Here is a 114136-nt window from a genome sequence, read left to right as displayed (position 1 = left end):
TCGCAAAGATCGAGCGCAAGTGCGCGCGAGCGGTGTTCTTTCTGATGTCCAGCTGGTCGGCCGCTTCATCCAGTGTCATCCCGTCGGCCAGAAGCAGCGCGAGCGAGGCCTCTGCCGGCGTCAGCTCGAAGAGTTGCTGGATAACGTCGCGTGAGGCCATCGACTTCTGTTCCGGATCCCGGATGAAAACCGTCACCGCGGGGCGGTGTCGACCCTCGGCCCATTCGCTCAAAGGGTTGGCGCGAACGGCAATGCCCAGTTTTGCGCGCGCCGACGGGCGAGCGATCGAGATGGCCTGGCCAATGCCCGATGCGGAGCTGGCATTGTCGGCGAGCGCGCGGCGAATCAGGTTTTGAAGCTGTCGGTTCTCCGGGGCATAACTGGCTTCGAGCCGGCCGCCCACGATCGACAAGCCGTCGTTTTGCCGGAGAATTTCTTCTGCCGCGCGGTTGACTCGCATGATGGCGCCCGTCTCGTCGAACACCACCGTGCCGAGCAGCATCCGGTCGATGGTCGTCGCGTACATGGTGCGTTCCGATTCGATCCGGTCCAATCGGGAATGCAGTTCGATGGCGCGCTTGATATGCGGGAGCAGGCGCTGACAAATGCTCTTGTCGGATTCCGAGAAATGGCTGCTTGCGTGAGGGCGACAAATGCGAAGGCGGCATTCCGAACCGTCCGCGGTCACCAGATCGGCGCCGATCATGTACCGGATGTCGAACGGCTCGACGAACTGCTGATAGAACTCGCTGCTCAGCCATTCCTTGGCGCCGACGATTTCGTCGACGGTGGCGATTTTGTCAGGTGGCAAACCGCTAAAAGGATCGAGCATGAATGCCGTATGCGTTGCGAACTTTCCCTTCTCCATGAATGGGCCATCGGGACCGGCGTTGACGATGAGCGCGTTCAATGTGTCGGATGCGGGCCGCAGAATCAAAGTGACCCAGTTCGCATCGAGTATGTCGCGCAGTGCGGTGAGTGCGCTCGACCATGGAAGTTTCTCGAGGCAGCCCTGATAAATGGCGCCCAACAAAGCGTCCAGCTGATCCAGGGTGAGGGGCATGTAACCTGAGGGCGTTGCACCGGATACCGAGCGCGGGAGCGGCGCCGACTCGGGAACATGCGGCATCGCGGCACAGCCATTTACGGGCGCTCGCATACCGACGCTGCCCAATTCATTATGTGCACCCATTTGAAACGTCTCCGTACGCTGCGAGCTTCTTTGGCTTGGCGTTATGACTGTCCTTCGATAGCGATACTACACGCATCCAAAGCTGATTCAACCCGTGTTGCCACCGATGCCGAGGCCACTTTGGCACGTCGGTAACCGTTGCGAGTCAGATGCAAAATTCTCAGCGCTGTGGCGCGTTACGTTGCGGGTTTGCGCGCAACGGGGATTGCGCGCAATCATCTATCACGCGCCGACGCGATAATGCGTTTCAAATTGCTCGGCGAATTTGTCGATGTCGTTCTCGGCCAGGCGATTGATGCCGCCGGCCAGACGTCGTCCGCCGCCCGTCTCGAAGCGCTGACAAAAATCGCCTGCCCCCGTTTCTCTGGTTTCGGGGACCCGAACGCTCACCGTGAAGTCGCCTGTCGAGTTGGGCGAAAGGAGGGCGAAGGCGTTGCCGGGATTTGCCTGGACCAACTCGTTGGCGAGCACGCCGATCGCCCGGCGAGCCCATGGTTCGGCGGGCAGCAGGAGGATCGTGGCCCCATCGCAGGCGCGCAGCGGACTCAGGCTGCGTGCGCGCCCCATGTCGTCTTCATATCCGGCAAATAGTCTGGCGCAGGCGTCGGAGTGTGCGGCGAAATCGCAAGGATCTTCGAAGGGAGCCATCGCCTCGGCAAGTTCTGCCGGGTGGAAATGCAGGTCGTGCACCGTTTCCCCGTAGGCGTTGTAGTTCAGGCTCACACCCAACGAGGCGAGCGTGCGGGTGGTGGCCTCCGAGAGTCCGGCTTCGGCCGCCATGGACGCCCCGATCTGCGGCAGCCCGTCGCCGAACGCGGCGGTAATGGCCCACAACCGGTAGCGATCCCGCAGATGCTCGCTGACGAGAATGCTCGTGCACACGTTTGGTGCGAGATTGATATGTGAGTGCAGAGAAGGGTGATCGGGGATGTCACCGGCAAGATGGTGATCGAAGTAGTGAACCTGCGCCCCCGCACCCAGCAATGCCACGAGCGCATCGCGGTTTGCCGCCATGGAAATGTCGAGCGCGTAGACGCAGTCCCCGACCGTTGCGGGCACCCGCTCGAGCAAATGAATGTCGCGTTTGACGCCGGTGATCAGCGTTGCGTCACCGGGTTTCGAGAGGCGAAGCTGCTGAAGTGCACACAGTCCGTCGGCATCGCCATTGAACGCGAAATAGGAAGTCATGGGTCTCCGCTTTTCTCATCTGGGATCGCACCGGTTTTTCGGGGAGCGCCTTCGATGGAAGCTCGCCCCCGCGCCGCCGACCCGCTTTGTCATTTTGCGACGTTTCGTCACTGACAACGCCACGATTGATGGTTGCCGATGGCGTCGCGCACGGCATCGTCTGTTCAGACTACGGAATCGAAGCGAGCCAACGCCTTACCGGGAAACTCCTTGTTAATCCAAATGGACGATGCTGATAGCCTCGTTCCCTGCCAAGTTTTGTCGATCAGGCGCGCGCGTTCCACAGATGGATCGCGATGAATGGATCGCGACGAGAAATGCCTGCCATTCCTCAGGGGGTTCCCGAATCTGTCGATCATGCCGGGTCGCGTCTCTTTTCATGCAGAGATATCGTCTTTCATTTCCTCTGGAGGATCCAGGTGCAAGCGAATGCGTCGGACGTAAGTGAATCGGATAACGGCGTGCTGAAAAGTACGGTGCTGGTGGCCGGACCAACGATGGTGGTATTGATTCCGATGGCTGCGGCGCCTGCCATGCCGGCGATGGCGACACACTTTGCGGCGGGAGGAGACGGCGCGCTGTTTGCGCAGATGGTGATGACCATCCCGGCGGTATTGCTCATTCTCGCTGCGCCGCTTGCCGGCATTCTTTCGGAGCGAATCGGCCGACGGGCGGTCATGCTGCTGGGATTTGCCGTCTTTGTGCTTGCGGGTAGCGCCGGTCTGTTTGTCGACAGTCCGACGGCGCTGATCGTGTCTCGCCTGCTCCTTGGCGCAGCCGGAGGTGCGATACAAACCAGCAGTCTCTCGTTGGTTGGCGACTACCCGTCGGGTGGGGCGCGCGAGCGGCTGCTCGGCTTCATGGTCGCCGGCTCATGCGTAATGGCCGTTGCTGCCCTGACCGTTGGCGGGCATATGGTGGATTCCTGGGGATGGCGAGCGCCGTTCGCACTCTATCTCGGCGGCATTCCGGTGTTCATTCTGGCGCTGTTCAGCATCAAGCCGCGCGCGTCCCAGGTGAGTCGGGAGCACAACCTGTTTGCACCGGTGCGGCTCTTGTGGCCTGTTTATCTTCTTGCCGCGATTTTCACCGTCGGCATGTTCATGCCCAGCATTCAGGGTCCGTTCTTGCTGGATCAGCGTGGCGTGCACAGCGCGGAAATTCAGGGCAGCGTTGCGGCGGCAAGTGCGGTTGTCGCGGCAATTTCGGCGTTCTGTTACGGGTTTCTGATCCGCTTCATAAGTCCGCGCAGACTGCTGATGCTGACAGCGGCGTTCTTCGGCATCGGTGCCATCGGCATGGCGAAACTGTCGGGGGCGACATCGATTGGGGCTGCCAGTGCGCTCATGGGGATCGGTTCGGGTTTCGTCGAGGCGGCCTGCGCCACCATTATCCTCGCGCGCATTCCGGAGGAGATGCGTGCGCGTGCGCTCGGCTTGCTGCTGAGTGCGATTTTCTTTGGCCAGTTCCTCAATCCCTGGGTCGTCGCCCCGCTGCGCGGTCGGTTCGGCATCGACGGCGCGTTCGTCTGGATTGGCGGCGGATTCCTGGTGCTTTCGCTGGCAATTGCCTTGGGTATGGTGCTGCGCGAGTCGTCGACCAGCGCGGTAAGGCAAGCCCACGGCGCGCCGGAGTCGTTGTAGGCATTTCCGTACGTCGTTTCACGCCTTGAGTACGGTTCGGAAGGGGTGGGTAAACCCCGTGCTTCATCTAGTCCATTCGGAGGATGGCTGGGTGGGGCGGCGGGATTTTAATGTCCCCAAGCCGAACGCGGTGGCCTGTTCGATGCGACAAGTCAGACGTCGCCTCAGCGGGTCACCGAAAAAATCGGCGGGAATACCCCAAGCCGGTACTCAAGGAGGAGTGATGGAACCACTGGACGAAAAATCAGGGTTGTACAAGTGCCTCTCATTCATGGGCGTTTGCGGCGTCACAATGCTGATCTGGCTGTACCTTTCCAATGTCGAGTCGATTCCGCGCGTCATGCTGTTGATGTTGTGTTGTCTGCCGGTGACACTCGGACTGGCCGGTGGATGCGGCTGGGCGGCCCTCGCCGCCAAGCGTCGGGTCCATTACGCCAACGTTGAGACGTGTGCGTTTGCCGGCGGCGTTGCCGGTGGCGCATTGCTGTTCACCATCGCTCACTTGATCTGATCCGGACGATCGCAACCAACGGCCCTTCGGGGCCGATTTCAATTCGGAGATTGACGTGACGCATGCCAACAGCTTCGCTGGAAAGGTGGTTTTGGTAACGGGTGCCGCAAGCGGTATCGGTCGAGCGGTTTCGGCAGCATTCGCCAACGAAGGGGCCACCGTCGTGGTGGCGGACATGCAGGTCGACGCCGGCGAGCAGGTCGTGGCGGACTTGCGCTCGAGGGGCACCGACGCGAGTTTCTTCCGCGCGGATGTGTCGGACCCGCAGGCGTGTCTCGCATTAGTCGGGCATATCCGAAAGCACTACGGTCGACTGGACGCCGCATGCAATAACGCCGGTATTGCCGACGGACCCACGCCTCCCGCTACGCACGAGGTGCCGGTCGAGCACTGGCGACGCATGATCGACATCGATCTGAGCGGCGTCTTCTACTGCCTTCAGGCGGAGCTGCCGTTGATGCTGGAAACGGGGGGCGGGGCCATTGTCAATACGGCCTCATTGCAAAGCTACATCAGTTTCCCCCGCACGGCGGCATACACGGCGGCGAAGCACGGCGTACTGGGACTGACCAAGACCGTGGCAAAAGAGTACGGTGCGCAAGGAATTCGATGCAACGCCGTTGCCCCGGGCATTGTGGATACGCCGCTGACGCACGATATCCTCGTGGATCAACGCTGGCGCAATGTGCTCGAAGAGAAGATTCCGCTCGGACGAACCGCAACACCGGAGGACATCGCCCGCGTGATGGTGTGGCTGTGCAGTCCGGCGTCCGAGTATGTTAACGGTGCCTGTTTGCCGGTGGACGGCGGGTTTCTTGCCTGATCGGACGGTAGCTACCCCGCTGGCGTTGGATCGATTTCCGATGCTTGTGGGGTAGATCGGCGTCCGGCCTCAATCCCAGCTTTGCGGTAGCCGATCGTCCGGCATTTGCATGGGCAGGAGCAGGTGTTCCGAGAGATTGCCAAACAGTTCGTTTCCGATGTGGCGCTCCGTAAAGCGCCAGACACCCTCGACCTTCTCAAATCGATCCAGATAATCTCCGGCAATGACGGGCTGCAACCCCAGGGTGCTGCCTTGCTGGACGACCAGTACGTAGCAGTGCGAGCGGGCGCGATCCTCGCCGTCGTCGTCGATGGTGACGTTGGTAATGATGTGATGCGTTCGCGGTGTGCCGTTAGGGTAGCGCCTCACATAACTGTTCCATAGCGTCGTGAGCTGAGCGGGGTTTTTGCTGGCGGCCAGCTCGCCCGCGATGTACACGTCCGCGTGTTCAAAAAGTTGCCCCAGTGCATCCCATCGGCCGGTGTCGAGCAGATGGGCATATCGATACAGCAGGTTCTGAATCTGTCGGTAATCGTCGGTATTCAAGGCGAGCTCCTGATGAAGGCGTTCATCGATGGGTTTCAGCGATGGTTTTCAGCGATGGTAAAGACGCGCTGCGCTGTCGCATCGTCCCGACGGACTAGGTGGGTGCGATGGTTCAAACACTGGCCAGGACCGTTTCTCCGATGGCGATGACAAAATTCACACCTTCGTTCGCTTCTTGCGCGTGCTTGCCTTCGGCGGTACCGAAGCGGCATCCTGCGCGAGTTTTTCGATGAGCGCATCACGCACGAGCGCCACCGGGCGAGTGAGCCTGCTCGGTAGCATGCCATGCGCGAGCCACACGTTCAGACCGCCCTGGAACTCCGGGACGTCGAGCACTTGCAGCGCGTCGACATGCGGGCTTCGTGCGAGGATTTCCGGTGAGGTCAGTCCCACGCCGAGACCACGGGCGACGAGCGAGAGTTGCAACTCGGACCCGAAGGCTTCGACAGCCACGTTGAACGGCAGTCCCGCCATCGACATGGCACGGCTCAGTGCCGAGCGCATGCCGCAGCCGTCCTGATTGAGCACCCAGGGATGTGTCGCCAGTTCGGCAAGTGACGTCGTGTCGGACAGCGCAAACGTTCGCGGTGCGACGACGACCGAAGGCTTGTGCCCCAGCAACGTGGAGGTGACGCCGTCGGGCAACGGCACGCTCTCCGGCAGCAAGACGACAGCAGCATCCACCTTCGCCTGCTCCAGACTGTGGAGCAGCCCGGGAGACCATCCCGCCGTGACACGCAGTGTCAGGTTCGGGAACGTGCTGCGCAACGCATCGACGGGATGTTCCAGCGCCAGTTCCGACAAAAACGGCGGCACGCCGATGCGAAACTCGCCCGCGGGCTCCGTATCCGGCGACGCGACCGCCTTCAGATCGTCGACCGCACGCAACACTGCGCGAGCCAGCCCGTACACCTCGCGCCCCGCAGGCGTCGGCTTGAGCGGCTTGCTTTGTCGGTCGAGCAACGCGACGCCCAGCATCTTCTCAAGGTTCTGCACCCGTCGTGTGAGCCCCGGCTGGGTCAGGAACAGCTTCTCCGATGCCTGAGCCATCGATTCGCTCTCCACGACGGCAACGAACGCCTGCAAGTCATGAGTGTTCAAAACAAACTCGCATAATCAATATAAAGACAATTCAATTGTGGCATAACGGTCGCGTTCCTACAATTTGCGAACCGTCACCCTCGGTGATGCTCAGCCCTCAGATGGAACGCCACATGACTCAGCCGTCCGCCCCTTGTTCGCGCGATACCGTCGTCGCCCCGGCGCCTTGCTCACCCGCGTCGCCTGTCTTGCCGACAGCCGTCGCGCCTCGCGTGCTGACCACGCCGTTGACGATCTTTTTCGCCGCCGCCGTCGGCGTCATCGTTGTCAATCTTTCGGCGGCACAGCCGTTGACCGGTCCGATCCGCCAGGCATTGGGACTTCCCGACGCACTGGCAGGACTGATTGCGATGTTTCCCCAGTTGGGCTACGCGGCTGGTCTGCTACTGCTCGTGCCGCTATGCGATCTGCTCGAGAATCGACGGCTCATCGTCCGGACGCTTACCTGTTGCGCCGCGTTTCTCGCTATGGCGGCATTGGCGCAATCCGGTGGCATGTTCCTGACATGCGTGTTGCTGGCCGGCGCGTCGTCGAGCGTCATTCAGATGCTCGTGCCGATGGCCGCGTCGATGGCGCCGGAGAGCCACCGCGGGCGCGCGGTCGGCAACGTGATGAGCGGCTTGATGCTTGGCATTCTGCTATCGCGTCCGTTGGCCAGCCTGATTGCCGGTACCGTCGGATGGCGGGCGTTTTACGGTCTCGAGGCGTTGGCCGATGCGCTGCTCGCGACGGTGCTGTTCTTCCGCTTGCCGGACCACACGCCGCAGACGGGGGCGCGATATCCGGACCTGCTGCGCTCGCTCTGGACGCTGATACGTACCGAACCGGTGCTGCGCCTGCGCGCCGCGCAGGCTGCACTCGCGCTCGGCGCATTCAGCGCCTTCTGGACCTCCATTGCATTGTTGCTTGCACAAGCCCCGTTCTCGTTGGGCACGTCGGGCATCGCGCTGTTTGCCCTCGCAGGGGCGACCGGTGCGATCGTGACACCGCTCGCCGGTTATCTGGGCGATCGTGGCGCAGGTCGCACGACACAGGTCGTCTCCCATCTCGCGATGTTCGTTGCGGTGTTCATGCTCGGTGTCGCCGGCGCGGGGTGGGCGGGATTTTCCGCCGGGACGCATCCGGCGCTGGCACTCGGTCTGCTGGTGGCGGGCGCGGCGACGCTCGACGCCGGGGTAATCGCCGACCAGACGCTGGGTCGGCGTGCGATCAATCTCATCAATCCGGCCGCGCGCGGACGCCTGAACGCCCTCTTCGTCGGCATCTTTTTCGTCGGCGGGGCGCTGGGGGCCATGCTCTCGGGCGTGGGCTGGGCGTGGTTCGGGTGGACAGGCGTGTGCGTTGTCATCCTGAGCTTTACGGTCGCGCTGTTCGTGCTCGGATGCCTGGGCCGTGCAACGCGGGAGCACTGACATCGACACCGCTGTAGCAGGCGCGTTGGGCCGACGCCCAACGCACGGTTTGGCGTTATTGCGCGAGGGGGGGCGTGAGGGTGAGCGTCGCCATGGGGTGATGAATATTACTGCCCGAGAACCGCGGGAATTTTTCGAAATCGGCCCGCATGGCATGGCGCACCGGCGAGTTCATGGCCGCCGTAATGGCTTCGGGGCTGTCGAACACGAGCTTGTTGCGTTGCATGTAATGCACCCTGCGCCATGGCATGGCGTCGAGCCAGTCGATGCGCGTGAAGATCTCGATTTCGCGCACTCCGTCGAAGTGCCGCATGATCTGCGGATGATGGGTCAGGTAGTAGTTGATCCACGCATCGAAATCCTCGGCCTGCCCAGGGTAATGCACGAGGAAACTGCACGGCAGTTCCCCATCTCGCGTGCGCAACGAAGGATCGTCCACTGGGAACGGCCGGCGCGCCATCGCCTGCTGCGTGACATCGCAGCCCGCCAGACTCGGCAGCGAGGCGCGGGCGAGCGACTGCAGGTGGCCGTCCTGCGCGAGGGCCTGCTCGAGGTCGGCAATCGTGTCGTAGTCCAGTTGCAAGGCGAATACCGGCGATGGACCGTCGTCGGTGTAGAAGTCCGTTGCCGATTCGGGCGTATACAGCCGGGCTCGCCGCAGGTTCGGTGTAGCGAGCACGATGGTGCGCACGCAGTCGAGATCTTCGGCGCGGATACGGGCATCGCTATCCGGATGATGGAAAGTGACGAGATAGGAGAAGTGCATGTCTGGCCTCGGCATGGCAAGGAGTGGGAACGGGCGCGTCGAATGACTGCGCCCGTACGTGCGTACGTGCGCGCGCCCGCAGAGCTAACCGGCGAATGTGCCCGATGCGCCCCCAAGTGCGCCCGAAACAGGCGCTTCCGCAGACTCGGACTGCGATACGGTGAGGGGCACGGGGGCCGCCGGGATCATGGCGCCAACGAGATCCGAGACGCGCGCCACGCCGTGACGCAGACAATATTGTTCGATGCCGTCGATGATGTCCGGCATCGCGTTGGGCGAGACGAAGTTGGCCGTGCCGACCTGAACCGCGCAGACGCCCGCGAGCAGATATTCGATGGCGTCTTCGGCGCTCGATATGCCGCCGCAACCGATCACCGGAATCGACACCGCATTCGCGCATTGGTAAGCAAAGCGCAGCATGACGGGCTTTGTGGCGCGTCCCGTCAGGCCGCCCATGAGATTGGCGACACGCGGGCGCCGTGTCTCGACATCGATGCCCATGGCAAGTAGCGCGTTGCTCGCAACGATAGCGTCGGCACCGGCTGCCTCGGCAGCCTGCGCGACGCCGATGACATCGCTGGCATTGGGCGTCATTTTCGGCCACACCGGCAAATCGACGGCCGTCTTCATCGCGCGCACGACCTGGTATGTCGCCTCAGGATCCATGCCGAACGCCTTGCCGTCTTTCTTCAGATTGGGGCAGGACACATTGGCTTCGATCGCGACCACACCGCTTCGGGCGAGCTTGGCGGCCAGCGCACCGAACCCCTCCACCGTGGTGGCGGAAATGCTGGCAACGACCGGTGTGCTGTAGTCCCGATAGTGGGCCAGCGTTTCTTCGAGGTAGTACTTCACACCTTTGCTCGGAATGCCGATGGAGAAGAGCGTCGCGTCTCGATATTCGGCCAGTCTGGGAGGCGGGTTGCCTTCCCGGATATCGTCGGTAATGGTCTTGGTGACGATTGCGCCAAGGCGGTTGAGGTCGAAGACGCTGGCCATGCCCTCCGCAAACGTGCCGGAGCCGGGCATCACGGGATTGGCGAGCACCACGTCGCCGATGCTGACCTGCATGTCTACCATGTCACGGTCTCCTGAAGATCGAATACCGGCCCGTCCCAACACACCCGGCGATAGGAAAGCTCATCACTGTGCGGCGTTTTGCGGAAAGGGCGCACACAGGCGTAACACGCCCCGAGCGCACAGCCCATATGTTGTTCCAGCGCAATTTCCCCCCGAACACCGAGCTGTGCCCCCAGTTTTTGCAGCAGCAGGAGCAAACGGTTGGATCCGCACGTCGCGAACCTGTCGAACGGCGCGCTCTCGTGTTGCGACCGGAGGATCGCCTCGATATGTGCCGGCGTGCTGTTACCGTCCTCATCCGTCACGACGATGACGTTTGCCCCCACGGCGCGCAGGTAGGCGTCCGACATGACGAGCGAGCGGTTGCGCGCGCTCAGGATGGCCGTTACTCGCGCGCCGCGTTCGATGGCCGCCTGCGCGAGCGGTGCCAGCGTGGCGAGCCCGACGCCGCGCGCGAGCAGCAGCAGGTGACGCAGGTCCTGCGGCAACGAGAAGCCATTGCCTACCGGACCCATCGCATCCAGGGTGTCGCCGATCGACAGTGATGCAAGCCTCGGGTGCCGGCGCCCTGGACCTTGTACAGAAACTCGATCGTGCCCTTGTCGGCGCAGCTTCGATAAAGGCTCATCGGGCGGCGCAGGAACGGCGTGTCATCGCCGACACTCGGGCATCGCAAATGGAAGAACTGACCGGGACGCACCGTCGCGGCCGCCTGAGGCGCCAGGGCGACGAGATGCCGATATTCATCGTTGACGCGCTCGTGACTCACGATGCGGCAACGGTTTTCGGCGACGGGAAAGGCACAACATGTCGGGCCCGCGCGTTCTGCGGGTGGCTCGACAATGGACATCATGATGCTCACGGAATCGCTCCTCGGTGGTGGGCATTCACATCCCGGCGCGCGCTGAACCCTACATAAGCGCCCCGAATCTTCAATGCCAATTTTTGCTGGTAATGCGTTGCGATGCGATGTGACGCGTCAGGCAAAAAATCTGCGATGTAGCGGGGCGCCGGGACGGCACAGCGTCACGAGGACGGTGTGCTCACCCGGCGCACTCAAGGGGGATGTCCTTACGTGAGCACGTTGAGGAAAGCCTCGTTGAGTTTGCGATCGTGATAGAAGATCGCCTTGCCGATTTCCGATTCCGTCCAGGTAATCGTCGGCTTGTCCGGATAGTGGATGTACCCGCCGGAAAATACTTCGTTCCGGTTTCCGGACGGATCGAAGAAATAGATGGTCTCGCCGCGCGATATGCCGTGTCGTGTCGGGCCGATGTCCAGCGACACGTCGCGCTTCGAGATGATGTCGGCGGCGCGCAGCACCTCGCCCCAGTTGTCGAGGCTGAACGAAGCATGGTGGAACTTGTTTTTCTCGGGGTGCCGGATGAACGCGACGTCATGCGCCTTGTTCGAGCATGTCAGGAAAGCGCCGATCATCATGTTCTCGGGGCCAGCCACCACTTGTTCGGAAAGCGCAAACCCCAGCACGTCGCGAAACAGCGTCACGGTGCCATCCAGATCGTCGCCATAGAGCAGACAATGATCGAAGCGGCCCGGCGCCATACCGCGCAACCCGTCGGGCCATGGGTCGGGATTGACGTCGCCGGTCGCACAGCCGAGCTTGTCACGGTGCGCGAAGAGCTCGATCGAATGACCCGTGGGAATCGTGAATCGCAAGCGGCGTCCGGTATGGGCGAGCTCGCCGGCCGGGCGCCATTCGAGATCGCGGGCCAGATCGCAACGCGAGAGTTCGCCGGCCAGGCGCTCTAGGGTTGCCTCGGAGTCGACGCGAAAGCCCATGTAGTCCATGCCGGCGCGATCCGTTTCGCGCAGGATCACGCTGTGATGATCGTGCTCGTCCCACGCCTTGAGGTATACGCGTCCCTGATCGTCACGACCCGTCTCGATCAACCCGATGACCTCGGTGTAATGGGTGAGCGCGGCTTGCATGTCGAGCACTCGCAGCGCCACGTGTCCGGGGCGCAGTACGCCAGTCAAAGCCATTGCTTGTCTCCTTGATTGTCTTGTTGTGAATCGTCGCCATCGCCGGCGCATGTCGTCACACGAGCGGCGTTCGTCGCTGCCGTGACCGATTGGCTGGCGCGAGTCACGCAGCGGTGCATTGCCGTGTCGAGCGTGATGCGCACGGGGCTTTGCGGATAGGCGCGGCACGCGAGCACAACGCCCTGTCGCTCTTCTTGCTCGCTCACGCACGCGCGGCTCATTTTTTCCAGCCGACAGACGCCGGCGGCGATGCGCACCTTGCAAACACCGCATCCGCCGCTGCGGCAACCGATCGGGATGCCGCGCTTTCCGAGGCGTTCCATGCCGCGCAGCAGACTTTGCTGCGCATGGCACTGGAATCGCTCGCCGACATCCTCGATCTCTATCTCGAACGTGTCCGAAGGCACGCTCGACGTCGGCTTACCGTGCGCGGGGCGCATCGAATTCCCCCGCGAGCAGTCGCCCATAGCGGGTGGGGCGCTCGGCGAGGCGGAGCGCGCGCAGGCATTTCCATAACAACGCGGCGTTGCTGGCGATGACCGGCGTGTCCAGGCGCGCTTCGATCTCGCCAAGCACTGGACTTAAGTGGATGCCGGCGCAACTGATGAGCAGCGCGTCGGCCCCCTGCAAGTCGAACTGCAAGGCGCGCTCAAGCCAGACTTCGGGGGCGATTTCACCCTGCTGGACAGGGGTTGTGCAGGCGAACGCGCGTTCGGCCACGACCTCGATCCCCTGTGCGCCCAGGAACGCCATTTCCATCTCGACGACGGCCCGGGGATACGGCGTCATCAGCGCAATGCGTTTTGCGCCCACGTGAGACAAGGCATCGAGCACGGCGTCCGTGGTCGTCGTCGCCGCAATGCCGGTGACCGCCTCGATGCGCTGGTTGATCGTCGCAGCGCCCACCGCCATGCTCGCCGCTGTGCAATTCATGGCGATCAGGTCAACGGCGGCATCGGCCAACAACCCGGCGTGCGTTTCGACATCGGCGACGAGCGCGCTGTCGTCCTCCAGTCCCGTGCGCTTGAAGGGAAGCCGCGTCGTCACGAACTGGACACCTTCGGGCGCCATCGACTGGATCTCGAAGTCACACAGCCCTCCGGAAGGGTAGAGATGTCCGATACGTGCGCGATGTCCAAATCCCAAACTCATAATTCACCTCATGTACTGCGTTCAAACGTTGTCTGTCGAAGGCCGGCGGCGCTTGCGCGTGGCCTCCTTGCTCATCGTCTTGCCGTGTCGGCAATGTGGGCCGGCGTTGGTGCGAGGAACACGGCGAGTGCGGCCGTGGCGGCGGCAATGGAGAAGATGAGGAAATTCCAGGTGGGCGCCACATTCAGCCCGGCGACGTAGCCGCCGAGCACCGGTCCGGTCATTGCACCGAATCGCCCGACACCCACCGCCCAGCCGGTGGCGGACCCGCGTGCATGGGGGGCGTAGTAGTTGGCGATGTAACCGAGCAACACGAGTGCGACAGCAATGCTCCCGAATCCCGCGCAGGCCACGAGCACGTAGTTCACGGCCAGGCTGTTCTTGTATGACAGTGCCGTGATGGATACGGCGCCAAGCAGGAACGAGAGCGTGATGGTCACGCGTGGTCCGAAGCGATCCGCGATGCGGCCGATGACAACACCGCCGACAGCCGCCGCCAGATTGAACACGGCAAAAAAGGCGAGACTCGAGCCGAGGTCGTAACCATTCTTGCGCATGATCTGGGGCAGCCAGGAACCGAGTCCGTAAATCACCATCACCCCGGCAAACTGAGCGACCCAGAGCATGCAGGTGCCGAACGCATTGGTCTTCGAAAATACCTCGGTCATGATTTCGCGCAACGACGCGCGAGTGTCCGACGACGCTGCGGTCTGTGCCGTAAGTTGCATGCCGAGCTTTGACGCGAGCGCGCTCGCACGCGCATGTTGTCCGTTGCGCACGAGGTACTCCAGCGACTCGGGCAACCACATCATCAATGCCGGGATGAACAACAGCGGCAACGCGCCAATGGCAACGATGGCATGCCAGCCGTAGTCGGCCATGTACGCCATGCCGGTAAGCGCCGAGACCAGGGCGCCTATCGGATAACCGGAGTACATCAATGCAAAATTGAGATTGCGCTTTTCCGGCGGCGAATACTCGACGGTCAGGGCCGCAGCCACCGAAATGACGCCGCCAAGGCCCAGTCCACCGATGCCTCGGACGATGCCGAAAATCAGCGGTGTCGGCGCCCAGACGGCGGCGAGCATCGAGAGCGAGAAGAGTGCGACACAACCGATCAGCATGGGTTTGCGTCCGGCCAGATCACTCAAAGGGCTGATGACGTAGGCGCCGAACAGCGTGCCGATCAACGCGGCACTGCTCATCTGGCCGAGCTCGAGCGGTGTTAATTGCCAGCGGGAATCGGCGAGCAGCGCGGGCGTGATGGTTCCCATCACGCCGATGTCGTAACCCTCCGACAGGATCGCGGCCCAGCACAGGAACAACACAAGAAACGTCGTCTTCTGAGGGATCGCGCCGGTTCGAACTTCGCCGGGAACATTGGCGGCATGCATATGGGATCTCCATTTCCACGATTGAGTGACGCGCGCTTCGGCAAGAGGCTATGCCGCCGATTTGCGTGCGTTCAATAAATAGTGGCATTTAATTATATTGATCTGAAGCTGGAGTAAACCCTTGTCCTGGGGCGCGCGTGTGCCGACACCGGATGAGGGCGGTGTCAGCGAGTGAAGGCTCGGTGAGGCGGGAGGCGGGGGCGAGAGTCGGTGGCGCTATTCGCCGGCAGACGCGCACGAGTGCGGTCGCCGACGATCGCAGCGTCCGCTGCGCTATGTGGACTTATGCAGACGTTTTACGTTGTTGCGCGGCGTCGCGCTGCCGGGGCGCGCGAGCCGTTGCGGCCTTGGTCGGCTTGCTGGTTTTGACGTTCTCCGGACCCAGAATCAAGTCGGTCAGCAGCGTTGCGATGGCATCGAGGTCGCGGGTGTCGCCGATGCGACTGTTGATCGTAAATCCATCGTATGCCATCCACAACACGTGGGAGAGCAGCGTGTCGGTGGCGATGCGCGCATGTTCCCCGGAAAGACTCTCGGCGATCATCTCGGAGAGAAAGGTCTCGCACCGGCGAAGGAGATCGTTCGGCTTGTGCAGGTCTCTCGGTGCGCTGGCGAGCGCCTCGATCATGCCGTTGCCAAACGATTGGTCGGCCGTCGGAATATCGCCCCATAGCCCGATGATGATGCGCTTCAGGCGCGTTCGCGGCGTGGGGAATTTTCTGACGGCCTCGCGAAGCGTGGTCAGTTGGCGCAAGAGCCACGGCGAGTAGATCTCGTAATAGATCAGCAACTTGGAGTCGAAATACACATACAGGTTGGCCACTGTCATGCCGGACGCCTTTGCGATCTCGGTCATGGTCGTTGCCGTATACCCCTTGCGGCAGAACAGATCAAAAGCGGCCGCTTCGATCGCGTCGCGCATCTCTGCCTTCTTGACTTGCGCCATGCGTACCCCGTGAGCAATCGCGCGCCCGTGGGCGCGCTGGGTTTCCTGAAACCGTTGTTCGAGTCAACGGCGGATTGTATTCAATATTCTACCAAAGGGGCCGCCGGGTGCTGCATGAGCTCGCTTGGCGCCCGTAGTCATGGGGTTTTCCCGAGTAAATCGCACTTCCGGATCAAAACGCCTTGACAACAAATTTCCATCAAAAAATAATGACATTTAATTTTGATGTGTCAGCGGCAGCGTGCCGCGTTTGAGGAGATCAAGGCGATGAAATCTGCAGTCGAGCCTAGCGCGGCATTTCTTACCGACCGCTATCCGGAGTTGGGGCGGGGGCCTGTTTCGGTCGAGCCGTATGTTTCGCCCGAGTACTACGAGCGCGAGAAGGTACATATCTTCAAGAAGACCTGGCTCCAGGTCGGTCGCGTGGAGGAGATTCCGAAGGCGGGAGACTATTTCGTCAAGGAACTGGCGGCTTGCGATACCGAAATCATCGTGGTGCGCAACAAGGCCGGACAGATTCGTGCGATGCACAACGTCTGTGCGCACCGGCTGAATCAGGTCGTGTACGAGAAGTGTGGCAACACGCGCAAGTTCTTCTGCAAGTTCCACGGCTGGGCGTATGACCTCGACGGCAAGCTCACTGGCGTGCCGGACGAATCGTGCTTCTTCGACCTGGACAAAGCCGACTATGGGCTCACGCAAGTGTCCTGCGATGTCTGGGAAGGCTTCATCTTCGTCAACATGGACCCGAATCCGGCCCAGACGCTGGCGGAGTTCATGCGCCCCGTGTATGGCGACGTCGAGGGTTATCCGTTCGACAAGCTCACCTGCGGTTTTGCGTGGACCAGTGTGGTGAACTGCAACTGGAAGTTGGCGCTCGACGCTTTCCAGGAGGCGTACCACGTGGCCTACATTCACGGCAATTCGATTGCGGACGCTATCGACAAGAGCGAAGGCGGCAGTATGCGACCGCTCGACGTCGTATGCGGCGATCTGCACCGCCGGCTGTCGCTGGCCGGCAATCAGAAATCGGTCTACGGGAACCCGAAGGCCGTGACCTCGGGTGGCGCCGCAGCGCAGGAGGCGCTTGCCGAATCTGCGGGGGCGCGTCCGATCGCGGCGGCTGCGCTGCGCGCCGGCATGGGTAGCGCGCGTCACGAATTTCCGCTCGACGCCTTGCCCGAAGGCGTGAACTGGACCAAGCATCCCAATTGGTTGTTCGACATCAACGTCGTTTTCCCTGACTTCTACCTGTCGCTGCGTCCGAACTACTGCCAGGCCTACAACTTCCGGCCCATCGCTCATAACAAGACGCTGTTCGAAGGGCGTGTGTACTACCCGGAGATGACGACGGCCGGAGGCCGCTTCTTCCAGGAGTACATGAAAGTGGCGCTGCGTGACGTGTTGCTCGAAGACATGAGCACCGTCGAGCGCACGCAACTTGCAGCGCAGACCGGCGCCAAGCAACACATGGTGCTGCAGGACGGCGAGGTGCTCGTGCGCCATGGCGCGCACGTGGTCGATCGTCTGGTCAATGCCGCCCAATCCGTCTGAACTTCGGAGATAGCCACCATGCAAGAACAAGTCATCGATGTTTCGGCGCTCGGCGCCCATCGTCCGGCCGAATTTCCCGAGGCTTTCTCTCACCTGAGGCCCTACGCCGCATGGAGTCTCGATACCGAGACTGCGCGCAACATCAAGCGTCACGCCACATCGATGGAGGAAATCCGCAGCTTCGTCGAGGTCATGTTGGCGTCGCTCGATGCGATTTTTGCCTACCTCGATGAATTCGATCTCGCGAATCTTCCGCCCCCGGCAAAGGCGCTCATGAACATGACGCTCAGCCTGGCCGAAGTGGCTCCCGCCGTGGAGTTCTACGGGCAGCAGGCCGTTATCGATGGCTTCGACCCGCGACGCTTTCATGCGGATGACCACTTTGTGCTTTCGCCGCGCTTTTAAGCCGGGCAAGAAATGCAGGATGAATGCAAACGGAGTTAGCAACATGCCGAAATGTCGCGTGTTCGCCATTGACGACAACCTCAAGGAAGTTGTCCACGATGGCCTTTACATGAAGCACCTGTTTGGCGAGTCGGTGAGTGTCGCGGTGGTGAAGTTCGTTGCCCGCGCGGGCGCCGATCTGCCGGCGAAGTCGCACGATCACGGCGAAGAGGCGTCATTGCAGGTCAGCGGGAGCTGCACGGTATACGAAGGCGAAGGGGCCGAGGGAGATGCGGCGTTCGTGATGAATCAGGGCGATGCCCTGCTGATTCCTCCGGGCATGCGTCACTACGGACGCAATCGCTTCGCGCCTGCGGGCATCAGCCTGCGCCTGAACGTGGTCACGCCGCCGCGCAAGGAGTACGGCGCGGAGGACACCGTCCCGTACTATCCGTTGGCCAGCCGTGGGGGTGAGAAATGAGCGAAAACATGCGTCTGTCGACCCCTGACGACCGTCGCCGCGATGACCCGCATTGCGAGCGCGTGCCGAATCCGGTCGACACACCGGCGAGCCGCGCGAGCGGCGAATCTCTGGACATCGAGATTCGCGTCATGCGCCAGGGTGAGCAACTTTGGCGAGACGCGGGAACGACCGGAGAGGAAGTGGCGGCGGTGGTCGATGGCGAGTTCACCATCGAAGCAGCCGACGAACGTTATCGACTCTCGAGAGCAGAGGGCATCATCATCCCGCCGGGCGAGGCGCGTCGATGGACTTGCGAGACGTCGCGCGGGACTTTGTACCGTGTCGTCAACCGGTCCGCGCTCGGGGCGACGGGGCACGACGTGGCGGATGCCGCGAGCGAGGGAGCGCGGTCATGACGGCGGCCGAGCACATCGTCATCGTCGGTGCCGGACACGCGGGTGGCCGTGTCGCACAGCATTTGCGCGAGAGCGGCTATCCGCATGCCATCACGATGGTGGGGGATGAACCGGGCGATCCGTACGAGCGTCCTGCGCTGTCGAAGGAGTTTCTGCTGGGGCAGGCCGATGCGGCCTCCCTCGCGATCGCGCCGCAGACGTTCTGGGCCGCGTCCAACGTGCGACGGGTGCGCGCGCGGGCAAGCGGGCTCGATGCGGCGCGTCGCACGTTGACGCTCGACGACGGCACCGCGTTGCCGTTCGATCGCCTGGTCGTCGCGACCGGCGGGCGTGCCCGGCGAGCGCGCGTGCCGGGCGGCGATACCCCCGGCATCCACACACTGCGCACACTGGAAGACAGTGAGCGCTTGCGCGAAGCCTTGAAAGGCGCTCGGCGCGCGGTGATCGTGGGGGCCGGCGTCATCGGCATGGAATGTGCGGCGAGCGCTGCGTCGATGGGGGTGAAGGTGACGGTGCTCGAAGCCGGCGCCGGGATCCTCGGGCGGTGCCTGCCCGCGCCGGTCGCCCGCTGGCTCGCCGGGGTGCACGCGGCCAACGGGGTTCGCATCTTCACGAACGTTCAGGTAACGGGAATCTCGCACGATCCGTCCGCGCAATGGCCTTGGTGCGTCGCGACGACGATGCCCACCGGTGAGCCTGCCGAATATCAGGCAGACGTCGTGCTGTGCGCCATCGGCATCGACTGCTCGGTGGACTTTCTGCTCGACAGCGGTATCGGGACCCGCGATGGCGTGCTCGTCGACGAGCGTTGCAGCAGTCCCGTCGCACCATGGTGTTTTGCTGCGGGCGACGTGGCGCTCACGCCGCACCCCCGATATGGCGCCGCGATCCGTCAGGAAACCTGGCGCAATGCCGAGAACCAGGCGCGCGCCGTCGCCGAATTTCTCCTGGGACGGCGCGACCCTTATGTCGAGACACCATGGATGTGGACCGATCAATGGGGGCACAACATTCAGGTTGTCGGGCATCCGGCGCCGGGCGACGAGTGGGTCATCCGGGAGAGCGATGCGCACGTACCGACTGTGACATTTTTCCTGCGCGAAGGCCGGCTCGCCGGCGGCGCGCTCATCGATTGCGGCCGCGACCGCCGCTATCTGGAGCGGTTGGTGGATGCGCAGGCGACCTTGGATGTCGCACGGCTTCGCGACAGGTCGGTCAGCCTCAAGTCACTGGCACAGGAGTCCGTATGACGACGCTCGAAGCGCGCGTATCGGTGCTCGAATCAATCGAGGCGATCCGGGCCCTCAAAGCGCGCTACGCCGCGTTTGCAGACGCCAAGTACCGACCGGATTACACGCGGGTCGGCGACGCCGAGATGGCGCGCATTGCACGCGCGCAGTCGGAATGCTTTACGGCGGACGCTGTGTGGGACGGTGGCGGTGACTTCGGTGACTCACGCCATGGGCGCGAGGCGCTCAGGCAGTGGTTCATGAAGTCGCCATGGCGCTTTGCCATGCATTACTACGGCAGTCCGTGCATCGACGTGGACGTGGACGGCGATCAGGCCAGCGCAACGTGGCGCTTATGGCAGATCGCACTGCGCGAGGACAACGGCGAGGCGGTCCTGCTGTGTGCACTGACCAACGAGGCATACCGTCGTGACGCCGCCGGGGTGTGGTTGTGCTCATACATGCGGTTCGACGAAGTGCATATGGCCCCGTTACATGGCGTCGCCGGCACACTGGCGCGCACGTTCGATCAGTTGGTACCAAAGGATGACAGACATGACTGAAACCGAAAATCCACCGGTTGCCGCACCGGCCGGCGCGCAGCGCGAGGTGGCGATTCAGTGGGTGCGCGCCGGCGCTCGCGCCGAACTGTTCGCCGACAGCCCTTGCCATGGGGCAACGCTGCACGGACGCAAGATCGGCATTTTCGACGTGGACGGCAACGTCTACGCGCTCGACGACGTTTGCACGCATGGCAATGCCCTGCTGTCCGACGGGGAAATCGACGGCCACGAGATCGAGTGTCCGCTACACGCCGGGGCATTCGATGTTCGCGATGGGCGCGCGCTGTGTTCGCCTGTCACGCGCGGCGCGCGATGCTATGCCGTCAAGGTCGAGGCGGGCGACGTCTTCGTGGCAATGGCAGGAGACGACGCATGAGCGAAACGGGAGTGCGGGAGCGAGACTTGCAGGCGTCGCAGGCGCCGCAGGAGCGATTGAAGCGAGTGGCCGTGATCGGCACCGGTGGGACGTTCGCCATGCATGCGCGCCACCGTTTCGATTGGATCGAATACGGCGAGAGCGGCGTCGTTCACCCGATTGCACAGGTGCTGGAGGACTTGCGCGATCTCGGCAGCGTCTCGGAAGGCGTGGAGCTTGTGCCCGTGCCTTTCCGTGCCATCGGAAGCACTGCTATTTCCGCGGACGACTGGACGGCGTTGGCTCGTCTCGTACGGGAGACGGTCGACATGCACCCCGCGTTGGACGGCATCGTCGTGACGCATGGCACGGCCACGATGGAGGAGACGGCGTGGTTTCTGTCGTTGGCGCTCGATCTGGATATTCCCGTCGTATTGACGGGGGCGCAGCGTCCGGCCAACACCGCGGGCAGCGACGCCCCTGCCAACCTGCGTGCGGCGCTGGCCGTCGCGAAATGCCCGGCGGCGCGTGGACTGGGCGTGCTGGTCGTCATGGATGGGTGGGTGTACGACGCGCGGGATGTCACGAAGGCGTCGAGCTTTGATCTGTCGGCTTTCGAAGCGCCACCGTTCGGGCCGCTCGGTCGAGTCGATGCGAATGGCGAGGTCCATATTGCGCGAGCGCCGCGGCGGCCGCGCGTGCTGCCGACTGACGAACGGCTCACCGGGCAGGCATTGCCTCGCGTGGACATCGTACTGTCGTATGCGGGCGCTGATGGCGCGCTCGTACGCGCTTGCGTGGATGCAGGGTGCCGAGCCATCGTTTGCGCCGGATTGGCCCCGGGCCGGCCCGCGGGTGGACAGGCGGCCGCACTGGCAGAAGCCGCGCGCAACGGGGTGGTCGTGGTGCAGTCGACGCGTGCGGCGCGCCCCATGGTGCCCGAGCAGGCCTTTTTGCGTGCCGACGGCATTCTGGCAGGTGGCGACCTTGCGCCTCAGAAGTTGCGAATTTTTCTGATGTTGGCGCTCACGCAAACGTCCTCTCTCGAGACGCTGCGGCAATGGCTGCGCGACATTTAGCGTCGCATTCGGGCCGGATTCCGGTTGGATTGGAGCCGGACAGTCGGCGCGCACGCGCTGCGCGAGATCGCCATTACCGTGCACCCATCCGTCAGGACGTCGACACCGATGTGGCGTGCTCGTCGGCACCGCGCGTCGCGTCGGCATCCTGCGCGGGCGGCAGTCCGAACATCCGTCGGCATTCGCGGCTGAATTGCTGAACGCTTTCATAGCCCACCGCGAAGGCCGCGCTGCTCGCCGACATGGCTTCGGAGAGCATCAGGCGACGCGCTTCGATCAGGCGTAGCTGCTTTTGGAATTGCAGTGGCGACAGCGACGTCGCCAGACGAAACCGCTTGTAGAACGACGAAAGACTCATCCCGGCGGCGTCGGCCAGACGCTCCATCGGCAGCGGTCGGGCGAAATCTGCACGAAGCATGGCAACGGCCCGGGAGATGCGCTGCGCGTGGCTCTCGGGCCAGCCGAGTTGTCGGATCACGGGCCCATGTTTGCCGACCAGCAACCAGTAGTGCATTTCGCGCAGTGCCTGTGTCTGAAGCACGGGCAGGGCAGCGGGGCGCTCGATCAGGCGCATCAATCGAAGGGCAGCGTCTGCCACTTCTTCGTCGGACGGCTCGTTCGCGATCGGCGCGCCGTGGGGCGTTGGCGCGAGCTTCATCTCGATGGCAAGTTCTGCGATGGTCGCCAGATCGAGATCGAAAATCAGCGACAGGTACGGTTCGGTAGCGCTTGCCTGCGTCACCTGGCTGACTGTGGGCACATCCGACGTAATGAGCAAAGAGTCGCCTGCGGTGAACGTGAAATTCTGCGCGCCCATGGACACGCGCTTGACGCCCTGCAATACGAGGCACGCCACCGGCCGGGAGATCGCGTAGTCGATGCCGCTCGGGCGCGTTGCCCGAATGAGGCTCAGGCCGCGGATCGGCGCACGTGCCACGCCTGCCGGGTCTGCATAGGTCTCGGTGTATCTGCGCACCGCGTCGCGCAATGTGTCGTTCATGTCTCTCGTCCCTTGTGCCTGGCCGCCATCGCGTCATCGTATCGGCACAGGCAGCATCGTAACGAGATTCGACGGCGCGTGACGCAACTTCGGAGAAAAAGGCCAAGGACAGAGCGAATCAGGCAAAGGTTCCGGCGACGGGCCGCCGCAGAATCGGCATCTCCATTTCCATCACTCAAGGAGTTCGCCATGCGCAAGATTTCTCTCGTCACCGGTGCCAGTCGCGGTCTGGGCCGTAATACCGCACTGTCGATTGCCCGACGCGGCGGCGATGTCGTCGTGACATACCAGCGCCGGGAAGCGGAAGCGCAGGCAGTCGTGGCCGAGATCGAGGCGTTGGGCGGCAAGGCGCTTGCGTTGCCGCTCGACGTGGGCGACGTCGCCACGTTCGCCGACTTTGCCGCGCGACTCAAGTCCGGGCTTCGCGCCACCTGGGGGCGCGACACGTTCGATCACCTCGTCAACAATGCCGGTCATGGCGAGGTCGCGCCGCTTGCCGAGATGACGGTGCAGGCCTTCGACAAGCTGGTCGACGTCCATTTCAAGGGGGTATTTTTTCTCACACAACAGTTGTTGCCGCTGATGGCCGACGGTGGCCGGATCGTCAACCTCTCGACTGGCCTCACCCGAGTGAGCGCCGAAGGTTGGTCCGCATACGCAGCCGTCAAAGGCGCTGTCGAGGTGCTCACTGTCTACATGGCGAAGGAACTGGGGCGGCGCAACATCGCCGTCAACGTGGTGGCGCCGGGCGCCATCGAAACCGACTTCTTCGGCGGTGCGGTGCGCGACACGCCGGCGTTCAATCGGTTTTTCGCCGAGATGACGGCATTGGGCCGCGTCGGTGTGGCTGACGACGTCGGTCCGATGATTTCGAGTTTGCTCTCGGAAGACAACCGCTGGGTCAACGCGCAGCGCATCGAAGTGTCCGGCGGACAGGGCATCTGATAGCGCAAAGGGGGCGGGCAGCATTGCCCGCATCCCGCCTGGATTGGGGCCAGCCTCTGGCTTGTGCGTCCACGAGGGTGCCTGGCGTCATCGTCACCTGTCCGACGGCTTGACACGAAACCAACCAACTAGTAGATTGGCTGCCATTGAACGCATCGGTCGGCTCCCACGGTATTGGGCGCGCCCCCAGGATCGATGTACCTCCGAACCTACCGAGCGCAGGATCATGACCGTCGAGCTGTCTCCCAGAGCCACTGAAATTGCCGAGCACACCAAGCAACTGCTGGCAGCGGGCGGTTATCACGGGTTCAGCTACGCCGACCTTTCTGCGCGTGTGAACATTGGCAAGGCCAGCATTCATCATCATTTCCCGAGCAAGGCGGATCTCGTGTTGACGGTGGTCCGGCGCCATCGCGAGCAGGCGAGGGAGGGGCTTGCCGCACTCGACGGCCACGTGCCGGATCCGACGGCGCGTCTGGCGGCTTACACGAATTACTGGGCGGACTGCATTCGCGACGGCACGATGCCGGTGTGCATCTGCGCGATGCTCGCCGCCGAACTGCCCATGATCCCGCAGGAAATCGCGGACGAAGTCCGAGGCTATTTCGGTGATCTGGCAGGGTGGATTGCACGCGTTCTCGAGACAGGGGCCGCACAAGGTCAGTTCACGCTGCGCGGCAGCGCGCAGGTCGAAGCGCAAACGTTCATGTCCACGGTGCACGGCGCCATGCTCACGGCACGTGCCCAGGGGAATGCCGAAGCGTTTCAGGCAATTTCGCAGGTGGCCATCGGCTGCTTGCGTGCGACTCACTGAGACGACTGATCCGGTCGTTGCGGCGACGCAGTCAGCAGGAAGGGCGCTACGGCGCTCTATTTTTGATGTTGTAAGCCAACCAACTAGTTGGTTGTTTTTCGGAATCCACACCTATCTGTCTCGCGATGCGCCAGCGCCATGGTGAGACGGGGCAACCACTTCATAGGGAGTCCTTTGCCATGCCTCATCCCATTTCAACGTTGGGCGCGGGTCACACCGTCGTCAGTCTCGTGACGTTTGCTGCCGGGTTGTACAGCTTCGTTCGCTATCGAAACATCGAGCGCAGCACACCTGCCGGCCGCGTGTATCTGTTCGGGATGCTGATCTCGGTGCTGACGTCGTTCGGCTTGTCGAGTACCGGTGGTTTCAACGTCGGCCATGCCCTCGGCATTCTCGCGTTGCTTGCGACCTTGGGCGGTCTCGTGATTCCGGGCCTGACGTGGCTCGGACGCGCGCGCCCCTATCTGTCGCAGCTGGCGTTCGCCTTCAGCTTCTTCCTGCTCATGGTGCCCGGCATCAACGAGACGCTCACGCGACTGCCCACGAGTCATCCACTGGCCAGTGGCCCGCAATCGCCGCTTGTCCGGGGGGCGCTCGCGGCGTGGCTGGGCATTTTCGTGATCGGGGCCATTGCTCAATTCGTGTGGCGTCGTACGCAGCGTAGCCGCGCCTGATTGGCGCAGATGTCCTGAGCCGCGCACCCGCCCGCGTTGCTGCCGTGCGCGGTCCCGACGTGTCCGGGCCGCGTGGCGTAAAGCAGAGTCCGGGCAAACCGCAAAAAGTCCGACGCCCAAATTGCTTTGGCTATTTCGATGTCATTCTTTCAACGACGCCATTCGATTTAATAAACGATGAAAATGCCTTGACGCCCGGAATGTGCGGTTCAATTGAAGCGCCATAGCGGCGTAAGTCTATGCAACGTAAAAATAAATTTCGTTGATTTCGCCAATTAAAACCGGAATAAAGCGAATTGAATTCGGCCTTGCGTTTTGGCAAGCGCAACATCCCCTTAAACCCCATCGATCCTTGATTTCGCGGGCTTTCCGGGCACCCCGGCAAATCCTCCATCGTTCGGCTAGAGTGTATTCACGTGTGATTGCCATGCGCTTTCGCCGGATGAATAACAAGAGGAGATCTATTGAAATGCGGTTATTACTATTGCTGCCGTTCATCGGCTTGTTGTGGGTGCCGTTCTACAATCGAGAATTGCCTTCACTCTGGGGCTTTCCTTTCTTTTATTGGTACCAGTTCGCGTGGGTACCGTTGACCTCGCTGCTGATCTGGATCGTGTTTCGCGATGGTTTGAAGAAAGGGGACGAGTAAATGGGCGCCGGGATCAACTGGACCGCGTTGGCGGTCTTCGTGTTTTTCTTTGTCCTGGTGACCGTGATGGGTTTCTGGGCATCGCGCTGGATGTCGGGACCTTCGCATAAAGGCGCGCATCTGGACGAGTGGGGACTGGGCGGGCGCAACTTCGGCGCCTGGATCACGTGGTTCCTCGTCGGTGGCGATTTCTATACCGCTTACACCGTGATTGCCGTGCCCGCGCTCGTGTATGCCGTTGGCGCATACGGCTTCTTTGCACTGCCGTACACGATTCTCGTCTACCCGATCGTCTTCCTCATCATGCCGAAGCTGTGGCACGCCGCGCACAAGGCCGGCCACGTCACGGCCGCCGACGTCGTCTACGGTCGGTATCAGTCGCGTCCGCTGGAATTCGCGATTGCGATCACCGGCGTGGTGGCCACGATGCCGTATATCGCCTTGCAACTGATCGGGATGGAAGTCGTGATCAAGGCGCTCGGGCTGACGGGGGAATTGCCGCTGCTCGCCGCCTTCGTCATTCTGGCGCTGTACACGTACTCGGCAGGCCTGCGCGCGCCGGCGCTCATCGCGTTCGTCAAGGACCTGATGATCTATATCGTGGTGCTGGTGGCGGTCGTCGTGGTGCCCGCCAAGCTGGGCGGCTACGGCGCCGTGTTCGACACGGCGCGCGATGTCTTCGCGAAAAAAGGTGGCGCCACGGGGCTGACGCTGGGACCGGCGCAGTACCTGCCATTCGCCACGCTGGCGCTCGGTTCGGCCATGGCGGCGTTCATGTATCCGCACACGCTTACCGGCATCTTCGCCGCTCGCGACGCCAATACGATCCGCAAGAACGCCGTATTCCTGCCGGCCTATACGGTGCTGCTCGGCTTGATCGCGTTGCTCGGCTTCATGGCTTACGCCGCCGGCGTGAAAGTCCAGACCAACAACGACGTCGTGCCCGCACTGTTCAATGGCCTGTTCCCCAGCTGGTTCGCGGGCTTCGCGTTCGCCGCCATCGCCATTGGGGCGCTGGTGCCGGCCGCCGTGATGTCCATCGGCGCGTCGAATCTGTTCACGCGCAACTTCTGGAAGCCGTACGTCAATCCGGGGATTTCGAACGAAGGGGAAGCGAAGGTCGCCAAGGTGGTGTCGCTGGTAGTGAAGCTCGGCGCGCTGGTGTTCATTCTTTTCCTGCCGACGCAGTTCGCCCTCGATCTGCAATTGCTGGGCGGTGTCTGGATTCTGCAAACCTTTCCGGCGCTGGTGTTCGGTCTGTTCGTGGGCTGGTTCGGCGCTCGCGCGCTGCTCACGGGCTGGGCGTTCGGTATCGTTTGCGGCAGCTGGCTGGCGTTCGCCGACGGCATCAAGCCCGTGCACACGTTCGTGCTGGGCGGCGATAAATACTCGATGTATACCGGCCTGATTGCGCTGGCGGTCAACATCGTCGCTGCGGTGATTGCCAACGTCGTGCTCGGCAAGGGCGCGCGCCCGGCGCTGCGCAGCGCATAGCGAGCCGGGACTCGGGACTCGGGACTCGGGAGTCGCGGCCATCGTGCTGCCGCATTGAAGGTCGTTGCTGCGACACCGCGTGACGCTCGCGCGGTGTCGCGCCTCCGATGTCGAGATGTCGGGGTGGCCGGGTCACCGGGGACCGAATGAAGGGGAGTAGCGCGCATAGCGCAGACAGCACGGTCCCGCCCCTTCGCGCGGACCGCGCGAATTGCAATCCCGCTTCGCGCGAATATGCTTTGCGAAAACAATTGCTTAGGTGACGCAATCCACGGTCGTAGGATCTGAACTTTCCCTCAGTTCCTAACGTTCTCACGCGTGTGAAGGCCGTCACCATGGCAAATCCGTTCCGACTCTCGCAGTGGTTCGCCTCTGCATCGCAAGCCGCCTCTCAGGTTTCCTCCCAGGTTTCCCCGCAATCGGCTTCAACGTCTGCTTCACCGTCCGCCTTGCACCGTCTGCCCCACCGGCTGCCGCGCAAGCTGCTGACGCTGAGCGCCGCGCTTGCCGTGGCGGTCGCGGCGCTGCATCTGCGTCCGGCGCAGGCGGCGGCGGCGTCCGGCGAGCCGGTATGGGTCGGCGTGTCCGGGCCTGTCACCGGGCAGAACGCCCAGTACGGCCTGCAATGGAAACGCGGTTTCGACCTCGCGCTCGACGACATCAACGGTGACGGCGGCATCAAGGGACGTCCGTTGAGTCTGGATTTTCAGGACAGCCAGAGCGATCCTCGCCAGGCCGTCGCCATCGCGCAGAAGTTCGTGGGCGACCCGCGCATTCTCGTGGAACTGGGTGACTTCTCCAGCCCGGCATCGATGGCGGCCTCGCCGATCTATCAGCGCGGCAAACTGATTCAGTTCGGTTTCACGAACTCGCATCCGGACTTCACGAAGGGCGGCGATTACATGTGGAGTACGTCGATCAGTCAGGCCGAAGAGCAACCGCTGCTGGCCGATTTCGTCGTTCGCCAGCTCGGCCTCAAGCGTGTGGCCGTGCTCTACCTGAATACCGACTGGGGCCGCACGAGCAAGGACCTGTTCGTGAAGGCCGCCGAGCAGTACGGCGCGACAGTCGTGGCGGCCGAAGGCTATCAGCCCGACGAAAAGGACTACCGCTCGACGCTCGTTCGCGTTCGCGACGCCAAACCGGACAGCCTGGTGCTGATTTCCTATGCGCCGGACGGTGCGCAAATCGTGCGTCAGGCCCGGCAGGCAGGCGTGACGCTGCCGACCGTCGGCGCCAGTTCCCTGTACTCGCCCAAGTTCCTCGAACTCGGCGGTGCCGCCGCAGAAGGCGTTCACCTCGATTCGAACTTCTTTCCCAACGATCCGCGCCCGGAAGTGCAACGCTTCGTGACGCGCTATCGCGCCAAGTACCAGCAGGAACCGGACGCCTTCGCCGCCCGCGCCTACGATGCCCTGCTCGTGACTGCGACCGTCCTGCGTGAGTTCGGCGCCTCACGCGAGGCCGCCCGCAAGGGCTTTGCGCAGATCAAGGACGCACCGAGCGTGGTCTTTGGCAAAGTCGCCTTCGATCCGCAAACGCGCCGGGTCGCCCAGGCGAAGAACGTTCATCTGATCGTCAAACAGGGCCAGTTTGTCGTGTGGCAGGGCGTTGCGGCCAAGGTGGCCGCAGCGAAGTAAGCCGTCGCGTGACAACGTTCGGGATGACGTCATGGGTTCCTGGTTCGACTACACGATCAACGGACTGATCGTCGGCAATATCTATGCCCTGCTCGCCGTCGGGCTGGCATTGATTTTCGGCGTTTCGCATCTGATCAACTTCGCGCATGGCTCGGTCTATTCGGTCGGCGCGTTTCTCGGATGGGTCGCGGTCACGTACGCGCACACGCCGCTCGCGGCAACACTCGCCATCGTCGCCGTCGGCTGCGCCTTGCTGGGCGCGGCCATCGAGCGACTCGCGTTGCGCCCGCTTCAGAACGCGCCGCGCATCGCACCGTTGCTCGCCACCATCGGCGTATCCATCGTGATCGATCAGTGCGTGCAGCTCGGCTTCGGCGCCGACCCGCGTGCGTTGCCGAATCCGTTGCCGGACTGGCGGCTGTCCATCGGCGGCGGCAGTATCGGCGCGCTCGATCTGCTGATCGCCGGTGTCGGCATCGGAACGGCCGCCGTGCTCTTCGGTTTTCTGCGCTTCACGCGATTGGGCTGGGCGGTGCGCGCCACGGCGCAGGATCGTGACGCGGCGCGTCAGATGGGCGTCGATGTCGACGTCGTCAACAGCACCGTGTTCGCGATCGCGGGCGCGCTCGGCGGCGTGGCCGGTGTGCTTGTCGGCATGTACTACAACAGCATCGATCCGTCGATGAGCTATCAGGCAACGCTCAAGGGCGTGGTCGCCCAGGTCATCGGGGGTGTCGGCAACGTGCCGGGGGCGATTGCCGGCAGCCTGCTGCTCGGTGTCATCGAAAGCTGGGGCGTGGGCTTGCTCGGGTCGAGTTACCGCAATCTGTTCGCTTACGTGTTGCTGATCGTGGTACTCGTGTGGCGTCCCAATGGATTGTTCTCGCACGCGGCGTCGCGTGCCCCCGAACCGCTCACGGGCACCTTCATCGCACCGAGCCGACCGGTCGTCATTCGTGCGCGCTGGTGGGGGGCCGCGTTCATCGTGGCGGCGCTTCTGCCGTTGGCGCCGGGGGCGATCGTCGGCGACTATCTGCTGCGCACGCTCACGAACGCCTGGCTGTACGGCTTGCTGGCGCTGTCGCTCACGGTCGTCGCCGGTACCGCAGGACAGGTATCGCTCGGGCAGGCGGCGTTGCTCACCATCGGCGCTTACGCCTCGTCGCTATTGGCGCTCGACGCCGGGTGGCCTGTCATCGCGGCCATTCTCGTGGCAAGCGTCGTGACCGGCGTGATCGGCGCGTTACTTGTCTGGCCAGCCTTCCGGTTGCGAGGCCATTACGTCTCGATTGCCACGCTCGGGATCGGCGAAATCGTGGCGCTGGTTGTGCTCAACGGCGGCAGTTTCACACGCGGTCCCATCGGGGTGGCGGGCATTCCGCCGCTGTCGTTTGGCGGCTATGAGGTGCTCGACGTTCGCGGCCAATACTGGATCTCGCTCACGGTCCTGGGCGTGTTGTCGCTCGCGCTCTGGCGGCTGCTCGGCTCGCACCTGGGACGTACCTGGCGTGCCATGCGCGACGACGACGTGGCCGCCCGCGCGCAGGGCATCGCGCTCGATCGCTACAAGGGGCTCGCGTTCGGCGTTGCCGGGGCGGTCGCCGGCATGGGCGGCGCGATCATGGCGCACGTATTTTCCTACATCAATCACGAGACGTTCACGTCGCAGGTGTCCGTGCTGGCCATCACGATGGTGATTCTCGGCGGACTGGGCAATCTCGCCGGCGCCGTACTCGGCGCCCTCGTGCTCATCGGTCTGCCGGAGTGGTTCCGCGCGCTGGCGGACTACCGCATGCTGATTTACGGGCTGGCGCTATTGCTGCTGATCCGTTTCCGTCCTCAAGGTCTGCTGGGAACCCGCTGATGGCTTCACTACTACAGATTGACGGCCTGACCCGCCGTTTCGGCGGGCTGACGGCGCTCGCACCGCTCACGCTTCAGGTGAACGAGGGCGAAATCGTCAGCGTGATCGGCCCCAACGGGGCGGGCAAGACGACCTTGTTCAACGTAATCAGCGGTGCCGATCGCCCGGATGGCGGGCGTGTGACGCTTGCCGGACAGGACATCACGGGCTGGGCGCCCGAAGCGGTGGCGCGTGCAGGTCTCGCGCGCACGTTTCAGCATGGGCGTGTCTTCGCCAACCTGTCGGTGCTCGATAACGTGCTTGTCGGCGCGCACACGAAACTCCGGGCGGTGATTCCACGGCAGGGGTTCGCGCGCTGGCTAGGACCAGTCGCGGAACTGGTGCTGGCGCTCGTGCGTCCGCGCGCGGTTCGCGTGGAAGCCGCGCAAATGCGTGAGCAGGCGTTGGCGCTGATCGCGCGCTTCGGCGAGCGTCTGACACCTCGTGTGGATCATCCGACGCACAGTCTGTCGTACGCCAACCGACGACGTGTCGAGATCGCCCGCGCGCTCGCGTCGCAGCCGCGCATTCTGCTGCTCGACGAGCCCACCGCAGGGATGAACCCGAGCGAGACAGCGCAAATGCAGGCGCTCATCGCGCAACTGAAGTCGGAGGGGCATACGATCCTGTTGATCGAGCACAAGCTGGAGATGGTCATGGCCTTGTCCGACCGGGTGATCGTCATGGACGACGGTCACAAGATCGCCGAAGGGCTGCCTGAACAGGTGCGGCAGGATCCGCGCGTCATCGAGGCGTATCTGGGCACGCGTTATGCGCAAGGGGCAGCCCGTGCAGCCCGGACTGCGCGTGCAGAGGCGGGGAGCGACGTGGCGAGGGAGGCTGCATGAGTCTGCTGGAACTGTCGGGGATCGACACTTACTACGGGCCGTCGCAGGTGCATTTCGATCTCGGCTTCTCGATTGACGAAGGCAAGATCGTTTGCCTGCTTGGCGGGAACGCGAGCGGCAAATCGACGACGATGAAAATCGTTCTGGGGCTGCATACGCCGCGTCGCGGCACCGTGCGGTTTGCCGGCGAGGACATTACGGGATGGAAGACGCCCGCGATCGTGCGTCGCGGGATCGGGTCCGTACCGGAAGCCCGGCGGCTCTTCGGTGCGATGACCGTACGCGAAAACCTGCTGATGGGCGCGTATTCGCGGCGGGACAAAGCGGCGATTCAGGAAGACTACGAACGCATGCTGTCGTTGTTCCCGCGTCTGAAGGAGCGTCTGACGTTTGCCGCCGGTTCGCTCTCGGGCGGTGAGCAACAGATGGTCGCCATGGCGCGCGCGCTGATGGGACGCCCCCGACTGCTATGCATGGACGAGCCGACGATGGGCCTCTCGCCCCGCTATGTCGATCACGTGCTGGCGTTGATTCAGACCGTCAACGAAAGCGGCGTGACGGTGTTCATGGTCGAGCAGAACGCCAATCTGGCGCTGGCGATTGCGCACGACGCCTATGTTCTCCAGACCGGGCGCATCGTTCTGCATGGCGACGCCCGGACGTTGCTCGACGATCCGCGGGTGCAGGACGCCTACCTCGGCGGTAATCCGGCCACCACCGTCAATTGAGGTCGAGGCGGCGCGAGGACGGCCCGGCTTCGTTACCGCACGCGCAGTCCCCATAGCGCGTCGAGCACGTGCCGGGTCGAGCGCTCGATCGGCCCGGCTGCATGGGCGATCCCGAGTTCACGCCATAACGCCGGGCGCAGGGCGCGCATGGCAATGCGCTCGTCGTTGTGCGGTGTCGTCGCCTCGTGAGGCAGCAGGGCGGCGCCGTAGCCCGCCGCGACGAGACTCTTGATCGCGTCGTTGTAGTTCAATTCGATGCGAGGGGTGGGATGATGGCCGGCCGCCGCGAACCATTCGGCGGTCTGCCGCGACAGTCGTGTCGTACTGTCGTTCAGAATGAGCGGTTGCGATGCCAGCCAGTCGGGCGTCACGCTTTTTGGCGTTGCCCAGTGCGCCGGCAGGAACGCCATCACCGGATCGCGACGCCATTGTTTGATCGTCAATCCCTTGACCTGCGGCTGCGGCAGCGCGACCAGGCCAAGGTCCAATGCGCCCCGATGCAGGCGACTCAACGTCTCCTGCGATGTGAGGATCGCGACCTGCACGTCGATATCCGGATGATCCAGACGCAGGGTTTCCAGCGCTTGGGGCAGGATGTGCGCGATCGCACCCGTCGACGCCCCGATTCGTACCCGGCCCGCCAGCCCCTTGGCGTGGCGTTCGATGTCCTCCAGCGTGCGCTGTGCGTCGGCAAGCAGATGCCGTGCGCGCTCGACGAGCGCCTCGCCAACCGAGGTCGGCCGCACATGCCCGCGCTTGCGCGTGAGCAACTGGGCGCCCACGCGCGCTTCCAGATCCGAGATGTGAAGGCTGACGGTGGGCGGCGAGAGATGCAGACTCTGCGCCGCGTCGGCAAATGAGCCGCTGTCGGCCACGGCGACAAGGGTCTTCAATCGGTCGAGACTGATCTCTCTCATGGAATGTCCTTGGTTCAGAAAGGTTGAATTTCATCTTCATGAAATTCAACTTTTTTTATTCTTCTCGTGGCGTGAAGATATCACTTCCACGCGGTTCACGACCGATTCACGTTTCACGAGGCATTCGACATGGCTTCTCCGCTGATTTTCATCGATGGCGATCAAGGCACCACGGGCTTGCAGATTCACGAGAAGCTGCGTGGGCGCACCGACATTGCGCTGCTGACGCTCCCGGACGCGCATCGCAAGGATCCGGTGCGGCGCGCGCAGGCCATCAACGAGTGCGATATCGCCATGCTGTGCCTGCCGGATGCCGCGGCGCGTGAAGCGGCAGCGTCCATCGTCAATCCGCGTGTGCGCGTGATCGACGCGAGTTCGGCGCACCGCACGCATGCCGACTGGGTGTACGGCTTTCCCGAGATGGTGAAAGGGCAGGCGGCGCGCGTGGCTGCGGCCAGTCGTGTGTCGAACCCCGGCTGCTATCCGACAGGTGCCATCGCGCTGTTGCGTCCGCTGCTCGATGCCGGGCTGGTTCCGCGTGACTATCCGGTCAGCGTGAATGCCGTGTCGGGCTATTCCGGTGGTGGGCGCGCGAGCGTCGAGGCGCACGAGGGGCCGCAGGCCACGAATCGCTCGCAGTTTCGCGTCTATGGACTGGAGCTCGCGCACAAGCACCCGCCGGAGATCGTGAAGCATGCGGGATTGGCGTTTCGTCCGATGTTCGTGCCGTCGTACGGCGCGTATCGGCAGGGCATCGTGCTGACGATTCCGCTCGAGACCCGTTTGCTGAGCCCCGGCGTGGATGGCGTCGCGCTGCACGATTGCCTCTCGGCGCACTATGCCGACGAGACCTTCGTGAAGGTTTTGCCGATGCAGGCGCCGGGCGTTGTCAAACAGCTCGATCCGGAAGCGCTGAACGGCACGAACCTGATGCAACTGAACGTATTTTCGAACGACGAAAACGGGCAGATCCTGCTGGCGGCCGTGTTCGATAACCTCGGCAAAGGCGCATCAGGCGCGGCGGTTCAGAATCTGGATCTGATGCTCGGGTTGTGAGCCGCCCGTGTCCGGCGCGCAGGGGCACGCGGCGCTCACTCGACCCCCATATGCCCGCGATCGTTGATCTCGCGGATGAGCGTTCGTAACGCGCGCCCGCGCAGACGCTGACCTACCATCCGCCGGTCATGCCGTAGTCACCATCAGTCACAATCAAACGCCATCAAGCGCCATCAGTCGCCACGCAAGGCGGCTGCCTGGCGTTTCCACAAGGTCCACGGGCGCTCCATGACACCGAGGTTGGTTTGCGTGGAGCGCCGGCCTTCTTCGTCGCTCAGGTAGGTCACTTCGCCGCCGAGCGCGATGGCCTTCGACTGCATGCCCGCGTTCAGTTCGGTGTAGATCGCCCGGTAGACGGCGGCTGGCAGCGACGGTGCGCTCGCCACGAAACCGTGGCCGCGCATGAGCGCGACATCCGAGTCGCCCAGCGATTCGGCCAGCGCCTTGCCTTGCTCGCTGTTGCGCACGAGCATGTCCGTACAGCCGAAGCAGTGGCGGATATCGAACACCGGCGCGCCGCTGCCGAGAAAGCCTGCCATGTGATACACCGGGCGCAGCCGCACGGACGAGGCGGCAAACGGGATGACCGACGGCGAGTGGCTGTGCACGATGGCCTTGACGTCCGGGCGGGCCCGATAGATCTCGCTGTGAATCCACGTCTCCAGATAGCGCTTGCGGGTATCGCCATCGACTGGCTGGCAGTCGAAATCCAGCGTGAGGATGTCGTCCGGCGAGACGAGCTCCGGCGCCATCGATTGGGCGATGAGGAAGTGCGCGGGATTGCGCGGATCGCGCACGCTGACGTGACCGAAGCCGTCGAGCACTTCGTGATGCGCGAGGATGTGATTGGCGGCGGCCAGGTCCTCGCGCAGCTGCGCGATCGTCATCGCGTCGTGTTCGGTGGCGGCAGGGGTGTAAGGGGCGTTGGCTTGCATGATGATGTTGGCGAAGGAGAATCGAAAGGGAATCGAAAGGGAATCGAAAGGGAATCGAAAGGTTCGGAAGGGCCGGAAGGTCGATGCGGCATCAAACCCGGACCGCGGCGCTGACCTCGGGGGGAAACAGTTCGTCGGCCTGCATGGCGCGATGGCACACGCCTTGCTCGAACGCAAAGCGCAGGAAAGCGTCGAGCGTGACGCGATTGGGCGCGACGCCGTACGGCCACGGATCGTCGCCGAACATTTCCCTTGCCTGTGCGGCCCGCTGGCTCATCCACGGCAACGGGAAGTGCGAACAGGTAATGTCGTCGAGCCGGGCGATGCTGGCGTCTTTTGCCTGCGTGAAAGCCTTCACGAGATGGTTCGCGATCCAGCGGTTCGCAGCGAAGATCTCGCGACGCATCACGATCAGATGCATGATCGGAAAAATGCCGGTGCGTGCGAAGTACTCGCGCTCGGCCGTCTCGAAGTCGGGCAACAGACGCACGATGTCCCGCTCGCGCCCGGGCGGCGGGGCCGGCGGGCGCGCGCTGAGAATTGCGTCGATCTCGCCGTCGAGCAGCATGGCCGTTAGCGACTTGTCCGGCGACGCGCGGTAGTGCACGCCCTCGGGCACGCGCACTGCGACCTTCTCGCGACGCCCCGCCTGATTGACGCCCCCCTGCACCCACTCGACATCGGCGAGCGCCACGCCCTGATCATGCGTGAGCCAGCCACGTGAGTAGACCGACGCCGTCTGTGCCCACTCCGGGATGCCGATACGCTTGCCGCGCAACGCGGCGGGAGATGTCACGTCGCCGTGCGCCCGCACATAAAGCGACGACAGGCGGAACACGCGCGAGGGAAAGACCGGCAACCCGATCAGACGATCGTCGCCCTGCGAGCGCAGCGACGCATACTTCGCGAGCGACATCTCCGAGAGATCCCACTCCTGAAAATGCGTCGTGCGGTAGAAGATCTCTTCGACAGGCAACACCGACGGTACGAGCTCGATGCCTTGCGCGGTAACGCGCCCTTCGAGCAGATCGCGCACGTGATCGTAGTCGTTCACGGCAAGCGAGAGGGTCAGTTTGTTCATGAAACGTTCCGAAGCTATTCCAGACGGAGGGAGCCGACAGGACTCAGTGGCCGAAAGCGGGTGCCTTCGGCAGGTTTTCAGGGCGCGCGACGAGGAAGACCAGTGCTGCGGCCGTCACGAGCGCGGCGCCCAGCACGAAGAACATGGTTCCCGCACCGCCGGTGGCCTGTTGCAGTACCCCCGCAATGGCCGGGCCACACATGGCCCCCACGCGGGCAATGCCGAGATACAGACCCACGCCCGTGCTGCGAATCTCCGTCGGATAGCTCACGGCCACGAGGTTGTTGAGCACGGTCTGCGTGCCGATCACGAACATGCCAGCGACCACGATGCCCACGAACGTGACCGAGCCGCCGGTGATCGTTGCCAGCACCCCGATGGCTGCGGCGCCGCACAGCCATGCGAGCGACATCGCCAGACGCCGGTTGCCGATACGGTCCGCGACCACGCCGGTGAGCAGGCTGCCGAACGCCGAGGCGAAGACCAGCAGCGACCCGTAGGCAAAGCTCGTCGAGAGGTTCTCGCCGCGCTTGAGCATGATCGTGGGCAACCAGCCCGACAGGCCGTACGACGAGAACAGCGAGAGTGCGCCCATGGACCACAGGCAGATCGTCTGACGGCGGAATTCGGGCGAAAACAGGGCGGTGACCGAACCGGCTTTCACGCCGGCGTCGGCAGAGGTGAACGTCGCGTTGGCAAACTCGTCTGCGCGCGCGGGCCAGAGACGGCACAACTGGGCACGCACTTCGTCCTGTCGTCCACGGGCCGCGAGAAACGACACCGACTCCGGCAACACGAATTGCAACGCGAGCGCCAGCACGACCGACAGCGCGCCGACGTAATACATGCTCTGCCAGCCGTATTGCGGGATGAGCCACGCGGCAATGAAGCCGGACGCCGTGGCCCCGCCAATCCAGCCGCAGGAGAAGAACACGATGGTGAAGACGTTCGCGCTGCGTTTGGGCGCGATTTCATTGATGTAGGTGACCGCCACGGGCATCAGCAGACCCAGCGAAATCCCCATGACGAAGCGCAGCGCGATGAAGGCGCGCAGATCGTGGGCGAACAGTGCAATGGCGAGACTCATGGCGCCCGAGAGCCAGATGCCGGCGAGCAGCACGCGGCGGCGTCCGATGCGATCACTGAAGGGCCCCGAGATGGCCGACCCGGCGGCAAAGCCCGCCAGCCCGCAGGACAGCAACAGGCCGATCTGACTGGGCGAGAGATGCCACAGCGTGGTGACGTCGTGAACGATGTATGCAGCGTTGTAAAGATCGAAGCCGTCGAACAGCAGGATCAGTGCGAGCAACGTCGCCAGTCGGAAATGGAATGCCCCGAGCGGGGCCGATTGGAGCGCGTCTCGAACGTCGATGCGTACGGGCACTCGAGAGGGTAGGTCCGGTGTCATGCGTTGTCTCCGTTGGGGCGACCTGTCGAGCCGGGGCCTGTCCCGGGTCGCAGTGTCTTTGTGGTGTTTGCGGAGACGACTTTACTGATCGGTTTTTTGTTTATCAATATTGATTTTTAAAGTCAATATGAATGTGGCAAGATGTGCCGCGGCACTGTCGAAGTGCGCTGAAAAACACTGACGAGGGAGACGATGACGCAGCAAACCGACCTGATGACGCGCGAAGAAGTGCTCGCCATGCTCGACATCAAACCGGCCACGCTCTATGCCTACGTGAGCCGGGGCCTGATTCGCGCGCGGCCGCACGAGGATGGCCGCAAGAGCCTGTACCTGCGGCGCGACGTGGAGCGCATGGCCACCCGCAAGCGCGGACGCGCGCCAACCGGTGCGGTCGCCGAATCCACCATGCGCTTCGGCGACCCGGTGTTGCACTCGGCCATCACGCAGATCACGCCGCACGGTCCGCGCTATCGCAACCGGCTGGCTATCGATCTGGCGAGCGGCGGGGCGTCGTTCGAGTCGGTCGTGCATTTGCTGATGACCGGTATCTGGCAGGACAGCATCGCCGAGTGGCCGATGCAGGAGACGCCAACCGACGTGCTGCGTTTCCTCTCGACTTACGACGGCCGGGTGGCGAGCGCGGACATCGGCAATTTGCTGGGGATGGTGCCGTTCGCACTGGCCATGCATGGGCGCGGTGCGCGAGAGCTGGCCGACGGCACCGCAGTGCAGGCCGCCCGGGCGATGTTGCATTGCATGGTCGGATGTGTGGGCTTCCTTGGTCCGCAACAGCGGTTCGTCGCGCGCGAGCGCAACGAGAACGTGGCCGCGCATTTACTGCGGGCGGCGGGCAGCGTGGTGACCCACGCCAGACTGCGGGCGATGAATGCCGCGCTCGTGGTGCTGGCGGACAACGAATTGGCGCCGGCCACGTTTTCGGCCCGCGTGGCGGCGTCGACCAACGCCGATCTCTTCGGTTGCGTCGCGGCGGCCATCGGTTCGCATATCGGCTTCACGACGGGCACGAGTACGGAGAAGATCGAGACCCTGTTGTTCTGCGAGCCGTACGACGCGCTCGACACCCGCATCGATCGCGTGCGCGAGTACGGTGCGAGCCTGCTCGGGTTCAACCATCCGTTATACCCCGGAGGCGATGCACGGGCCGACCTGATGATGCAGATCGCGGGCGAACTCATGCGCGAGACCGACGACGTCACCATCGACGAGCAACGGCGAAAGAACACGCGTCTCACGCTCGATTTCCTCGAACGCATGCGTACCGAACTGAACGCCCACGCCGGGTTGGCGACGGGACTGGTGGCGCTCGCCCGCGCACTGGGGCTGCCCGACGGCACCTCGACGGCGATGTGGATCATCGGGCGCTCGGCAGGCTGGGTCGCGCATGTCATGGAACAACGCACCCAGGCCTTCATGCTTCGCCCGCGCGCGAAGTATGGCTTCGGCGCGCCGGTCGACGCCGAGACGTTCGGCAGCTTTGAGGTGCCGACATCGGCGGCGTCATTGGCGGCGCGGTAAGGATCGTCGCCACGCGCCTTGGCGCGTCAATGCATCGGCTCGGACGGGGCTTCGTTTTCGAACGTGCGAAAGCGCCACCCGAACCACACCGCCAGCATCCGGATGACGAAGCCGGCGACGAAGCCGATGCCCGTCGCCACACCGTTCGGCACCCCGAAATGCAGCATTGCCACATACATGGCACCGGCGATGACGGCCACGCTCGCATACATCTCCCGGCGCAGCACCAGCGGCACCTGGCCGCACAGCAAGTCGCGCAGCATACCGCCGCCAATGCCCGTCAGTACCCCGGCAAGCACGACGATGACCGGGCTCTTGCTCACGGTCATGCCGATATCGCATCCAAGAATCGTGAAAGCGGCCAGACCGATGGCGTCGACCGTGATGAACGTCATGCGCAGTTTGTGTACGTGGCGCGCGACGATGGACGCCAGCGTGGCCGCGCCCAGCGTGAGCAGCAGGTACTCGGGATGTGCAATCCAGACGAGCGGGTGGCGACCGAACAGCACATCGCGAATGGTGCCGCCGCCCAGCGCCGTGACCATGCCCACGAAGGCCAGTCCGAAGCGGTCCATGCCGCGCTGCATCCCCATGATGGCGCCCGACATCGCTTCCGTGATGATCGCGATCAGGTAAAGCGCGTAGAAGATTTCCGTTTTCATGATGTCCCTTGCAGTGCCGGGCGAATATATCACTTCATGCGTTTTTGACCGGGTGTTGCGGTGTTCTCCGGCCGCAGCACTGTGATTTGTACAAGTTTTCGCGATCCGGTGGCGGTGCGACACTGCTGTCAACGAAACCACAAATGGGGAGAATCGGCCCCGAACGCCGCCCAAACCCACCCAAACCCCTTAAACTCTCAACCTTTTGTGATCTTGCAGGTCTCGCCAAACCCGTTCCATGATCCAGTTCATCCGCCGCAGGCCCTACCTGATTACCAGCGTCGTCGTGCTCATCGTTCTCGTGGCGCTCGGCATTCGCAGTCTGGCGACCCCGAAGCCGCCTCAGTATCTCAGCGCAAGGGTCGAGCGCAGCGACCTCGAGAACACCGTGCTTGCCACCGGCACGCTACAGGCGTTTCAGCAAGTGGACGTTGGCGCGCAGGTCAGCGGGCAGTTGAAGTCGCTCAAGGTCAAGCTCGGCGATAAGGTGACGAAGGGGCAGTGGCTCGCGCAGATCGATCCGGTGCTCGCGCAGAATGCGCTGCGTCAGGCGCAGGCCGATGAGCAGAACCTTCAGGCGCAAAAGCGCTCGACCGCGGCGCAGTTGAAGCAGGCCGAACTGGCATTCGCCCGTCAGCGCCAGATGCTGCCCGACGATGCGACGTCTCGTCAGGACTTCGAATCGGCGCAAGCCACGCTCGACACCCAGCGCGCCACGCTTGCCGGTCTGGACGCACAGATCCGCAAGGCGGGTGTAGCCATCGAGTCGGCACGCGCGAACGTCGGCTACACGCGCATCGTCGCGCCGATCGACGGGCAGGTCGTCGCCATCGTGACGCAGGAAGGCCAGACCGTGATTGCACAGCAACAGGCGCCGGTGATTCTGAAGCTGGCCGACATGGACACGATCACCGTGAAGGCGCAGGTCTCGGAGGCCGACGTGATTCGCATCTCGCCGGGCCAGACGGCGTACTTCACGATCCTCGGCGACCCGGACAAGCGCTATTACGGCAAGCTGCGCGCCATCGAACCGGCGCCGCAGAACTTCCTCGACACGCAGAGCACGCTTGGCGGCGGGGCGACGCGAAACAACACGGCCGTGTTTTACAACGCGCTGTTCGACGTGCCCAACGCCGATCATCGTCTGCGCATTTCGATGACGGCACAGGTCAATGTGCTGCTGGGGACGGCGAAACAGGCGCTGAGTGTGCCGGTGGCGGCGCTGGGCAAGAAGATCGGCCCCGACCGCTACGAGGTGCGCGTGCTGGACAAAGACGCCAAGGACGGCCGGGCCGTGACGCGTCAGATCGTGACCGGCGTGAACAACAACGTGCGTGTCGAAGTGCGCGAAGGGCTGTCGGCGGACGAGCGTGTCGTGATCGGCGAGGCGGTCGAGGCGGGCAATACGCCTTCGACGCAGACCGATGCGTCGTCCGGCGCCGCACAGTAAATCGAGCCGAGGAAGTCGAGCGCCATGACGCAGACCTCACATCACACGCCGCAGGCAGCCGGAGCGTCTTCTGCGCGCAGCGTCCACGACCTGGCTGGCACCCAGGGCGTCAGCCCGCACCCGATGCTGGAGCTCACGGGCATCACGCGCCGGTTTCCGGCGGGTGAGCGTGACGTCACGGTGTTGCGCGACGTGGATCTCACCATCGAAGGCGGCGAGATCGTCGCGATCATGGGGGCGTCCGGCTCGGGCAAGTCGACGCTGATGAACATTCTCGGGTGCCTCGATCATCCGAGCGAAGGCAGCTATCGCGTGCTTGGGCGCGAGACCCGCGATCTCGACGCCGATGCGCTGGCGCAACTGCGTCGGGAGCACTTCGGGTTCATCTTCCAGCGCTACCACCTGTTGCCGCACCTCGACGCGGCGTCCAACGTGGAGATGCCTTCGGTCTACACGGGCACGCCGCATGCGGCGCGGCGCGCGCGCTCGATCATGCTGCTCGAACGGCTCGGGCTGGCGGAGCGCACGGCGCATCGTCCCAGTCAGTTGTCCGGCGGCCAGCAGCAGCGCGTGAGTATCGCGCGGGCGCTGATGAACGGGGGCGAGGTCATTCTGGCGGACGAACCGACCGGTGCGCTCGACACGCGCAGCGGCAAGGAAGTCATTCGCATCCTCAAGGAACTCAACGCGCTGGGGCACACCGTCATCATCGTGACGCACGATGAGACGGTGGCGGCGCACGCACGCCGGATCATCGAGATTCGCGACGGCGAGATCGTGGCCGACCGGGAAAACACGCCGGTGGACCTCGCGCCGGACCCGGCGTCACCGGACGAGACCGCACGGGAAGTCGCCGAGGCTGAAGCGTCTGCTGCATCCGCCGTATCGGCCGTATCGTCTGTATCGTCTGTATCGGCGAGCGACCCGGCGTCGGTGAACGCCAGCCATGGCGGCGCGATCCCGCCGCGTCGGTGGACGGGCGGCATCGACCGCTTCGCGGAGGCGTTCCGCATGGCGTGGATCGCGCTGATCTCGCACCGCCTGCGCACGTTCCTGACGATGCTCGGCATCATCATCGGTATCACGTCGGTCGTGTCCATCGTCGCCATCGGCGAGGGGGCGAAGCGATACATGCTCGCCGAGATCGGCAGCATCGGCACGAACACGATCAACATCTATCCCGGCAAGGACTGGGGCGACAACCGGGCGACGGCGATTCAGACGCTGGTGCCGGAAGACGTGCTGGCGCTCTCGGAACAGATTTATGTCGACAGCGCGACACCGGAGACGGCGCGCAGCCTGCTGCTGCGTTACCGCAACGTGGATGCGAGCGCGATGGTCACGGGCGTGGGCGAGCATTTCTTCCAGGTGCGTGGCCTGAAGATCGCGCAGGGCATTGCCTTCGGGCCGGACGAGGTGCGACGTCAGGCACAGGTGGCCGTCATCGATCAGAACACGCGACGCAAGCTGTTCGGCGCTAACCCGAATCCGCTGGGCGAAGTGATTTTCGTGGGCAACCTGCCATGCGTGGTGATCGGTGTGACGGTCGAGAAAAAGAGCGCGTTCGGCGACACCAAGAGCCTGAACATCTGGGTGCCGTACACGACGGCGGCCGGGCGGCTGTTCGGTCAGCGCAACGTCGACAGCATTACGGTGCGGGTGCGCGACGGTCAGCCGAGCAAGGCCGCCGAGAAGAGTCTCGAAACACTGATGACGCAGCGTCACGGACGTAAGGACTTTTTCACCTACAACATGGACAGCGTGGTGAAGACGGTCGAGAAGACGAGCCAGTCGCTGACCCTGCTGCTCTCGCTGATTGCGGTGATCTCGCTGGTCGTCGGTGGCATCGGCGTGATGAACATCATGATCGTGTCGGTGACTGAGCGCACGCGCGAGATCGGCATTCGCATGGCGGTGGGCGCGCGGCAGAGCGACATCATGCAGCAGTTTCTGGTGGAGGCCGTGATGGTGTGTCTGATGGGCGGTGCGATCGGTATTGCGCTGTCCTTCGGGGCGAGCTTCCTGTTCTCCCTGTTCGTCGAGAAATGGAAGATGGTGTTTTCGATGGGGTCGGTGGTCACGGCGTTCCTGTGCTCGACGCTCATCGGCGTGGTGTTCGGTTTCATGCCTGCGCGCAATGCCGCGCGGCTCGATCCGGTCGAAGCGCTTGCGCGCGATTGAGGTATTGCCAGATGACGAGAATGATTGCTACCGCTCGCAAACTGTCTGATGCGTTGGCATCGACGGGGGCGTCAGCTTTGTCGGCGCCGACGATATCGTCGACCCGACCGGTCCATGGCCTGCGCCGCTCGGCGCTCGCATTGGCGATCGCGGCGGTGTTGCTGGCGGGCTGCGCCGGTGTGCGTCACGCTCCGCTGCCAGCCGTGCCGGTGCCCGCCCAATGGGCCGGCGCACCGACGACCGGTGCGCCATCCGACGCGTTGGCCGACGCGAGCAACACCACCGGCACGGCCCGCGCGGCGGCTATTGCCCCCGACTTCTGGCGCGCCTTTGGTGACCCGGTACTCGACAAGCTCATCACCGACGCCCTGGCCGTCAACAACGATCTGGCTGCGGCAGGCATTCGTGTCTACCGGGCCCAATTGCAGGCCGGACTGGCCGATACGAATCTGACACCCTCAGTGACGGTGGGCGGCACCGGCACCGTGTCGCGCACACTCGACACGCACGCGATGGCGCGCAAGGGCACGCTGCAGGCAACGGCATCCTACGAACTGGACTTGTGGGGCAAACTCGCGGCGCAACGCGACGCGGCGCGCTGGGAATATGAGGCGACCGACGCCGACCGCGAGGCTGCACGCCTGTCGCTGATCGCCACGACAGCGCAGCTCTACTGGACCATCGGTTTCCTGAATCAGCAGATTGCGAACACGCAGAGCAACATCGTCTATACCGAGCGCATTCTGGCGCTGGTGCGCTCGCGTTATGCCGCCGGTGCAGTGTCGGGGCTGGATGTCGCGCAGACCGAGGGAAATCTGGCGGACCAGCGCGCCACGCTGACACAACTGGTACAGCAGCGCACGGAGAACCGCAACGCGCTCGCCATTCTTTTCGATCGTCCGCCGGAGCAGGCAGCGGCAGAACCGTCGGTGCTGCCCACGCAAGCGTTGCCCGACGTGCCCGCCGGATTGCCCGCAGCGTTGCTGGGGCGCCGTCCCGATCTGCGCGCGTCGGAATTGCGCTTGCGCGGCACGCTCGCCAACGTCGACATCACTCGCACGAGTTTCTATCCCACTTTCACGCTGACCGGGCAACTCGGCACGACGAGCACGTCGCTGGAGCGCGTGTTGCAGAATCCGGTCGGTTCGCTGGGGCTGGGACTGGCATTGCCGTTCATCCAGTGGAACACGATGCAGTTGCAAATCAAGGTGTCGCAGACGCAATACGAGGAGGCGGTCGTCAACTTCCGCAAGAGCCTCTTCACGGCGCTCAGCGAGGTCGAGAATGCGTTGTCCGCGCGCGAGCAATTGACGCTCGAGAGTGAACAGCGTGTCCTGTCGCTCACGCAAGCCCAACGCGCGGAGACACTGCTGAGATCACGTTATCAGGCCGGGGCCATTGGCGTGCAACCGTGGCTCGAACAACTGCGGCTGCTGCGCGCGGCGCAAACGGCCGATGCGCAGACCCGCCTGAGCCGCCTGAACAACCGTATGGCGCTGTACAAGGCGCTGGGTGGCGCCGGGAATGCGTCGGATGTGACCCCGCCGCCAGCGGGCTGACATGTCGGGCCGTACGGACGTCCCGAACTGGCGTCCCGAAGTGGCGTCCTTAAGTGACATCCTCGATTGACGTTCTGAGACGACTGACGCAAGCGCGCGGACGTGTCCCGGTCACACTACCTTGCCGCGGCAGCCAGCGCTTCGTTATCGAACGCGATGGCGAAGGCCGCGCTCGGGCGAGCCATGCAACGATCGACCCAGGCATCGATGACCGGATCCCCCGGCTTGCCCATCCACGCAAAAGCGGAATGCAACAGCAGGTCGGCGGCGGTGAAACGCTCACCAACAAGATAGGTGCGGTTCGTCAGCGCTGCGCGGAGTCGGCCAAGGGCCTCGGCTTTGGTGCGAAAGGTTCGGACCAGCAGCGGATGTTGCAGCCCGGCAAAGTCCACGGTGATGACCGGCTCCAGCACGCCGGCGTACCAGGCGAACCAGCTCAGATAGGCGCCGCGCTCCGGATGGTCGGGCGGAAGGGCCAGATCGTTCGCCGGGAAGCGTTCGGCAAGGTACTGGATGATGGCCGCCGACTCCCAGACCTGCACCTCGCCGTCCACCAGCAGCGGCACCTTGCCCTCCGGATGCGGGTTGCGTGGGTCATGTCCGCCGGAGCCGTCCATGCGCTCGATGCCGACGACCTGGATCCTGACGTCGTCGAGTGCGCCCAGTTCGTGAAGCAGCGCAACGACACGCGTGGAACGGCTACGGGGAGCGTGGAAAAGCGTCAGCATGGCGAGATCCTTGGGTGAGTTATCGACAGGCGACCAATGTAGCGGTCTCTCCTGACAAAAAATGTCAGTAGTGCATCGACCGGTTCGGTCAGTGCCGTGGCGTGCCTGCGGTATGCGGTACGCGCGGCGGAATCACGTTCGGTCTGCCAGCGATATTAGCCCTTTCGTCAACGCTGGTTTAGAATTCGACGTTCCTTCGAAAGAACCGTCATGGCCGACGCCATGGAAGGCTTTCATTCTTGCAACCCAGTGTGGCGAAGATGAGCGAGCCTTTCATTTCTCTGTGCCCCGAAATTACGCGGGCAAACGCGTTCCATTTGATCGACTGGCTGGAAGACGAGAGCGTCGTGCGCTATCTGAGCGATTCGCGTCAGGTGTCCCGGGCCATCGAGCAGGTCATCGATCGGGTGCAGCTGCCGATCCTCACCCATCTGTTCAATCAGGGCGGCCGGTTCTTCATGGCCTATGACCGGCACGACGAACCCGTCGGGTTCGTGCGCCTCGTCAAGACAGGACAGGACTGCGAGATCGTTCTCGTCATCGGGAATCGCGACAACTGGGGCCGCAAGCTCGGCGCCGGCGCTCTGCGAGAAGGCATGAAACTCGCCTTCTTCGACATGCGCGCCGAAAAACTCATTGCCAGAATTCACGTGGACAATGCGCGCTCGCTCAAGGCGTTCGTTCGCTGTGGGTTCGTGCTCGAGCGCGAAACGTCGGCGATGAAGTCGTTTGCCATGACCGCGGACCGATATCTTCAACGTCTGCGCGAGGGACGGACGGGCGCGTCGTCCGAGATCTACATCACCGAAATCGACCAGACCCGGCTGCGCCATCTCGTTGCGCTGGCTTCTGGCCCGGACACGGTCAATCTGGCGCATGAGATCGAGCGCGCCGTCGTCGTCGATTCGCGGCAGGTGGACCGCGACGTAATCACCATGAATTCCCGAGCGCGGCTGCGGCTGGATGACGAGGCCATGGAAGTGGATCTCGTCTATCCGGATGATGTCGATGGCAGTGACGACAAGGTATCGATCGTCTCGGATGTCGGCTCGGCGATCCTCGGTTACCGGGAAGGGGACGCCATCGATTGGCGGATCCATCACCGAACCCGCCGCATTCGCATCGAGAAAGTGGTCTATCAGCCCGAAGCCGCAGGCGACTTTCACCTATAGCCGCAGGCGATTTCCAGCGCCTTATCAGACGTACCAGACGTATCAGGTGTATCGGACGTATCAGGCGTTCGCCGTCTCGACCACGGGCGCCTTCGGCAAAGTAATCGTGAACGTCGTGCCCACGCCGACCTGACTCGCCACGTCAATGGTGCCCTTGTGGAACTCGATGGCGGCGTAGACCACCGCCAGACCGACGCCCGAGCCGTCTTCCAGCACCGCGTTGCTGCGCGAGCGGAACGACATCTGGAAGATCTCCTTGAGTTCGTCGGCAGGGATCCCGGTGCCGTTGTCGCGCAGCGTCACCTCGAACGCTTCGCCCTTGTCCGACAAACGCATGTCGATGGCAGGCTGTGCCAATGTGTACTTCGTGGCGTTGCTCACCAGATTGATGAACGCGTGGAACAGCACATTGCCGTCGCCGATCATGCGGCTGTCGATGCCTGCCGGGGCCTGCACCGTGATCGTCGCGTTCGGGAACATGTCCGAACCGACGCCGCGCACGTCTTCGAGCAGGGCCAGCAACGACAATTCCGTGCGTTTGCCGAATTTCGGATCGTCCAGCGAGGCGCTTTGCGCTGCGTCCAGCCAGTTCTGAATGAGATTGTTCAGCTTGGCCACCGCTTCCCGGATCTTCGTGTAGCGCGGGCTCGAATCCGTCTCTTCGTTTCGCGGGTTGAGCAGACGCTGCGCATGACCGTCGATGACACTGAGCAGCGTGCGAAACTCATGCGTTGCCATCGAACGGAAGGTTTTCTGGAAGTTGTTCAGACGCTCCTCGTTCGCCAGTGCGCGCTGCAACATCGTGTTCTTGGCCGTTGCCAGCTTCTGGTTGCGTACCAGCGACGCCGTGCTTTCCTGAATCTTCGACAGCGTTCGCGAAAGCGCGCCGATCTCGTCGCCGCGCGAGAGCCACGGCAGGCGCAGCTTGTCCTTGCCGCCGACCGCATTCCCGGCCATCCGGATGAGGTGTGTCAATGGCCGGAGAATCACTGCATCGACATAAATCAGGCACAGCAGCGTCACCACGATCATCGCGGCGATCAACGCGTCGATCTTGAGAAGATGCCGGCGGGCCTCGGTGTTTTTCGCCTCCACCTCCCGGATCAATGATTCGGTGCTCCGAAACACCAGGGCGCCGAACGTGTTGTTCGCCTGCGCGTATTTGGCGCCGGACTCCCCACGATAAAACCTCGCGGCGTCGTTCAGCTTGCCGCTCTGCGCGAGTTGAAACACCTGATTGGCTGCCCGGCGGTACTGCGCCCATTGGGTGTGGAACTTCGAGAAAGCCAGACGGAATTCGTCGTGCGCCAGCACCTTTTGATACCGCTCCGAGGCAGCCTTGATCTTGTCGTCGAACTCGGCTGCTGCCGTACGAATGTCCGCGAATGCCCCGGGAGACATCGGCGCAAGCGCTTCGGACTCGACGGTGCGGAAGTCCGAGATGTAATCGTTGAGTTCTTCCAGCACGCTCAGATTCTCGATCTGTGCGCGCTCGGCGGCGATGGCGCGTTGCTGCGCCGAATCGACCTGATAGTGCACCGCGATACCCACGGCAATCATCGCGACGAGACACAGTGCGAGCAGGAGATACATCCGTCCCCGGATCGGGAGCGGGCTTGAGGTGGGCACTGAAGCGGACACTGAAGCAGGGGGGGAGGATTTCGGCATGCGAGATAAGCCCGGCGCGACGACGCGCTCAGAGCGCAATGATGTTGAGCAGGGCGGCGCGAACCACAGCTTCCGTGCGCGTAGCAACGTTGAGCTTTTCGCGGGCGTTATCGATGTGGAAGTCCACCGTACGCTTACCCAATTCGAGAATGATCGAGATCTCGGCGGATGTCTTGCCGCGCGCCGACCATTGCAACACTTCCACTTCGCGCTTCGTGAGCCCGAACGGCAGCGGCGCGCCTTCCGGCGCTTCGTCATGCTCGGTGTATTTGCGGATCACCGTGTCGAGCACGTCGAAGTCCACGGGTTTGAGCATGTATTCGTCAGCACCGGTGCTGTGCCCGCGCATGATCGATTCCTTGTCGGCGTTGCCCGTCAGGAAAATGAACGGAATCTTGCGCTCTCCCTGAATAATGCCGCGAGCGCTTTCCAGAAACTCGAAGCCCGTCATGCCGGGCACGTTCACGTCGCACACGATGATGTCCGGCATGAAAGCGGCAAGCGTCGCCAGCGCGGCCGAAAAATCGTGCGCCACTTTCACGACATAACCCCGATCCGTCAGATCCTCGCGAATCAGGTCTGCCGAATCGTGATCGTCCTCGATGCAGAAAACTTTGGTGGGAGATGACATCCCGCTGGCCCCGATTTTTTTAATGGAATAGTGAAATCGTACTAAAAAATAACTGGACGACGAAATTTTGCAGAAATAGGTGCCGGTGACATGTCTCGCACACGCCATCGATGCGTTCTCGCACAATAAGAAAAGGACCGCAGGGGCGGTCCTTGCCGGGACGCCTTCGTCATGTCTCGTTCAGAACTGGAACGGGAGCAGATGGCCGAATTGGGCGTAAAGCTCGGAAATGCCGTAAGCCAGAGCGCGGACCATGGTGAATCTCCTTGGGTGATTGAAGGGGCGGGGGCGTGACCCGATCAGTAGCCGAACACGTGGCCAACGTGGATGGCGCACTGCATGCCGGTTTCGATGCACGTGTCGCTATAGAAAAGGTTGTCGACGATATCGAGGATGAGTTGCATGGCGGTGTGCTCCGTTGTCGGGTTAGCGTTGGGCGATGCTCGTTCAGCCAAGCGCCGAGACGAGCGTGCCGATCAGGCCCAGGATCGAGGCGAAGCCGTAGGTGACGAGTGCGGGCATGGTGATTCTCCTGTCGTTCATGGTTGGGATGACGGCTGCCGCTGCGTTGCCTTGTCTTGCGGCGTCGTTGCGTTAGCCGGTGAGTGAAGTATCGTCACCGGCCCGCTGCGGCGAAACTGTGATTAATACAGGTCGGGCCGTTTTCAGCGGAATTGATCGTGTCGTAAAGGAAGGGGAAAGGAAAAAGTGCTTATTCCACGCGGGTTTACCGAAGGTCGGTCCCTAACCCCGTATAAATCGCAGTGACGTCGCGCGGCAGGCTCCGTAACATTCGCTTCGCCTTACAAAGTCTTACAGAAGCGAAAAAAGGATACGGAGTACTGAATGAGGACGATTCGGATGACCTGCGTCGCGTTTGCGGCGCTTTGCACTCTCGCGTCGGCCGCGCAGGCTTACACGCCAATCGACATCGCGGACCGCTACGGCACGCCGTTCATACAGGCGCGGCTCTTTTCCCCCACGGACGGCGCCTACACCAGTGACGATTTCGGCCGGGATCAGGTCTCGTCGGGCACCCTCTCGCCATTGCAAACCGACCAGATACGCGCGGCGCTGAACTATTGGGCCGAGGTCATCAAGGTGACGCCCGGCAGATCGCCGGCGGCGATCAACGTCGGCATGAGCACGTCGGGCGGTGCCCATGCGTACAGCCCCTATGCGTTCGACGTCGGCCCGCTCCCGGCTGACAGCGACCAGAATCCGACGCTCGTTCAGGCGGCGCTTCAGAACAACCCGCTGGAACGCCCGGCCTACTATGGCGCGCACGGCGAGATCACGCTGGGCCAGATGGCCTTCTCCACCGCGCCGCACGTGGCGTCGCAGATCCCGCTCAACAGTCAGGCCGATTTGCCGGCCGTGATGTTGCACGAGGTGGCGCACGCACTGGGCGTGGGGACGAACATTGTCCAGACCGAGATTACGCCGACGCTGCATACGAACCGCTTCACCTCGGTCCTCGACAGCTGGTCGGCGCACCTCTACGACGACAATGACCGTCCGGCCCAGCCGGGGCAGAACATTCTCACGCCGGAAAACCGGGGCACCGTCGATCCGAGCGCGTTCGACGCGCGCAACGACAACGCCTACTTCGCCGGCGACCACGTGAGGGAAGTGCTCGGCAATGCCATGAAGGGCATTCCGGTCAAGGCGATGTTCGAGGGAACGATATACGACGGGCCTATCTTCTCGCACATCGAGCTCAAGAACAGCCTGATGAGCCATCAGACGTACCGCAACTACACGGCGTTCATGGAGGCCGAGCTCGCGGCGCTGCAAGATATCGGCTACGACATCGACCGACGCAACTTTTTCGGTCGCTCGATTTACGACGACGGTCTGACGCTGACCAACGACCGCCCGTTCTTCGGCCGCAACGCCGACGGCACCGCCTATGTCCCGAACACCTACAACACGGCGACGTTGGGTCTCGGGCTGCATCTCTACGGAAGCTACAACACGGTCGCCCAGCGGGCCGATCTGCTGAGCATCGGTGACGGCGGGGCAGGCATCCGGGTGGACGGCGTGGCGAACAACGTGAGCGTGCTGCCGGGCACGCGCATTTACGCCGACGGCGCGAACGGGCGCGGCGTGATGTTCACGTACGGCAAGAACCACACGTTCGTGCAGCAAGGCGACGTTCAGGCGCTCGGCGCCAACGGTATCGCGGCGAGTTTCGACTTCGGTCACAACGCGCTGGGCGATGACGCCGACTATCGCGGGTCGTACATTTTCACCAAGCTCGATCGCAACACGGGGCTGCCCTTGCCGCTGCCCGACGAACTCGACGGCCCGCTAGTCACGCGTGCCGACATCACCGGCAGACTGGCGGGCAGGTACGCCTCGCTGTATATGTCGGAGAACGGCTACGTCGGCCAGATCAACATCATGCGCGGGGCGGCGCTCTATGGCGACATTCTGTCGAAGTACGCCGAGCGCGACGCCAACGGCGATCTGCGTCTGACACAGTTGAGCTTCGGGTTGACGCCCGACGCGAACGGCGTTGCCACGAATCGCGCCGATCCCACGTTCAATCTGCGCTACGACGGCAACATCGTCGGCAGCAACCTGGCGTTGACGATGGCGGGCGGCACGACCGAAATCAACGGCGATCACACGGTGCACGACGTGGCCGTGAACGCGGGGGCCACGCTCACCGGTAACAGCCGCTATGTGCTGGGTTCGGCCGGCGCTTTCGTGAACGCGGGCACTGTCGCGCCGTCGCTCGCGGGCAGCTTCATCAGCGTGGGCGGCGATTACACGCAGACGAACACCGGTCGTCTCGTCCTGTCTCTGACGGACGGCGGCACCTTCAGCAAGCTGCTGGTGACCGGTCATGCGGCGCTCGACGGCACGCTGGCGATGGCGCCGCAACGCGGCTGGTACGCCAGTGGGATGACCGTGACCTCGGATCAGTGGCTGAACGCGTCGAGCATCAGCGGCGCGTTCGCCAACGTGACGACCCTGCTGACATCGCCCACGCTGCTCGCCAGCGCGAGTTCGCTTGGCGGCAACACGTACCGCGTGCAGTTCACGCGAGCGGCGAACGCCTATTCGCAATACGGCATCGACGGTAACAGCCGCAGCGTCGGCGCCGTGCTCGACCGCATGGCGGGCGGCGCCGGTGCGGATCTCCAGCCGCTCATCACGGCGCTCGACTTCTCGGCCGCCGATGGCAGTGACGTCGCCAGAGCTCTCCCGCAACTGACCCCGGCAGCCTACGGCGCGATGTTCGCGGGGGGATTGCTGCGCGAGCGCCAATTGACCGACATGGTGGCCACTGCGGTGGGCGCTGACGGCACCCAGAACACGCCCAACGCGGGCGAAGGCGCGCTCACGGGCAACTGGCGCGGGTTTGCGATGCCGTTCGGCAGCGGCTACTGGCGTACCCGAAATGGCGGCACGGCGGGCGACATGGCAGGCGCCAGCGGCAATACCTACGGTGTGGTGTTCGGCGCAGAGCGGGTGGTTGGGGTAGCGGGCGAGGGGCGGGACTGGACCGTTGGCGCACATGGCGCGATCAGTGGTCAATCTACGCGTCTGGACGGGCAGACGCCGGGGTCCGGCAAAACCACCGCGTTCGATATCGGTGTGCACGCGCGCTATGCGCCTTCGACGAGCGTCGGGCCGCACGCGTTTGCGCTCGCCCGTATCGGCGTCGAGGACGGGCGCGTCGACCGAACGATCTCGGTCAATGGCTACAGCGCGACACCGCGCGGTACGTGGACGGGGGCGAGCGCGTCGGCAAGCATCGGGGGCGGCTGGCGTTGGCCGTTGAGCAGCACGACGAGCGCAGGCCCGGTCGCGGCGCTCGACTACACGGGACTGTATCGCCCGAGCCTGACCGAAGAGGGGGCCGATGGCGCGCGCCTGCGCCTGGACAGCAAGACATTCAATTCGGTGCGCACGCGTCTGGGTGGGGAATTGCGCTTCGACCTGCCGATGATCGCGGGCAATGCGCTCACGGCCAACCTGCAAGCCACATGGAACCACGAACTCACGAATGGCGCGATCAACCAGAGCGCCAGCTTCGTCGGGTATCCGGGGCTTCCGTTTACGACGCGAAGCGAGGTGGTGGGGCGCGACAGCCTCGGCTTGCAAGCCGGTGTGTCGTATCGCATGGCCCGGCGGATCGTGTTCGGGGCGGCGGTGTCGAGCAACGTCTACAAGGCGGGGAATGCCGACATTGCAGGTTCCGTGTCGGCAACATGGCGGTTCTGATGTATGGAGTAGATAAGTCGCAGTAACTTGCGGTTTACCGGAAAATCACGTCGCACCGAAGATCGCCAGAAAGCCGAGCTTTCTGGCGATTTTTTGTTGTGCGTTGTCCGCTGACGCAGCGTGGAGCCTCGGCGTTCCAAAGTGCGTCATTATGTCGCGATGTATGGAATATGTGCATGCGTAGCATTCGTAACGCAAATCGTATATACATACATAGAGGCTAATGATGTCCATGCATAACGTCTCGCCTACCCGCGCGGGCAGGGCAGACAAGACACCCGGTGCGCGCTGGCGCACGGGGTGTGCGCGCGTTGCTGCGGCGATGGCCATGGTGCCGATGAGCGGTTGCACGCTGGAGTTGCTCGATCCGAAGGGCAGCGTTGGCGAACAGGAAAAGCAGCTCATCCTGATCGCACTGGGCGTGATGCTGCTCGTGGTCATTCCGGTCATCGTGCTGACGCTCGTATTCTTCTGGCGCTATCGCGAGACCAACACCGACGCCACCTATTCGCCGACGTGGGCGCACTCCACGAAGATCGAGGTAGTCGTGTGGACGATCCCCGTCGTCATCGTGGTGTCGCTCGCGGTCATGATCTGGGAGACCACGCACAAGCTCGATCCTTACCGCCCGATTGGATCGAGCGAGTCGGGCGCATCGGGCGGCCAGACCTCCGGCGACAAGGCGCCCGTGCGTGTCGAAGTCGTGGCGTTGAACTGGAAGTGGCTCTTCATCTACCCCGACTATCGCGTGGCGACCGTCAACAAACTCGTGTTGCCGGTCGATACGCCCGTCGAGTTCAAGATCACGGCCGAATCGCTGATGAATGCTTTCTTCATCCCGCAACTCGGCAGCATGGTCTACGCCATGTCCGGCATGCAGACGAAGCTGCACCTGATCGCGAACGAAACCGGCACCTACGCGGGCATGTCGTCCGCGTATAGCGGCCCGGGCTTCTCCGACATGCACTTCAAGGCGCACGTGACGTCGCAGGGCGACTTCGAGCAGTGGGTCAGGCAGGCGCAAACCGTGCCCGACACGCTCGACGCGCCGACCTACGTCAAGCTCGAACAACCGGGCACCGCCGCGCCGGTCGGTATTTACGCCAACGTCATGCCGGGCCTGTTCGACGCCGTTGTCGGCAAGTACATGGGGCCGATGGACGGCAGCGCGCCGGGCATGCGTGTCTCGGGCAACAGCGCCATCGACGACATCATTGCCGCGGCCAATTGCCGCGTGGACGGCCAACTGGATAGCCGCGCGCTTCTCGCGCAGCGTCCCGAGCGCGAGGCCGGTGCACAACCCGCATCGCAGCGCGCGCTCACGGAGTAAGTCATGTTCGGAAAACTCGATCTCGATGCCATTCCCTGGCATGAACCCATCATCATGGGCACGCTCGTGGTGGTGGTGCTGGGCGGCGCAGCGCTCGTCGGCGCCATCACTTATTTCCGGAAGTGGGGCTATCTCTGGAAGGAGTGGATCACCTCGGTCGACCACAAGCGCATTGGCGTGATGTACATCGTGCTGGCGCTCGTGATGATGCTGCGCGGCTTTGCCGACGCCATCATGATGCGCGCGCAGCAGGCCGTTGCCGCCGGCGGCGAGGCCGGATATCTGCCGCCGCATCACTACGATCAGATCTTCACCGCGCACGGCGTCATCATGATCTTCTTCGTGGCCACGCCGCTCGTGCTGGGCCTGATGAACGTGATCGTGCCCTTGCAGATCGGCGCGCGCGACGTGGCGTTCCCGTTCGTCAACTCGCTCTCCTTCTGGCTCTCGGCCATGGGCGCGGTGCTCGTGATGATGTCCATGTTCGTGGGCGACTTCGCTGCCACGGGCTGGGTCGCCTACCCGCCGCTCTCCGAGCTGGGGTATAGCCCGACGGTCGGCGTGGACTACTACATCTGGTCGTTGCAGATATCGGGGCTGGGTACCACGCTCACAGGCATCAACTTCATCGTCACGATCCTGCGCATGCGTGCGCCGGGCATGAACCTGATGAAGATGCCGGTGTTCACGTGGACGGCGCTCATTACCAACATCCTGATCGTGGCCGTGTTCCCGGTGCTGACCGCCACGCTGGCGCTGCTTACTGCCGACCGCTATCTCGGCATGCACTTCTTCACGAACGAACTGGGCGGCAACGCCATGATGTACGTGAATCTGATCTGGATCTGGGGCCATCCCGAGGTGTACATCCTGATCCTGCCGGCATTCGGTGCGTTCTCGGAAATCATTGCGACCTTCTCGCGCAAGCCGCTGTTCGGCTACAAGTCGATGGTGTACGCCACGTCGTCGATCGGGATCCTGTCGTTCTTCGTGTGGCTGCACCACTTCTTCACGATGGGCTCGGGGGCCAACGTCAATGCCTTCTTCGGCATCATGACGACGATCATCTCGATTCCGACAGGCGTGAAGCTTTTCAACTGGCTGTTCACGATGTATCAGGGCCGTATCCGCTACCACTCGGCCACGCTCTGGACCATCGGCTTCATGGTGACGTTCGCCATCGGCGGCATGACCGGCGTGCTGCTGGCCGTGCCGGGCGCGGACTTCGTGCTGCACAATTCGCTGTTCCTCGTGGCGCACTTTCACAACGTCATCATCGGCGGTGTGGTGTTCGGCTGCCTGGCAGGCATTACGTTCTGGTTCCCGAAGGTGTTCGGCTTCACGCTCAATGAACGCTGGGGCAAGTTCTCGTTCGCCTGCTGGCTGATCGGGTTCTATCTTGCGTTCATGCCGTTGTACGTGCTGGGCTTCAAGGGCATGACGCGACGCATGAATCACTACGTGCAAGCCGACTGGCAGCCGTACCTCATCGTGGCCGCCGTCGGTGCGGCGATCATCGGTCTGGGCATTCTGTCCTTCGGTGTGCAGCTTGTCGTGAGCATTCGCGATCGCAACGCCAACCGGGACCTGACGGGCGACCCGTGGGATGCGCGCAGCCTGGAGTGGGCGACGTCTTCGCCCGCGCCGTTTTACAACTTCGCGCACGTGCCGCGTATCGACTCGCTCGAACAGCATTGGGACGACAAGGCGCGCGGTCTGGCCTACGTTCAGCCCACGCACTACGAAGACATCCACATGCCGCGCAATACCGGCACCGGGTTCGTCGTGTCCGCGTTCAGTCTGGTCATGTGCTTTGCGCTGATCTGGCACATCTGGTGGCTGGCCGGGGCGAGCCTTGTCGCCACCATCGCCACGTTCCTGTGGCGCACCTACGATCGCGACGTCGATTATTACGTGCCGGCGGCAGAGGTGGAGCGTATCGAAAACGCCCGCTTTGCCGACCTGCGTGCAGCGCTTCCTGCGCATCCATCCCTGCAAAAGGCCGCCTGATGTCCTCGGCATCCCTTCCTACCTCACACGGCAACGGCGCCGCTGCGCCGGCCGACGCCCACGCGCATGGGCATCACGACGCGGGCGCCACCACGACGCTCGGCTTCTGGATCTACCTGATGAGCGACTGTCTCATCTTCTGCGTGCTGTTCGCCACGTTCGGCGTGCTCGCGGCCAATACCGCGGGCGGGCCCACCGGCCACGAACTGTTCGAGCTGCCGTTCGTGCTCGGCGAGACGATGTTGCTTCTGCTCTCGAGCTTCACGTTCGGGCTGGCGTCGCTGTCGATGCGCCCCGGCAATGAAGGTGTCGTGCAGCGCTGGCTCTGGATCACCTTCGCGCTGGGCGCAGCGTTCGTCGCCATGGAAGTCTATGAGTTCTCGGCGTTGCTTCACGAAGACGCGGGACCCGGGCGCAGCGCATTTCTCTCGGCGTTCTTCACGCTGGTGGGCACGCACGGTCTGCACGTGACGTGTGGGCTGCTGTGGCTTGTGGTGATGATTCATCAGATCGGGCGCTTCGGCTTCGACCCGGTGGTGCGTCGCCGTCTGCAATGCCTGAGCCTGTTCTGGCACTTTCTCGATCTTGTCTGGATCTGTGTGTTTACCTTCGTCTATCTGCGGGAGTTCGTATGACGAACGCTCAAGTTCACGACCACGGCGCTTACGCGTCGCAGAGTCATCTGCGCGATTACGTCGTCGGGTTCTTTCTGTCGCTGGTTCTCACGTTCGCGTCGTTCGGCGCGGTCATGCTCAAGGTCGTGCCCGGCGGGTGGGGTTTGCCGGTCATCGTCGTGCTGTGCGTGGCGCAGCTCGTCGTGCAGCTGGTGTATTTCCTGCACATCGGCGCGCGGCGCAGCCAGCGTCAGAATTCGGCCATTTTCCTGTGCACGGCCGGGCTGATCGCGATCATCGTTGCCGGATCGTTGTGGGTCATGCATAACGCCAACGAGAACATGATGCCGACGCACATGTCCATCGAGCGGGCAAAGTTGCGCGACTGATCATGGACCGCCTCAAATGCATGGAGGTCTTCGTGCAGGTCGTGCGCACCGGCAGCCTGAGCGCGGGGGCGGCGGCCTGTGGCATGTCGGCGCTTACCGCAACGCGTCACGTACAGGCGCTCGAAGCCCGGCTCGGTCAGCCGCTGCTGCGTCGCAGCGGGCGGCGTCAGGTGCCCACGGCGCTCGGTGAGCGTTACTTCTGCGAATGTGCGGAAGTCCTGGCGCGCGTGGACAATGCCGATGCGTTGGGGGACGGCGGGGCATCGGCCGGTGCAATGTCATCGGCCATCGCCCGGCCGGTCGGCCAGCTTCGGGTGAGTGCACCGACGACGGTCGGGTCCCACCTGCTCATGCCGATCTTCGCGGAGTACCTGCGCACGCACCCCGATGTCGCGCTCGATCTCGCCCTGAAGGACCGTGCCGTCGATCTGGAGGAGGAGGGCATTCACGCGGCGTTTCAGGCAGGCGGCCCTCCGGAGCCGGGGCTGGTGGCGCACACGTTGCGCGGTGTGACACGGGTCGCGTGTGCGTCGCCCGGCTACCTGTCGCGGCGTGGGATGCCACGTGAGCCCGGCGATCTCGCGGGGCACGACTGCCTCGGATTTCGTTACGACGACGTGCTCGGGCGCTGGACGCTCGCGCACGGCGGGCGCGGCGCGGCCGCAGCAGGAGACGCCCGTCTGAGCGCGCCCAATCCGCTCGCGCAGCTTCAGGCGGCGGTGCATGGCATGGGCATCGCCTTGTTGCCCGAGTACCTGCTGGCGCCGGAAGTCGAGGCGGGGCGCCTCGTTCGTGTGCTCGAAGCGCAGGCGCCACTGAGCGAACCCATGCATCTGGTGCATCTGGCCGGACGCTACGTGTCGTCCAAACTCGACGATTTCGTGCGCTACATGGTGGCAAAGCTCGGCCCGGAGGATTGTGCGGCGGCGACGTCGGCCTGAACGCAGCCTGTTGCCGACGCGGGCTGACGCCAGCCGACGGGCGCGGGATGCCGGAGCGTCGACAGTGGCCCGATCACGCGGCGGTGACTTCGGCTAAGATGCAGCCATCGACGTCGTGGCCGATGCGATATCTCCAAGAGCGGGGGCCGTAGCAGCCCGCCATTCCTTTGATCCGGCAACCATGCAACCTGGCAAGGCATTGCGACGCCTGCGCACCTGTGTTTTCACCGGACTCGCCGCTGCGGGCCTCGTGGGCGCTTCGCCCGCCATCGCGCAGCCGCCGCAGTACACGAACGACGCTGAACGCATGGGCGCGGCGATTGCCTCTCCCGAGGGCGTTGGGCAGGTGCTCGACCGCCTCGTGCAGAAATGCGGGCTATACGATGACGCGACCCGCACACACGGCGCCCGCGCGTTGCAGGCGTGGCAGGCGCGTCATCGCGACTATCTGGCCGAAGGGCAGCGTGTGCGGGCGGAGCTCAAGGCCGTGTACACCGATCCCGAGGCACGTCAGCGCTTCGATGACCTCCTGACCCGCCAGTTTCCGATGCTCGTCGAGCGACAGTTCGTCGTGTATGCGAACACCATCGACGACCAGCCGACAACCGCCGCCAAGGCTGAGTTGTGCGAGGGCTATTTCAAAGCCGTCGACGACCGTCAGTTCGATCTCACCGTCAACGATCCGGCGCTCGCCGCATTCTTCGACAAACGCATTGCCGAGCGCATGTCGTCCGGCAACTCGCCGGTGAGCAAGTAGCGCATCAGGTCCGCCACCGGTCGGATGCACTCGCCGAATGGGAGCGGGCCGCGTCCACGGAAAAAGAGCCCGCGGGCGACATCGCCGCGCACGGCCTGTGCGAGCTTGAGGTCGATGCAAAACTGACCGATGCGCGCTACGCCGTCGCGCAGCCCGCACGCCTGCAGGCAATCGAAACCTTCGAGGCACTGACGCACTCTGGCCTTTGCCTGTAATGCCGCTTCGCGCGAGAGGTACTTTCTGAGCCATGGCGTGAGTACTGCGCGCGCGGGAAGTCCGGCGACGCTGGTGAACTCGGCAATGTCTTCCGGGCGTGCGGTGGCCAGAACTTCCTTGAATGCGGGATGGGCGTCCGACTCTTCGGTCACGGCGAAGGCGGTGCCCAGTTGCACGCCTGCCGCGCCCCGGCCGAGCCAGTGCCGAACTTGCTCATGACGATGGATGCCGCCCGCCACGATCAGCGGCACGCGCGTCCATTCGATACCGAGCGAGGCGTACACCTCACAGCATTCGTCCAGCACGCGCTCGAAGGAGAATCGCGCGTCCCCCAGGTCGTCGATGCGTGTGGCGCCCAGATGCCCGCCCGCATGCGCCGGATGCTCGATGACGATGGCGTCGGGCAAGCGGCCTTTTTTCATCCACTTGCGCAACACGAGACTCACGCCGCGTGCATCGGACAGGATCGGGATCAGGGCGACGTGAGGATGCGAGGCGGTCAGTTCCGGCAGATCGAGCGGCAGGCCCGCGCCCATCACGATGGCGTCCGCGCCGCTTTCACACGCTTGTCGCACCAGCGCCGCGTGCGCGCTCACGGCCTTCATCACGTTTACGGCGACGAGTCCGTTGCCGTCGGCGATGACTTTCGCAGCGCGGATTTCGCGGTCCAGCGCGATCAGGTTGACGGCTTCGATCGCGGCTTTGTCGCGGGTGCCTTCGACGCGCGCGAGCAGGTCGGGATGGTGGTGACGCAGGTCGATGCTCGCGATCGTTCCCACGCCGTGATGTTTCGCTACGGTGCCCGCGAGCCGGTGCGCGGAGATGCCGATGCCCATCCCGCCCTGTACTACGGGTACCAGCTGGCGGCCGGCCAGCGTCAATTGCGCGTTCATGTCAATTCCGTTCGTCGAGAAGTATCGGCGCGCACGGGCTTGTCGTCGGGGGCGCAGTCGATGTGCGGCAGAAGTGCCGCCGACGGGCGCCGACGGGAGCCGATGAGCTACCGTTGCGGCAGTCTCGCATTCGTGCGCAGAACGGATGTTGCGATGGGTCAAGCACGCGTGTGCTCAGGCGGCCTCGCCGGTGCGGCATGGCGTCGCAGTGCGTGGCGCCGTGCCCAATGCAATGCCGCCGACGATGAGCGCGAGTGCCATCCAGACGTCCGGTCCCACCGACTCGTGCAGGATCGACGCTGACGCGAGCGTGCCGACGACAGGCACGCCGAGCAGGCCGAGCGACGTCACACCCGCCGGCAACCGTCGCGTGACGACGCCGGCGAGCCAGTACGCGATGCCGCCGCCGACCACGCCGCCATACGTCAGCAAGCCTGCGAACCCGGCCCAACCGACGATGTACGGTGCACCGTCCACGGCCAACGCGATCATGCACAGCACGACGCTGGCGAGCAGCAACTGCCAGGGGCTGAGTTCGAACGGACCGTTCACCCAGCGGTGCGCGCGCATATGGACGATGGCGATGGCCCACACGAATGCGGCGAGCAACACGAGGGCGTTGCCAAAGACTGCATGGCGGTCGCGCCAGTCGAACGCCAGCGGGTTGAACATCACCGCCAGGCCGAGCAGTCCGAACGCCAGGCCGAGCACGCGTCGCCGGGTGAGGGCCTCGCCGAGCCACAGCCGGGCGGCGGGCATGACCCAGAGCGGTGTGGTGTAGGCGAGCACCGCGGAGCGCCCTGCCGGAACGTATTGCAGGCTGAGCGCCACGAGCAGCGAGAACACCGCCATATGCAGCAGCCCCACGCTGACGATCACCGGTAAATCGCCCCGTTTGGGCAGGACAAGACGCCCGGTGAGGGCGCAGATAACGAACAATGTCGCCATGCCGACGACCGAGCGCATGGCGGCGCTCCACCACGGCGAAACGTGCGCGAGCAACGCCTTGCTGACTGGCCAGTTCACGCCCCAGGCCACGACCACGATGGTGAACAGCACGCCCGCGTGCGAGCGCATGGAGGCGGGGTTCGGGGCCAGACGTTGCAGACGGGGCGGCAGATTCACGTGCCGGGGCTCCATAGTGAGATCGAAGGAGGGAAGCGGGAACGAGGTGCGATCGAAGCGGGAATGAGGCGCGAAGGACGGATGAAGTACGGACCACGCGCGGATCAAGCACGCCGTCGACCCGTCAGCGCGAGGCGCCGCGCGTCATTGCGTCGCGCCAACTCCCCGTCAAAGTAAGACAGGCGTGGCGCGTCGAAAAGCGCCAGACGTGAGGGAAAAATTGGTGCCAGGACGTGGCGGTGGGGGAAGGGGTGAGGGCGGCGGCGGGGCGTACGGCGACGCCGCGCCGCCGCCCGCCGGGCCGCTCAGGACGGTGAGGGAGGTCAGGGGCGGCCGTGATCGGGCGCTAGCGGGAATGCCTGGTAGCTCGGGACGCCCGCGCCTCAAGCCTTCGGCGGCGTGCCGCTAATCTTCATGCACAGTCCGCGCAGGAAGACGCGCACGCCGTCGCCCTTGCCCAGTTGCGGCCGGTGACGAAACACGTCGTAGTCCACGGCTTCGATCATGTCGAGAATACGCAGGCCGCCGTGCACCACGCAGCACAGTTCCAGACCGAAGCGGCCCGGCACCCGATTGGCGAGCGGCGCACCGCGCAGCATCATCTTGCGGGCGAAGTCGACTTCGTAACGCATGAGCGCGCGCCACTTGTCGTCGTACTTTTGCGCGCCGATGTCCGCGTCGGACACACCGAAGCGCGCCATGTCGTCCTGCGGCAGATACACGCGCGCCTTGCGCCAGTCGACTTCCACGTCCTGCCAGAAGTTGATGAGTTGCAGCGCCGAGCAGATATCGTCGGAGCACGCAATGTTCTCGGGCGTGTCGAGCTTGAACAGACGAAGCATGATGCGACCGACCGGGTCGGCGGAGCGCCGCGTGTAGTCGCGTAATTCCTCGAACGTGGCGTAGCGCTTTTTCTCGATGTCCTGATCGAAGGCGGAGAGCAGGTCGGAGAAGGGTTGCACCGACAGCGTGTGCTCGGCGATCACGCGGGCGAGCGCAGCGAACAGTGGCTTGTCGGGCGAGGTCGGCACGCCGGCGGCGATCTTGTCCAGTTCGGCCTGATAGGCGGCAAGCCCGGCATGACGCTCGGCGTTGGTGGCATCGCCTTCGTCGGCAATGTCGTCCGCCGTGCGGGCAAAGTTGTAAATCACGCCCACCGGCGCGCGCATCTCGCGCGGCAGCAGGACACTGGCAACCGGGAAGTTCTCGTAGTGCTCGATCTTGGCGTCGGAAGTCATCAGGCGGATGAAGCGGATGAGGCAAATGAAGACAATGCCGCCCGGGTCCCGCGTTTCGAATGACGGGTATCGGGACGTTGCAGGACATCGCGGAGTAGCACAGAACAAAGCCGTGCGACACCGGGGCGGCGCTGAGTGCCCCGAGATTCTATGTCATCGCCCGGTATCCTGTCGGGAAAGTCACGTCAATCCCCGGTATACTTCACCCTTTGTCAGAATTTTCTGGCTTTCCTGCATTGTCACCCTGTTCCCCTGTTCCCCTGTACGACGAGGAGCCTCGTGAGCGTCGCCGAACCGATCGAAATTTCGCCTGAGCAGAGTAGTGCACGCGTGGCGTCGGGCAGCAGTTTCTATGCTGCCATGCGCATTCTGCCGCCTGCGCAGCGTGAAGGCATGTTCGAGATCTACGCCTTTTGCCGTGCCGTGGACGATATCGCCGACGACGGCGACGACACGTCGGCGAACCGCATGGCGCGTCTGGCGGTGTGGCGCCGCGATCTGGCCGATCTGTACGATGGACGGCCGGCCCCGTCGCTCGCAAACCTTGCCCGTGTGGTCAGGCAATTCGGTCTGAAGCACGAGGACTTCATTGCCGTCATCGAAGGCATGGAAATGGACGCGTGCGGCCCCATCGTCGGCCCCGATCTGCCCACGCTCGACCTGTATTGCGACCGCGTCGCGAGCGCCGTCGGCCGTCTGTCGGTCAAGGTGTTCGGCATGCCCGAGCAGGACGGTATCGATTTGTCGCACCATCTTGGCCGTGCGCTCCAGTTGACCAATATTTTGCGCGATATCGACGAAGATGCCGGCATTGACCGGGTGTATCTGCCGCGCGAGACGCTGGCGGACGCCGGGATCGTGAATGTGACGCCGGACGCCGTCGTCGCGGCAAACCTCGATCGTGCCTGCGCACCACTGGTGGCGCAGGCACGTGAGCATTACGCCCGGGCACGCGAGATCATGGCGCGTCATCCGCGCCGCGTGGTCATCGCGCCGGCGGTCATGGCCAAGGCCTACGGGGCGATTCTCGGCAAACTCATTGCGCGCGGCTTTGCCGTGCCACGCGAGCGCGTGCGGGTGCCGCGCTGGCGGCTGATTCTGATGCTGCTGCGGCAGATGGTTCTCTGATGGCGCGCACGGTTCACGTCATCGGCGCCGGCCTCGCAGGGCTGGCCGCCGCGGTCCGGCTTGCCACGCGCGGTGTGGCCGTCGTGCTGCACGAAGCGGCCCCCCAGGCGGGCGGACGCTGCCGCTCGTACTTCGACCGGCAACTGAACGCCGTGATCGATAACGGCAACCATCTGGTGCTCTCGGGCAACTCGACGATGCGCGCGTTCACGCGCACCATCGGCTCCGAGCACACGCTCACCGGCCCGGGGCGTGCCGAGTTCGCCTTCGTCGATCTCGAGAGCGACGAGCGCTGGACGGTACGTCTGTCGGAAGGGCGTGTGCCGTGGTGGATCTTCGACAAAGGCGCGCGTGTGCCGGGCACGAAGTGGTCGGACTATCTGTCGCTCGCGCCGTTGCTGCGGGCTGGTCCGCAAGCCACGATGACCGAGGCCATGAACTGCCCGCCCGTGCTGTACAAGCGGCTGATTCATCCGCTGTTTCTCGCGGTGCTCAATGCCGATCCCGCCGAAGGTTCGGCCCAGATGGCCGGGGCGGTGATTCGCGAGACGCTGGTGCCGGGCGGCAAGGCTTGCCATCCACTGATCGCCAGCGAGGGGCTCGATGTGTCGTTCGTGACCCCGGCGCTGGCGTATCTGGATGCGAAAGGCGCGCGCGTGATGATGCAGCATCGGGTGCGGGCGCTGCACTACGCGCCCGACGGCAGCCGTGTCGAAGCGATCGATTTCGGCGACGGCCCCGAAGCGCTGGCGGCGGACGACGCCGTGGTGCTCGCCGTGCCGCCGAATGTGGCGGCGTCGCTGGTGCCGGATCTGACGACGCCCGACGAATATCGCGCCATCGTCAACGCGCACTATCAGGTGCCGCCCCCTCCGGGATGCCCGCCGATGATCGGTGTGGTGAACGGGGTGAGCGACTGGATTTTCGCGTTCGACGGTCGTTTGTCGGTCACGATCAGCGGCGCCGACCATTTGCTGGACGAATCGCGCGAATCGCTCGCGTCGAGGATCTGGGAAGAGGTCGCGAAGGCCTGCAACCTGCCGGCCACGCCGATGCCGGTGTGGCAACTGGTGCGCGAAAAGCGCGCCACGTTTGCGGCAACGCCGGCGCAGGACAAGCGTCGCCCGGGAGCGAAGACACGCTGGCGCAACCTCGTGCTCGCAGGAGATTGGACGGCCACCGGGCTGCCCGCCACGATCGAAGGCGCGCTGCGCAGCGGGAATCGGGCGGCCGACCTGCTGTGAACGCTGCGGCGAATGCCGTTGTGATGGCTGCTCCACATGTTTAACCGGCGCGAACCACGCGCCGCTCTATCGCCTTTGAATAGGCAAGAACGCCATGGATACGATACGCGATGCTTCCGACAAGGAAGCGCGACGCACGGCCACTGCCACGGCCGTGGATCTCAAGTTGCACACCGAACTCGCGCAAAAGGTGAGTACGGCAATGGCCACGCAGACGCTGGAGACCGGTATCGACCGATCGATCACCGCATTGCTCGACCTGCAACAGGACGACGGCCACTGGCTCTTCGAACTGGAGGCCGACGCGACGATTCCGGCGGAGTACGTGCTCCTGCGTCACCATCTCGGCGAGAAGGTCGATGCGGCGCTCGAAGCGAAGGTTGCCGCGTATCTGCGTCGAATTCAGGGCGAGCACGGTGGCTGGCCGCTTTTCTACAACGGCAAGTTCGACATGAGCGCGAGCGTGAAGGCGTATTTCGCGCTCAAGATGATCGGTGACCCCGTCGACGCGCCGCACATGGTGCGCGCCCGCGAGGCGATCCTCTCGCGCGGCGGCGCGCAGAACTCGAACGTCTTCACGCGTATCCTGCTCGCGCTTTACGGCGTGCTGGAGTGGAAGGCCGTGCCGATGATGCCGGTCGAGATCATGCTGCTGCCGCAGTGGTTCCCGTTCCATCTCTCGAAGGTCTCCTACTGGGCACGCACCGTGATCGTGCCGTTGCTCGTATTGCAGGCCAAGCGTCCGCGTGCGCGCAATCCGAAAGGTGTGGGCATCGACGAGTTGTTCATCGGCAGCCCCAAGGATGTCGGGCCGCCCAAGCGCGCACCGCATCAGAGCCGCTTCTGGTTCACGTTCTTCTCGGGCGTCGATCATGTGCTGCGCGCACTCGATCCTTTCTTCCCGAAGAAGCTGCGTGAGAGGGCCGTCAAGCGTGCGGTCGAGTTCGTGGAGGAGCGTCTGAACGGTGAGGACGGCCTCGGTGCGATTTACCCCGCAATGGCCAATGCCGTCATGATGTACGACGTGCTCGGCTATCCCGAAGATCATCCGAGCCGCGCCATCGCGCGACGGTCGGTCGAGAAGCTGGTGACCCCGGCCGATCACGAGACGTACGTCCAGCCCTGTCTGTCGCCTGTGTGGGACACCGCGCTCTCGGCGCACGCGTTGCTGGAGACCGGTGACAAGCGTGCCATCGAACTGGCGGGCAAGGGGCTCGAATGGCTCATCCCGTTGCAGATTCTCGACGTGCGCGGCGACTGGATTTCGCGTCGTCCGAACGTGCGTCCGGGCGGGTGGGCATTCCAGTTCGCCAATCCGCATTATCCGGACGTGGACGACACGGCGGTGGTGGCGATGGCGATGGACCGTTACGAGAAGCTGTCCGGGAAGTTCGAGAACCTCAAGGTCGATGGTGCCGACCCGAGCCGACACGCGATGCGTTATGCGATCGATCGCGGCACGGAGTGGGTCATCGGCATGCAGAGCAGCAACGGCGGCTGGGGCGCGTTCGAGCCGGAAAATACGCACCTTTATCTGAACAACATTCCGTTCTCGGATCACGGCGCGCTGCTCGATCCGCCCACGGTCGACGTCTCTGCGCGATGCCTGTCGATGCTCGCGCAACTGCCGCCGTCACCCGAGCGCAAGGCCTCCGCCGATCTCGCGTTGAAGTACATTCTCGACGACCAGGAAGCCGATGGCAGCTGGTACGGCCGCTGGGGCATGAATTTCGTGTACGGCACGTGGTCGGCGATGTGCGGGCTCGCGGCGGCGGGCATCTTGCCCGAGCATCCGGCCATGGCGCGCGCGGCACAATGGCTCATCTCCATCCAGAATGCCGATGGCGGCTGGGGGGAGGATGGCGACAGCTACAAGCTCGAATACAAGGGATACGAGGCGGCGCCGAGCACGTCGTCGCAGACCGCATGGGCCTTGCTGGGCCTGATGGCTGCGGGCAAGGCCGACCATCCGTCGGTCAAGCGAGGTGTCGACTATCTGCTCAACACGCAGAACGACGAAGGCCTGTGGGACGAGGAACTTTACACGGCCACGGGCTTTCCGCGCGTGTTCTATCTGCGCTACCACGGCTATCGCAAGTTCTTCCCGCTGTGGGCGCTCGCCCGCTACCGCAATCTGACGGTGCGCAACGATTGCCCGGTGCCTTGCGGTATGTAAGATAGGCGTACGTCGCCTGCATCCGGTATGCGTCGCCCCGGCATCGACCGTTTTCCTGTCGATCGCCGGGGCGTTTCGTTTCGGGCCAGCGCCGGTCATCGTGTCGCGGCCATTGTCGTACGCCCCGTCGTCGCTCTCACGTCGCTCTCGCGTTGTTTTTGCGTTGTTGTCGCATCACTGTCGTTATCTTGCAAAGGAAGTGCATGAGCCAGCCCATCATCGTCGTGACCGGTATGCCATTCGAGGCGCGTATTGCCAGGGGCGATGGCGTACGTGTCGTTTGTGCGCAGAACCATGCGCTTGGCGACGCACTGGAGGCGGCGATTGCGCGCGAGGGTGCGCGCGGACTCGTGAGTTTTGGCACGGCAGGCGGCCTGATCCCCGGCGTGAAGCCGGGCCAGTGGGTCATCGCGCACAAGGTGCTCGACATGCCGCAGCAGGGGGCTGAGTTCCTGACGTCCATCGCGTGGGCGGAAGCCTTGCGTCGCGCGATGCCGGGCGCGCTGCGCGCCGACGTGGCCGGTGTGACGGCCCCCGTGGTGAGTGCGCACGACAAGGCGGCGTTGTTCCGTGAGAGCGGCGCGGCGGCAGCGGACATGGAATCGCACATCGTCGCCCGCGTGGCGCAGGCACATGGCCTGCCGTTCGTGGTGGCGCGGGTCGTGATCGATCCGGCAGAGCGTTCGTTGCCGCCGGCGGCGCTCGCCGGCATGCGCAGCGACGGTTCAACGGACATTCTCGGCGTGTTGCGCTCGCTTGCCGGAAATCCGCTTCAACTACCCGCACTGCTACGCGTGGGGCAAGACGCCGGCCGCGCGAAGCAGGCGATGAAGTTTGGGCGTCAGGTCGTGGCGCTCAAGCTCGGTGAAGGGTTTGGGGCAAAGGCGGCGGGGATCTGAGCGGGCCGCGAGGCAATTGGGCGGTCAGGCGTCCGACGACTGCTGTCCGCGCGCTTGCGCACGACCTTTCCACATGCCGCCGCGTCCGCGCCAGTGTTGCAGCGCCGAGTCGAACGTGAAGACGGTGTAGAGCGTCGCGACGAGCGGCAACAGCGGGCCGAAGCTCGATGGCTGACGATAAAAGCGCAGCATTGGCAGATACGAAATCGTCATGGCCACCCAGGCGAAGAAGCCCAGCCACTGGCCGATGCCCGACCCGAAGATCGTCATGACCGGCGGCACGATGAACGTGAGCAGCAGCGACACGATCGTGCCCGCGAGCAGCACCGGCGAGTACTGCAACTGCGCATACGCCGTGCGCGAGACCATCTTGCGAATTTCGCCGAGGTTGTCGTAAGGGCGAACGCTCACCGCACGCTCGGTCAGTCCCAACCAGATCGGGCCCTGCTTCTTGAGCATGCGGCCCATCGCGCAGTCGTCGATGATTTCGTCGCGGATCGCTTCGATGCCGCCACCGGCTTCGAGCGACGCGCGGTGAATCAACATGCATCCGCCCGCCGCCGCGGCCATTTTCTTCTTCGGATCATTGACCCAGGAGAAGGGGTAGAGCATCTGGAAGAACAGCACGAACGCCGGAATCAACGTTCGCTCGAACCACGCCGTGCAGCGCAGCTTCGCCATGAGCGAGACGAGCACGCGGTGATCTCCCTTCGCCCGTGTCACCAGACGACGCACGTTGTCGGGCGAATGGGCGATGTCGGCATCGGTGTGCAGCAGGTAGTCGGGCGCGATGCCGTCGTCGTTGGTCGCCGGGTCGCTCGCGAACGCCACGCCCTGACGCACCGCCCACATCTTGCCGGTCCAGCCGCCGGGCAGCGGCTGGCCGCTCAGCACGTCCACACGGCGCGTCAGGCCGTCGGCGGCGGCGCGGGCAGCCGCTTCGCGAGCGAGCTCGGCCGTGCCGTCGCTGCTCTGGTCGTCCACGACGACGATGCGCAGGCGTCCGGCGTAATCCTGTCGGCACAGCGACTCGACGACCTGACCGATCGATTCGGCTTCGTTACGTGCAGGGATCACCACGGCCACAGCGGGCCACACGGCCGGCTCCGGCAGGCGATCTTCGTCCAGATCGTCGCGCTCGCGGGCGCGCCAGAAGCCGCCTTGCGAGCTCAGCAGATAGATCCAGATGGCCAGCGACAGCGCGGCGATCCAGGCCAAAACAGTCATGAGAGATATCCGGCAGAACCAAACCAGGTGAGCGCGTCGCGCAGACCTTCGGGATAGGCACGGGCGGTGTAGCCCAGCTCGCGCCTGGCCTTCTCCGAAGAGAAGAACATGTGATAACGCGACATCTTCAGGCCGTCGACCGTCACGAACGGCTCCTTGCCGGTGAAGCGCGCAACGCCTTGGGCAGCCATCGCGAGCGGGTAAAGCGGCCAGCGCGGCAGCGCGACCTTGGGCGCCTTGCGTCCCACCATGCCGGCAATGCTGGCCAGCATGTCGCGTAGCAGGACATCGTCGCCGCCAAGGATGTAGCGCTCACCGATGCGTCCGCGCTCGAGCGCGAGCAGGTGACCTTCCGCGCAGTCGTCGACGTGTACGAGATTGAGGCCCGTATCGACGAATGCGGGAATCTTGCCTTGCGCGGCTTCGACGATGATGCGCCCCGTCGGGGTGGGCTTGATGTCGCGCGGGCCGATGGGCGTGGACGGATTGACGATCACGGCGGGCAGTCCGTCGTTGGCGATCATCCGTTCGACCAGACGCTCGGCCGCGACCTTGCTGCGCTTGTAGACGCCAATGGTCGTGGCTTCGTCGTTCGGCGAGGTTTCGTCGACGGGGCCCACGGCGTCGTGCACGCGCAGCGTGGCGACGCTGCTCGTGTAGACCACGCGCTCGACGCCCGCACGCAGCGCGGCTTGCATCACCGTGCGCGTGCCGTCGATATTGGCCCGCATGATGTCGTTGGGGTCTTTCGCCCAGAGGCGGTAGTCGGCGGCGACGTGGAGCAGGGCGTCCACGCCGGTGAGCGCGCGCTGCATCGAATCCGCGTCGCGCATGTCGCCTTCCACGACTTCGACGGGCAAGTCGGCGAGATTCGCGCGTGGACTGGTGCCGCGCACCAGCAGGCGAACCTCATGACCGCGCGCGAGCGCCGTACGTGCTACCGCAGAACCGACGAACCCGGAGGCGCCGGTGACCAGCACTCGCGACGGCATTTACGCCTTGGCCCGGCGCAACTCGTCGAGCTTGATCTCGACGTGCTTCGAGAACACGAACTCGGCCGGACGCTGTTTGGCGAACGAGATGTCTTCCGCCATCTTGCCTTCGGTGCGCACGCCCTTGATCGCCACACCCAGTGCACGCAGCGGGTGCGAAATCGTTTCGTTCACGGCCGTGGCTTCGAAGCCGCTGTGCACCATGCAGTCGGCACATTTCTCGTAGTTGCCCACACCGTACTTGTCCCAGTCGGTCGTGTTCATCAGTTCCGTGTACGTCTTGGCATAGCCTTCGCCCAGCAGGTAGCACGGACGCTGCCAGCCGAACACCGTACGCGTCGGGTTGCCCCACGGCGTGCAGTGGTACGAACGGTTGCCGGCGAGGAAGTCCAGGAACAGGCTCGACTGGCTGAACGTCCAGTTCTTGCCGCCGTTGCCGCGCTTGAGAATGTCGCGGAACAGTTGCTTGGTCTTCGAACGGTTCAGGAAGTGCTGCTGGTCCGGGGCGCGCTCGTAGGCGTAGCCCGGCGAGACGGTGATGCCGTCGAGGCCCAGGTCCTTCGTGGAGTCGAAGAACTTGGCGACCTTCTCCGGATCGGCGTTATTGAACAGCGTGCAGTTGATGTTCACACGGAAACCGCGCGACTTCGCCAGCTTGATGGCGGCCACGGCGCGGTCGTACACACCTTCCTGCGACACGGCGGCGTCGTGCATTTCACGGTCGCCGTCGAGGTGAATCGACCACACGAAGAACGGGCTCGGCTCGTAGTCGTCGATCTTCTTTTCCAGCAGCAGGGCGTTCGTGCAGAGATAGACGAACTTCTTGCGCTCGATGATGCCCTTAACGATCTGCGGCATTTCCTTGTGAAGCAGCGGTTCGCCGCCGGCGATCGAGACCACCGGTGCGCCGCATTCGTCCACCGCGTCGAGCGAGTCCTTGAGCGAGACGCGCTGGTTCAGGATGGGATCCGGATAGTCGATCTTGCCGCAGCCCGAGCAGGCGAGATTGCAGCGAAACAGCGGTTCGAGCATCAGCACCAGCGGGTAACGCTTGACGCCCTTGAGGCGTTGCTTCATCAGGTAGGCGCCAACATACGCCTGTTGCAGGAAGGGGATGGCCAAGTTCGGCTCCTGTTCGTATAGCGTTAGCCAGCGACCGCGTGGCGTGCGGCGACCGGCTCGTCTTTGGTCAATTCCGACGGCAAGCGGAACTGGATGGTTTCCTCGATGCCGTCCATGAGAGTCACTTCGACCGTGTCGATACGCCGCAGCGCGTCGATCACGTCTTCGACCATGCGCTCGGGCGCGGACGCCCCTGCGGTGATGCCGATGCGGGCCTTGCCGCGCACCCATTCCGGATTTACCTCGGAGCCATCGGCCACGAGGTAGCTCGGCAGCCCCATTTCGGAGCCGATTTCGCGCAGGCGGTTCGAGTTCGAGCTGTTCGTCGCCCCGACCACGAGCAGTACGTCCACGCGCTCGCACAGCTCGCGCACGGCGGTCTGGCGATTCTGCGTGGCGTAGCAGATGTCTTTGGTATTCGGGCCGACGATATTGGTAAAGCGACGTTGCAGCGCAGCAATGATACCGCGAGTCTCGTCGACCGACAGCGTCGTCTGCGTCACGTAGGAGACCGGGGTGTCGATGGCGAGCGGCAAGGCGTCGACGTCGTCTTCGGTCTGCACGAGATGCACGGGGCCGTCGATCTGCCCCATCGTGCCCTCGACTTCAGGGTGCCCGGCGTGTCCGATCAGAATGACTTCACGCCCGGCGGACACATAGTTCTTGCCCTGAATGTGCACCTTGGTCACGAGCGGGCAGGTGGCGTTGAGCACCTTCAGGCCGCGAATCTCGGCTTCCTGCTCGACCACGCGAGCCACACCGTGGGCGCTGAAAATGGTCACAGCGCCCGCCGGGGCTTCGGACAACTCGGCAATAAAGCGTGCGCCCTTCGCCTTGAGCGAGTCGACCACATGTTTGTTGTGGACGATTTCATGACGAACGTAGACCGGAGCGCCGTATTTTTCCAGCGCGCGTTCCACGATCTCGATGGCACGTATGACACCCGCACAAAACCCGCGGGGTTGGGCAAGTAGGACTTGCATTCAGCTCTCCGGCTCAGGTCGGCCGGGATGGCGGTATCTATCGGGCCCCATGCTCGCCACAGCCCGATGGGGTGGCTTCATGGTGCGCGCGAGGCCAGTTTCGATGGCAAATCGCGTGCACCCGCGGCGGGACCGCCGTCCGGTCGTTTGACAAGCAGCGATTGTAACCGCCACCGCCAAATATTGCTGATGACCCCTTGTGGTGAGACATCGGCAACTGTTGCGAAAATGTTGATGAATCCTCGCCGAATCGTCACCGGATCATCACTGAACGTGCAGCCAACCGGTGCCCATCTGCGCTGAATCCGTGGCAATCGGGATAACGAGTCGTCGAACGCGCGCCGAGCGTGTCCCGGCGGCGCAGGATCTGAAATGCTAAGTCGTTGATTTTATTTGCCGAAACGCTCGTTCTTCTCATGCAGATAGGCTATCAGGCTGTCGATGCCGCCCTGCGCGATGCGCGCCTTGAACTGGGGCTGGTACAACTGGATCAGCCACGCGTTGGCCACGTTCTCGCCCATCATGTTGATGTCGTAGATCTTCCAGCCCTTGTCGGTCTTGGCCAGACGGTACGCGACCGAGAGGTTGTCGCCCGGACCGCTGACCGTGGCGCCGACCACGACGTCGGTACTGTTGGCCGTGAGCTTGGCCGGGTCGAACTTGAACGAGATGTCGTTGCCCCGCACCTGGGAGAGCTGCAACGCGAACGTGTTCACGAGGAGTTGCTGGAATTCGTCGAAGACCTTTTTCTGCTGCTCGGGCGTGGCGGCGTCGAACACCTTCGGGCCGACGGCATAGCGCGTGGTGCGCAGGAAGTCGGCATACGGCAGAAAGTCGCGCGCGACCACGCGTGCGGTGGCGTTCACGTCGCCCGTCTTGGCGGCAGGGTCCGCCTTCACGCCCTTGACGACCGTCTCGACGGCCGTCTTCACCATGTCGTTCGGGTTGGCGCTCGCCTGTGCCCAGGCGCTCGATGCGCCGCCGATGCCGCTCAGTGCGACGGCGGCAACCGTCACCAGAAATTTATTCATGCCAGATTGTCTTATTCAATTGAACTCGGAGCAGGCCGTAGTGTAGTGCACGTCACGCCCACCCGGCCCCTGTATACTGCTGCGATTTTGTAAATTCACGATTTCATCGCCTTTGTCGCTTTCCTTGCGCTGATCGACGGCCATCGGCCCCGATTGGTTCCTGATTGGTTCCTGATTTGTGCGATTGTTTAACCTTTCGTTACCACTTTCGCCAGCGCTTTCGTGCCGTATGGCCCGATCGACAGGAAATGCGTCGGATTCGACGGTGAGACTTCCACTTTCTTCCGGAATCGCTCCATGCTGACTTCGCTCGTCGTGCGCATCGTCCGTTTCTCGGCGAAGCACGCGTACCCGGTCATCTTCGCTTCGCTGCTGCTCGTGATGGCCAGCTGCGTGTACGTCGCAAAGCACTTCGCGATCAACACAGACATCTCGAGCCTGATCGATCTGAATACCCCGGCGGCCGAGCGCGGTCGCGAGATCGACCGAGCCTTCCCGCAGAAGACCGACCTGACGCTGGCCGTCGTGCAGGCGCCCTCCGCGGAGTTCGCCGACAAGGCCGCGGCAGAGCTGGCAAGCAAGCTGGAGACGGAGACGGACGTTTTCCGTAACGTCAGCCGTCCCGGTGCGGGCGATTTCTTCGCGCATAACGCCTTGCTGTTCGCCTCGACCGACGAGGTGAAGTCGCTCACCGGCAAGCTCGAAGACGCGAAGCCGCTGCTCAACCGTCTAGCACAGGACCCGAGCCTCGCGGGGTTGTCGAGCCTGCTGTCGGTGACGTTGCAGACGCCGCTGCTCACCGGTCAGGTGAAGCTCTCCGACATGACGCGACTGCTCGACAATGCGGCGGATGCATCGGAAGCGGTGCTCGCGAACCGTCCGGCGGGCATGTCGTGGCGCGCGCTGGTTGCCCCCGACACCGTCGCGCGCAGCTACGTGCAGGTGCAGCCGGTGCTCGATTACGCCGCACTGGAGGCGGGCGCCAATGCCGCCACGCGCATTCGCGACGCCGTCGCCGACCTGAAGCTTGCCGAGCGTTACGGCGCAACGGTGCGCCTCACCGGGCCGCGCCCGCTGTCGGACGAGGAATTCGCGTCGGTGCGTGAGGACGCCGGGCCGAACGCCGTCATTACCCTGCTGGCCGTGCTCGTGGTGCTGTGGCTGGCGGTGCGCTCGGGCAAGATGATTCTCGCGGTGTTCATCACCCTGCTCGCGGGCCTGGCCGTCACCTTCGCGCTCGGACTCATGATGGTGGGCGCGCTCAACATGATTTCCGTGGCGTTCGCCGTGCTGTTCGTGGGCATTGGCGTGGACTTCGGGATTCAGTTCGGCGTGCGCTATCGCGAGGAGCGTCATCGCCTGGAACATGAGAGCGGGGCGTCGACCGACGAAGTGCTGCGCGGTGCGCTGGCGGGCGCGGGCAAGGCGATTGCGATGCCGCTGTCGCTGGCCGCGGCGGCCACCGCAGCAAGTTTCTTCTCTTTCCTGCCGACGGACTATCGCGGCGTATCCGAGCTGGGGCTGATCGCCGGTGTGGGGATTTTGTGCGTGGCGTTTCCGTCGGCGATCACGTTGCTGCCCGCGCTCATCAGCGTATTCAAGCCCAAGGGCGAAGCGAGTCCGCCCGGATTCCGCAGCCTCGGCCCGGTGGACGACTTCACCGAGAAGCATCGCAAGCCGTTGCTCTACGGCACGTTGGCGTTGGTGATTGCCGGGCTGCCGCTTCTCGCGCATCTGCATTTCGATTTCAATCCGCTGCATCTGAAAGATCCGCACACCGAATCGATGGCAACGCTCATCGATTTGTCGAACTCGCCTGAGGCCGGCGTCAACGACGTGCAGTTGCTCACCCCGGATCTGGCGGCGGCGGACGCCGAAGCCGCGAAGCTGCGCGCCGTGCCGGAAATCGGCCGTGTCGTCACGCTCACGACCTTCCTGCCGTCTGACCAGCCGGCCAAGATCGCGATGATTGCCGCTTCAGCGAAGTCGTTGCTGCCGGTGCTCACGCAGACGCCGCTGGCGCCCGTGCCGGACGCCACGCGTGTCTCCGCGCTGAAAACGGCGGCGGGCCAGTTGGAGGATGCTGCGCTCGATTACCCCGGCGAGGGCGCGAAGTCAGCGCAACGTCTGGCGGCTGCGCTGCGCAAACTCGCGGCGGCAGATTCGGCCACGCGCGACCGCGCCGAGCGCGCGATTGCCGAACCGCTGAAGCTGGCGCTGGGTCAGTTGCGCGACGCACTGCAACCCCAACGGGTGACGCGCGAGTCGTTGCCGAAGGACATCGCGTCGCAATGGGTCGCCGCCGATGGGCGCGCACTCGTGAACATCTCTCCGCGCGTGCCCAAGGGCGCCGATCCGAGCGACGACGTGATGCTGCGCAAGTTCACGCAGGCCGTGCTGCGCACGACGCCGGACGCGGTCGGTGGCCCGATCTCGATTCTGCGCTCGGCGGACACCATCATCCGCGCGTTCATCGAGGCGGGGATATGGGCGTTGCTGTCGATCACGCTGCTGCTGTGGCTGGCGCTGCGCAATTTCGGGGACGTGCTGCGCACCCTCGTGCCGCTGCTGGTCTCCGCGGCCGTCACGCTGGAGGTCACGGTGCTGATCGGATTGCCGCTGAACTTCGCGAACATCATCGCGTTGCCGCTGCTGCTGGGCGTGGGCGTGGCGTTCAAGATCTATTATGTGATTGCATGGCGTCACGGTCAGTACCGATTGCTGGCTTCCGGTCTGACGCAGGCGATCGTACTGTCGGCGGCGACCACCGGCATTGCGTTCGGCAGCCTGTGGCTGTCGCATCACCCGGGCACGTCGAGCATGGGCAAGCTGTTGGCGCTGTCGCTTGTCTGCACGCTCATCGGGGCGGTCTTCTTCCAGCCGGTACTCATGGGCAAGCCGAAGGACCAGACGGGGCAGACGGGCGCGGTGCCGCCGACACAACGCTGATCGTCGTTAGAATCCCGTGTTTCCGGGATGTTTCGCGAGATGCGTGTGCGAAATGAACGAGGAGGCTGTCGCAGCGACAATGCGCGCAGCTTCCTTCAAAGGAATCATCACTATCTTTTTAATGTTTTTAGTTAAATGTTTTTAAAGATTAACTATAAAAAACATTGAAATTACTACGTGATTTTATGGTTCCGTAAATGGTTGTTTATTGCTTGACGTTGGATTAATAATCGCCCTGAAAACTTGCGGCTCGCTCGCGCTTCGGTGAGCCGGTAAAGGAGGGGCGAATGCGATTCTGTCGTGTGGTGCACCGGGCAGTACCGAACGTCTTGCTTCGTAGTCCTATCTCTGCGCTTGCCATTACCAATGCGGCTGCGCTGCTGGTCGCCAGTCCTGACGGACATGCGCAGACTGCGTTGTGCGGCGTGATTCCCGCGGGGCAATATACTTCCGGCTATTTCTGTCAGCCTGCGACCGGCGTGGCTTCGAGTCTGTCCACGACAGCCAATACCTCCTTCTCGACCACGGCCGGGCATGTCTTGCGCGCCACGGGCGTTGGCGCCAATGCAACGTTGAGCGTCACCGGAACGGCGATATCGACGTCGCCACCCTCGGCGTTAAACGGCATTTACACGCAAATCACGAATCCCGGCGGGACGGCGCCGGCGTCAGACGCACGCATTGTCATCGACGGTGGCGTCAATTCCGTCACGGCCGCCGGCGCCGCACTGGATGCCGTTGCCATTGCCAATGCAACGGCCGGTTCATCTTCCGTTGTCGTTACACAGGGCACGACGCTGACGATAGATAACCGCGTGCTTGGCAACGAACATGACGGCATCGACATCAACGCCAGCGGCGGTGGCAACGCGCAGGTCACACACAGTGGTACCGGCAACATCGCGGTTGCCGGTGGCAACGGCGTCTGGATCAAGGCGACGGGCAGCGGCAACGCCCTGGCAGAGGTGGGTAACGGCGTGACGTTCGTGGTCGACAACACCGACACGTCTTCGCAGGGTAACCATGCAGGCGTTCACACCCGGTCGGTCAACGGAAGTTCGCAGATCAACAATGCCGCGCGTGTTCAGGCGATCGGGCGAAATGCATTCGGCCTGTTCGCCGAGACGACAAGCGGCGACGTCACGATACAAAACAGCGGTTCGCTGACGACGAATGGTGTGAACGGGTTCGGCATTCGCGGCGTATCGCCCGGCGGGAGTGTGACGATCGTCAACTCGGGAAACATCGATACGTCCGGCGGCGGCGGGCACGGCATCTATGTCACGAACGGCACGACGGGCAACGGGGCCGTCTCGATCGACAATCGCGGGGCGATTTCCGTGGGCACGACCGCCGACGACACGGGCTCCCGCGCCATCTATGTGCTCTCGCAGGGCACCGGCGAGGTCTCGGTGACCGGCAATGGCGACATTCTCGTGCGAGGCAGTCCCACGGCGGGGCGCGGCTACGGGATCATCGTGAGCGCGGGAAGCGGGCACACGAGCGTGAACTACGGCGGCTCCATCGAAGCACACGGGAATGGCGCCGGCGGCATCCGGATCGACGCCGCGACGGCGGGCAACGTCGACATCACCTACACCGGCGCGCGCATCGAGACCTTCAACTCGAACGCCAATGGCATCTATGCGACGACCGGCGCCGTGGACGGCACCGTCACCATTCGTTCTCAGGGCACGATCATCACGCATTCGGATGCCGGGGGCGGAGATGGCACCGGCACCGGATCGTTCGGTATCCAGGGGCTGAGCCAAGGGGCGGACGTCGTGATTCAGAACACAGGCCCACTGATCGACGTCAATGGACGCGGTGCGGCGATTCTGGGAAGCAATGCCTATCTCGGCGGTCAGGGATTTGGCGACGTTTTCGTCACCAGCACGGGAACGCTGCGCGCACGTGGCGATCGGCAACAGGGCATTCGAACCACGACGGGCACGGGCGGACAGTACATCGTCAACGAGGGTCCGATTCAGACGTCAGGGGCATCCGACGCACAGGGCATCTGGGCGAATTCCTCGGGCGGCGGCACGGTGTCCGTGAGCAACTCTGGCGCCATTTCCACCGTTGGCACGGGTTCTTCCGGCATCGATGCGCAAACGACGACCGGCAGCGTGAGCGTCAATAACGCGGGCGCCATCTCGGCCGGTTGGGGAACGAGCGCCGGGATTCAGGTCAGCGGGGCCGCCCAATCGGTCGCCAACGCAGGGAGCATCGAGGCGTTGAGCGACGTTGCCATTCGTGGCGACGCCAGTGCTGCGGGCACACGCCTGTCGGTCGAGAACAGCGGACAGATAACGGGGTTGGTCACGGCCACCGGGGCAACGACGACGCTCAACAACACCGGCACGTGGGTGCTTCGCAACTATGCCGACACCACCGGCGGCGGCCTCAGAGACACCTGGCGCGTGGCGACCAACGACTTCGGGGCAGGCGCGGGCAACGCCATCGTCAACAACGGTGTCCTGTCGCTCGCGGCACAACCGGCGAGCGGCGTCACCACATTCGACGCGACCGGGGCGTATCTGCCGCTCGGCCAGCAGGTCAATATGCCCGCAGCGGGCGGCCCCGTTCAGGGGCAATTGCTGGGCGTGAGCAGCTTCACTAACAGCGGCATCGTCGACGTGAGCGGTGGCGGCAACAGCGTGGCCGGCAACGTGCTCGTGATCTCCGGCGCCCGGACCGCCGGCACTTACGGCGGCGGGCAATACATCTCCAATGGCGGTCGCCTGATGCTCAACAGCGTGCTCAACGAAGGCGGCGCGAACAGCCATTCGGACATGCTGGTCGTCGATGCCGCGTCCACGGGCAGCGGTGGTGCGACACGAATACGCGTGAACAACGTGGGTGGCGATGGCGCACTGACGACGGGAAACGGCATCGCCCTGGTCGACATTCTGAGCACGGCGCCATCGGCAAGCGATAGCGGCGCATTTACGCTGGACCGTCGCGTCGTGGCGGGCCCGTACGAATATCGTCTGTTCCGTGGTGCCGAAGACGGCTCGGGCACCAACGTCTGGTACCTGCGTTCGGACCGCGAACCGGATCCCGCGCCGCTCTACCGGCCGGAAATCGCGGCGTATCTGGCAAATCAGCGGCTCGCGGGGCAGATGTTCGTGCACAGCCTGCACGACCGGCTCGGCGAACCGCAGTACGTCAACGAGCAGGGTTTCAACATGACGCGCACGGACGACGAAGCGTCCGACAAACCGAAATCCGGCTGGCTGCGCATGGTCGGGCGGTGGGAGCGCTCGCAGAGCGCGAACGGGTTATTCAATGTGCGCACCAACGCATTCCTGCTCCATGGCGGTCTCGAATTCGCCGACTGGTCGATGCTGAGCGAGACCGACCGGATTCACGTTGGCGGCATGCTCAGTTACGGCACGGCCAACAGCAACGCCACGGCGCAGGGGAACCCGGCGCACGCGCAGGGCAAGGTGGAGGGTTGGAGTCTCGGCGCCTACGCCACGTGGTATCAGAACGACGAACACAAGCTTGGCGCGTACGTCGACACCTGGGCGCAAATCGGGTGGTTCAACAATCGTGTCGACGGCGACACGCTCGATGCTGCGCGCTATCACGCGGGTGGCGTCGCGGTGTCGGGCGAAGCGGGCTATGCGATTCCGCTGCGCGACGACTGGGTCGTGGAGCCCCAGGCGCAGATCATCTACATCGATTATCACGAGAACGATTTCACTGAGCCCAACGGCACGCGAGTCGGCGGTGCCAACTCGTCAGGCCTCGTGACGAGACTCGGCATTCGCACGCACCGCACCTGGGTGCGTGACGATGGGCGCCGGTTTCAGCCGTATTTCACGTTCAACTGGTGGCGCACGACGACCGACAGTTCGGTCTCGTTCAACTCACTTCCGCTGGGCACGATGTACCCGCGCGATCGGTTCGAGGCGAAGCTGGGGATCAACGCCTTGCTCGGCAAGCGCTGGACCGGCTGGGCGAACGTGTCGGGATCGTGGGGACAGCAGGACTATCGGCAACTCGCGGTGCGCGGGGGCGTCAAGTACACCTGGTGATGTGCCCGATGCGCGGTGTCGGACACCGCACGCATGACGGGCGACATCAGGACCCGTTACACCGCTTCGACCTTGCCACCCAGCCGCTCGGCCAGCGCGCGGCGAATCGATGCGGCGATACCCGGCGCGTCGAGGCCGACGGAGGCGAGTTGCTGCGCGGGCGTTCCCTGATCGATGTACGTGTCGGGCAGGCCCAGTTGCAGCACCGGTACCAGCACGTTGTTCGCATTCAGGGCTTCGATGCACGCCGTGCCTGCACCCCCCATCACGGCGCCCTCTTCCAGCGTCACGACGAGATCGTGCGTGCGGGCCATGTCGAGCACGGCAGCCTCGTCGAGCGGCTTCACAAAGCGCATGTTGACCACACTGGCGTCGAAGTCGCCCGCGACCTGTTCCGCCAGCGCGACCATCGAGCCGAATGCCAGAATCGCCACGCGACGACCCGCCGGGGCGGCGCTTTGGCGACGCGTCTGCGCCCGGCCCACGGGCAGCGTGGAAAGACCGGTTTCGGTCTTCACACCCGGGCCGGTGCCGCGCGGATAGCGCACGGCGCTCGGCCCCTCGATGCCCAGCGCCGTCTGCAACATCTGACGGCACTCGTTTTCGTCGGCAGGTGCCATGACCACCATGTTCGGCACGCAGCGCAGGTAAGCCATGTCGTAGGCGCCCGCGTGCGTCGCGCCGTCCGCACCGACCAGACCGCCGCGGTCGATCGCGAAGACGACGGGCAGGTTCTGCAAGGCCACGTCGTGTATCAACTGGTCGTAGCCGCGTTGCAGGAACGTCGAGTAAATCGCCACGACCGGCCTGAGGCCTTCCGTGGCTAACCCGCCGGCGAAGGTGACGGCGTGCTGTTCGGCAATGCCGACATCGTAGTAGCGATCCGGGAAGCGCTTCTCGAACTCGACCAGACCGGAACCCTCTCGCATCGCCGGCGTAATGCCGACGACGCGCGGGTCTGCCGCCGCAGCGTCACACAGCCATTCGCCGAAGACCTGCGTATACGTCTTCGCCGAGACGGTGCCCGGGGCGGCCGGACGAATGCCTTCGCTCGGATTGAATTTGCCCGGGCCGTGATACAGCACGGGATCGGCCTCGGCGAGCTTGTAGCCGCGGCCTTTGCGCGTGACGACGTGCAGGAATTGCGGGCCTCGGAGCGCCTTGATGTTCTCCAGCGCGGGGATGAGGGCGTCGAGGTCGTGACCGTCGATAGGGCCGAGGTAATTGAAGCCGAATTCCTCGAACATGGTGCCGGTCGGCGAGACGATCGCCTTCGCATGTTCTTCGAGCTTGTGGGCAAGCTCGCGCATCGGCGCGGGCGCATTGCGCAGCAGCTCACGCACGCTTTCCTTGCCCGCCGAGTAAAACTGGCCGGACATCAGGCGCGTGAGGTACTGATTGAGCGCACCCACGGGCGGCGAGATCGACATGTCGTTGTCGTTGAGCACGACGAGGAACGGCAGATCGTCATAGACGCCCGCGTTGTTCAGCGCCTCGAACGCTTCGCCTGCCGTCATCGCGCCATCGCCGATCACGGCAATCGCGTGACGCTTCTCACCCTTGACTTTGCTGGCCAGCGCCATGCCGAGCGCGGCCGAAATCGACGTGCTGGAATGCGCGGTGCCGAACGTGTCGTAAGGCGATTCGTCGCGCTTCGGAAAGCCCGACAGCCCTTGCCACTGACGCAACGTCGGCATCGCTTCGCGCCGGCCGGTCAGAATCTTGTGGGGGTAGGTCTGATGGCCTACGTCCCATACGATCCGGTCGTTGGGCGTGTCGAAGACGTAATGCAGCGCAATCGTCAGTTCGACGGTGCCCAGGTTCGACGACAGATGCCCGCCGGTGCGCGAGACGTTCTCGAGCACGCAGGCGCGCAGTTCTTCGGCCACACGTCGCAATTCGGCGCGCGACAGGGCGCGCAGTTCGGTCGGGGATGAGAGGCTGGCTAGCAAATCGGTCATGGCTTGGCGTGCGTCCCGAGGCTTACTTCACCAGTCTGGCGAAGGAGGCCAGCAGGCGATCGATGTCGGCGGCGGTGAGGTTGCCCATCGTCGAGATACGGAACAGTTCCTTCGACAGACCGCCCTGGCCGGCGTAGATCACGAAACCGTCGGCCTTGAGCCAGTCATGCAGGCGCGGGTAGTCGACACCCGCCGGGAGCTTGTACGCGCGCAGCACGACCGACGATTCGTTCGGCGGCAGCACGCTGTCGATGCCCAGCGCAGCCAGACCGGCACGGGCCTGTTCAGCGAGTGCGCCGTAATGTGCATGACGCTTTTGCCAGCCGCCGGCGTCGTCCAGTTCACGCAGGGCTTCGACGAGCGCGTAGTAGGCCTGCACGGACGGCGTGAAGGGCGTGTTGCGCTCGGCTTGCAGCTTCGCAAGGCGCGCGATGTCGAGGTAGTAGGTGCGGCTGTGCGCCTTGGCGAGCGCGTCCTTGCGCACGAGCACGAACGACACGCCCGGCACGCCGTGCACACACTTGTTGGCCGTCGCGGCGACCGCCACGATGCCCGAATCGTTGAAGTCGATGGCCTCGGCGGCGAAGCTGCTCACGCCGTCGACCAGCAGGTCGATGCCGCGCTCGCGGCAGGCGTGGGCAATGCCCGTCAGGTCGTTCAGGCGGCCCGTCGTGGTTTCGTGGTGGATGATCGCCACGTTCGTGTACGGGCGCTCACTCGACGCATCCAGTTTGGCGACGATCTGCGCCAGATCGGGCGCCTCCATCCATTCGAAATGGATCACGTCGTGCTCGATACGGTACTGCTTGGCGATCTGCGAGATGCGTTCGCCATACACACCGTTCTCGACGATCAGCAGGCGACCGTTTTCCGGTACGAGGCCGGCGGTCATGCTCTCGACTGCCGCCGTGCCCGAACCGGTCATGAGCACCGGCGTCCATACCGCCGGATCCAGTCCGTAGACGGCGGTTAGCCGCGCACGGGCTTCGTCTTGCAGGTCGAAGAATTCAGGCTCGCGGTGGCAGAGATCGGGTTGCAGCAGGCTCTTGCGAACGCGCTCGGTCAGCGTAACGGGGCCCGGATTCAGTAACAGCATGGCGAAGCTTCCTCGGCAGATGTCGTTCAAAGGGAAAAGGGGGGCGCTCAGGCCGGCGCCTGAGCGTGGTGTGCAATGTGGGCCATCAGACGCGATTTGACGGCTTCCGGCGTGACGCTCGGACGTGGCAGGCCGTCGGGTGTGCCCGGACGGGTGCTCAGGCAAGCGAAGCGGGGGCCATCGTTCAGGCTGGCGCTGCGGCCGTCGAACAGTCGTTCGATGACATCGAGCGTGTCGCCTTCGAGCGCAAGCGCATACCCGCTCGCAGCGGCCACCCCGGCGAACGACACCGTCGGCGATACCGTGGCCTGTGCACCGGTCGAGTCGTGCGACGCGTTGTCGAGCAGCAGGTGCACGAGGTTCGACGGACCGTAAGCGCCCAACGTCGCGAACGCGCCCATGCGCATGAGCGCAGCGCCGTCACCGTCGAGCGCGACCACGCGCAGGTCGGGACGTGCCAGTGCCAGGCCCAGCGCGAGCGTTGTCACGCAGCCCATCGAGCCCACCATGTAAAGCTGGTTGGCGCGGTCGTCGAGCGCGTAGAGTTCGCGTCCGCAAAAGCCGGTCGAGGCGAGCACCACGGTGCCGTCGAGCGGCGTGTGCGCGATGACGCGGGCAAGGGCGTCGCGCCGCGTAGGCATCTCCGATGGCGCGACACCGCGCATGAGGGACACCGGCGCGGGTTGTGCCGGTCGTGCCGGGCGCTCGGCAGGTTGCAGCGGGAACGGCGCCACGCTGCCTTTTTGCATCACGAGTGCGTAGGGGCGGCCGGTCTCGTCCATGTGACGCACCGCTCGCGCCAGCGCCGGACCGATGGCATCGGGCTCGGTGGGGAACAACTCCCACGGCACCTCCATCAGGTCGAGCATGGCCGGGGTGATCGGTCCCATGAGCGCATGTTGCGGCTCATCGGTGATGCCCGGCTGGCCACGCCACGTTACGATCAGCAACTGCGGCAGACGGAAGGTCCATGTGAGCGACGTGAGCGGGCTCACGGCATTGCCGAGACCCGAGTTCTGCATCATCGTCACCGCGCGTGCGCGGCTGCCGACGCCTGCCGTGACGCCCGCCGCGATGGCGACGGCATCACCCTCGTTGGCGGCCGACAGGTAGTGCAGGGTCGGGTCTTGCAACACGTAGTTGATGAACGGCGTGAGAAACGAGCACGGCACGCCGGTGTACCACGTGAAGCCGTGCTCGCGCGCGGCTTCAACGAACTGTCCTGCCTCAATCACCTTGCGTCTCCGGAGCAACACCGGCCAGCGGCGTCTGACCATGGGCGAAGTCTGCCGCACGGCGGAACTCTTCCATGTCGTTCACGCCGCGCCAGTGACCATGCACGTATTGCACTTCGATGTTGGCGCCATCGGCTGCCAGCGCGTTTATCAGTTCCGGCATGCCCAACTGGTCGAAGTCGGCGCGCGCCTGCAAGGCGGCGAAGACGCGTTGCAGTTGCGCACGGCCGGCTTCGCCGCGCACGCCGAGCAGGCCGATCCAGCGGCCGTTCGGGGCGCGACCGGCGTCCGAGCTCTCACCGCTGATTTTCTCGAGCCGCACTTGTTGGCCGAACAGGCCGCGATCGTCGCCCGACGAGCAGTACGCGAAGTCACGCACGCTGGCGTTGGCCGCATTGACCGCATTGGCCGCTGGTGCGGCGGTGGAATCGACCACGACGGTGAAGTCGGCGTCGCTCTCGACCAGATCGCGCACGATGTAGCTGCGAAACAGCAGGTCGCCGTACGAAATCACGGTGTCTTGCGCGAAGGCGTTGGCCACACGCGCGAGCGAGGCCAACTCACCCGTCTCGGCGTGCCGCTCGTTGATCGCGAGCGTGATGCCGGCCGTGTCGATGGCGTCGGCGCGATAGCCGCCAACGACGGTGATGTCGTTCACGTTCTGCTTCTTGAAGCCGTCCACCAGCCAGCGCAACAGCGGCTTGCCGGCGACCGGCAACATGACCTTCGGACGATCCGTCGTCACGCTCTCGAGGTTCTTGCCGCGGCTCGCTGCGAGCACGATGGCCGAGCGCGGCGCGTTGGCGGCAGACAGGTAGCGGTCTTCGGCCTGGGTGTACTCGTCCGCGTCCTGCAGGCGGAAGATCTCGTCGACGGTCGCAATGCGATCTTCGACGTTCACGAGCGTTTCGTTGCGATAGATCTCGGCGGCCACGTTCTGCATGGCCGAGGTGGCTGCGCGCAGGAGGTGGTTCGCCCAGATCACGAGGCTGATGCCGGCTTCACGAAAAACGTCGGTCGGTGTGCTGTAGTACTTCGTCGGCACGATCACGAGCGGGCAGCGGTTGTCCCATTCGCGGGCGAACTGGACGATTTCGTCGGCACGCTTGAGCTTGCTGTGGATCAGAATTGCGTCGGCGCCGGCCTGACGATAAGCCTCCGCGCGGCGCAGCGCTTCTTCCATGCCCCAGCCGGCGATCAGCGCTTCGACGCGGGCGACGATCGAGAAGTCGTCATCCGCCTGCGAATCCTTGCCCGCCTTGATCTTGCCGCAGAACTCGTCGATATCGGCCAGCGGCTGACGCTCGCCGCCAATGAAGCTGTTCGTCTTCGGGAAGACCTTGTCCTCGATACACACGCCGGCAATACCGCGTTGCTCCAACTTGCGCACCAGACGTCGCATGTTGTTGAAGTTGCCATAGCCGGTGTCGCCGTCGAGCAGGATCGGCAGATCGCTGGCGTCGGCCATGAATTCGAGGTTGTCGACGACCTGCGTCCAGCTCGCTTCGTTGTTGTCGCGCACGCCGAACTGCGCCGAGATGGTCAGGCCGGAGGCCCAGATGCCCTTGAAGCCTGCTTCACGCACGATGCGTGCGGAAATGCCGTTGTGGGCTTCCATCAGAAATTCGAGCTGGTTGCTGCGCAGCATGGCGCGCAACTGCGCCGCGCGTGTCGCGCTCGGCGGGAGGGAGAATGCGTCGGGAGCGTTCATTCGGACACCATCGTGAGCGGTTCAAGTTGCGGCAGCACTTCCTCGGCGGCACGCTTCACATCTTCAGGGTAGTCGATTTCGATCCACGGAAAGCCGGTCACATCGGCCGTTTCGAATTGCGCGCCGCGCTCGAGCAGCAGGTCGCGCACGGCTTCTTCGTGCGGCATCTTGGCGCGGCCCGATTCGACGTAATCGCGCGTGATCTCCGCCAGACGCGCGGCCGTGGCCTCGTTGAATCGGAAAAAACCGACGGATTCGCCCACCGTGTCGTATTCCAGACCGACCATGACCTGCTTGCGCAACTCGACGGGCACGCCATCACGCAGGCACAGCTTGACCGGCTCGTCGCCCACTTCGAAATCGCGGTCGATCAGCAGGCGGTTCGCGGTCTTGCCCGCAACGAGCGCGTTGAAAATGCGCTGGTCGTAGAGCACGTCCGCGTCCATGACGAGCACGTCGCCCCCGGCGGTCATCGCCTCGGCCGTGACATGCAGCGTCAGCACGCTGCCCAGGTTGAATTCCGGGTTGAGGTAGATCCTGGGGCGCGGCGTCCAGTTAAGACGGTCGAGTTCCCGGCTGACTTGCTCGTGATGAAAACCGAGCGCGAGCACGACGTCCGTGATGCCGGCCGCGGCCAACATGCGAAGGTGGCGCTCGAGCAGCGACATGCCGTCGAACTTCAACAGGCACTTGGGCGACTGCTGGTCTTCGGGCTGGAGCAAACGCAGGCCCATGCCTGCTGCGAGAATAATGGCCCGCATGGTCGATTTCCTTCTTTAGAGCGGTGCAGTATCCGTGGCGGTCGGCAGCGACACGCTTTGTTGCGCGGCGCGTTGGCGGCGCCAGCCACGTTCGGAGAAATGCAGATAGACGAGGCCCGGCACGCCGAGCAACAGCTCGCGCGTACGCTTGGCCAGCGACAGGGCAAGCGCGGCGTCGGCCGGCAAACCCACGAGCGGGGCGAGCAGCAGATAGCCACCTTCCTGCACGCCGAGCGAGCCCGGCACGAAGAAGGCAGCGCCGCGAATCGCCTGCCCGAGACTTTCGAGCAGCAGGGCGTCGACCCAGCTCACCGGATGCCCGATGAATTGCAGGATCAGCCAGACCTCGGCGGTGCCGACGATCCAGCCCACGAGGCTCAGCGCGAAGCTGGCCAGGACCTGACGGCGATGGCCGTACATGCGCTGCACGATCTCGTCGACGGCGTCGGCACGATCGAGCAGCGACGACCAGTCCCGCTTGGACGACATCTTCGAGAGCATGCGAAATGCCCAGCCGAAAATGCCACGACGTTGCGCGACGTAGAACGCATATAACAGGGCGGAGACGAGCGCCGTGGCGAGCACCATCGGCAGCCACAGACTGTCGCCCGCGCTGTGCGACGCGCCGATGCCGAACACGGCCAGGCCCAGCAGCGCAAAGACGATTTGCGCTACGGCTTGCAGCGTGGTGCTGACGGTGATGGCGGCGGCGGCTTCACGACCGGCCATGCCGCGCTGCTTCATCTGACGCACCATCGCGATCGGCCCGCCGATCTGACCGGCCGGCAGCAGGCTGTTGACGGACTCACCGACCCAGCGGGTCAGCGTGGCGCGCCCGAGCGTACACGACTTCGGCACCAGGACCTGAATGGCAGCTGCGTCGAGCACGAGCGGCAGGAGGTGGAAGGCGGCAATCGGCAGCAGGCCCCAGCCGGCGATCGCCAGCGTGGACATCACCGAGCCCGTGCCCTGCCAGATCAGCAGGGCGACGAAAAGGGCGAAACCGAGGGTGAGTGAGACGATAGCGGTTCGGTTCATTTAGCGTTTCGTCCGTCCCAAAACCTGACGAAACACTTGCCGGAAACCGAAATAGGCAATGGCGTCCTTCATGTTGGAAATGAAGCGCTGCCAGGTGCCCATGCGCGGGTCGGTCACATACTCGAACGTGAGCGAGATGCGCTCCTCGTTGTCGCCGAGCGGCGTGATCCGGTGATGCAGTTTGTCCCCGTCGAAGAACACCAGCGCGCCCGGCGGATACGCCACGGCGCCATCGACTTGCGGCACGCCTGGATTGCGCGTGTGCAGCCGATACTCAAGCTTGCAGCTCGATTGATCCACTACGCCGAGCAGCAGCGTATAGCGGCGCCCCTTGTAGTAGGAGGTGTCATAGTGCCAGCCGATGTGATCGCCCGGACGCGTGTAGTAATACAGCGCGTACGCGTGCGGGTCGTCCTGCGGCGACGGCAGCAGTTTCTCACCGGCCAGACGCTCCAGAAATCGCATCAGGGCGGGCGAGCGGTACAACTCGGCCACGAACGGGGCAAGCTCGTCGAGCGTATGGCGGCTCACGCTGCCTCCCTGCTTGTGACCGGGCAGGTAATTCCGGTTGACGTTGGGCGTGACCGCCCGCGCTGCGGCGATCAACTGCGCCGTGACGGACGCCGGCAGGAACTTCTCCATATAGACGAAGGCGTCCTGCGACTTGAATTCGCGCGTCACGCCATCGATGTCGATGGCATCAAGCGCGCGCTCGATTTCGGCGTCGGCAGCGAAGGCGGCGGGCGCCATCGGCTCGATGGTGTTGGCGTGCGGCGTGGCGTCGGCGGCATCCTTCGCTCCCGCCACTCCCGCCACTCCCGCCACTCCCGCCACTCCCGCCGCAACTGTCTTGACGGGCAGCGGGCGACGCATGACGCGCACATAATCCGCGATCACCAGCAGCGCGAACAGCGGTGCGCCGATCGCGGCCGCGATCAGGAACCCGCGCGTGCCGTCGAACAAGGTGACGAGGGGCATCAGATACAGCACATCTTCCGTCTCGAAACCGCCAATGGCGGCCTGCTTCGTTCCCGCTTTGCCCACGCGATCCTCGATGCGCATGCGCAGGAAGAAAATCAGTGCGACGGCGACACCGGCGATCCAGCCCAGCGTCGAGGCCGACAACGGCACGGGCAACGGATATTGACCGGGCGCGGCTGCGGCGACGCCCATGCCGATGCCGCCGAAGAGCAGCACGGTCACGAGGGCGTCGGAAGCCAGGTCGTACAGGTGACCGATACGGCTGGTCTTGCCGCTGATGCGGGCAAGCTCACCGTCCGTATGGTCGATGAAGTTCGAGAGCACGAGCAGGATGGCGCCCAGGTTGGCCATCGCGTAATTGCCCTGTGCGAATGCCCACGTGCACGCCAGTCCGACGATCAGCCGGACGGTCGTGAGGTGGTTCGGCGTGACCGGCGTATCGACGAGCGGCGTAACAAGCCAGCGGGCGAGGCGTGCGTCGTATTGACGCGGGCGCGCAGGCACCGGACGTGCGTTTTTGCTAGTAGCCGGCGCAGCAACTGGCGCCGAAATGACTTTCGGTATCGTTTCCATGAGGGGGGAATATATACCCATAAGGCGGTAATGTGCAGTGCACTTAAAACACCTGTCTTTACCGCGACAACCTTGGTGATTCAGGGCATTGACGCGCGAGAAAACCTCGCGCCGCGCTGCGAGCCGACGGTTCCGAAGTTCTCGCCGTCTGCCCCTGTTTGAAGGCTAGTTGATAGGCGTTCCGAGTTCGCGATTATATTCCGCAATAGACCATTTCGCTTTCGTGCCGCCCGGCGTCGTTTTGACGCACGGCGCACGCCCGATGTGGCAGGTTTCGCGGGTTTTGCCTTAAAAAACGACTTTTGGTCGGTATAGCGGTGTTTGGACGATGCGCGGATAATGACGATCCCGTTCGCCATTTTGCGGCGTTGTCCGACCGCATCTCTCTCAATGTCCCAAACCATTGCCATTCTTACCGGTGCCTCCCGTGGACTTGGTGCCGCGCTCGCACGCGGTTTGCTCACGCCGGGCACCCATCTCGTGACGCTGGCCCGTCGTACGGACGACGAACTTGCCGCGCTTGCCAGCGCACAGGGCGTCACACTGGAGCAGATCGCCGTCGATCTGGCCGACACCGAAGCCGCCGCAACGACCGCTGAGCGCATCTTTGCCTCGCTGCCGCGCGCCGCCACCCCCGCCGCACGTTATTTGCTGATCAACAATGCCGGCACGGTCAACCCGGTCGCCAATTCCGCAGCGTTGACGGACCCGGCGGCCATCGGCGCCGCCTTCGCGCTGAACGTGACGTCCGTCATGTTGCTCACGGCACGCTTTCTCACCGCTACACAGGGGCTCGCGGCCAAGCGCCAGATCGTGAATATTTCGTCGGGCGCCGGGCGCAATCCGAATGCCGGCTGGGCGGTCTATTGCTCGACCAAGGCCGCGCTGGATATGTATACGCGCGTGGTCAACGCGGAGCATCGCGAGCACGGCGTGCAGGCTGTCTCGCTCGCCCCCGGGGTGGTCGACACGGGCATGCAGGAGACGATCCGCAGCAGCAGCGTCGAGAGTTTCCCGGCGCTGGCGCGCTTTCAGGCGCTCAAGTCGAGCGGCCAGCTCGCCTCGCCGGAGGATGTCGCCCGTCGCATTCTGGCGCTCACCGAGCGTGACGACTTCGGCCAGACCGAAATCGACGACATTCGCAATTACGCGTAAAAAAAGCACCGGTCGGCATGTTCGCCGGCCGGTGCCAGCCCTCCTGAGCGTTGCGGCGACCCGCTGTCTTGCGCGCCCGACGCTACAGAGGTACCTGATGCACCTGATGCATCTGCTGCACCCGCGCGCTTATTGCTCCGTGCTGGTGATGAAAACGCTGCCGTTGCGCTCCGGCGCATACAGGATCAGCGTGGGCGCGTGGATGTCGAAGGCGCGCTCGCAGGCTTCTCCGAAGGAATCGAACTGCACGGCCCAGGCGCCGTTGCGCACGTAACAGTGCGTGATAGCGTCGGTGCGCCGGTCGAACTCCTGCCCCAGAAACACGCCTTGCGTGTAACACCAGACGACGAACCCGTGAAAGTCGGCTTGCTCCGGCGCGCGAAAGACGCGCCAGCGGGCATCGTCCCGTCCTGCCTGACGCGCCGTCGCGCCCGCTGCCCAACGTTCGAAACCGTCGTGTCGTTTGCGTTGCTCCATGTCGTCGTACCCCCTATGGGTGAACCGCCCTCCGGGTGCCGAAATTCGACATCCCCGGGCGCGTTTTCATAGTCGGAATTTGTTCCCGGCATTTCTATCAGGCAATTCCGAAAGACAGCCGGGAATTTCTCCAAAGGAACAACGGGAGCGGCAAAAAGCGGGACGTAGAGTGGACGGTGAGCGGCGCGGACAGGCCCGACCAAACCGTGTCAGTCGTAGTGAATCGCCAGCCAGACGGTGGTTTCGCCTTGCGCAGTCCAGGCAACCCGATGGCGCCGGCCCGCGTCGATCGTGACGGTATCGCCGGGACGCATGACGAGCGTCTGGCCCGGCGAGTCCTCGAAGGCTAGCCCGGCCGCGCCGCTCAGCAGCGCCACCCATTCGTGCTGGGGCTGGTCGTACCAGAAGCCGGTGGGCGACGCCTGTCCCGTCGAGACGATGCGCTCGACGCGCATGCCTGGCCGCGCGATCAGCGTGTCGAACTGTTCGGCGGCCGCCGGATACGGGCGCGACGGCAAGCCGGTAAACAGATTCGTCCGGGGCAGCAGGGGTTTATCCATACTGTGCAAGCGTTCTTCCTTCAGTGGTGGGTAGAAAGCATACACGGGCTGCCCCTGGCTCGGTTGTGCGGATTCAGTCGTCCAGATTTTCGTGCACGGCTGCGTCGCCGCGGCGCCAGTAAGCCGCCGCCTTGACCCATTTGGGATTGAGTCCGCGCGTCTCGACGAGGTGACGTCGAACGGCCTTCGCGACGCCGGCCTCCGCCGCCACCCAGGCGTGCAGATCGCCGGGGGGCAGGGTGGCGACCTCGAGTGCGTCGATCAGTGCGGTGCTCTGTCCGGCCGGCGTGCCTTCGCGGTAGATCCATTCCACGACGACGTCGGCTTCACTCGGAAAACGCAGCCGATCCGCCGGGCCATCGACTTCCGCGAAGACGAAGACGAGCGCCCCGGCCGGCAGCTCGGCCAGACGTCGCGAGATGGCGGGCAGGGCCGTATCGTCACCGATCAGAACGTAACTGTCGAAGTTCATGGGGATGATGAACGATCCGCGCGGGCCACCGACACCGAGCTTGTCACCCGGTTTTGCCGAGCGCGCCCACGCGGTGGCAGGGCCGGACTCGTGCATGGCGAAGTCGATGACGAGCGTCCTGGTCTCGGCGTCGAACCGGCGCGGCGTGTAGTCCCGCATCAGTCGCGGGGCTTCGCCGGGGGCTGGTTTCGCGATCCCCTCGGGGCCAATGCGAGGCACGCTCAGCTCACCGGTCGCCGGATTCGGGAAGAAGAGTTTGACGTGATCGTCGAAGCCGGGGCTGCTGAAACCCTCCAGGTCATCGCCGCCAAGGGTCACGCGCAGCATGTTCGGCGTGAGCGCGTCAACGCTGCGCACCTCCAGCACGCGCAGGCGAAGTTCGTGGCGCACGCGTTGTGGCGTGCGATCGGGGGTGACGTTCGGTGCAGCGTTGTCTTGCATCAGAGTCGCTCCAGTTGTTGTGCTGCCGCGTCGAGAATCGCGGCGAACGCGTTGGCCTGTTCGGTCGTGAGCGGCTCGCCGCCCAGCCGCAAATGCACGGCATATTTGAAGTTATGCAACGCCCGCATGACTTGCGGCGGCATGTCTTCCGAGCGCTCGCGACGGCTCGCGAGTCGTGCCAGCAGTTCGGTCACGGCATCCTCGTTTTCGGCCAGATACTCGCGGCCGGTGTCGGTGATTTCGTACGACTTGCGCTGGCTGTCGCCGGTGTTTTCCTGCACACGGATGTAGCCCATTTCTTCGAGCAGCGTAAGCGTGGGATAGACGACGCCAGCGCTCGGGCTGTACGTTCCGTTCACGCTTTCCTCGATGGCTTTGATGAGTTCGTAACCGTGGCGCGGTTGCTGCGCGATCAGGTGCAACAACACCAGACGCAGGCCACCATGGCTGAAAAGCCGACCACCGCCACGTCCGCCCCGGCCCCCGCGCTCTCCACGCTCTCCACGCTCTCCACGCTCTCCACGCTCCGAGCGGCCTTCGTCGCTACGTCCGAACCGGCCTTCTCCAAACCCCTCATGTCCACCGCGCCGTCCATGACGCCCACCGCGTCGTTCGTCGCCAAAATCCATTCTGTCGAGGTCCAGCGGGCCCCGGCCCATGAAATCGCCACGTGATCCACGCATGATGCGACTCCTTATCGATGTAGTTAAGACGTGTTTACGATATATCTAAATTGCATCGAAAGCAAAATTATTTTTGTGACAACTTTCGAATTCGAATGGAAGCCGCTGCCAGATAGGGGTTTCGGTGAGGTTCGGTGCCGCAGCCGGTATATCGAAATTGTCAGAAAACTATATCGAAATGGACAATTCGATAGGGGGCGGACGTTGGCGCAGTGGGCAATGTGAGGCGTGCGGAAGACGCTGCCGCTGGCGGAATGACGTTGGCGACCGGGGGGATGATCGCGTAGTTGGCGTGAGGGAGTGGATGGGGCCGATGACGTTGGCGGACGACGATGGCCTTTGTGAGGGGGCGATGATGGATTGCGACGCCGATGCGGGGCCGAACATGGGCCGATGAGCCGCTAGACCCGCCGACAGCGAAGCCTGCCGCGCGCCGGAGTGCGGACGCGCGGCGATCCCACGCTTACTGCAATGGCGGCAAATCCGTCTGGAGCCACTTTCGATAGCGCTTGTTCAACTCGCCGTTGGCGGTATTGCGTGTGACGAAGTCGTTTACGCTGGCCAGCAGTTCGGGCTGATTCGGACGCATCGCGATACCCATTGCCTGCTGCAGCAGGTTGAACTTGGGCTCGAACTGGCCCGGGGCGCGCGTGTTGATGACGTTGGCGACCGTCACCGAGCAACCGATGGCATCGACCTGGCCGGAGAGCAGCGCCTGCATGGCGGCGGCGTCGTCATCGAAGCGGCGAATTTCGGTGCCTTCCGGGGCGGTTTTCGTCACGGCGGTGTCTTGCGTGCTCGCACGCGCCACGCTCACGCGCAGCCCTTTCAGATCGGCGGCCGACTTGATCGAGGTGCCTTTCTTGCCCAGCAGAAGAATCGTCGCGGCCGCATACGGTTTGGAGAATTGCACCTGTTTGGCGCGCTCCGGCGTAATCGCGAGCGATGCGACGAGCACATCTACCTTGCCGGAAAGCAGATAGGGAATGCGGTTCGGCCCCGTGACCGGCACGAGGTTGAGCTTCACGCCGAGATCGCTGGCCAGCAGTCGGGCGACGTCGGCGTCATAGCCATCGGGCTGCGCCTGCGCGTTCGTCGTGCCATACGGCGGAAAATCGATCAGCATGCCGACATTGAGCGTGCCCTTCTTCTTGATGTCTGCGACCGTTTGCGCGTGCGCGGGTGTGGCGAAAAGAGAGGCGGTGCTTGTGAGCACGCTGCCAAGCGTGCCGCCCAATGAGCCGACGAACCCGGCAGGCATTGCGGCGACACCGAGCGTGGCGAGGAAATTGCGTCGGGACCGCCCACTGCCGTTACCCGAGGGCGTCGGGCGTTGGCCGGGGCGACTCGACGACGACTCGACATGAGCCGGGTGACGCGAAGACTTGCGTGTCATGCGGAATCTCCTGTGTTCGCGAAGACGTCGCCAGTGGCGTGCATGTCGGGAAGGTACCAACGACGCGGGGTGAGCGCTGGTGACGCGGAATGTCCCGAGCGATGGTAGCGGCCGGTGTGGGAAGCGTCCACTCCGCACAAACCCCAGAGAAAACCCTGAGTCGCTGGGTAACGAATCGAGAGCGGAGCGGGTGAGCGGCGCGCGCGAACGTAGCCGAGGACCACGAAGTCGAGCGTCGCTTCTCGACGAGCGATGCGCAACGCGCAAACGGTGTGGACGAAAAAAAACGGTGCCGAAAGATCGGCACCGTCTTCAGGTACGGCTTGAAACCCTGACCGTTCGCGCTGCGGTGAAGCTCACGGCAGCACGTCGGCGGGTGTTACTGAGCGGCGTCCTTGACCTTCTTCAGCGGGCGAACCTTCACGCGCACCGAAGCCGGCTTTGCCGGGAACCAACGCTCTTCACCCGTGAACGGGTCCTTGCCGAAACGCTTTGCCTTGGCAGCGATTTGTTGCGACGTGACCTTGAACAGGCCATGCAGCGTGAATTCGCCAGCGCCCTTCTTGTGCAGGGAGTTGATGATCGTGGTTTCGAGAGCGGCGAGCACAGCCTTGACGTCCTTGACGGCGACAGCCGAGGTTTCGGCGATGTGTGCTGCGAGCTGGGTCTTGTTGAGTGCTTCCTTGATCGGCGAAACCTTGGCGGCTGCCTTCGGAGCAGCCTTCGGGGCTGCCTTCGGTGCTGCTGCCTTCTTCGCTACCGGAGCCTTCTTTGCTGCCGGAGCCTTCTTCGCCACAGGGGCCTTCTTTGCTGCTGCTTTCTTTGCCGTTGCCATATCGATCCAATCGATGAGAATAAGAAAGTGCCGTCGGAGAACGGCCACCCGAATGTTACGTCTTGCTGCGCCGACGATTCTACCTAAGAAATCGCTTTATGCGAGTAGTGCGCGCATTATGTTGCGCGCTTGCCGCACAAGGCTCTGCGGCGTTCACGCTGTATTTCGAACCGCTTTTCGAACCGTTTCGATCGCAACGCGACGACGTTGGCTCGCCACATCGATTCCGTCTCTCATTCAGGCGCTCAATTTGCGGCGCGATTTCGTGACGCCTTTCCGCGCATTCCGGACCCGTTCCAGCCCCGTTCCGGGCGCGCTTTCGATGGGCTTTCGACGCGCTTTTTGACGCGGATTTTCGCGCGCTTCCGACTCGATTCCGATCCGATTCCGATTCGATTCTTACGCGATTTTTATGCGGTGGTTGCGTGATCTCGCGACGCCTCAGTGGTACGCCGCGAGATCACCTCCCGCTCGAAACCCCTTAGAAACGCTGCATTTCGCAGGTTTCGCAGCGGCCGTCGCTGTTGCACCACGCGTCGGTCAGCGTCGAGCCGTCGGCGCCGAAGGTGATGTCGTGCCTGGCGCCGTAGCTGCCCGCGAGTTGGAGACGGTCCCCCGCGAGCGTGCCCTGCACGGTGGTGTGAACGTTTGGCTCGACGTCGTCGACGCTGCCGCTCACCTGCGACCCGTTGAGCGCGAGCGCCATGAGACGCGTCATCGGTTTGCCGAACAGGCCCCACCACGGAGGTGCATTCGTGCACATGCCGCGCCAGCGTCCCGACGGATTCACCAGCCGCGACGCCGTCGGCGCACTCGTGGGCACGACGGCGCCGGGCGCAATCTGTGGATTCGGTGGAATGGGCGGCGTGACGATCGTGGTGCCCGCCGGGGGCGGCGCGTTGATGGCGGCGACATCGCGCGCGACCTCCGGCGACTGGGCATTGGCCGCGCTTGTGGCATTCACGGCGTTGAGTCCGGCCGTGTCGCCGATGGTGCTCGGCAGCGCTGTATCTGCGCTTGGCGCACTTGGTGCACCGGGCGCGGCCGTCGCGGCGATGCTCGCGTTCTGTGCGGCTGCGGCGGGGGGCGCGTAGGTTGCAGTCGTTGCGGAGGATGTGGCGGGTGCGGCAGCCGCCGGGGCCACGCTGAAGGTGCCGGGCGCGCCGTCCACGCGCGCCATGTCCGCAGGCAGGCCGTCATTGGGCACCGGCACGGACGCTGCCGCACACACGTGACACGACATGCGCGACAGACTGTTGCGCGTGAGCGGACGCGTGCCGTACAGACGCTGGCTGCCTTGTGTGCCGTCGCGCAGAATCGTGACGTAAGGCGTGTCGTCGAGCAGGTAATCGATCTTGGCGCACGACGGGGCGTCGGTCAGCATCGTGACATCGGCCGAGAACACGCCGCCGAGCGCGCGCGTGGGCAGCACCGAGACAGACGCCGAACAGTCGGCAACGATCTGTGCGCAGTTACAGGCCGCGACCGGCACGCGCGATGGCCCCGCACCCGGCGATTGCGCTTGCGCGTGTCCGGCGAAGCCGAGCATGCCTGCGACGAGCCAACCCGTCGCCATTCCCAAAGTTTTGAAACCCCGCATGATGTTTTCCCGAATGTGGCGGCATGTCCTATGCTGCGGATAGTCGATCAAAAGGCGTCGGCTGACAAGAGCCGAAAACGGTGAAAAACAAGGGAGAACGGGCCCTTTTCGCGGCATGCCGACAAAATGACGAACCAGTGGGTGTCACACAAAATTCGGATTCCTCTCGTATCCCGGCATCGATAGTGCGGTCTACACTGCCCAGACTCGCCTCTTTACCTGGAGCCATGCATGCCTGTCGACCGCACACGTGACCCTGGTTCTCCCGATGCAACGACGCTCGCTTCGTCCTCTCGTCGTCCTCCGGCTTCTTCCACTTCTTCTGCTTGCCCTGCTTTTTTATCTTCCCCACCGCCTTCCGCGAATCGCGTACTCGCGATGCTGGCGACGCTTTTCTTCGCGATGGGGCTCATTACGTCGCTCAACGACATTCTGGTGCCTCACTTCAAGGCCGCCTTCGACCTGACGTATCGCGACGCGGCGCTCATTCAGTCGAGTTTCTTCGCCGCGTACTTCGTCGTGTCGTATCCGGCAGGACAGTACACCGCCCGGGTCGGCTTCCGGCGCGCGCTTGCGAGTTCGCTCTGGCTCGCCGGACTCGGCTGTGCGTTGTTCTTCCCGGCAGCCGCACTCGTTTCCTACCCTTGCTTTCTCGCCGCCCTGTTCGTGCTCGCAAGCGGCATTACCTTGTTGCAGGTCGCGGTAAACGCCTATGTCGAGACCCTCGGTTCGCGAGGGGCGGCGGCCAGTCGTCTCACGCTGGTGCAGGCGTTCAACTCGCTGGGCACCACCGTCGGCCCGCCGCTCGCCGCGCTCTGGATCCTCGCGCCGCAGGCGAGTTCGGCAGTCGCGCTCGGCGCTCACCCGGTCGATTCCGTGCGGGGTCCGTACGGATTGCTCGCCGCCGTGCTGGTGTTGGGTGGCGTTGCCCTGTGGCGTCTGACCTTGCCGGAGCCGCGCGCGAACGACGCGTCGCCACCGGGCATCCTCGGCAATGTGCGCAGCCTGTTGGCGCACCGTCCCTTGCGTTACGGCATCGTGGCGCTATTTCTTTATGTTGGCGCGGAAGTGAGTATCGGAAGTTTCTTGATCGTCTACCTGACCCAAACGCCAACGGGCATTGCCGATCACGCGCACGCGAGCCGTTATCTCGCGCTGTACTGGGGCGGGGCGATGGTGGGGCGATTCGTCGGTGCGTGGCTGCTGCGGAAGGTGTCGCCCGGGCGAATGCTGAGCCTCTGCGCGCTCTACAACCTCACGTTGATACTGGTGTCGCTGGTGCTGCCGGCATCTTTCGCTATGTGGCTGCTGCTGGCATGCGGCCTGGGCAATGCGATCATGTTTCCGACGATTTTCTCGTTGTCCGTGGGCGGGCTGGGCGCGAGGGTAAGCGAAGGCGGTGGACTGATTTGCATGGCGATCGTCGGCGGTGCAGTGCTGCCTTATCTGCAAGGCGCGCTGGCCGATGGCGTCGGGATCGTGCTGTCGTTTCTGGTGCCGGCACTTGCCTATTGTTATATCGCAGGCTTTGGCGCATGGTACGCGCGCACCATGCCGGTGTCCGACGTTGCTTCTGAGGCGGCGGAGGTCTATGGCGAAACGTCCGCCTGAGATCAGCCCGGTTTGCCGAACGTATAGCGCCCGAAGATGAACAGCACGTTGCCGTTGCCTTTACCGCCGGGGATATAGGCTGTGGCGAGCGCCGCGCGCCCGAGTCCCACTTCGACTAGCGGCAATGCGGCGGGGAAAGGCACGCCACCAAGCGTGTCCGAGCGAGACATCAGGAAGACGGTATACCCGAGACCGAAGCGAACGGGGCCAGCGTTCGCGACATTCCAGATGCGCCCGTAGCCCGCCATCGGCGACCAGTCGTTATGCGAATCCTTGAACGCCATGGCGTACAGCATGCGCGAGCCGTGCTTGCCGTCGGAGAGCGCGCGTCCGTATCCGAGGCCCCACGGGTTTTCGTTGAACTGCGCGATCTTCTCGCTCGTGTACGCGAATCGCAGATGGTGGGTATGCAACGGGACATAAAGGTCGCTCGCTCCCTGCGTGGCGACCTCGCGAAATTCGTCGGCGATAGCACCTGTCCAGGTCGAGATGACGCCAGGCGAATCGTCCGCATGCGCGGCGCTGGGACAAAAAAGTGCCGCCAGGCTGAGCGCCAATGTCAGCGCAGCGAACCTTGGGTTGCGGGAATGGCGGATGGGTGTGGCTGGCGATGCGAGTGAAATCGATGGCGCGAGCCGCCCGGTGATCTGGGGGGGCGTAGTCATGGTGACGTGAATGGTGTTGCGGGAACGGGTCGATGCAGAGCTTCGACACCGTACTGTTTCGGTGCTTCGGTGCTTCGATGTGCCGATGAGGGGGAGGATTTGGAAACGTGCGCCCGACGGGCGGTACGCGAACCGTATAACGCCATCGCCGGGTTGGCCATCAGAAAGCGTCTACTAGACCCCGCCGGCGTCGGGACAGTTCGTTCGGCGCTGTGGTTTGCGTGATTTCTCTGGCTTGCCCCGTAGACAGGCGCCGATTGACCGAAGCCGCTGCGCGTCAAAGAAGTCCTTTGGCGTCAAAGACATACTGCGGATATCGACGCGTTATTCACCGGGTTGTGAACATTTTCTGTGGATAACACACGCCTGCGGAATCGCACCGTGCCCTTGCCGCGTTCCATCGGATTCTGCGTCGACCGATACGGACAGAGGCAGTCACCGTGGCGCAGCAAATGCGCTCAATGTTTTTTCTCCTTCCGATCAAGCACTTGCGATAGCTATCCGCGAGTTGTCCACCGGCTTGCAAACAGATTCTGTGGATAACGAAGTGCCCTGCAAACCCGCGCCACGCCTCGTTTTGCAGCACGTGGCCCAACTTTCGCGCGCGGAAAATCTTCCTTGTCGGATCAGGCACTTGCGATGCTTTTCCGCAAGTTATCAACGGGCTTGTGAACAAAAAATGTGGATAAGCCGTTGATGTCTTTAATCTCAATATGTGAGATCCATGTTTACATGTTGACATTAACGATGAGGCGGAATTACGATGCGCTTCATACCGGTGGACGGATACGTTCAGGAGACGACAGTGACGGAACGACGCAAACAGAAAGTGGCGATCATTGGCTCGGGCAACATTGGCACCGACCTGATGATCAAGGTGATGCGCAACAGCGAGCATCTGGAAATGGGCGCGATGGTCGGTATCGACCCGGCCTCGGACGGTCTGGCGCGCGCGCAGCGCCTGGGCGTGCCCGTGACGGCAGGCGGCATCGACGGCTTGCTGGCCATGCCGGGCTTCGAGGACATCCGCATCGCCTTCGACGCGACGTCGGCCAAAGCCCATGCGCATCACAACGAGTTACTGCAAGCCCGGGGCGTGCAGGTGATCGATCTGACGCCGGCGGCCATTGGCCCGTACGTGATTCCGTCGATCAATCTCGACGCACACCTCGATGCCCGCAACATCAACATGGTGACGTGTGGCGGCCAGGCGACGATTCCGATGGTCGCGGCCATTTCGCAAGTCGCCAAGGTGCACTACGCCGAAATCGTCGCATCGATTTCCAGCAAGTCGGCAGGCCCGGGCACGCGCGCCAACATCGACGAATTCACCGAAACGACGTCCAAGGCCATTGAAGTGCTGGGCGGCGCCTCGCGCGGCAAGGCGATCATCGTGCTCAATCCGGCCGAGCCGCCGCTCATCATGCGCGACACGGTGTTCGTGCTCTCCGAGCCGGGCGATCAGGCCGCGATCGAAGCCAGCATTCAGGCGATGGTCGACAAGGTGCACGCGTACGTGCCGGGCTACCGTCTCAAGCAGAAGGTGCAGTTCGAGCTGTTCGACGCATCGCGTCCGCTCAACGTGCCGGGACTGGGCAAACTCACGGGTCTGAAGACCTCGGTATTCCTCGAAGTGGAAGGCGCCGCGCACTACCTGCCGGCCTACGCGGGCAACCTCGACATCATGACCAGCGCTGCGCTGGCCTGTGCCGATCGCATCGCCGCCACCCGCCTGGCGCTCGCGGCGTGAACGTCGCACGCGCTAACAGGAGACACACCTCATCATGACCCAGAAAAAGCTCTATATCTCCGACGTAACGCTGCGCGACGGCAGTCACGCGATTCGTCACCAGTACAGCATCGCCAACGTGAAGGCGATTGCTGCGGCGCTCGACAAGGCGAAGGTCGATTCCATCGAAGTGGCGCACGGCGACGGCCTTGCCGGTTCGAGCTTCAACTACGGCTTTGGCGCACACACCGATCTGGAATGGATCGCCGCCGTCGCCGAGACTGTCACCCATGCGAAGGTCGCCACGCTGCTGCTGCCGGGTGTCGGCACGGTGCATGACCTGCGCGAAGCCTATGACGCTGGTGCACGCGTGGTGCGGATTGCCACGCATTGCACGGAAGCCGACGTCTCCCGTCAGCACATTGCCTATGCCCGCGAACTCGGCATGGACACGGTGGGCTTCCTGATGATGAGCCACATGACGACGCCGCAGCATCTGGCCGAGCAGGCCAAGCTGATGGAATCGTACGGTGCGGAGTGCATCTACGTGGTCGATTCCGGTGGTGCGCTGGGTATGAACGATGTGCGCGATCGCTTCCGCGCATTCAAAGATGTGCTCAAGCCCGAGACGCTGACCGGCATGCATGCGCACCACAACCTGAGCCTGGGCGTGGCGAACTCGATCGTCGCCGTGGAAGAGGGTTGCGATCGTATCGATGCGAGTCTGGCCGGCATGGGCGCCGGCGCGGGCAATGCCCCGCTGGAAGTGTTCATCGCAGCCGCGTCGCGTCTGGGCTGGAACCACGGTTGCGATCTGTACACGCTCATGGATGCGGCCGACGACATCGTGCGCCCGTTGCAGGACCGCGCCGTGCGTGTGGACCGCGAAACGCTGGCGCTCGGCTATGCCGGCGTGTATTCGAGCTTCCTGCGTCATGCGGAAGCGGCGGCTGCGCGTTACGAACTGAAGACCGTGGACATTCTGGTGGAACTGGGCCAGCGTCGCATGGTGGGTGGTCAGGAGGACATGATCGTCGACGTCGCGCTCGACCTGCTCAAGCGCCGCGCGGCCTGATCGACGGGCAGGAAGACGCACGACGACACGTTGTGCGTTGGCGTCGCTTCGTTGCACTGGCGCGAAGCGTCGCCCATGGGCTTCGTGCCCATACGGATTTCACCCAAGGCGTCACCCAACGTCATATTTAGCAAGTGGCCTCTCCGTGCCGATGCCGGCCCTCGTCAGACGGGCCGGCTTTTTTTGTTGCTGTTTTATCCGCGCGGGTTGCCCGACCAGCCAAGTTGACGGCTGATCTGTGCCGCCGCGTGCTTCACGCTCGGCACGAGTTCCTGCATGCGCTCGCGGCTCATGTACTTGGTCGTGCTCGACACGCTGATGGCGGCGACGATGCGCTGACTCGCGTCATAGATGGGGGCAGCCACGCAACGAATCTGCGGCGTGTCGTCCTCCAGATCCAGCGCATAGCCGTGGCGCGCGTAGTCGTGCATGCGGGCGAGCCAGGCATCGGTATCGACGGGATGCGACGGCGCCTGCGACTGATAGTGCTCAAGCTGCGCGCGCCATTGCGCCTCGTCCTGATCGAGCAGCAGGGCCTTGCCCACGCCCGTCACGCAAATCGGCTTGCGCCCGCCTATGCGCGAGCTGATCTCGATCGCGCGTTGACCGGGGAGCTTATCCAGATACATCACTTCCCAGCCGTCGGCGATAGCCAGGTGCACGGTGTCCTGCGTTTCGCTGGCGAGCATTTCGAGTGTCGGGCGCGCCACGCGCGGCAGGTCGATCTGACGATACGCGAGAAAGCCCAGTTCGATGAGCTTGTTACCAAGCCGATAGCCGCGACGCGGCTCGAAACGCAGGTAGCCCGCGTGCACGAGCGCCGATGCAATGCGGTGCGTGGTCGACGGTGTAATGCCCGTATGTGCAGATAGTGCGGGCACGGTATCGATACCGGCCGCCACCGCTTCCACGATATCGAGTCCTCGGAAAAGGGTCTGGCTGGCGAGTGTGCGCGGGCGTTCGGCGTCCGGGGCGTTCGTCTTGACCATCAGGCGCTCCCGAGCGCGAGGAGGCGCTCGTAGACATAGCACTTGAGGGCGACGTAATGCGATGGTTCGGGGGCCGAGAGTTCGATGCCGTGCAGATGTCCGTCCTCGCCTTGCTGCACGCCGCGAATCGTGCCGGCGGTGTCGATCGGCATGTCGATGTCGCCCACGCGCACACGGAAGGCCAGCTGCACGGTCTCGCCCGGTGCGCCCAGTGGCGTGTCCGCGAGCAGCGACACACCTTCGGCGCTGATGTCCTGCAACAAGGCAAGATGGCGCGAGGGCGCCGTTGTGTTGGCACTGGCACTGGCACTGGCGTCTGCAATGCCCACCGAGACGACGAGCCTGGCGGGTACGCGCTGCGAGCGGCGCAGCACCTTGCGACGGATCTGTGCCGGCGCCGAGAGGACGACGTAATCGAATGGCGTGCGCTCGACGCGCTCGACCGTGCAGACGAAGTGATAAATGTCTTCGCCCGAGAACGTCCAGAGTTCGAGGCGTTCGCTCGCTTGCAGGGTAGGGGGCGCGGCGCGGCCGGTGGGTGCCGTGACAAACAGCATCTGATTCGGCGCATGACCGATGACACGGGTGCGCACGCGTTGCGAACCTGCGCCGGGCGGCAACTGAATCTGCAACCAGTCGCCGGGACGCAGATTCAGGTCTGCGAGTGCATACTGCGCCGGCATACCCGCAGCGGCCGCTGCGACAGCGGGAGCCGCGTCAGTGGGGGCTTGCGTCGCGACGTCGACGTCCGCCAACGCCGTCTCGTCCTCACCGAGCGTAGCCACGCGATGGGGCACGAATGCGGTGAACAGCCAGTCGCGTCCCGCCTGCGTCGGCACGATGTCGCCAGCGGCCAGCAGCGGCTCGCCGTTACGGTCGACGATGGCCCAGGGCAGGGCTTCGCCCAACGGAATCTCCTCGGGGGTCAGGGCGACGAGGGGGAGGCCCGGGGCGAGCACAGGCGTCGCGACGGGCGGTTGAGCAGATGTGTTGGTAGACATAACGATTGAGCGAAGTGGGCGCTCGCCGGAGCGCCTGAGACGACCGTAGACGTCCGATGTGGCGAAAGTCTACCGCGACGCATCGGCACTTGGCGAGAGGGGACGCGATTCCGCAGGGCCGATATTGTGCGCAAGCGCGTGCACGAGCGTCTGCATAAGCGTATGCACAAGCTGCGTAAGTGGGCACTCGCTGGGGTGACGCTGACGAGGGAAGACGCACACGCGTCGATGCCTGCGTGCAGTGGAATGGGCGCGTGTCCGTCCTGTAGGACGCCGCGCGTTCGATGTCATCTCCCTATAGTCGACGGTTTGCCGGCGGGTCCGGCGACGTTCTGGCGGGGAGGATGCGATGTGGTACCAACAGTGTGCAGGCGCAAGCGGCCGGGGGCCGGACTGGGGGATGAAGGAGCGCACGGAAGTGGCGATCGATCCGCCAGGCACGCGCGAGGCGGCGGCGTGCCGTCGCGCGGCGCGGGCGGACTTCGGCATGAGACTGACCTTGGCCACTAACGCTGCGCGCAATGTGCAACTTCAGACGGATGCCGAGACGCGGCAGGCCCACGGAGCGACGACGTTGCGTCGTGTCGATCCGGCACTGGCGAAGCCCTTTGCGACAGCGTGGGCAGGCCTCTGGGTGACGACCGGGCCCAGCCAGCACTTCTATCGCAAGGAGTTCGCGTTGGCGCATGCGCGCGACGCGCGTCTGGCGCAGAACCAGCGGCAGGTCGAGGCGATGTTGGCGCCCACTCAGGGTGAAATCGCCTCGGCGTCCGAGACACGGCATGTCGAACGTCTTTGTGACGACGTGAGCGCCTGGCTCGACACCGTGGCGGCGACCGGTCGGCGTGGTTGGGGCTTTCGTGCCGCACGCGACATCCTGTCGCTCCTGGGCAATCTGTCGTTGCTCGGCGTGATCGCGGCGGGCATCTATCGAGAGCGTGAAGGGGATGTCGGAAGCCACTCAGACCCTAACCCCGACCTCCCCACCGGCGTCCCCACCGATATCCCCCCGGGCATGGACGGCGGTGTCGTGCGAGGCATGACCGCGGCCAATACGCCGTTTGGCGTGCCGTGGGCGGACTGGTCGCTGCTGGCGCTCGAAGGCGTCAAGGGCGTATTGACGCAGTCGTTGGGTTCGCCCACGCTCATTCGCCACCACGCGGTGGATGAAATTCTCAAGCGAATGGATGCGGGGTGTCGTTTGCTCGAAGCGTGCGTGTTGCTGCCGTCGGCTGGGGCAGCATCCGCGGCATCCGTGCCGTCATGGCGGAACACGCTGGCGAGGCTCACCCGCGCACGCGATGTGGCCACGCTGTTTACGTTCGCCAATTCGGCCGTGCCGCCCGCGCGGTTGGGGCTATGGATACCTTCGTGGTTCTCCGGCGCATCGGATACGGCCGACGGTTATCGCGGCATTCTGCGTGTCGCCGGACTGATGCTCGACTCGTGTCGCGCAGTGACCAGCCTGCTCGGCACGTGGGCGCGCAACGAGGCCTTCGCTTGCGACGCCGCGAGCCTCACGCGGCGATGGCATGCGTTGTGCGAACGGCTGGCGCATGTGTCGTGCGAAGACAAAGGGGCGATACAACGCCGCGTCGCGCGCGTGACGCAACTCGCACAGCATTGCGATACACCGCTGCTTGCGAGGATTGCATCGCAGCCAACCTTGTGCGAGTGCTTACTCGCTTCCCAGCGTCCTTTGTCCGCAAGTCAGATCGCGCTTGCCTGCGGCGAATTCGATGTGCCATGTCATGCGTCGAGCGTCGACGGTCTGAATTACCTGAGTCTGCATCCTGCGGAGAGCCCATGGGGCCAGCGGTGGACGGGCGACGCCTGGGAGAGCGGCAGTACGACGCCGGTACGGGCGTCGTATCGCCTGCTGCTGCTGTATCAACACTGGAGCGCGGCGCTGCTGGAGCGGGTGGTCGGTGCATTGCCCTGTATGGCGACGCAGGACGACGCAGAGCAGAGGGACGGAATCAGACAGCAGACGAACGTGCAGCCGCGCATCGCCGCGCCGGTGCCTGAAGGTGAGTCGATGCCGGGGCGCGACATGCCGGTCGGGCTGGCAGACAGCCGCGCCGAGCGCCGTGACACGCGACGTATCGAGGTCGAGTCCACCTGGATTTGAGGCAGCGTGCGGTGTCGGCGACGGGGTTCCGATACCGAGTACTGAAGGTGCAGATCCCCAAGTCGCGTCGTCAGTGACGCAGGCTGCGCGGACGTTCGGTGATCGGCCGCGATGCCCGATCACCAGTTCGTCTCGCGCTCCGGCGTCGCCGTGATCTTGTGGATCGAGAGGTCGGCGCCGTAGTACTCCTGCTCGTCGTCGAGCCGTAGTCCGGTGATCCGTTTGATAACGCCATACACGACGTAGCCGCCGACGAACGCAATGACCACGCCCATGACCGTGCCGACGACCTGGGCGATGAAGCTCACACCGCCCATCCCGCCGAGCCACGTTTGCCCGAAGATTCCCGCAGCAAGGCCGCCCCAGATGCCGCATACCCCGTGCAGCGGCCACACGCCGAGCACGTCGTCGATACGCAAACGGTTTTGCGTCACGGTGAAGAGCCACACGAACAGGCCACCGGCCACCGCACCCACGACCAGTGCGCCGAGCGGATGCATGACGTCCGAGCCCGCACACACGGCAACGAGACCGGCCAGCGGGCCGTTGTGAATGAAGCCGGGGTCGTCCTTGCCGATCCACATCGCCATCAACGTGCCACCGACCATCGCCATGAGCGAGTTCACGGCGACCAGTCCCGAAATGCCACCGACGCGCTGCGCGCTCATCACGTTGAAACCGAACCAGCCGACGATCAGAATCCACGCGCCCAATGCGAGAAACGGGATCGACGACGGCGGATGTGCCGAGACCTGCCCCTGACCGTTGTAACGACCGCGACGCGCACCGAGGTGCAATACCGCCGCAAGCCCGATCCATCCGCCCACGGCGTGTACGACCACCGACCCCGCGAAATCGTGGAACGGTGCGCCGAGCGCGCGGGTGAGCCAGTCCTGAATGCCGAGATGGCCGTTCCACGCAATCCCTTCGAAGCACGGGTAGATCACGCCGACGAGGAAGAACGTCGCGACAGACTGCGGATGGAATCTGGCGCGCTCCGCAATGCCACCGGACACGATGGCCGGAATGGCCGCCGCGAATGTGAGCAGGAAGAAGAACTTGATCAGCGCGTAGCCGTTGTGCTCGGCGAGTACCGTGGCGCTCGACCAGAAATCGACGCCGTAGGCGAGTGGATAGCCGATGAAGAAATACGCGAGTCCTGAGACGGCGAAGTCCGTCAGGATCTTGACCAGCGCGTTGACCTGATTCTTTTTGCGGACAGTGCCAAGCTCAAGGAACGCAAAACCGGCGTGCATGGCAAGCACCAGGATCGCGCCGAGCAAGAGGAACAGCACGTCGCCGGGGGGATGGGAGTTGGGCATGAATGTGCTCTTTTGGTGCAAACGTGACAAGAAATGAAGATACGCAAGAGCGATGCCAGATATTGTTAGTTGATTGATTCTTATGGATGTTTTGTCTGGCGATGTGGCGTTCGACGCGGGTTTTTGCACGTCTGTGGTGCCGCGCCGGGCCGACATGACCGATCTTCGTGCATGCGCCCTATGCGTGCACATCGCACTGTCTCGTGGAAGGGGCGGGAATGGAAACGACGAGGAATGACCAGAAGCGACGAGGCGCAGACACGGCGAGCGCGATGCGTCTCGAGAGGGCGCGGTATAGAATCGGGCGTCCATCGACATGCGCACCGGCACACATCAACGCGCACTCACCACGACCCATCACTGAGGAAAACCATGATTTTTGAAATCGCCCAGATCGAAGTGAAGCCCGGCAAAGAGGCCGAGTTCGAGCAAGGTGTTGCGAAGGCCGCGCCTCTGTTCAAGGGCTCGAAGGGCTGCCACGGCATGCGCCTGCTCAAGTCCATCGAGCAACCGACGCACTACAGCCTCGTCGTGACCTGGGAAACGCTGGAAGACCACACCGTGCATTTCCGCAATTCGGACGCCTTCCAACAATGGCGCGCACTGGTGAGCGAGTGCTTCGCGGCGCCGCCGAACGTCGGTCACGTGACCGAAGCCCTGATCGGTTTCTGAGATCGACGCGGGCCCAACGCCCGCATGGTTCGACAGCGGCGATGGCCAGAGCGCTCTCGCCGCTTTTGTTTTTTGAGGGCGTGACGGTTGACGTGGCCGATGGCATGACGCCGAACGTCGGAACCCCGGAATGTCGAAACGCCGCAAGACGGGTTAAAGGCTAAGCATTAAGGGTTAACGCGGTGTCGCACACGAAAAGTTTTCAGATAACATGCAAACCAGAAAAGCATTGGACGATGTGAGAGGATGACCACCAAGCCCAAGACCCTGACCGAGCAGGTCGCGCAGCAGTTGCAGGATGCGATCCGGCAGGGCGTCTATCCCGTCGGCACCCGGTTGCCGACCGGCAAGCAGCTTGCCGAAACGTACGGCGTAAGTCCTGCGGTCATCCGTGAGGTAACGGAGCGTTTGCGCGCGCAGGGGCTGATCGACAGTCGCCAGGGAGCGGGCGTCACGGTGAAGGCGCGCACGCCGCAAAGCGGTTTTCAGGTGCCGGTCGGGCAGGACGCCGCCGACCTCGCCAGCGTCTACGAACTGCGGCTCGATCTGGAGAGCACCGCCGCCGCGCTCGCCGCCGTGCGACATACCGACGAGGACATTCGTCGACTCGAAGAGATTCTCGTGGGACTGGAGACGAACCTCTATCACCCGGAGAACGGCGTCGAGTTCGATACCGCCTTTCACGCCGCGATTGCCCGCGCCACGCACAACCGCTACTACGCCGATCTGCTGCAATACCTGAACCTGCAAATCCGGCAGGTCGTGCAGGCAGCGCGTACGAATACGCTGCGCCACGAAGGCCTCGCCGCGCAGGTGCATCAGGAACACGTGGCGGTCTTCAATGCCATCAAGGCGCGCGATCCGCTGCTCGCGAAGGCGGCGTCGCTCTCGCATTTGCTACGTGCCTCGGCGCGGCTCGGGCTGACGCTGCCCGGGCGCGACATCATCACCGGCGCGATTGCGCCGACCCGCGGCTGAACGCTGGCTGAGCGCTGACTGACGTGCCACTGAACTGCGACTGAACCTCCCCCGATCCCCGACGCGTGAACCTATGACCATCACCGCTTTTGCTCAACGTCTCATCGATGCCGTGGGCGCCGATAGCGTATTGACGTCCGCCGACGACGTTGCGCCGTGGCTCGCCGACTGGCGCGGCATGTATCGCGGCCACGCGCAGGCCGTCGTGCGTCCGCGCTCGACCGAAGACGTCGCCAGAATCCTCTCGCTGTGCCAGGGCACGGCCACGCCGGTTGTGCCGCGTGGTGGCAACACGGGCCTGTGCGGCGGCGCGACGCCTGACAAGTCCGAGCGCAACGTGGTGCTGAGCCTCGACCGCATGAATGCGGTGCGCAGCCTGGACACCATTGCCAATACGCTGGTCGCCGAGGCCGGATGCATCCTCGAAGATCTGCAACGCGCGGCGCGCGACGCGAACCGGCTGCTGCCGCTCAGTCTTGCGGCCGAAGGTTCCTGCCAACTCGGTGGCAACCTGGCAACGAACGCCGGTGGCGTGAACGTCGTGCGTTATGGCATGACGCGTGAACTGGTGCTCGGCGTCGAGGCGGTACTGCCCAACGGCGAAATTCTTCATGGCTTGCGAACGCTGCGCAAGGACAACACCGGTTACGACCTCAAACAGTTGCTTATCGGCTCCGAAGGCACGCTGGGCATCATCACGGCGGCGGCGCTGCGTCTGTATGCGCCCACGCCCGTGCGTCAGGTCGTGATTGCGGCGGTGACGTCGCCGCGTCAGGCGCTCGAACTTTACGAACTGCTGTTCGCAGAGTGCGGCCCGCGCATGCAGGCGTTCGAGTTTTTTACCGGCGAGTGCGTGGATCTCGTGATGGCGCACGTGCCTGGCGTGCGTGCGCCGTTCGGCGAGCGACATGCCGGTTACGTGCTGATCGAGCTGGCCGACACAGCGGACGAGCAGGCGCTGGCGGCATTGCTCGAACGCGTGATCGAGACGGCCATCGAGCGCGATCTGTGCGCCGACGCCGTGGTGTCGTCCACGCTTGGACAAGTCGAGGAAATGTGGAAGCTGCGCGAGGAAATCTCCGAGGCGCAACGCGCCGACGGCCCGCATCTGAAGCATGACGTGTCGCTGCCGATCGAATCGATCCCGGCGTTCATGACGAGCGCCGAGGCGCGTGTGCGACGCGTTTGCCCCCAGGTGCGTCCGTTCATCTTCGGTCATTTCGGCGACGGTAATCTGCATTACAACCTGTCGCGTCCCGCGGGCGCGCCGGCGGATTTCATGGCGAAGCAGGGCGAAGCGATCACAGCCGAAGTGCTCGACGAAGTCGCGCGTTTTGGCGGCAGCATCAGCGCCGAGCATGGCATCGGACAACTCAAGCGAGACTACTTTGCGAAGTACAAGTCGCCGCTGGAACTGCGTCTGATGCGCGAGATCAAGGCCGTGTTCGATCCGGCCGGCATCATGAATCCCGGGAAACTGATTTAACTGAGGAGTCGACATGACCGCAACTTCCGCTGCCGGCGCGCCGCTGTGTCTTGGCCCGCTGCCGGAGATCGATCCGCCCACGTTCGAGGTGCCGTTCGGCGCCGTCGACACCCATGCCCATGTGGTGGCCGCAAGCGACGCGTATCCGATGGTGGCCGAGCGCAGCTACACGCCGCCGCCCGCGCCTGAAGACAAATACCTCGCCATGCTCGACGCCACGGGTATGACTTACGGCGTGCTGGTGCAGATCAGCGTATACGGTACCGACAACCGCTACATGCTCGAGACGCTGCGCCGCCACCCGGACCGGCTGCGCGGCATTGCCGTGGTGTCGCCGGAAGTAACGGACGCCGAACTCGAAGCGATGCATGCGGCGGGCGTGCGCGGTCTGCGCATCAACGTGCTCTTCGGCGGTGGCATCGGCTTCACGGCGATGGAGACGCTTGCGCATCGCATCAAGGACCTGGGCTGGCACATGCAGTTCCTGATGGACGTGAATGCGTTGCCCGAATTGATGCCGCGCATGACGTCGCTGCCGGTGCCGGGGATCGTCGATCACATGGGGCATACCCCCGTTGCGCAGGGGCTGGATTCGCCGGGGTTTTCCGCGTTGCGCTCACTTGTGCGGGACCACGGGTACTGGGTCAAGCTCTCCGGCGCCTATCGCATCAGCGAGCGTTTCCCCGCATTCGACGACGTCACACCGTTCGCTCAGGCGCTCATCGACGACGCGCCCGATCGCATGGTGTGGGGAAGCGACTGGCCGCACGTGTCGCTCACGCGCATGCCGAATACCGGCGCCTTGCGCAACCTGCTGCCGCAGTGGGCGCCGGATGCCGAGACGCGCCGTCGCATTCTCGTGGACAACCCGGCGCGTCTGTACGGTTTTCCAAAAACCGCTTGAGCATTTTCCGCTTAGGCACTTTCCGCTTATGCATTTTCCGTTCAAGCATTTTTCGACGTTTGCACGACGTTCACGCATGACGTTCGCGCACGACTTTCGTGCATAACGCGCGTTTGCTTTCGAACGGTTTCCCAGAAGATTCCGAGGCTCAAGGAGGAGACAAGATGAATTGGTATCGCCAGATGAACAAGACCGAGCGGCATACGTTTATTGCCGCGTTCGGCGGGTGGGCGCTCGATGCGCTCGATTTCATGGTGTTCACCTTCGTGATCTCGACACTGATTACCGTGTTCAGCATCGACAAGGGACAGGCGGGCATGCTGGCGACCGTGACGTTGCTGTTCTCGGCCATCGGTGGCTGGCTCGCCGGGGTGCTGGCCGATCGCTTCGGTCGGGTGCGTATTCTTCAGGTGACGATTCTCTGGTTCTCCGTCTGCACCGTGCTCATCGGCTTTGCGCAGAACTTCGAGCAGATCTTCGTCCTGCGTGCGTTGCAGGGGCTGGGGTTCGGTGGTGAGTGGGCGGTGGGCTCGGTGCTCATGGGCGAGATCGTGCGCACCGAGTATCGCGGCCGCGCCGTGGGGACCGTGCAAAGCGGCTGGGCGATCGGGTGGGCGGTGGCGGCGCTGTGCTACACGGCCTCGTTTTCGTTCTTGCCGGAAGAGTACGCGTGGCGTGTGCTGTTCTGGATCGGCGTGATTCCTGCGGTGTTCGTGCTCTTCATCCGCAAGAACGTTCCCGAACCGGAGCTCTTCGAGCGCACGCGCAAGCGTGAGGAGTCGGCGGCCAAGCGTACGTCGGCATGGGCAATTTTTTCGCCGTCGCTGATCAAGACGACCGTACTCTCGGCGCTGCTGTGTACCGGCGTGCAGGGCGGGTACTACGCCGTGACGACATGGTTGCCCACGTTCCTGAAGACGGAGCGTCATCTGTCGGTGATCGGCACGGGCGGCTACCTGCTCGTGATCATTCTCGGTTCGTTCATCGGCTACCTGACGGGGGCGTATCTGACGGACCGGCTGGGGCGTCGCGCGAACCTGCTGATTTTCGCCGTGCTCTCGGGCGTGAGCATCTACGTCTACACGCAGATCCAACTGAGCAACGATCAGATGCTGATCCTCGGCTTCCCGCTGGGGTTCGCGGCATCGGGCATTTTCAGCGGCATGGGCGCGTATCTCACGGAACTGTTTCCGTCGGCCGTGCGTGCCAACGGGCAAGGCTTCGCGTATAACTTCGGGCGCGGTATCGGCGCACTGTTCCCGAGTCTGGTCGGCTATCTGGCCAAGACGAGCGGTCTGGGCACGGCCATTGGCATGTTCGCCGGCGGCGCCTATCTCGTGGTTTTGATTACCGCATTCATGTTGCCCGAGACGAAAGGGCGCGAAATAGAGTAAGTTCGCGAGTGGGTTCGTAGGCAATTTCGCATGTTCGAGGGCGGCGGTCGCCGACATCACGGCACGCCGCCCCGTTTTTTTGATTCAAGGGAGTTCCGCATGAAGATCCTGGTACCGGTCAAACGGGTAGTGGATTACAACGTAAAGGTTCGCGTGAAGAGCGACGGCACGGGCG

The 114136-nt window shown here is 63.9% G+C and carries 97 protein-coding genes and 4 pseudogenes (1 of these 101 cut by a window edge); 52 read left to right on the top strand and 49 right to left on the bottom strand.

Annotated features, from left to right (window positions below; all coding sequences use genetic code 11):
- Together PCA31118_RS16860 and PCA31118_RS16855 are read right to left on the bottom strand one after the other, a co-directional pair.
- Positions 1 to 1063 carry the 5' portion of a helix-turn-helix transcriptional regulator gene (locus tag PCA31118_RS16860; protein WP_425495373.1) on the bottom strand. 68 nt of this gene lie to the left of the window's left edge, so only the first 1063 of its 1131 coding nucleotides appear in the window; the start codon lies at positions 1061 to 1063; the stop codon falls past the left edge of the window.
- 351 nt (positions 1064 to 1414) lie between these two features.
- Entirely contained in the window at positions 1415 to 2380 is a 966-nt protein-coding gene (locus tag PCA31118_RS16855) for an acetyltransferase (protein WP_150626283.1), read from the bottom strand.
- A 461-nt stretch (positions 2381 to 2841) separates the two neighbouring features.
- Here PCA31118_RS16855 and PCA31118_RS16850 point away from each other — a divergent pair, with 461 nt between their 5' ends.
- From PCA31118_RS16850 to PCA31118_RS16840, 3 genes are all read left to right on the top strand, one after another.
- The gene (locus tag PCA31118_RS16850) at positions 2842 to 4023 is read left to right on the top strand and encodes an MFS transporter (protein WP_174990502.1); all 1182 of its coding nucleotides are present in this window, start codon (positions 2842 to 2844) and stop codon (positions 4021 to 4023) included.
- 223 nt (positions 4024 to 4246) lie between these two features.
- Entirely contained in the window at positions 4247 to 4534 is a 288-nt protein-coding gene (locus PCA31118_RS16845; RefSeq protein ID WP_150626281.1) for a hypothetical protein, read from the top strand.
- 55 nt (positions 4535 to 4589) lie between these two features.
- On the top strand, positions 4590 to 5357 hold the full coding sequence (locus PCA31118_RS16840; protein ID WP_150626280.1) for an SDR family NAD(P)-dependent oxidoreductase: 768 nt from the start codon (positions 4590 to 4592) through the stop codon (positions 5355 to 5357).
- Between the two features lie 69 nt (positions 5358 to 5426).
- On the opposite strand, the gene PCA31118_RS16835 is transcribed toward PCA31118_RS16840, so the two are convergent.
- Together PCA31118_RS16835 and PCA31118_RS16830 are read right to left on the bottom strand one after the other, a co-directional pair.
- A complete protein-coding gene (locus PCA31118_RS16835; protein WP_174990501.1) occupies positions 5427 to 5903 on the bottom strand; it encodes a nuclear transport factor 2 family protein in 477 nt (158 codons plus the stop codon).
- A gap of 156 nt (positions 5904 to 6059) precedes the next feature.
- Positions 6060 to 7004, bottom strand: coding sequence for a LysR family transcriptional regulator (locus tag PCA31118_RS16830; RefSeq protein WP_150626278.1), 945 nt, complete (start codon positions 7002 to 7004; stop codon positions 6060 to 6062).
- 113 nt (positions 7005 to 7117) lie between these two features.
- Between PCA31118_RS16830 and PCA31118_RS16825 the strand changes: the two genes are divergently transcribed.
- Positions 7118 to 8416: an MFS transporter gene (locus tag PCA31118_RS16825; RefSeq protein WP_150626277.1), complete on the top strand. Its 1299-nt coding sequence runs from the start codon at positions 7118 to 7120 to the stop codon at positions 8414 to 8416.
- A gap of 55 nt (positions 8417 to 8471) precedes the next feature.
- On the opposite strand, the gene PCA31118_RS16820 is transcribed toward PCA31118_RS16825, so the two are convergent.
- The 9 genes from PCA31118_RS16820 to PCA31118_RS16785 all read right to left on the bottom strand — a co-directional run bounded on the left by PCA31118_RS16820 (position 8472) and on the right by PCA31118_RS16785 (position 15758).
- Complete coding sequence (locus PCA31118_RS16820) at positions 8472 to 9182, bottom strand: EthD family reductase (protein WP_150626276.1); 711 nt, start codon at positions 9180 to 9182, stop codon at positions 8472 to 8474.
- Positions 9183 to 9266: 84 nt separating this feature from the next.
- Positions 9267 to 10262, bottom strand: a complete 996-nt coding sequence (locus PCA31118_RS16815; RefSeq protein WP_150626275.1) for a dihydroorotate dehydrogenase — start codon at positions 10260 to 10262, stop codon at positions 9267 to 9269.
- Positions 10256 to 10777: an iron-sulfur cluster-binding protein gene (locus PCA31118_RS27395; protein ID WP_246190280.1), complete on the bottom strand. Its 522-nt coding sequence runs from the start codon at positions 10775 to 10777 to the stop codon at positions 10256 to 10258. Before PCA31118_RS27395 ends, PCA31118_RS16815 begins: the two co-directional genes overlap by 7 nt.
- Positions 10765 to 11124, bottom strand: coding sequence for a ferredoxin reductase domain-containing protein (locus PCA31118_RS27390; RefSeq protein ID WP_246190279.1), 360 nt, complete (start codon positions 11122 to 11124; stop codon positions 10765 to 10767). The genes PCA31118_RS27395 and PCA31118_RS27390 overlap by 13 nt, the downstream gene beginning before the upstream one ends.
- Positions 11125 to 11333: 209 nt before the next feature.
- On the bottom strand, positions 11334 to 12266 hold the full coding sequence (locus PCA31118_RS16805; RefSeq protein WP_150626274.1) for a catechol 2,3-dioxygenase: 933 nt from the start codon (positions 12264 to 12266) through the stop codon (positions 11334 to 11336).
- Positions 12257 to 12706 (bottom strand): 2Fe-2S iron-sulfur cluster-binding protein, encoded by a 450-nt coding sequence (locus PCA31118_RS16800; RefSeq protein WP_150626273.1) that lies wholly within the window; start codon positions 12704 to 12706, stop codon positions 12257 to 12259. The genes PCA31118_RS16805 and PCA31118_RS16800 overlap by 10 nt, the downstream gene beginning before the upstream one ends.
- On the bottom strand, positions 12687 to 13418 hold the full coding sequence (locus PCA31118_RS16795) for a maleate cis-trans isomerase family protein (protein ID WP_150626272.1): 732 nt from the start codon (positions 13416 to 13418) through the stop codon (positions 12687 to 12689). Before PCA31118_RS16795 ends, PCA31118_RS16800 begins: the two co-directional genes overlap by 20 nt.
- A gap of 71 nt (positions 13419 to 13489) precedes the next feature.
- Positions 13490 to 14812, bottom strand: coding sequence for an MFS transporter (locus PCA31118_RS16790; protein ID WP_150626271.1), 1323 nt, complete (start codon positions 14810 to 14812; stop codon positions 13490 to 13492).
- 283 nt (positions 14813 to 15095) lie between these two features.
- On the bottom strand, positions 15096 to 15758 hold the full coding sequence (locus tag PCA31118_RS16785) for a TetR/AcrR family transcriptional regulator (protein WP_044454950.1): 663 nt from the start codon (positions 15756 to 15758) through the stop codon (positions 15096 to 15098).
- Positions 15759 to 16025: 267 nt separating this feature from the next.
- Here PCA31118_RS16785 and PCA31118_RS16780 point away from each other — a divergent pair, with 267 nt between their 5' ends.
- From PCA31118_RS16780 to PCA31118_RS16745, 8 genes are read left to right on the top strand one after another with little or no spacing between them, the layout of a single operon-like run.
- On the top strand, positions 16026 to 17312 hold the full coding sequence (locus PCA31118_RS16780) for an aromatic ring-hydroxylating oxygenase subunit alpha (RefSeq protein WP_150626270.1): 1287 nt from the start codon (positions 16026 to 16028) through the stop codon (positions 17310 to 17312).
- Between the two features lie 18 nt (positions 17313 to 17330).
- A complete protein-coding gene (locus tag PCA31118_RS16775) occupies positions 17331 to 17717 on the top strand; it encodes a hypothetical protein (protein WP_150626269.1) in 387 nt (128 codons plus the stop codon).
- A 43-nt stretch (positions 17718 to 17760) separates the two neighbouring features.
- Complete coding sequence (locus PCA31118_RS16770; RefSeq protein ID WP_044454953.1) at positions 17761 to 18177, top strand: cupin domain-containing protein; 417 nt, start codon at positions 17761 to 17763, stop codon at positions 18175 to 18177.
- Complete coding sequence (locus tag PCA31118_RS16765) at positions 18174 to 18575, top strand: cupin domain-containing protein (protein ID WP_246190278.1); 402 nt, start codon at positions 18174 to 18176, stop codon at positions 18573 to 18575. Before PCA31118_RS16770 ends, PCA31118_RS16765 begins: the two co-directional genes overlap by 4 nt.
- Positions 18572 to 19825 carry an NAD(P)/FAD-dependent oxidoreductase gene (locus tag PCA31118_RS16760; RefSeq protein ID WP_150626268.1) on the top strand — a complete coding sequence of 418 codons (1254 nt, stop codon included), beginning with the start codon at positions 18572 to 18574 and terminating at the stop codon, positions 19823 to 19825. The genes PCA31118_RS16765 and PCA31118_RS16760 overlap by 4 nt, the downstream gene beginning before the upstream one ends.
- On the top strand, positions 19822 to 20367 hold the full coding sequence (locus PCA31118_RS16755) for a nuclear transport factor 2 family protein (protein ID WP_150626267.1): 546 nt from the start codon (positions 19822 to 19824) through the stop codon (positions 20365 to 20367). Before PCA31118_RS16760 ends, PCA31118_RS16755 begins: the two co-directional genes overlap by 4 nt.
- On the top strand, positions 20360 to 20743 hold the full coding sequence (locus PCA31118_RS16750; RefSeq protein ID WP_150626266.1) for a non-heme iron oxygenase ferredoxin subunit: 384 nt from the start codon (positions 20360 to 20362) through the stop codon (positions 20741 to 20743). Before PCA31118_RS16755 ends, PCA31118_RS16750 begins: the two co-directional genes overlap by 8 nt.
- On the top strand, positions 20740 to 21801 hold the full coding sequence (locus tag PCA31118_RS16745) for an asparaginase (RefSeq protein ID WP_150626265.1): 1062 nt from the start codon (positions 20740 to 20742) through the stop codon (positions 21799 to 21801). The genes PCA31118_RS16750 and PCA31118_RS16745 overlap by 4 nt, the downstream gene beginning before the upstream one ends.
- A gap of 91 nt (positions 21802 to 21892) precedes the next feature.
- Here the strand turns inward: PCA31118_RS16745 and PCA31118_RS16740 are convergent, their stop codons facing one another.
- The gene (locus PCA31118_RS16740) at positions 21893 to 22801 is read right to left on the bottom strand and encodes an AraC family transcriptional regulator (protein WP_150626264.1); all 909 of its coding nucleotides are present in this window, start codon (positions 22799 to 22801) and stop codon (positions 21893 to 21895) included.
- 189 nt (positions 22802 to 22990) lie between these two features.
- Between PCA31118_RS16740 and PCA31118_RS16735 the strand changes: the two genes are divergently transcribed.
- The 9 genes from PCA31118_RS16735 to PCA31118_RS16695 all read left to right on the top strand — a co-directional run bounded on the left by PCA31118_RS16735 (position 22991) and on the right by PCA31118_RS16695 (position 32496).
- Complete coding sequence (locus PCA31118_RS16735; protein WP_150626263.1) at positions 22991 to 23746, top strand: SDR family NAD(P)-dependent oxidoreductase; 756 nt, start codon at positions 22991 to 22993, stop codon at positions 23744 to 23746.
- 226 nt (positions 23747 to 23972) lie between these two features.
- Entirely contained in the window at positions 23973 to 24560 is a 588-nt protein-coding gene (locus PCA31118_RS16730; RefSeq protein ID WP_150626262.1) for a TetR/AcrR family transcriptional regulator, read from the top strand.
- Positions 24561 to 24739: 179 nt separating this feature from the next.
- Positions 24740 to 25234, top strand: coding sequence for a hypothetical protein (locus PCA31118_RS16725; protein WP_150626261.1), 495 nt, complete (start codon positions 24740 to 24742; stop codon positions 25232 to 25234).
- A gap of 469 nt (positions 25235 to 25703) precedes the next feature.
- Positions 25704 to 25883 carry a DUF3311 domain-containing protein gene (locus tag PCA31118_RS16720; RefSeq protein ID WP_044454963.1) on the top strand — a complete coding sequence of 60 codons (180 nt, stop codon included), beginning with the start codon at positions 25704 to 25706 and terminating at the stop codon, positions 25881 to 25883.
- Positions 25884 to 27377: a monocarboxylate uptake permease MctP gene (gene mctP / locus PCA31118_RS16715; RefSeq protein ID WP_150626260.1), complete on the top strand. Its 1494-nt coding sequence runs from the start codon at positions 25884 to 25886 to the stop codon at positions 27375 to 27377.
- Between the two features lie 335 nt (positions 27378 to 27712).
- Positions 27713 to 29017, top strand: a complete 1305-nt coding sequence (locus PCA31118_RS16710) for an ABC transporter substrate-binding protein (RefSeq protein ID WP_150626259.1) — start codon at positions 27713 to 27715, stop codon at positions 29015 to 29017.
- 31 nt (positions 29018 to 29048) lie between these two features.
- Positions 29049 to 30881 (top strand): ABC transporter permease, encoded by a 1833-nt coding sequence (locus PCA31118_RS16705; protein WP_150626258.1) that lies wholly within the window; start codon positions 29049 to 29051, stop codon positions 30879 to 30881.
- Positions 30881 to 31768 carry an ABC transporter ATP-binding protein gene (locus PCA31118_RS16700; RefSeq protein ID WP_150626257.1) on the top strand — a complete coding sequence of 296 codons (888 nt, stop codon included), beginning with the start codon at positions 30881 to 30883 and terminating at the stop codon, positions 31766 to 31768. The genes PCA31118_RS16705 and PCA31118_RS16700 overlap by 1 nt, the downstream gene beginning before the upstream one ends.
- The gene (locus PCA31118_RS16695) at positions 31765 to 32496 is read left to right on the top strand and encodes an ABC transporter ATP-binding protein (RefSeq protein WP_150626256.1); all 732 of its coding nucleotides are present in this window, start codon (positions 31765 to 31767) and stop codon (positions 32494 to 32496) included. The genes PCA31118_RS16700 and PCA31118_RS16695 overlap by 4 nt, the downstream gene beginning before the upstream one ends.
- 32 nt (positions 32497 to 32528) lie before the next feature.
- On the opposite strand, the gene PCA31118_RS16690 is transcribed toward PCA31118_RS16695, so the two are convergent.
- Entirely contained in the window at positions 32529 to 33413 is an 885-nt protein-coding gene (locus tag PCA31118_RS16690) for a LysR family transcriptional regulator (protein WP_150626255.1), read from the bottom strand.
- A 129-nt stretch (positions 33414 to 33542) separates the two neighbouring features.
- Here PCA31118_RS16690 and argC point away from each other — a divergent pair, with 129 nt between their 5' ends.
- Positions 33543 to 34469 (top strand): N-acetyl-gamma-glutamyl-phosphate reductase, encoded by a 927-nt coding sequence (gene argC / locus PCA31118_RS16685; protein ID WP_150626254.1) that lies wholly within the window; start codon positions 33543 to 33545, stop codon positions 34467 to 34469.
- 173 nt (positions 34470 to 34642) lie between these two features.
- Here the strand turns inward: argC and PCA31118_RS16680 are convergent, their stop codons facing one another.
- The 3 genes from PCA31118_RS16680 to PCA31118_RS16670 all read right to left on the bottom strand — a co-directional run bounded on the left by PCA31118_RS16680 (position 34643) and on the right by PCA31118_RS16670 (position 37893).
- Positions 34643 to 35404 carry a class II aldolase/adducin family protein gene (locus PCA31118_RS16680; RefSeq protein ID WP_150626253.1) on the bottom strand — a complete coding sequence of 254 codons (762 nt, stop codon included), beginning with the start codon at positions 35402 to 35404 and terminating at the stop codon, positions 34643 to 34645.
- A 91-nt stretch (positions 35405 to 35495) separates the two neighbouring features.
- Positions 35496 to 36485, bottom strand: a complete 990-nt coding sequence (locus PCA31118_RS16675; protein ID WP_150626252.1) for a substrate-binding domain-containing protein — start codon at positions 36483 to 36485, stop codon at positions 35496 to 35498.
- A gap of 43 nt (positions 36486 to 36528) precedes the next feature.
- Positions 36529 to 37893, bottom strand: a complete 1365-nt coding sequence (locus tag PCA31118_RS16670) for an MFS transporter (protein WP_150626251.1) — start codon at positions 37891 to 37893, stop codon at positions 36529 to 36531.
- Positions 37894 to 38085: 192 nt separating this feature from the next.
- On the opposite strand from PCA31118_RS16670, the gene PCA31118_RS16665 reads away from it, so the two are divergent.
- Complete coding sequence (locus tag PCA31118_RS16665) at positions 38086 to 39429, top strand: citrate synthase (protein WP_246190277.1); 1344 nt, start codon at positions 38086 to 38088, stop codon at positions 39427 to 39429.
- A gap of 26 nt (positions 39430 to 39455) precedes the next feature.
- Here PCA31118_RS16665 and PCA31118_RS16660 read toward each other — a convergent pair whose 3' ends face one another.
- Positions 39456 to 40091: a trimeric intracellular cation channel family protein gene (locus tag PCA31118_RS16660; protein WP_150626250.1), complete on the bottom strand. Its 636-nt coding sequence runs from the start codon at positions 40089 to 40091 to the stop codon at positions 39456 to 39458.
- Between the two features lie 238 nt (positions 40092 to 40329).
- Here PCA31118_RS16660 and macA point away from each other — a divergent pair, with 238 nt between their 5' ends.
- The 4 genes and pseudogenes from macA to PCA31118_RS16645 all read left to right on the top strand — a co-directional run bounded on the left by macA (position 40330) and on the right by PCA31118_RS16645 (position 45281).
- On the top strand, positions 40330 to 41541 hold the full coding sequence (macA, locus tag PCA31118_RS16655; protein ID WP_150626249.1) for a macrolide transporter subunit MacA: 1212 nt from the start codon (positions 40330 to 40332) through the stop codon (positions 41539 to 41541).
- 123 nt (positions 41542 to 41664) lie between these two features.
- Positions 41665 to 42375 (top strand): annotated as a pseudogene (locus tag PCA31118_RS27680) (ATP-binding cassette domain-containing protein); the annotation flags it as partial.
- Between the two features lie 108 nt (positions 42376 to 42483).
- A pseudogene (locus PCA31118_RS27675) lies at positions 42484 to 43722 on the top strand (ABC transporter permease); the annotation flags it as partial.
- Positions 43723 to 43733: 11 nt separating this feature from the next.
- Positions 43734 to 45281: an efflux transporter outer membrane subunit gene (locus tag PCA31118_RS16645; protein ID WP_246190276.1), complete on the top strand. Its 1548-nt coding sequence runs from the start codon at positions 43734 to 43736 to the stop codon at positions 45279 to 45281.
- Between the two features lie 116 nt (positions 45282 to 45397).
- Here the strand turns inward: PCA31118_RS16645 and PCA31118_RS16640 are convergent, their stop codons facing one another.
- A complete protein-coding gene (locus tag PCA31118_RS16640) occupies positions 45398 to 46009 on the bottom strand; it encodes a glutathione S-transferase family protein (RefSeq protein ID WP_150626247.1) in 612 nt (203 codons plus the stop codon).
- Positions 46010 to 46269: 260 nt separating this feature from the next.
- Here PCA31118_RS16640 and PCA31118_RS16635 point away from each other — a divergent pair, with 260 nt between their 5' ends.
- A complete protein-coding gene (locus tag PCA31118_RS16635) occupies positions 46270 to 47181 on the top strand; it encodes a bifunctional GNAT family N-acetyltransferase/nucleoside diphosphate kinase regulator (protein ID WP_150626246.1) in 912 nt (303 codons plus the stop codon).
- A gap of 60 nt (positions 47182 to 47241) precedes the next feature.
- On the opposite strand, the gene PCA31118_RS16630 is transcribed toward PCA31118_RS16635, so the two are convergent.
- Together PCA31118_RS16630 and PCA31118_RS16625 are read right to left on the bottom strand one after the other, a co-directional pair.
- Positions 47242 to 48849 (bottom strand): sensor histidine kinase, encoded by a 1608-nt coding sequence (locus PCA31118_RS16630; protein WP_150626245.1) that lies wholly within the window; start codon positions 48847 to 48849, stop codon positions 47242 to 47244.
- Positions 48850 to 48877: 28 nt separating this feature from the next.
- Positions 48878 to 49480: a response regulator transcription factor gene (locus PCA31118_RS16625; RefSeq protein ID WP_150626244.1), complete on the bottom strand. Its 603-nt coding sequence runs from the start codon at positions 49478 to 49480 to the stop codon at positions 48878 to 48880.
- An 846-nt stretch (positions 49481 to 50326) separates the two neighbouring features.
- Between PCA31118_RS16625 and PCA31118_RS16620 the strand changes: the two genes are divergently transcribed.
- The 7 genes from PCA31118_RS16620 to PCA31118_RS16590 all read left to right on the top strand — a co-directional run bounded on the left by PCA31118_RS16620 (position 50327) and on the right by PCA31118_RS16590 (position 59760).
- A complete protein-coding gene (locus tag PCA31118_RS16620) occupies positions 50327 to 53719 on the top strand; it encodes an autotransporter family protein (RefSeq protein ID WP_150626243.1) in 3393 nt (1130 codons plus the stop codon).
- A gap of 322 nt (positions 53720 to 54041) precedes the next feature.
- Positions 54042 to 55049, top strand: a complete 1008-nt coding sequence (gene cyoA, locus PCA31118_RS16615) for a ubiquinol oxidase subunit II (RefSeq protein ID WP_150626385.1) — start codon at positions 54042 to 54044, stop codon at positions 55047 to 55049.
- A gap of 3 nt (positions 55050 to 55052) precedes the next feature.
- Positions 55053 to 57059 (top strand): cytochrome o ubiquinol oxidase subunit I, encoded by a 2007-nt coding sequence (gene cyoB / locus PCA31118_RS16610; RefSeq protein ID WP_150626242.1) that lies wholly within the window; start codon positions 55053 to 55055, stop codon positions 57057 to 57059.
- Positions 57059 to 57694 carry a cytochrome o ubiquinol oxidase subunit III gene (cyoC, locus tag PCA31118_RS16605; protein WP_150626241.1) on the top strand — a complete coding sequence of 212 codons (636 nt, stop codon included), beginning with the start codon at positions 57059 to 57061 and terminating at the stop codon, positions 57692 to 57694. Before cyoB ends, cyoC begins: the two co-directional genes overlap by 1 nt.
- Positions 57691 to 58062, top strand: coding sequence for a cytochrome o ubiquinol oxidase subunit IV (gene cyoD / locus PCA31118_RS16600; RefSeq protein WP_150626240.1), 372 nt, complete (start codon positions 57691 to 57693; stop codon positions 58060 to 58062). Before cyoC ends, cyoD begins: the two co-directional genes overlap by 4 nt.
- 2 nt (positions 58063 to 58064) lie before the next feature.
- Positions 58065 to 59003: a LysR family transcriptional regulator gene (locus tag PCA31118_RS16595; RefSeq protein WP_150626239.1), complete on the top strand. Its 939-nt coding sequence runs from the start codon at positions 58065 to 58067 to the stop codon at positions 59001 to 59003.
- Between the two features lie 181 nt (positions 59004 to 59184).
- Positions 59185 to 59760 carry a hypothetical protein gene (locus tag PCA31118_RS16590; protein ID WP_150626238.1) on the top strand — a complete coding sequence of 192 codons (576 nt, stop codon included), beginning with the start codon at positions 59185 to 59187 and terminating at the stop codon, positions 59758 to 59760.
- On the opposite strand, the gene PCA31118_RS16585 is transcribed toward PCA31118_RS16590, so the two are convergent.
- From PCA31118_RS16585 to hpnC, 3 genes are all read right to left on the bottom strand, one after another.
- The gene (locus PCA31118_RS16585; RefSeq protein ID WP_150626237.1) at positions 59661 to 60869 is read right to left on the bottom strand and encodes an NAD(P)H-dependent flavin oxidoreductase; all 1209 of its coding nucleotides are present in this window, start codon (positions 60867 to 60869) and stop codon (positions 59661 to 59663) included. The genes PCA31118_RS16590 and PCA31118_RS16585 overlap by 100 nt on opposite strands.
- Before the next feature lie 174 nt (positions 60870 to 61043).
- Positions 61044 to 61994, bottom strand: coding sequence for a DMT family transporter (locus tag PCA31118_RS16580; RefSeq protein ID WP_246190275.1), 951 nt, complete (start codon positions 61992 to 61994; stop codon positions 61044 to 61046).
- A gap of 383 nt (positions 61995 to 62377) precedes the next feature.
- Positions 62378 to 63232, bottom strand: coding sequence for a squalene synthase HpnC (gene hpnC, locus PCA31118_RS16575; RefSeq protein WP_150626236.1), 855 nt, complete (start codon positions 63230 to 63232; stop codon positions 62378 to 62380).
- Positions 63233 to 63511: 279 nt separating this feature from the next.
- Here hpnC and hpnD point away from each other — a divergent pair, with 279 nt between their 5' ends.
- From hpnD to PCA31118_RS16555, 4 genes are all read left to right on the top strand, one after another.
- Positions 63512 to 64360: a presqualene diphosphate synthase HpnD gene (gene hpnD, locus PCA31118_RS16570; protein WP_150626235.1), complete on the top strand. Its 849-nt coding sequence runs from the start codon at positions 63512 to 63514 to the stop codon at positions 64358 to 64360.
- On the top strand, positions 64360 to 65604 hold the full coding sequence (gene hpnE, locus PCA31118_RS16565; protein ID WP_150626234.1) for a hydroxysqualene dehydroxylase HpnE: 1245 nt from the start codon (positions 64360 to 64362) through the stop codon (positions 65602 to 65604). The genes hpnD and hpnE overlap by 1 nt, the downstream gene beginning before the upstream one ends.
- Before the next feature lie 202 nt (positions 65605 to 65806).
- On the top strand, positions 65807 to 67780 hold the full coding sequence (gene shc, locus PCA31118_RS16560) for a squalene--hopene cyclase (protein WP_150626383.1): 1974 nt from the start codon (positions 65807 to 65809) through the stop codon (positions 67778 to 67780).
- A gap of 203 nt (positions 67781 to 67983) precedes the next feature.
- Positions 67984 to 68679 (top strand): phosphorylase, encoded by a 696-nt coding sequence (locus tag PCA31118_RS16555; RefSeq protein ID WP_150626233.1) that lies wholly within the window; start codon positions 67984 to 67986, stop codon positions 68677 to 68679.
- Between the two features lie 24 nt (positions 68680 to 68703).
- Here the strand turns inward: PCA31118_RS16555 and PCA31118_RS16550 are convergent, their stop codons facing one another.
- From PCA31118_RS16550 to PCA31118_RS16530, 5 genes are all read right to left on the bottom strand, one after another.
- On the bottom strand, positions 68704 to 69906 hold the full coding sequence (locus PCA31118_RS16550) for a glycosyltransferase (protein WP_150626232.1): 1203 nt from the start codon (positions 69904 to 69906) through the stop codon (positions 68704 to 68706).
- Entirely contained in the window at positions 69903 to 70898 is a 996-nt protein-coding gene (gene hpnA, locus PCA31118_RS16545) for a hopanoid-associated sugar epimerase (protein WP_150626231.1), read from the bottom strand. The genes PCA31118_RS16550 and hpnA overlap by 4 nt, the downstream gene beginning before the upstream one ends.
- A complete protein-coding gene (hpnH, locus tag PCA31118_RS16540) occupies positions 70899 to 72020 on the bottom strand; it encodes an adenosyl-hopene transferase HpnH (RefSeq protein ID WP_044454999.1) in 1122 nt (373 codons plus the stop codon).
- Positions 72021 to 72043: 23 nt separating this feature from the next.
- A complete protein-coding gene (ispH, locus tag PCA31118_RS16535; RefSeq protein WP_039399745.1) occupies positions 72044 to 73003 on the bottom strand; it encodes a 4-hydroxy-3-methylbut-2-enyl diphosphate reductase in 960 nt (319 codons plus the stop codon).
- Between the two features lie 389 nt (positions 73004 to 73392).
- Positions 73393 to 74034, bottom strand: coding sequence for an MlaC/ttg2D family ABC transporter substrate-binding protein (locus PCA31118_RS16530; RefSeq protein WP_150626230.1), 642 nt, complete (start codon positions 74032 to 74034; stop codon positions 73393 to 73395).
- 297 nt (positions 74035 to 74331) lie between these two features.
- Here PCA31118_RS16530 and hpnN point away from each other — a divergent pair, with 297 nt between their 5' ends.
- Positions 74332 to 76983: a hopanoid transporter HpnN gene (gene hpnN, locus PCA31118_RS16525; RefSeq protein WP_150626229.1), complete on the top strand. Its 2652-nt coding sequence runs from the start codon at positions 74332 to 74334 to the stop codon at positions 76981 to 76983.
- Between the two features lie 287 nt (positions 76984 to 77270).
- Complete coding sequence (locus PCA31118_RS16520; RefSeq protein WP_150626228.1) at positions 77271 to 81029, top strand: autotransporter outer membrane beta-barrel domain-containing protein; 3759 nt, start codon at positions 77271 to 77273, stop codon at positions 81027 to 81029.
- Positions 81030 to 81085: 56 nt separating this feature from the next.
- Here the strand turns inward: PCA31118_RS16520 and dxs are convergent, their stop codons facing one another.
- From dxs to PCA31118_RS27555, 8 genes and pseudogenes are all read right to left on the bottom strand, one after another.
- The gene (gene dxs, locus PCA31118_RS16515) at positions 81086 to 82990 is read right to left on the bottom strand and encodes a 1-deoxy-D-xylulose-5-phosphate synthase (protein ID WP_150626227.1); all 1905 of its coding nucleotides are present in this window, start codon (positions 82988 to 82990) and stop codon (positions 81086 to 81088) included.
- Positions 82991 to 83012: 22 nt separating this feature from the next.
- Positions 83013 to 84086, bottom strand: coding sequence for a 2-aminoethylphosphonate aminotransferase (locus PCA31118_RS16510; protein WP_150626226.1), 1074 nt, complete (start codon positions 84084 to 84086; stop codon positions 83013 to 83015).
- A 47-nt stretch (positions 84087 to 84133) separates the two neighbouring features.
- Positions 84134 to 85321, bottom strand: a complete 1188-nt coding sequence (gene aepY / locus PCA31118_RS16505; RefSeq protein WP_150626225.1) for a phosphonopyruvate decarboxylase — start codon at positions 85319 to 85321, stop codon at positions 84134 to 84136.
- Positions 85314 to 87032 carry a phosphoenolpyruvate mutase gene (gene aepX / locus PCA31118_RS16500; protein WP_150626224.1) on the bottom strand — a complete coding sequence of 573 codons (1719 nt, stop codon included), beginning with the start codon at positions 87030 to 87032 and terminating at the stop codon, positions 85314 to 85316. Before aepX ends, aepY begins: the two co-directional genes overlap by 8 nt.
- The gene (locus tag PCA31118_RS16495; RefSeq protein ID WP_150626223.1) at positions 87029 to 87793 is read right to left on the bottom strand and encodes a phosphocholine cytidylyltransferase family protein; all 765 of its coding nucleotides are present in this window, start codon (positions 87791 to 87793) and stop codon (positions 87029 to 87031) included. The genes aepX and PCA31118_RS16495 overlap by 4 nt, the downstream gene beginning before the upstream one ends.
- Before the next feature lie 15 nt (positions 87794 to 87808).
- On the bottom strand, positions 87809 to 88831 hold the full coding sequence (locus tag PCA31118_RS16490; RefSeq protein WP_150626222.1) for a flippase-like domain-containing protein: 1023 nt from the start codon (positions 88829 to 88831) through the stop codon (positions 87809 to 87811).
- The gene (locus PCA31118_RS16485) at positions 88832 to 89581 is read right to left on the bottom strand and encodes a HalD/BesD family halogenase (protein ID WP_425495372.1); all 750 of its coding nucleotides are present in this window, start codon (positions 89579 to 89581) and stop codon (positions 88832 to 88834) included.
- Positions 89582 to 89695: 114 nt separating this feature from the next.
- Positions 89696 to 90385, bottom strand: a pseudogene (locus PCA31118_RS27555) (CDP-alcohol phosphatidyltransferase family protein); the annotation flags it as partial.
- 390 nt (positions 90386 to 90775) lie between these two features.
- Between PCA31118_RS27555 and PCA31118_RS16480 the strand changes: the two are divergent.
- On the top strand, positions 90776 to 91540 hold the full coding sequence (locus PCA31118_RS16480) for an SDR family oxidoreductase (protein ID WP_150626221.1): 765 nt from the start codon (positions 90776 to 90778) through the stop codon (positions 91538 to 91540).
- 129 nt (positions 91541 to 91669) lie between these two features.
- Here the strand turns inward: PCA31118_RS16480 and PCA31118_RS16475 are convergent, their stop codons facing one another.
- The 7 genes from PCA31118_RS16475 to PCA31118_RS16445 form a co-directional block, all read right to left on the bottom strand.
- Positions 91670 to 92017 carry a hypothetical protein gene (locus tag PCA31118_RS16475; protein ID WP_150626220.1) on the bottom strand — a complete coding sequence of 116 codons (348 nt, stop codon included), beginning with the start codon at positions 92015 to 92017 and terminating at the stop codon, positions 91670 to 91672.
- A gap of 209 nt (positions 92018 to 92226) precedes the next feature.
- Positions 92227 to 92577 carry a cupin domain-containing protein gene (locus PCA31118_RS16470; RefSeq protein WP_150626219.1) on the bottom strand — a complete coding sequence of 117 codons (351 nt, stop codon included), beginning with the start codon at positions 92575 to 92577 and terminating at the stop codon, positions 92227 to 92229.
- A 73-nt stretch (positions 92578 to 92650) separates the two neighbouring features.
- A complete protein-coding gene (locus PCA31118_RS16465) occupies positions 92651 to 93490 on the bottom strand; it encodes a siderophore-interacting protein (protein WP_150626218.1) in 840 nt (279 codons plus the stop codon).
- Complete coding sequence (locus PCA31118_RS16460; protein WP_150626217.1) at positions 93490 to 94173, bottom strand: PadR family transcriptional regulator; 684 nt, start codon at positions 94171 to 94173, stop codon at positions 93490 to 93492. Before PCA31118_RS16460 ends, PCA31118_RS16465 begins: the two co-directional genes overlap by 1 nt.
- Positions 94174 to 94636: 463 nt before the next feature.
- Positions 94637 to 95434, bottom strand: coding sequence for a transporter substrate-binding domain-containing protein (locus PCA31118_RS16455; protein ID WP_150626381.1), 798 nt, complete (start codon positions 95432 to 95434; stop codon positions 94637 to 94639).
- A gap of 514 nt (positions 95435 to 95948) precedes the next feature.
- Positions 95949 to 96404 carry an HU family DNA-binding protein gene (locus PCA31118_RS16450; protein WP_150626216.1) on the bottom strand — a complete coding sequence of 152 codons (456 nt, stop codon included), beginning with the start codon at positions 96402 to 96404 and terminating at the stop codon, positions 95949 to 95951.
- A 481-nt stretch (positions 96405 to 96885) separates the two neighbouring features.
- Positions 96886 to 98004 carry a hypothetical protein gene (locus PCA31118_RS16445; RefSeq protein ID WP_150626215.1) on the bottom strand — a complete coding sequence of 373 codons (1119 nt, stop codon included), beginning with the start codon at positions 98002 to 98004 and terminating at the stop codon, positions 96886 to 96888.
- Between the two features lie 378 nt (positions 98005 to 98382).
- On the opposite strand from PCA31118_RS16445, the gene PCA31118_RS16440 reads away from it, so the two are divergent.
- Positions 98383 to 99615 carry a sugar MFS transporter gene (locus PCA31118_RS16440; protein WP_150626214.1) on the top strand — a complete coding sequence of 411 codons (1233 nt, stop codon included), beginning with the start codon at positions 98383 to 98385 and terminating at the stop codon, positions 99613 to 99615.
- Between the two features lie 2 nt (positions 99616 to 99617).
- On the opposite strand, the gene pagP is transcribed toward PCA31118_RS16440, so the two are convergent.
- On the bottom strand, positions 99618 to 100280 hold the full coding sequence (gene pagP / locus PCA31118_RS16435) for a lipid IV(A) palmitoyltransferase PagP (protein WP_150626213.1): 663 nt from the start codon (positions 100278 to 100280) through the stop codon (positions 99618 to 99620).
- 805 nt (positions 100281 to 101085) lie between these two features.
- On the opposite strand from pagP, the gene PCA31118_RS16430 reads away from it, so the two are divergent.
- Both PCA31118_RS16430 and dmpG read left to right on the top strand, forming a co-directional pair.
- Positions 101086 to 102030, top strand: coding sequence for an acetaldehyde dehydrogenase (acetylating) (locus PCA31118_RS16430; RefSeq protein WP_044457875.1), 945 nt, complete (start codon positions 101086 to 101088; stop codon positions 102028 to 102030).
- Between the two features lie 34 nt (positions 102031 to 102064).
- Positions 102065 to 103084 carry a 4-hydroxy-2-oxovalerate aldolase gene (gene dmpG, locus PCA31118_RS16425; RefSeq protein ID WP_150626212.1) on the top strand — a complete coding sequence of 340 codons (1020 nt, stop codon included), beginning with the start codon at positions 102065 to 102067 and terminating at the stop codon, positions 103082 to 103084.
- A gap of 194 nt (positions 103085 to 103278) precedes the next feature.
- Here dmpG and PCA31118_RS16420 read toward each other — a convergent pair whose 3' ends face one another.
- Positions 103279 to 104073: an IclR family transcriptional regulator gene (locus tag PCA31118_RS16420; RefSeq protein WP_150626211.1), complete on the bottom strand. Its 795-nt coding sequence runs from the start codon at positions 104071 to 104073 to the stop codon at positions 103279 to 103281.
- Entirely contained in the window at positions 104073 to 105074 is a 1002-nt protein-coding gene (locus PCA31118_RS16415) for a flagellar brake protein (RefSeq protein ID WP_150626210.1), read from the bottom strand. Before PCA31118_RS16415 ends, PCA31118_RS16420 begins: the two co-directional genes overlap by 1 nt.
- A gap of 349 nt (positions 105075 to 105423) precedes the next feature.
- Between PCA31118_RS16415 and PCA31118_RS16410 the strand changes: the two genes are divergently transcribed.
- Entirely contained in the window at positions 105424 to 107205 is a 1782-nt protein-coding gene (locus tag PCA31118_RS16410) for a hypothetical protein (RefSeq protein WP_150626209.1), read from the top strand.
- A 119-nt stretch (positions 107206 to 107324) separates the two neighbouring features.
- Here PCA31118_RS16410 and PCA31118_RS16405 read toward each other — a convergent pair whose 3' ends face one another.
- Positions 107325 to 108527 carry an ammonium transporter gene (locus PCA31118_RS16405; protein ID WP_150626208.1) on the bottom strand — a complete coding sequence of 401 codons (1203 nt, stop codon included), beginning with the start codon at positions 108525 to 108527 and terminating at the stop codon, positions 107325 to 107327.
- 372 nt (positions 108528 to 108899) lie between these two features.
- Between PCA31118_RS16405 and PCA31118_RS16400 the strand changes: the two genes are divergently transcribed.
- From PCA31118_RS16400 to PCA31118_RS16375, 6 genes and pseudogenes are all read left to right on the top strand, one after another.
- Positions 108900 to 109199 (top strand): antibiotic biosynthesis monooxygenase family protein, encoded by a 300-nt coding sequence (locus tag PCA31118_RS16400; RefSeq protein WP_150626207.1) that lies wholly within the window; start codon positions 108900 to 108902, stop codon positions 109197 to 109199.
- Between the two features lie 246 nt (positions 109200 to 109445).
- The gene (locus PCA31118_RS16395) at positions 109446 to 110177 is read left to right on the top strand and encodes a FadR/GntR family transcriptional regulator (RefSeq protein WP_044455036.1); all 732 of its coding nucleotides are present in this window, start codon (positions 109446 to 109448) and stop codon (positions 110175 to 110177) included.
- Positions 110178 to 110250: 73 nt separating this feature from the next.
- A complete protein-coding gene (locus tag PCA31118_RS16390; protein WP_150626206.1) occupies positions 110251 to 111663 on the top strand; it encodes an FAD-binding oxidoreductase in 1413 nt (470 codons plus the stop codon).
- 13 nt (positions 111664 to 111676) lie between these two features.
- Complete coding sequence (locus tag PCA31118_RS16385; RefSeq protein ID WP_150626205.1) at positions 111677 to 112567, top strand: amidohydrolase family protein; 891 nt, start codon at positions 111677 to 111679, stop codon at positions 112565 to 112567.
- 164 nt (positions 112568 to 112731) lie between these two features.
- Entirely contained in the window at positions 112732 to 113961 is a 1230-nt protein-coding gene (locus PCA31118_RS16380; protein WP_150626204.1) for an MFS transporter, read from the top strand.
- 99 nt (positions 113962 to 114060) lie between these two features.
- A pseudogene (locus tag PCA31118_RS16375) lies at positions 114061 to 114136 on the top strand (electron transfer flavoprotein subunit beta/FixA family protein); the annotation flags it as partial.

It is taken from the genome of Pandoraea captiosa (genome assembly GCF_902459775.1).
Taxonomy (GTDB): Bacteria; Pseudomonadota; Gammaproteobacteria; order Burkholderiales; family Burkholderiaceae; genus Pandoraea; species Pandoraea captiosa.
This window is presented reverse-complemented; position numbering and strand designations above follow the sequence as displayed.

What these genes read in the sequence shown, in the direction of transcription:
- PCA31118_RS16455 (WP_150626381.1), bottom strand. Translation starts at nt 95,434, where the DNA reads ATGCCTGCCGGGTTCGTCGGCTCATTGGGCGGCACGCTTGGCAGCGTG.
- PCA31118_RS16745 (WP_150626265.1), top strand. Translation starts at nt 20,740, where the DNA reads ATGAGCGAAACGGGAGTGCGGGAGCGAGACTTGCAGGCGTCGCAGGCG.
- cyoD (WP_150626240.1), top strand. Translation starts at nt 57,691, where the DNA reads ATGACGAACGCTCAAGTTCACGACCACGGCGCTTACGCGTCGCAGAGT.
- PCA31118_RS16770 (WP_044454953.1), top strand. Translation starts at nt 17,761, where the DNA reads ATGCCGAAATGTCGCGTGTTCGCCATTGACGACAACCTCAAGGAAGTT.
- PCA31118_RS16510 (WP_150626226.1), bottom strand. Translation starts at nt 84,086, where the DNA reads ATGCTGTTACTGAATCCGGGCCCCGTTACGCTGACCGAGCGCGTTCGC.
- PCA31118_RS16630 (WP_150626245.1), bottom strand. Translation starts at nt 48,849, where the DNA reads ATGCCGAAATCCTCCCCCCCTGCTTCAGTGTCCGCTTCAGTGCCCACC.
- PCA31118_RS16675 (WP_150626252.1), bottom strand. Translation starts at nt 36,485, where the DNA reads ATGAACAAACTGACCCTCTCGCTTGCCGTGAACGACTACGATCACGTG.
- cyoB (WP_150626242.1), top strand. Translation starts at nt 55,053, where the DNA reads ATGTTCGGAAAACTCGATCTCGATGCCATTCCCTGGCATGAACCCATC.
- PCA31118_RS16475 (WP_150626220.1), bottom strand. Translation starts at nt 92,017, where the DNA reads ATGGAGCAACGCAAACGACACGACGGTTTCGAACGTTGGGCAGCGGGC.
- PCA31118_RS16855 (WP_150626283.1), bottom strand. Translation starts at nt 2,380, where the DNA reads ATGACTTCCTATTTCGCGTTCAATGGCGATGCCGACGGACTGTGTGCA.
- hpnA (WP_150626231.1), bottom strand. Translation starts at nt 70,898, where the DNA reads ATGCCGTCGCGAGTGCTGGTCACCGGCGCCTCCGGGTTCGTCGGTTCT.
- PCA31118_RS16390 (WP_150626206.1), top strand. Translation starts at nt 110,251, where the DNA reads ATGACCATCACCGCTTTTGCTCAACGTCTCATCGATGCCGTGGGCGCC.
- PCA31118_RS16780 (WP_150626270.1), top strand. Translation starts at nt 16,026, where the DNA reads ATGAAATCTGCAGTCGAGCCTAGCGCGGCATTTCTTACCGACCGCTAT.
- PCA31118_RS16800 (WP_150626273.1), bottom strand. Translation starts at nt 12,706, where the DNA reads ATGCGCCCCGCGCACGGTAAGCCGACGTCGAGCGTGCCTTCGGACACG.
- dxs (WP_150626227.1), bottom strand. Translation starts at nt 82,990, where the DNA reads ATGACCGATTTGCTAGCCAGCCTCTCATCCCCGACCGAACTGCGCGCC.
- PCA31118_RS16620 (WP_150626243.1), top strand. Translation starts at nt 50,327, where the DNA reads ATGAGGACGATTCGGATGACCTGCGTCGCGTTTGCGGCGCTTTGCACT.
- PCA31118_RS16665 (WP_246190277.1), top strand. Translation starts at nt 38,086, where the DNA reads ATGACGCAGCAAACCGACCTGATGACGCGCGAAGAAGTGCTCGCCATG.
- PCA31118_RS16550 (WP_150626232.1), bottom strand. Translation starts at nt 69,906, where the DNA reads ATGACTGTTTTGGCCTGGATCGCCGCGCTGTCGCTGGCCATCTGGATC.
- PCA31118_RS16415 (WP_150626210.1), bottom strand. Translation starts at nt 105,074, where the DNA reads ATGTCTACCAACACATCTGCTCAACCGCCCGTCGCGACGCCTGTGCTC.
- PCA31118_RS16660 (WP_150626250.1), bottom strand. Translation starts at nt 40,091, where the DNA reads ATGAAAACGGAAATCTTCTACGCGCTTTACCTGATCGCGATCATCACG.
- PCA31118_RS16440 (WP_150626214.1), top strand. Translation starts at nt 98,383, where the DNA reads ATGCTGGCGACGCTTTTCTTCGCGATGGGGCTCATTACGTCGCTCAAC.
- PCA31118_RS16680 (WP_150626253.1), bottom strand. Translation starts at nt 35,404, where the DNA reads ATGCAAGCCAACGCCCCTTACACCCCTGCCGCCACCGAACACGACGCG.
- PCA31118_RS16825 (WP_150626277.1), top strand. Translation starts at nt 7,118, where the DNA reads ATGACTCAGCCGTCCGCCCCTTGTTCGCGCGATACCGTCGTCGCCCCG.
- PCA31118_RS16635 (WP_150626246.1), top strand. Translation starts at nt 46,270, where the DNA reads ATGAGCGAGCCTTTCATTTCTCTGTGCCCCGAAATTACGCGGGCAAAC.
- PCA31118_RS16480 (WP_150626221.1), top strand. Translation starts at nt 90,776, where the DNA reads ATGTCCCAAACCATTGCCATTCTTACCGGTGCCTCCCGTGGACTTGGT.
- cyoC (WP_150626241.1), top strand. Translation starts at nt 57,059, where the DNA reads ATGTCCTCGGCATCCCTTCCTACCTCACACGGCAACGGCGCCGCTGCG.
- PCA31118_RS16640 (WP_150626247.1), bottom strand. Translation starts at nt 46,009, where the DNA reads ATGCTGACGCTTTTCCACGCTCCCCGTAGCCGTTCCACGCGTGTCGTT.
- PCA31118_RS16555 (WP_150626233.1), top strand. Translation starts at nt 67,984, where the DNA reads ATGAGCCAGCCCATCATCGTCGTGACCGGTATGCCATTCGAGGCGCGT.
- PCA31118_RS16625 (WP_150626244.1), bottom strand. Translation starts at nt 49,480, where the DNA reads ATGTCATCTCCCACCAAAGTTTTCTGCATCGAGGACGATCACGATTCG.
- PCA31118_RS16485 (WP_425495372.1), bottom strand. Translation starts at nt 89,581, where the DNA reads ATGGCGCCCGCCGCCTTCGCTGCCGACGCCGAAATCGAGCGCGCGCTT.
- PCA31118_RS16775 (WP_150626269.1), top strand. Translation starts at nt 17,331, where the DNA reads ATGCAAGAACAAGTCATCGATGTTTCGGCGCTCGGCGCCCATCGTCCG.
- PCA31118_RS16845 (WP_150626281.1), top strand. Translation starts at nt 4,247, where the DNA reads ATGGAACCACTGGACGAAAAATCAGGGTTGTACAAGTGCCTCTCATTC.
- PCA31118_RS16765 (WP_246190278.1), top strand. Translation starts at nt 18,174, where the DNA reads ATGAGCGAAAACATGCGTCTGTCGACCCCTGACGACCGTCGCCGCGAT.
- PCA31118_RS16410 (WP_150626209.1), top strand. Translation starts at nt 105,424, where the DNA reads ATGTGGTACCAACAGTGTGCAGGCGCAAGCGGCCGGGGGCCGGACTGG.
- hpnE (WP_150626234.1), top strand. Translation starts at nt 64,360, where the DNA reads ATGGCGCGCACGGTTCACGTCATCGGCGCCGGCCTCGCAGGGCTGGCC.
- PCA31118_RS27395 (WP_246190280.1), bottom strand. Translation starts at nt 10,777, where the DNA reads ATGGGTCCGGTAGGCAATGGCTTCTCGTTGCCGCAGGACCTGCGTCAC.
- PCA31118_RS16490 (WP_150626222.1), bottom strand. Translation starts at nt 88,831, where the DNA reads ATGAACCGAACCGCTATCGTCTCACTCACCCTCGGTTTCGCCCTTTTC.
- PCA31118_RS16460 (WP_150626217.1), bottom strand. Translation starts at nt 94,173, where the DNA reads ATGCGTGGATCACGTGGCGATTTCATGGGCCGGGGCCCGCTGGACCTC.
- PCA31118_RS16805 (WP_150626274.1), bottom strand. Translation starts at nt 12,266, where the DNA reads ATGGCTTTGACTGGCGTACTGCGCCCCGGACACGTGGCGCTGCGAGTG.
- PCA31118_RS16420 (WP_150626211.1), bottom strand. Translation starts at nt 104,073, where the DNA reads ATGGTCAAGACGAACGCCCCGGACGCCGAACGCCCGCGCACACTCGCC.
- dmpG (WP_150626212.1), top strand. Translation starts at nt 102,065, where the DNA reads ATGACCCAGAAAAAGCTCTATATCTCCGACGTAACGCTGCGCGACGGC.
- PCA31118_RS16395 (WP_044455036.1), top strand. Translation starts at nt 109,446, where the DNA reads ATGACCACCAAGCCCAAGACCCTGACCGAGCAGGTCGCGCAGCAGTTG.
- PCA31118_RS16445 (WP_150626215.1), bottom strand. Translation starts at nt 98,004, where the DNA reads ATGCGGGGTTTCAAAACTTTGGGAATGGCGACGGGTTGGCTCGTCGCA.
- PCA31118_RS16735 (WP_150626263.1), top strand. Translation starts at nt 22,991, where the DNA reads ATGCGCAAGATTTCTCTCGTCACCGGTGCCAGTCGCGGTCTGGGCCGT.
- aepX (WP_150626224.1), bottom strand. Translation starts at nt 87,032, where the DNA reads ATGAACGCTCCCGACGCATTCTCCCTCCCGCCGAGCGCGACACGCGCG.
- PCA31118_RS16465 (WP_150626218.1), bottom strand. Translation starts at nt 93,490, where the DNA reads ATGCAAGACAACGCTGCACCGAACGTCACCCCCGATCGCACGCCACAA.
- hpnC (WP_150626236.1), bottom strand. Translation starts at nt 63,232, where the DNA reads ATGACTTCCGACGCCAAGATCGAGCACTACGAGAACTTCCCGGTTGCC.
- PCA31118_RS16795 (WP_150626272.1), bottom strand. Translation starts at nt 13,418, where the DNA reads ATGAGTTTGGGATTTGGACATCGCGCACGTATCGGACATCTCTACCCT.
- PCA31118_RS16730 (WP_150626262.1), top strand. Translation starts at nt 23,973, where the DNA reads ATGACCGTCGAGCTGTCTCCCAGAGCCACTGAAATTGCCGAGCACACC.
- PCA31118_RS16790 (WP_150626271.1), bottom strand. Translation starts at nt 14,812, where the DNA reads ATGCATGCCGCCAATGTTCCCGGCGAAGTTCGAACCGGCGCGATCCCT.
- PCA31118_RS16720 (WP_044454963.1), top strand. Translation starts at nt 25,704, where the DNA reads ATGCGGTTATTACTATTGCTGCCGTTCATCGGCTTGTTGTGGGTGCCG.
- PCA31118_RS16670 (WP_150626251.1), bottom strand. Translation starts at nt 37,893, where the DNA reads ATGACACCGGACCTACCCTCTCGAGTGCCCGTACGCATCGACGTTCGA.
- pagP (WP_150626213.1), bottom strand. Translation starts at nt 100,280, where the DNA reads ATGACTACGCCCCCCCAGATCACCGGGCGGCTCGCGCCATCGATTTCA.
- PCA31118_RS16760 (WP_150626268.1), top strand. Translation starts at nt 18,572, where the DNA reads ATGACGGCGGCCGAGCACATCGTCATCGTCGGTGCCGGACACGCGGGT.
- PCA31118_RS16690 (WP_150626255.1), bottom strand. Translation starts at nt 33,413, where the DNA reads ATGAGAGAGATCAGTCTCGACCGATTGAAGACCCTTGTCGCCGTGGCC.
- PCA31118_RS16725 (WP_150626261.1), top strand. Translation starts at nt 24,740, where the DNA reads ATGCCTCATCCCATTTCAACGTTGGGCGCGGGTCACACCGTCGTCAGT.
- PCA31118_RS16405 (WP_150626208.1), bottom strand. Translation starts at nt 108,527, where the DNA reads ATGCCCAACTCCCATCCCCCCGGCGACGTGCTGTTCCTCTTGCTCGGC.
- PCA31118_RS16530 (WP_150626230.1), bottom strand. Translation starts at nt 74,034, where the DNA reads ATGAATAAATTTCTGGTGACGGTTGCCGCCGTCGCACTGAGCGGCATC.
- PCA31118_RS16755 (WP_150626267.1), top strand. Translation starts at nt 19,822, where the DNA reads ATGACGACGCTCGAAGCGCGCGTATCGGTGCTCGAATCAATCGAGGCG.
- PCA31118_RS16595 (WP_150626239.1), top strand. Translation starts at nt 58,065, where the DNA reads ATGGACCGCCTCAAATGCATGGAGGTCTTCGTGCAGGTCGTGCGCACC.
- PCA31118_RS16815 (WP_150626275.1), bottom strand. Translation starts at nt 10,262, where the DNA reads ATGGTAGACATGCAGGTCAGCATCGGCGACGTGGTGCTCGCCAATCCC.
- PCA31118_RS16700 (WP_150626257.1), top strand. Translation starts at nt 30,881, where the DNA reads ATGGCTTCACTACTACAGATTGACGGCCTGACCCGCCGTTTCGGCGGG.
- PCA31118_RS16695 (WP_150626256.1), top strand. Translation starts at nt 31,765, where the DNA reads ATGAGTCTGCTGGAACTGTCGGGGATCGACACTTACTACGGGCCGTCG.
- PCA31118_RS16470 (WP_150626219.1), bottom strand. Translation starts at nt 92,577, where the DNA reads ATGGATAAACCCCTGCTGCCCCGGACGAATCTGTTTACCGGCTTGCCG.
- cyoA (WP_150626385.1), top strand. Translation starts at nt 54,042, where the DNA reads ATGGCCATGGTGCCGATGAGCGGTTGCACGCTGGAGTTGCTCGATCCG.
- PCA31118_RS16710 (WP_150626259.1), top strand. Translation starts at nt 27,713, where the DNA reads ATGGCAAATCCGTTCCGACTCTCGCAGTGGTTCGCCTCTGCATCGCAA.
- PCA31118_RS16705 (WP_150626258.1), top strand. Translation starts at nt 29,049, where the DNA reads ATGGGTTCCTGGTTCGACTACACGATCAACGGACTGATCGTCGGCAAT.
- PCA31118_RS16385 (WP_150626205.1), top strand. Translation starts at nt 111,677, where the DNA reads ATGACCGCAACTTCCGCTGCCGGCGCGCCGCTGTGTCTTGGCCCGCTG.
- PCA31118_RS16450 (WP_150626216.1), bottom strand. Translation starts at nt 96,404, where the DNA reads ATGGCAACGGCAAAGAAAGCAGCAGCAAAGAAGGCCCCTGTGGCGAAG.
- PCA31118_RS16380 (WP_150626204.1), top strand. Translation starts at nt 112,732, where the DNA reads ATGAATTGGTATCGCCAGATGAACAAGACCGAGCGGCATACGTTTATT.
- shc (WP_150626383.1), top strand. Translation starts at nt 65,807, where the DNA reads ATGGCCACGCAGACGCTGGAGACCGGTATCGACCGATCGATCACCGCA.
- ispH (WP_039399745.1), bottom strand. Translation starts at nt 73,003, where the DNA reads ATGCAAGTCCTACTTGCCCAACCCCGCGGGTTTTGTGCGGGTGTCATA.
- hpnN (WP_150626229.1), top strand. Translation starts at nt 74,332, where the DNA reads ATGCTGACTTCGCTCGTCGTGCGCATCGTCCGTTTCTCGGCGAAGCAC.
- PCA31118_RS16495 (WP_150626223.1), bottom strand. Translation starts at nt 87,793, where the DNA reads ATGCGGGCCATTATTCTCGCAGCAGGCATGGGCCTGCGTTTGCTCCAG.
- PCA31118_RS16820 (WP_150626276.1), bottom strand. Translation starts at nt 9,182, where the DNA reads ATGCACTTCTCCTATCTCGTCACTTTCCATCATCCGGATAGCGATGCC.
- PCA31118_RS16520 (WP_150626228.1), top strand. Translation starts at nt 77,271, where the DNA reads ATGCGATTCTGTCGTGTGGTGCACCGGGCAGTACCGAACGTCTTGCTT.
- PCA31118_RS16590 (WP_150626238.1), top strand. Translation starts at nt 59,185, where the DNA reads ATGCAACCTGGCAAGGCATTGCGACGCCTGCGCACCTGTGTTTTCACC.
- PCA31118_RS16740 (WP_150626264.1), bottom strand. Translation starts at nt 22,801, where the DNA reads ATGAACGACACATTGCGCGACGCGGTGCGCAGATACACCGAGACCTAT.
- mctP (WP_150626260.1), top strand. Translation starts at nt 25,884, where the DNA reads ATGGGCGCCGGGATCAACTGGACCGCGTTGGCGGTCTTCGTGTTTTTC.
- argC (WP_150626254.1), top strand. Translation starts at nt 33,543, where the DNA reads ATGGCTTCTCCGCTGATTTTCATCGATGGCGATCAAGGCACCACGGGC.
- macA (WP_150626249.1), top strand. Translation starts at nt 40,330, where the DNA reads ATGATCCAGTTCATCCGCCGCAGGCCCTACCTGATTACCAGCGTCGTC.
- PCA31118_RS16400 (WP_150626207.1), top strand. Translation starts at nt 108,900, where the DNA reads ATGATTTTTGAAATCGCCCAGATCGAAGTGAAGCCCGGCAAAGAGGCC.
- PCA31118_RS16750 (WP_150626266.1), top strand. Translation starts at nt 20,360, where the DNA reads ATGACTGAAACCGAAAATCCACCGGTTGCCGCACCGGCCGGCGCGCAG.
- PCA31118_RS16585 (WP_150626237.1), bottom strand. Translation starts at nt 60,869, where the DNA reads ATGAACGCGCAATTGACGCTGGCCGGCCGCCAGCTGGTACCCGTAGTA.
- PCA31118_RS16785 (WP_044454950.1), bottom strand. Translation starts at nt 15,758, where the DNA reads ATGGCGCAAGTCAAGAAGGCAGAGATGCGCGACGCGATCGAAGCGGCC.
- PCA31118_RS16645 (WP_246190276.1), top strand. Translation starts at nt 43,734, where the DNA reads ATGACGAGAATGATTGCTACCGCTCGCAAACTGTCTGATGCGTTGGCA.